The following is a 112,169-nucleotide window of genomic DNA, read 5'->3' as shown; positions in this document are numbered from 1 at the left end:
CCGACAGCATGGTCGCGCGCACCAGCTTGGGCGCCACGCTCACCACCACGGCCGATTGCAGATCGTCGCTGCTCGGGTGTTCGAGCAGGGCATCGTCGATGGCCTGTTCGCGGTCGTCCGCGTCGGCGGGCAGATCGATGAAAGCTTCTGGGCCGCGGTAGCCATGGCGGCGCTCGTAGTCGAGGATGCCGCGACGCACCGATTGATAGGCCACGTCTTGATCGCCCTTGCGCAGCGTCGTATAGACGTTCAGGCCACGCGTGTAGGTCTCTTCACGGTACTGGGCGTACATGAGCTGGCGCACCATTTCTGCCACGTACTCGGCGTGCACGTCGAATTCATGGCCCTCGCTGCGCACCGGCAGTTGTTCGTTGATGGCCTGGGTGTACTGCTCCGGCGTGATGTAGTGCAGGTCGCGCATGCGCTGCAGGATGTACTCCTGGCGCACCTTGGCGCGCTTGGGGTTCACCACCGGGTTGTATGCCGACGGCGCCTTGGGCAGGCCGGCCAGCATGGCGGCCTCGGCCAGGGTGATGTCCTTGATGTTCTTGCCGAAGTAGATCTGCTCGGCGCTGGCAAAGCCGTACGCGCGCTGGCCGAGGTAGATCTGGTTCATATAGAGCTCGAGGATCTGGTCCTTGCTCAGGCTGGCTTCGATCTTGTACGAGAGCAGCATCTCGTAGATCTTGCGTGTGAATGTCTTCTCGCTTGACAGGAAGAAGTTGCGCGCCACCTGCATCGTGATGGTCGATGCGCCCTGCGACAGACCGCCGTGCAGGTTGGCGAGGCCCGCGCGCAGCACACCAACGAAGTCCACGCCGCCGTGCTCGTAGAAGCGGTCATCCTCGATGGCGAGCACCGCGCGCTTCATCACGTCGGGCATCTGCGAGATTGGCACGAAGCTGCGGCGTTCCTCTCCGAACTCGCCGATCAGGACGTTGTCGGCGGTGTACACGCGCAGCGGAATCTTCGGCCGGTAGTCGGTGATGACGTCGAGCGACGGCAGGTTGGGTGCGGCCACCAGCAGGGCGTAGCCCACCAGCAGCGCCCCGACGACCCCCATGGCAACGAACAGGCCGAGCATCCAGAGGAGCAGGCGCGCCCACAGCGGGCGGCGGGCTTTGGGCGGCTTGGGCGAAGCTGGGGTGGTTTGGGCAGTAGCCATTACAGGGGGCACCGGGGGTGTCAGTCAGCGTGGCGGCGATTATATCTTCGGGACCGATAGGGGCCTGCGGCCAAGGGCGTAACAGCGCGTAACGACTGTCACGCCGACTGCGCTGGTGGTGCTTGTGCAGCACTTGTGTGGTTTATTCGGCACAACACGCGTGCCGATTGTGCGCTCGCGCTAGCCTGATTCAAGGCGGTGAAGAATCCGCCGTTAGAAGTAGACGAAACGGAAAGCAAGTCAGACGAAAGGGGTATCCCCCGACCGTGGGGTTTTGACAACGCTTTGCGAATCGGCGCCTGCGAAATGCATTGCGGTCCGCCGGAGCGTTTGCCTGTTCTAAAGGATTTTGTGAGAATCCAGCAGCAAATCCATGCAGGCTATGGCGCACGTTGGACGGGTAATGGGCGCCAGGGTTCAAAAATATATAAACGGTGGGGTGTCTCTGTGCGACGGGGTTTGTTGTCCGGCCTGCTGCGCCGCAATATCGTCGGGATTGATATCGGGTCTTCCAGCGTCAAAGTGGTGGAGCTATCCGCCAATGGCAAGCAGGGGGATTTCCGTCTCGAGAAATGCGCCAGCGAGTTGATTGAACGCAGTGCCGTCGCTGACGGCAATCTGGTCAATATCGATGCGGTGGGTAGCGCACTCAAGCGCGCCATCGCCAAGGCCGGTATCCGCAGCAAGGATGCCGTGCTGGCCATTCCTTCCAGCCTGACGGAATCGCAAACCGTCAGCCTGCCTGACAACCTGACCGAGGACGAGCTCTTCGTGCAGGTCGAGAGCGAAGCCAACCGGCTGTTTCCGCCCTCGCAAAACGTCAACTTCGACTATGTCGTGATCGGCCCATCCGAAACCGAGGGCGGGGTCGGTGTGCGCGTGACGGCAACGGTCTCTGAGCGTGTGACCGAACGCGTGACCGCTGCCGAGATGGCTGGCCTGAAGCCGGTTGTCATGGATGTGGAAGAAAACGCCATCCAGCGCGCCATGACGCACATGCTGGCGGTCAAGCAGGATGCTTCTGAAACCGAGATGCGCGACATGCCCGTGGTGGCGATGTTCCATCTGGGTAGCGCCCGTTCGCACGCGCTGTTCTACCAAGGCTGGAAGGAGCTGTACGAGCAGCCTTTGTCTGGCTCGGGTGACCAGCTCACACAGAGCATCTCGCGCCTGTTTTCGCTCGACCTGCTCAAGGCCGAGGTGAAGAAGCGCAAGAACACGCTGCCCGACGAATACCGTAGCCAGTTGCTCAAGCCCTCCCTGGAGACGCTGGCGATGGAAATCAGCCAGGCCATCCAGAACTTCATGTCGACCTCGAGCGTTGGCCGGGTCGACGAGATCGTGCTCTCGGGGGGGCATGCATCGCTGCTGGGCGTGCAGACCGCCATTCAGCAGCAGACGCAGATCAACACGACGCTGGCCAACCCGTTTGCCAATATGGGTGCGGCCAAGAACGTCAACGCGCGCTATCTGCAACGCGATCTGCCGGCGTACATCGTCAGCGCGGGCCTGGCCCTGCGCGGGCTGCAATAAGGAGCGGGGCGATGGCCAATGAAAGCGCGAATGCCGTGAATGCGCTCCCGAGCGTCAATCTGCTGCCGTACCACGCCGAACGGCGTGCGGACAAGCGCAAGAAAGTCTTCATGAGCCTGGGCGGCGCAGCCGTTGTGGGCGCCGTGGTGGTGTTCCTGGGTGGCATGGTGATCGATCACCAGACCGAAGAGGCGCAGCGCATCAATGATGTCCTCACGCAGAAGAATGCGGAGATGGACAAGCAGATCGTTGAGGTGAACACGCTCAAGAAAGACATCGAAGACCTGCTGCAGCGTCAACAGGCTGTCGAGAGCTTGCAGAACGAGCGTAACCGCCCGGTGCAGTTGCTGGAAGAACTGGTGCGACAGGTGCCGGAAGGTGTCTATCTGACTTCGCTCAAGCAGGACGGCGACAAGTTCACGATTGCCGGTGTGGCGCAGTCGAATGAGCGCGTATCGGACCTGCTGCGCAATCTGAGTTCGGTGCCCTGGCTGGATCGCGCCGAATTGGGCGAGTCCGTCGCCACCACGATGACGAACAACCTGAAGGAGCAGCGTCGTCTGTTCAATTTCACCGTCCGCTTCCAGTGGAAGGCTGAGCCGGCAACTCCGGCCAAGCCCGGTGCGGCCGGCGCAGGGGCAGGGAAATAATCATGGCGCTCTCGACTGATATCTCGCTGGAAGACCTGGTCAGCCAGTTCCGTGGGCTGAACCTGAATGAGCCGGAAACGTGGCCAATCGCGCCGCGTATCCTGTTCATGATTCTTGCCGCCGTGCTCGTGATCGTGCTGGGCTGGCAGTTTTACTGGAGTGGCAAGTTCGACGAGCGCGATGCCAAGCGCACTGAACAGGAACAGCTGAAATCCGCCTACCAAAGCAAGCTTGCGCAGGTGGTGAACCTCGATGCGCTGCGCAAGCAGAAGACCGAGGTGGAGCAGCGCGTTGCTAAGCTCGAACTGCAATTGCCCAACAAGACCGAGATGGATGCGCTGCTGGCCGACGTCAACCACGCCGGTATCGCGCGCGGGCTGACGTTTGATCTGTTCCGTCCGTCTGCTGCTGTGGTCAAGCCGTACTACGCCGAGATCCCTGTCGCCGTGAAGGTCAACGGCCGCTACCACGACATGGCGCTGTTCGCCGCCGACGTGGCCGCGCTGTCGCGGATCGTCACGCTGCAGAACATCGCGCTGACTGGCACCAAGGACGGCGGCATGGTGATGGAGGCGCGTGCAGAGGCGTATCGTGCGCTGGATCCGGATGAACAGGCCGCCCAGCGCAAGGCAAATGCTGCCGGCAAGGGAGGCGCCAAATGATGGGCGAGACCTTGAACCGCCGCCGGATGGCGCCCATCGCGCGTATCGCGCCGCTGTGCCTGGTTGTCTTACTGGGTGCCTGCGGGGCAAACGCAGATGACGAATTGCAGCAATGGATGCAGCAGGCACGCCAGAGCGTCAGCACGACCGTGCCGCCGCTGCCGCAGCCCAAACCTTACGCGCCGCGCGAATACACGACCACCAAGCAGACTGATCCGTTCAGCGTGCAGAAGGTGGCGGAACTCTCGCGCGCGCAGAACGAATCGCCAGAACCGAACCGCCGTCGCGAGCCGCTCGAAGACTATCCGCTGGAAGCCTTCAAGCTGCTTGGGACGATGAAGCGCAACGGCGAGACGGAAGGCGTCGTGTCTGTCGGGGACAAGACGCAACACGTGCATGTGGGGCAGTACATCGGACAAAACTATGGTCGTATCGTCCGCATCGGCGATCAGGAACTCACCCTGCGTGAGCTGGTGCGCGAAGGCACGACCGAATGGAAAGAAAAAATGACTACCCTGAAAGTTCAGGAGGGCGCGCAATGACGATGCATCTCGTGAAGGGCCGCCTAGCGCAGGCAGTTCGAGTGGCCCGGGGGGGCGCGGCTGCATGGCTTTCGCTGTGCATGTTCATGGTGGCGGGGCAGGCGCTCGCGCAGCAGGCCCCCGCCTCCGGCAATGTCATCGAGAAGGTGGAACAGGCCACGGCCGGCGAATCCACCGTCGTGACCGTCACCCTGAAGGATGCACCCGCACAGAAGCCGGTGGAGTTCAGCACGCAGCAGCCTGCGCGCATCGCCATCGACTTTTTTGGCGCGAGCTTCGCCCAAGGGCGTGCCAACTATCAATATGGCGGCAAGCTGCTGCGTTCGGCCAACATCGTGCAGATCGGCGATCGCACGCGTGTCGTGCTCGATCTGGCGCGCCAGACGCAATACAAATCGGAAGTGCGGGGTAATCAGTACGTGCTGACGCTGGAAGCTGCGCCGGTGGCGGCTGCCGTATCTGCGCCGACCTTTTCTGCACCGGCCCCCGTCGCGGGCGGCGAGCGCCCGGCTGTGCGCAATGTTGATTTCCGCCGCGGCGAGGATCTTGCCGGCCGCGTGGTGGTGGACCTGTCGACTGCCAACTCGGCAATCAATATTGCCCAGCAAGGTCAGAACCTGGTCGTCGACTTTGTTGGCGCGACGCTGCCGCAGTCGCTGCGTCGTCGCTATGACGTGAGCGACTTCGGTACGCCCGTGCAGGCCATGCGTGCCACCGATAGCGGCACCGGCGCGCGCTTGGTCATCGAGCCGCGTGGCAATTGGCAGTACAGCTCGTACCAGACCGACACGCAGTTCGTGGTGGAAGTGCGCCCGACCAAGGAAGATCCAAACAAGCTGATCTCAGGCCCCGGCTATCGCGGTGAGCGCCTGTCGCTGAACTTCCAGAACATTGACGTGCGCTCGCTGCTGCAGGTCTTTGCGGACTTCACCAACCTGAACATCGTCACCAGCGACAGCGTGACGGGTACCCTGTCACTGCGTTTGAAGGACGTGCCGTGGGACCAGGCGCTGCAGATCGTGCTGGACTCCAAGGGTCTGGCCTCGCGTCGCAACGGCAACGTGTTGTGGGTTGCGCCGCGCGGCGAGCTGGCGACCAAGGAGAAGGCTGAGCTGGAGTCTCAGCAGCAAGTGACCGAACTGGAGCCGCTGCGCAGCCAGGTGTTCCGCCTGAACTATCAACGTGCGGATGATGTGCGCAATATGCTATTGGGTACCGGGGCCGCTGGCGGCGGCGCTGCGGCAGGCGGTACGGCATCCCGGATTCTCTCCAAGCGAGGTTCGCTGACTTCGGATGCGCGTACTAACCAGCTGTTTGTGTCGGACATTCCTAGCAAGCTGGAAGAGGTGCAAGCCTTCCTCCAGAAGATCGACATCCCAGTCCGCCAAGTGATGATTGAGGCTCGTATCGTCGAGGCCAACGATACGTTCAGCCGCAATTTGGGCGCGAAGCTCGGTTTTGCCTCAAAGACCAATGGCGCTGGCTACGGCAACTCTTATACCAATGTTGTTGCACCGGTCACGCAGGGCGGCACGTGGGACAACAGCCCGGCCATCAGCTTCCCGGCCAACGGCATTAACGGCGTGAACCCTGCGAGCGTGGCTGTGAGTCTGTTCAACGCCGGTGCCGGCCGCTTCTTGGCGCTCGAACTGTCTGCACTGGAGGCCGACGGCCTCGGCAAGATCATCTCCAGCCCGCGTGTCGTTACTGCTGACAACATCAAGGCGCTGATCGAGCAGGGTACCGAGATCCCGTATCAGCAGGCCACATCCTCCGGGGCGACCTCGGTGTCATTCAAGAAGGCCAACCTGAAGCTGGAGGTCACGCCGAAAATCACGCCGGACGGCAACATCTTTATGGATGTCGATGTGACCAAGGACAGCCCGAACACCAGCTTGGCGATTGTGGGCGGTATCGCCATCGATACCAAGCATGTGCAAACACAGGTGCTGGTCGAGAACGGCGGTACGGTCGTGATCGGCGGGATCTTCACCCAGACCGAGTCCGACAGCGTGACCAAGGTGCCGCTGCTGGGCGATATTCCAGTGGTTGGCAACTTGTTCAAGACCACATCCAAGACCAACAACCGCACGGAACTGTTGATCTTCCTGACCCCGCGTGTGATGTCCGATCAACTGTCGCTCAAATAAAGCGATCCGTCGGAGTCATTCTCCGCAAGGCCCGGCCTCCTCATGGAGCGCCGGGCTTTTTTGTGTTCTGCAGCCAGGTTTGCGCAGGATGGTGGGAAAAAGCCACTACAATCGCACTCAACTTCCTGATTTCACGCGATTTTGTCTGTTTCCAACGTTTTTTTCGTCGGCCTGATGGGCGCCGGTAAGACGACGGTCGGCCGCGCGGTGGCTCGCCGGCTCGATCTGCCGTTTTTCGACTCCGACCACGAGATCGAAGCGCGTTGTGGCGTGCGCGTTCCCATCATCTTCGAGCATGAAGGTGAGATGGGTTTTCGCGACCGAGAGACCCACATGATCGACGAGTTGACCGCGCGCAGCGGCGTGGTCGTCGCGACGGGCGGTGGCGCCGTGCTGCGGCCCGAGAATCGCGCCTTCCTGCGCGAGCGCGGCACCGTCATTTACCTCCGTGCCAATCCGCACGACCTGTATCTGCGCACGCGGCACGACAAGAACCGGCCGCTGCTGCAAACAGAAAACCCGCGTGCGAGGCTCGAAGAGCTGCACGCGATCCGCGATCCGCTGTACCGCGAGGTGGCACACTTTGTCATCGAGACCGGCAAGCCCACCGTCGCTCAGCTTGTTAATATGGTGCTGATGCAACTTGAGGTGGCCGGCATCGTGGCACCGCCTGCAGATTCCCCCACCTCCTCGCAAGTCTCCCCTCAGCCATGATTACCGTCGATGTCGACCTCGGCGATCGCGCCTATCCGATCCATATCGGCTCTGGGCTGATCTCCCAGGCAGCGCTGTTTGCTCCCCATATTCGCGGCGCACGTGCCGTGATCGTCACCAACGAGACCGTTGCGCCGCTGTATGCCGCCAAGGTTGAAGAGGCTGTCCGCTCGCTCGGCAAGGCTGTCGATACGGTTGTGCTGCCCGATGGCGAGTCGTTCAAGAAGTGGGAAACGCTCAACCTCATCTTTGATGCGTTGCTGACGGCGGGTGCAGACCGCAAGACCACGCTCATTGCCCTGGGCGGTGGCGTGATTGGTGACATGACCGGCTTTGCCGCCGCCTGCTATATGCGCGGCGTGCCGTTCATCCAAGTGCCGACGACGCTGCTGTCGCAGGTGGACTCCTCCGTAGGTGGCAAGACGGGGATCAATCACCCGCTGGGCAAGAACATGATCGGTGCATTCCACCAGCCGCAGGCGGTGCTGGCCGACATCGAAACGCTGCGCACCTTGCCTGCCCGTGAATTGGCCGCCGGCATGGCCGAGGTCATCAAGCACGGTGCGATTGCCGACACCGATTACTTCGCCTGGATCGAGCAGAACATTACGGGTCTCAACAACTGTGATACCGACCTGATGGCCGAGGCCGTGCGTGGCTCGGTGCGCATCAAGGCATCCGTGGTGGCGCAAGATGAGCGGGAAACCGGCCTGCGTGCCACGCTCAACTTCGGTCATACCTTTGGCCATGCCATCGAGGCTGGACTGGGGTACGGCGAGTGGCTACATGGCGAGGCCGTCGGCTGCGGCATGGTAATGGCGGCGGACCTGTCGCATCGCCTGGGCTTTATCGATATCGACACGCGCAACCGCATCACCGCGCTCACGCGGGCGGCCAACCTGCCGACCGTGGCGCCGGACCTGGGTATCGATCGTTTCATCGAGTTGATGCGCGTCGACAAGAAAGCTGAAGCCGGCGAGATCAAGTTCGTGCTGCTGCGCAAGCTGGGCCAAGCGTTCGTGACCACCGTGCCCGATAGTGACTTGCGCGCTACCCTGCAGCATGCCGTGCTGCGCCCACCCACCGAGGCGCCCGTCGCCTGACGCCAGAAGAGATGGCCCGATGAACGATCGACTCGATTTGCCGCCCGCGCCGTTCGATCTCGAGGGCCATCTCGCTCCCTACGCCGCGCATGCGGCGCAGACGCGCGGCCGCGTGCACGCCGAGCCGCCATCCACCTCGCGCACCGAGTTCCAGCGCGACCGCGATCGCATCATCCATAGCACCGCGTTCCGCCGGCTCGAATACAAGACGCAGGTCTTCGTGAACCACGAGGGCGACCTGTTCCGCACGCGTCTGACGCACAGCCTGGAAGTCGCGCAGATCGCCCGCTCGATCGCGCGCAGCCTGCGGTTGAACGAAGACCTGGTCGAGGCGATTTCTCTGGCGCACGACCTGGGCCACACGCCGTTTGGCCACGCGGGGCAGGATGCGCTCAACGACTGCATGAAGCCGCACGGCGGCTTCGAACACAACCTGCAGAGCCTGCTGGTGGTCGATCGGCTGGAGGAGCGCTACGGCGGCTTTGACGGCCTGAACCTCACGTTTGAGACCCGTGAGGGCATCCTCAAACATTGCTCGCGCAACAACGCGGCCACACTGGGTGATTTGGGGCGGCGTTTTCTCGAAGGGCAGCAGCCCTCGCTGGAGGCGCAGCTGGCCAACCTGGCCGATGAGGTCGCATATAACAACCACGACATCGACGATGGTCTGCGCTCCGGCCTGATCACGTTGGAGCAACTGGAAGACGTGCCGCTGTGGGCGATCCACCGCCGTGAAGCCGAGGCGGCGTTTCCGAATGCGGGTGGGCGCCGCCTCATTAACGAGACGATCCGCCGGATCATCAATGCACTGATCGTTGATCTGATTGCCACGACGCGCGCGGGGATCGCAGAGATTGCGCCGCAAAATATCGATGACGTGCGTGCGGCGCCGGCACTCGTGGCGTTCTCTGATCCGATGCGCGAAGAGGCGCGCGTACTCAAGCGATTCCTGTTCGACAACCTCTATCGGCACTACCTGGTGATGCGCATGGCCGCCAAGGCCCGCCGCATCATCGATGACCTGTTTGGCGCATTCCTCGACGATCCGCGCCTGCTGCCGCCGCAGTATCAGGCCAAGACGAACCCCGAGGAGCAGCCGCGCTGGATCGCACATTACATCGCCGGCATGACGGACCGCTACGCGATCAAGGAGCATCGCCGTATCTTTGCCGTTGATGCGGTCTGAAAGGATATCGGACCATTCTGAATGACGTGACTAAGTGTGGCGCCTACGATGCTCCTGTTTCCATCGTCAGGTGAATTGATGTCACGTCTTATTTTTGCATTGCTGGCCGCCTCGGCGTTCGGCGCACACGCTGCCAGCCCGGCGGATCATTTCGATTACCAGCACCAAGCCGAATGGCACGCGGTGCACGATGCGTTTCAATCGCCCATCGACATTCGCACGGCGGATACGATTGCCGCCGATGACGACGAGCCGGACGTCATCCGGTCGCAGTATGGCGAAGTCAAGGCGACGGTGGTCGACACGGGCCACGCGCTGCAGGTGAATGTGCCTGGTGGCGACGTGAAGATCCGCGGCCGGCATTTCACGCTGCGCCAGTTCCACTTCCACGTACACAGCGAGCACACCATCGACGGGCGTTGGTATCCGGCCGAAGTCCATTTGGTGCATACGGCCAAGGATGGCCGCATGGCAGTGGTTGGTGTGATGCTGGTGCCGGGCGAAGCCAATCCGGTGCTGGATGCCGTGCTCAAGGCCGCACGCAAGGGTGAGGCGCACGAGGTGCCCGATGTGGTCATCCCGGGCAAGCTGCTGCCGCACAGCGACGTCTACTACCACTACCTTGGTTCGCTGACCACGCCGCCGCTGACGGAAAACGTTGAGTGGTATGTGCTCAAGCAGCCGATCACGGCATCGCCCGAACAACTCGACGCACTACGCAGTTTCTATGCCGATAACTTCCGCCAGCGCCAGCCGCTCGAAGGGCGTGTCGTTACGAAGTTCGATCCGGCATTGCTTAAAAAGTAAGCGCAAAAAAAATGCCCGGCCGCCCCAACGCATGCCGGGCCGAACGTGCCAACCACCGTCGACGAGCGCCCCCGCCGTCGACGACCCCTGCGGCACGTCGGAAAAGTCGATCAGAAGAAGGTCTGTTCGCTGATCGTCTCCCTAAAAGTTAAAAGCGGTAGCCCAGGCCGATACCCAGCAGCCACGGGTCGACCTTGACCTTGCTGATGGTCTGGCCGGCCATCTTCACGTCGGCGCTGATCCAGGTCTTCTTCAGGTCCATGTTGAAGTACACGCGATCGGTCAGGCGGTAATCGAAGCCGACTTGCAGCGCGGGGCCGAAGCTGTTTTTGCTGAGGTCCAGCTGGCCGACACCCGGCACCTGCAGGTTCACGTTCGAGATGCGCGTGTAGTTGATGCCGGCGCCCACGTACGGCTTGAAACGTGATTCCGGCGTGAAGTGGTATTGCAGCGTCAGGATCGGCGGCAGGTGGCGGAAGTCGCCGATCTTGGTCGGGCCGCCCAGCGCGCTCTGCATGACCGTCACGTCTTGTTGTTGCGGATAGGTCAGGATCAGCTCGGCCGCGATGTGTGGCGTAAAGAAGTACGAAACGTCCAGTTCAGGGAATGCCTTGTTGTTGATCTGGATGGCGTCGGACGGAATGGCCAACGCGCCGACCGGATCGGATTTGTTGGCGGCCGTCAGGTTGACGGCGCGCAGGCGCACCATCCAGTTGCCGGTGGCCGGCGCCAGATCGGTGCTCTGCGCAAAGGCGGTCGGGCTGAAGATGCCAGCAAGGGCACCGGTGATTGCCGCAGCAGTGGCGAGGCGTGCAAAGGCCATGAAACGCTCCCTCTCGATATCGTCTTGTGAATGTGACGGGAGCCAGTCTCGCGGCAATGCAGGTCGATCGATTTGCGCGGGATCAATTTGAAGAGCGGGCGGGCGCTCTCACGCCTTGCGGTTTGATATCGGGCAAATCCAGCCGCGAATGTGGGCAATTCTCGTTGCGCTCGGGCGACAGCTCAAGCGCAACCGTTTGCTCATTGAAAAAATGGGGACAGATTCGGCGCTGTCGCGCTAGGATGTGCGCTTTCTACGCCCGTTTTTCGCCATGGCACGCCTGCCTCGCCTCAGCCCCATTGATGTTCCCGTGCACGTGTTGCAGCGCGGCAACAATCGCCAGGCCGTCTTTCGCACGGACGAGGACTACGCGTTCTACCTCGACACGCTGCGCATGGCCGCGCGCGAGCATGATTTCGCCATTCATGCCTTCTCGCTGATGCCCAATCACGTGCACCTGGTGGGCACGCCCAAGGTGGCAGATAGCCTGTCTCGCACGTTGCAAGCGGTCGGGCGACGCTATACGCGCTACTTCAATGGGGCGGCAGATCGGAGCGGCACGCTGTGGGAAGGGCGCTTTCGCTCGACCGTGCTCGACCCGGCCGAATGGGTCTTGCCGATGCTGCTGTACGTTGAATCCAACGCCGTGCGCGGGGGGCTTGTCACCTCACCGGAAGAGGATCGATGGAGCACCTATCGCCATCATGTCGGCATTCAGTCGATTCCGTGGGTAAGCGATCACTACTGTTACTGGCGTCTTGGTAATACGCCTTTCGAGCGCCAATCACGCTATCGGACACTCTGGCACGAGGGGCTCGGCTCTGATCAGCTCATGCAGATCCGGCAGCACGTGCATAGCGGTTGGCCGCTGGGCGGCGAGGCTTTCCTGGCCACACTGGCGCGTTCAGGTGGTCGCCGTGTTGCGCCGCTGCCCAAAGGGCGTCCGCCACGTAAAACCGTAGAAGTGGGGACGGGGGACGCCGCACCAGTAGCGTGATTGAACGCGGAGGCTGTCATCTTCAGGTGTGTCATTCCGCACCAAATTAATCTGTCCCCATTTATAAACCCGCACCGACAGCGTGCATTTATTAATTTACTCCGACCCTATTTAAAAACTTTTGCCTGATACGAATCGCTCTTTTATATTCGATCCACCCCGCATTCATGGTGCGGCGCGCCATAGGTTATTTGTCTACGCCCTGCACCCATGCGAGGGTCAAGGTGTGGATTTCGCGGCGTGCTGTGCCCACAACATCGGAAGATCGCCGTGGAACAACATTCTTTCCCCATCACGCCGTCGGCGCCGTCGGCCCAGGGTCTGTACGACCCGACCAATGAACACGACGCTTGCGGCGTCGGCTTCGTCGCACACATCAAGGGCAAGAAGAGCCACGAGATCGTCCAGCAGGGTTTGCGCATCCTGCACAACCTCGATCACCGGGGCGCTGTTGGTGCCGACCCGCTGATGGGCGATGGCGCGGGCATCCTGCTGCAGATTCCCGACCAGTTCTATCGTGAAGAGATGGCCAAGCAGGGCGTGAACCTGCCGCCGGCCGGCGAATATGGCGTCGGCATGATCTTCCTGCCAAAAGAACACGCCTCACGCCTGGCCTGCGAGCAGGAACTCGAGCGCACGGTGCGCCTGGAAGGCCAAGTCGTGCTGGGCTGGCGCGATGTGCCGGTCGACAAGACCATGCCGATGTCGCCCACGGTGCAGAAGACTGAACCGGTGATTCGCCAGATCTTCATCGGGCGCGGCCGCGACATCATGACCACCGACGCGCTGGAGCGGAAGCTGTACGTGATCCGCAAGACCGCCAGCCATGCCATCCAGGCGCTCAAGCTCAAGCACGGCAAGGAATACTTCGTGCCGTCGATGTCGGCGCGCACGATCGTCTACAAGGGCCTGCTGCTGTGCGAACAGGTTGGCCGCTACTATCAAGACTTGGCGGACCCGCGCACGGTGTCGGCACTGGCACTGGTGCACCAGCGTTTCTCGACCAACACGTTCCCGGCCTGGGAACTGGCGCACCCGTACCGCATGGTCGCGCACAACGGCGAAATCAACACCGTCAAGGGCAACGTCAACTGGATCAACGCCCGCACGGGCGGTATCTCGTCGCCGGTGCTGGGTGACGACCTGCCGAAGCTCTGGCCGCTGATCTATCCGGGCCAATCGGATACGGCATCGTTCGACAACTGCCTCGAACTGCTGACGATGGCCGGCTACCCGCTGGCCCAGGCGATGATGATGATGATTCCGGAGGCGTGGGAGCAGCACACGCTGATGGATGACAACCGTCGCGCCTTCTACGAATACCACGCCGCGATGATGGAGCCGTGGGACGGCCCCGCCGCCATCTGCTTCACCGACGGCCGCCAGATCGGTGCGACGCTCGACCGTAACGGCCTGCGTCCGGCGCGCTACTACGTGACCGACGACGACATGGTCGTCATGGCCTCGGAAGCCGGCGTGCTGCCGATCCCTGAGTCGCGCATCGTCAAGAAGTGGCGCCTGCAGCCGGGCAAGATGTTCCTGATCGACATGGAACAGGGCCGCATCATCGACGACAAGGAGCTCAAAGACAACCTGGCCAACGCCAAGCCGTACAAGAGCTGGATCGACGCCGTGCGCATCAAGCTCGACGAGCTGGACGCCAAGCCGGAAGACGTGGCTGCCGAGACCAAGCCGGCCGCCAAGCTGCTGGACCGTCAACAATCGTTCGGCTACACGCAGGAAGACGTCAAGTTCCTCATGGCGCCGATGGCCGCCAACGGCGAAGAAGCCGCCGGTTCGATGGGCAACGACAGCCCGCTGGCCGTACTGTCGAGCAAGAACAAGACGCTCTACAACTACTTCAAGCAGCTGTTTGCGCAAGTCACGAACCCGCCCATCGACCCCATCCGCGAAAACGTGGTGATGTCGCTCGTCTCGTTCATCGGGCCGAAGCCGAACCTGCTGGAGCTGAACAACATCAACCCGCCGATGCGCCTTGAAGTGAGCCAGCCCGTGCTGGACTTCAAGGACATGGCGAAGATCCGCAACATCGAGCACTACACCGGCGGCAAGTTCATGGCTTACGAGCTGAACATCTGCTACCCGGTGGCGTGGGGCAAGGAAGGCATCGAGGCGCGCCTCGCTTCGCTGTGCGCCGAGGCGGTCGATGCGGTCAAGTCGGGCTACAACATCCTGATCGTGTCGGACCGTGCGGTCGACGAGAAGCAGGCTGCCATTCCGGCGCTGCTGGCCACGTCTGCCATCCACCATCACCTAGTGGAGAAAGGCCTGCGCACGAGCACCGGTCTGGTGGTCGAAACGGGTTCGGCGCGTGAAGTGCACCACTTCGCGCTGCTGGCGGGCTACGGCGCAGAAGCCGTGCACCCGTACCTCGCCATGGAAACGCTGACCGAGATGGCGCCGGGCCTGGGTGTGACGCCCGAGAAGGCGGTCTACAACTTCACCAAGGCGATCGGCAAGGGCCTGCACAAGGTGATGTCCAAGATGGGCATCTCCACGTACATGTCGTACACAGGCGCGCAGATTTTCGAAGCGATCGGCCTGTCGCGCGAGCTGGTGGACAAGTACTTCCACGGTACGGCATCGAACGTGGGCGGTATCGGCATCTTTGAAGTGGCGGAAGAAGCCCTGCGCTTGCACCGCGATGCCTTTGGCGACGCGCCGGTGCTGGCCAACATGCTGGACGCCGGCGGTGAATACGCCTACCGCGTCCGCGGCGAAGAGCACATGTGGACGCCGGATTCGATCGCCAAGCTGCAACATGCCACGCGCGCGAATTCGTACCAGACGTACAAGGAATACGCCAACCTGATCAACGACCAGAGCCGCCGCCACATGACGCTGCGCGGCCTGTTCGAGTTCAAGGTGGACCCGGCGCGCGCGATTCCGCTGGAAGAAGTGGAATCGGCCAAGGAGATCGTCAAGCGCTTTGCTACCGGTGCCATGTCGCTGGGCTCGATTAGCACGGAGGCCCACACCACGCTGGCCGTGGCGATGAACCGCATCGGCGGCAAGTCGAACACGGGCGAAGGCGGTGAAGACGAGCGTCGTTATCGCAACGAACTGCGCGGCATTCCCATCAAGCAGGGCACCAAGCTGTCGGACGTGATCGGTCGCGAAGTGGTTGAGCGTGATCTGGAGCTGCAAGAGGGCGATTCGCTGCGCTCGAAGATCAAGCAGGTGGCTTCTGGCCGCTTTGGCGTGACGGCCGAGTACCTGGCATCTGCCGATCAGATCCAGATCAAGATGGCGCAGGGTGCGAAGCCCGGCGAGGGTGGTCAACTGCCAGGCCACAAGGTCACGGATTACATCGGCAAGCTGCGTTACGCCGTGCCGGGCGTGGGCCTGATTTCGCCGCCGCCGCACCACGACATCTACTCGATCGAAGACTTGGCGCAGCTCATCCACGACCTGAAGAACGTGAACCCGCGTTCGGACGTGTCGGTCAAGCTGGTGTCGGAAGTGGGCGTGGGCACGGTGGCCGCGGGTGTCGCCAAGGCCAAGGCCGATCACGTGGTGATCGCCGGCCATGACGGTGGCACGGGCGCTTCGCCGTGGTCGTCGATCAAGCACGCCGGCACGCCGTGGGAACTGGGCCTGGCCGAGACGCAGCAGACGCTGATGCTCAACGGCCTGCGCAACCGCATCCGCGTGCAGGCTGACGGTCAGATGAAGACCGGCCGCGACGTCGTGATCGGCGCGCTGCTGGGCGCGGATGAATTTGGCTTCGCCACCGCACCGCTGGTGGTCGAGGGCTGCATCATGATGCGCAAGTGCCACCTGAACACCTGCCCGGTGGGCGTGGCGACGCAGGATCCGGTGCTGCGCAAGAAGTTCTCGGGCAAGCCCGAGCACGTGGTGAACTACTTCTTCTTCGTGGCCGAGGAAGTGCGCGAGATCATGGCGCAACTGGGCATCCGCTCGTTCAACGAGCTGATCGGCCGCGCTGATCTGCTCGACACCAAGGCCGGCATCGAACACTGGAAGGCACGCGGTCTGGACTTCGCGCGCATCTTCTACCAGCCGGCCAAGAAGGAAGGCGAGCCGTGCTATCAGGTCGACGTGCAAGACCACGGTCTGGATCGCGCGCTGGATCATCAGCTCATCGAGAAGGCCAAGGCAGCGCTGGAGAAGGGCGAGCGCGTCTCGTTCATCCAGCCGGTGCGCAACGTCAACCGCACCGTGGGCGCGATGCTCTCGGGCGAGGTGGCCAAGCGCTACGGCCACGAGGGTCTGCCGGATGATTCCATCCACATCCAGATGCAGGGCACGGCCGGCCAGTCGTTTGGCGCGTTCCTCGCACATGGCATCACGCTGGATCTGGTGGGCGATGGCAACGACTACGTGGGCAAGGGCCTGTCGGGCGGCCGCGTGATCGTGCGCCCGCCGCATGAATTCCGCGGCGAGCCGACCAGCAACATCATCGTCGGCAACACCGTGTTGTACGGCGCGCTGGCCGGCGAGGCCTTCTTCAACGGCGTGGCCGGCGAGCGCTTCGCAGTGCGTAACTCCGGCGCCACCACCGTGGTGGAAGGCACGGGCGACCACGGCTGCGAGTACATGACCGGCGGCACCGTCGTCGTGCTGGGCGCCACCGGCCGCAACTTTGCGGCGGGCATGTCGGGCGGCGTGGCCTACGTCTATGACGAAGACGGTCTGTTCGACAAGCGCTGCAACACGGCGCAGGTCGCGTTGGAGTCCGTGCTGTCGGCGGCAGACCAGGAGAAGGCGCACACGCAGTCGACCTGGCACAAGGTCGATGGCGAGCGCGTGCTCGACGAGCAACTGCTCAAGGCGCTGGTGGAAAAGCACTTCCGCTACACCGGCTCCGAGCGTGCCAAGGAGCTGCTGGCCGACTGGAGCAACGCGCGCCGCCGCTTCGTTAAGGTCTTCCCGACCGAGTACAAGCGCGCGCTGACCGAGATGTACGAGCGCGAACAGGAAGCTGCCCGCGAACAGATCGCGGCCTGAGCTGACTCCAAGCGACTAGGCGGGTGGTTGATCCCACAAGATCCATCACCCGCCGCCACTGAATAAACGCAACCTCACAAGACAGGCCCGAGCGCCCGGCAAGCGATGCTGTGCCGGAAGGAATCGGGTCAGGAAGGACATCATGGGCAAGGCGACCGGTTTTCTCGAATTTCCCCGCCAGAACGAGGCATACGAAGCGCCCGAAGCGCGCGTGAAGCATTACAAGGAGTTCGTGTTCGCGCTGGCGGACAACGAAGCCAAGATCCAGGGTGCGCGCTGCATGGACTGCGGCATTCCGTTCTGCAACAACGGCTGCCCGGTCAACAACATCATCCCGGACTTCAACGACTTGGTGTACCGCCAGGACTGGAAGACCGCGATCGAAGTGCTGCACTCGACCAACAACTTCCCCGAGTTCACGGGCCGCATCTGCCCGGCACCGTGCGAAGCGGCGTGCACGCTGGGCATCAATGAACTGCCGGTCGGTATCAAGTCGATCGAGCACGCCATCATCGACAAGGCCTGGGAAGAGGGCTGGGTTGCGCCGCAAGTGCCCAAGCACAAGACCGGCAAGACCGTGGCTGTGGTCGGCTCGGGCCCCGCTGGCATGGCCGCTGCGCAGCAACTGGCGCGCGCGGGCCACGACGTGACGCTGTTCGAGAAGAACGACCGCATCGGCGGCCTGCTGCGTTACGGCATCCCCGACTTCAAGCTGGAAAAGGCGCAGATCGACCGCCGCATGCAGCAGATGGAAGCCGAAGGCGTGACGTTCCGCACGGGCGTGATGGTGGGCAACGCAACGATGCCCGCAGGCATCGTCAACGACGCACGCGAAACCATCGCTGCCGACGACATCCTCAAGCAATTCGACGCCGTCGTGCTGACCGGTGGCTCGGAAGTGCCGCGCGATCTGCCGGTGCCGGGCCGTGATCTGGACGGCGTGCACTACGCGCTCGAATTCCTGATCCCGCAGAACAAGGAAGTGGCTGGCAACGCGCCGAACCCGATCCGCGCGGACGGCAAGCACGTTATCGTGATCGGTGGTGGCGACACGGGTTCCGACTGCGTGGGCACGTCCAACCGCCATGGTGCTGCATCGGTCACGCAGTTCGAACTGCTGCCGCGCCCGCCGGAAGAGGAAAACAAGCCGCTGGTGTGGCCGTACTGGCCGATCAAGCTGCGCACGTCGTCGTCGCACGACGAAGGTTGCGAGCGCGACTGGTCGGTGGCCACCAAGGAGCTCATCGGCGAGAACGGCCGTGTGACGGGTCTGAAGGCTGTGCGCTTGGAGTGGAAGGACGGCAAGATGAGCGAGGTCGAAGGCAGTGAGTTCACGCTCAAAGCCGACCTCGTGCTGCTGGCGATGGGCTTTACCAATCCGGTCGGCGGCGTGCTGGATGCCTTTGGCGTGACCAAGGATGCGCGCAACAACGCGCGTGCCTCCACCGAAGGCGACAACGCCTACGCCACCAATGTGCCGAAGGTGTTTGCCGCCGGTGACGTGCGCCGTGGCCAGTCGCTGGTCGTGTGGGCCATCCGCGAAGGCCGTCAGGCTGCGCGCTCGGTGGACGCGTTTCTCATGGGCCATACGGAACTGCCGCGCTGACCACGCGGTTGACCGTTTGATCCAGGGCCCGCTTCTGCGGGCCTTTTTCTTTGCGGCGCGTGAGTTGCGTTGTGACAGGGTCGTTATGCCTCATGGTTTACATCGACATGGTTTACATGAGTGCAGCACGGCGGGGCGGATTTCTAGAATGAAATGCCCCCCGACCTTCACGCCACGATGCGAGCCTGCGACAGCAATTTGTGCGCAGATGTGCCCGATTCGCCCGACCTGCGGCGCCGCAAGACTATTGTCTGGCTGGGCGCGCTGCCGGTAGCCGTGACTCTGCCGGCGCGCGCCGAACTGCTGGGCTACCCGTCGCATCCGCTGCGATTGGTTGTGCCGGCTGCCGAGGGCAGCGTATTCGACGCGGTCGCGCGATCGCTCGCCATGCAATTGCAGCAGCAGATCGGCCGTCTGGCCGATGTGGACGACCGCCCGGCAGCCAATGGCATGGCCGCCGGTGATCTGGTTGCGCGTGCGCCGTCCGACGGCCACACACTGCTGCTTCAGCAAACGACGTTCGTTGTGCAGCCCGCGCTGGAGCCGGCGCCGTACGATCCGCTGCGTGACTTCCAGCCGGTGGCCATGGTGGCGACGCTTCCGTTGTTCCTGGCAGTCGATGCGCGATTGTCGATCACCTCCGTCGGCGAGTTGATCGCCCGGGCGCGTGGGGAATCTGTTTCCGTCAATTGCGGCTCAGACATCCTCGGCACCTGGTCCCACCTCGTCGCCGAGCAGTTTGTGCGCGACTACGCATTTCACGCACCGCACGTGGCCGTCCGCGGCGAGGCCGGACTCGTGCAGCAAGTGCTGGCCGGGCGGATGGCGGCGTGTTTCGCCGGCTATCCGAGCCTGTCGACAGGGGTGTCCAGTGGCCAGTTGCGGCTGCTGGGCGTGACGGGGTCGGCGCGTTCGTCGTTCTCGCCCACCACGCCCACCTTGCGCGAGGCGGGCCTCGCCGGGTTTGACTACAGCGCTTGGGTTGGGGCGTTCATGCCGGCACGTACACCCAAGCCGCTGTCGATGCGCGCAGCAACTGAATTCCGCCGCGCGCTCGATTCAAGGGATGTTCTCGCCACATTGCGCGCTGGGGGCTTCGAGCCAGAATGGAACGCGCCCGATGCCCTCGCCCAGGCGGCGCGCCGTGACGCTAACCACTGGCAGGCGCTGATCCGTCAGGTAGATCTGCGCGTCGATACCGGCGAATGAGTTTTTGGTCGCCTCGCTTTGTGCACCACTTTCAGCGGGCAGCAAGACCATAGATCAGCAACGCGGCGCTCAAGCCACACTAACTGTAGGTAAGCGTGGAGTGACTGACGGGCTCCACGGGTTTCCACCTATAATGGCGGGCCGTATCGAGCCGGTACGGCTAGCGAACATAACAAGATGCGGTCCGCCTTAAGCGTCACCTAGGGCCGCCAACCTGCCGAGCCCTCAGCACCGAACTCCACCGTGTCCACCCAGCCCACCAACGCCGTCGTCGAGCTTGATCAGGTTGATTTTGCCTACCAGCCAGGCGCACGGCGCATCCTGTCCGGTCTGTGCATGCGTGTACCCAAGGGCAGCGTTGTGGCCGTCATGGGTGGTTCGGGCTGCGGCAAGACAACGATCCTGCGCTTGATCGGCGGGCAGGTTGGGGCGGCAGCCGGCACCGTGCGCGTGCACGGTCAGGACATCGGCGCCATGGACAAGCCGGCGCTGTACGCGGCGCGTCGTCAGATGGGCATGCTGTTTCAGTTCGGCGCGCTGTTTACGGATATGTCCGTGTTCGACAATGTGGCATTTCCATTGCGCGAACATACCGAGCTGCCCGAGCCCCTCATCCGCGATCTGGTGCTGATGAAGCTCAACGCCGTCGGCTTGCGCGGTGCGCGTGACCTCATGCCCTCGCAGATTTCCGGCGGCATGGCGCGGCGCGTGGCGCTGGCGCGTGCGATTGCGCTGGACCCGTCGCTCATCCTCTACGACGAGCCGTTCGCCGGGCTGGACCCGATCTCGCTGGGCCTCACCGCCTCGCTCATCCGCAAGCTGAACGACGCGCTGGGCGCGACCAGCATCATCGTCTCGCACGATGTGCAGGAGACGTTCCATATTGCCGACTACGTGTACTTCATCGCCAATGGTGGCATTGCCGCCGAGGGCACGCCGGCCGAGTTGACCGCCTCGACTGATCCGTTCGTGCGCCAGTTCGTGCATGGCGAGGCGGATGGCCCCGTGCCGTTCCACTATCCGGGCGTGCCGCTGGCCGAAGACTTTGGCCTGGGCAAGAACGGAGGCGGACAATGATTTCCAGCATCGGCTTCCTCGTTCGCGGACTGATCAGCCGCCTGGGGTATGCGACACGCACGCTGTTCGCGCTGTTCGCCGCCTCGGGCGACGTGCTGCGCCGCCCACGCCTGGTGATCGAGCAACTGCGTTTCATCGGCAACGACTCGTTCATCATCATTGCGGTGTCGGGGTTGTTTGTCGGCTTCGTGCTTGGCTTGCAGGGCTACTACACGCTCAATCGCTATGGCTCCGAGCAGGCGTTGGGCCTGCTGGTGGCGCTGTCGCTGGTGCGTGAGCTGGGCCCGGTGGTGACGGCGTTGCTGTTTGCCGGCCGCGCCGGTACGTCGCTCACCGCTGAAATCGGCCTGATGAAAGCCGGCGAGCAGTTGATCGCCATGGAGATGATGGCCGTCGACCCGCTGGCCCGTGTGCTGGCGCCGCGCTTCTGGGCGGGTTTCATCGCCATGCCGCTGCTGGCGGCGATCTTCAGCGCGGTCGGTATTCTGGGCGGATACTTTGTCGGTGTGGGCCTGATCGGCGTGGACCCCGGGGCGTTCTGGTCGCAGATGCAGGCCGGTGTAGACGTAATGGATGACGTCGTCAACGGCGTCATCAAGAGTGTGATGTTCGGCGTGGCCGTGACTTTTATCGCGCTCTATCAGGGCTACGAGGCCAAGGCGACGCCTGAAGGCGTGTCGCGTGCAACGACCCGCACCGTGGTGATCGCATCGCTGGCCGTGTTGGCGCTGGACTTTGTGCTGACGGCGCTGATGTTCAGCTGATCCGTCAGACATTCAACGAGAAAGAATCATGCGTAAGAGCCTCCTCGATTTCTGGGTCGGACTGTTCGTGCTGGTGGGCATCGTGGCGCTGCTGTTCCTGGCGCTCAAGGCCGGCAATATGAGCGCGTTCTCCTTTTCCAAGACCTACCAGGTGAAAGCCGCCTTCGACAATATCGGTGGCCTGAAGGTACGTGCGCCGGTCAAGAGCGCGGGCGTGGTGGTCGGCCGTGTGTCGCAGATCCTGTTCGACGATAAGACCTACCAGGCCACCGTCGTGCTCGACATGGACCAGCGCTACCAGTTTCCGAAGGACAGCTCGGCCAAGATCCTGACCTCGGGCCTGCTGGGCGAGCAGTACATCGGCATCGAGCCGGGTGGAGACGAGGCCATGCTGGCCAGCGGCAGCAAGATCACGATGACGCAGTCGGCGGTGGTGCTGGAGAACCTGATCAGCCAGTTCCTGTACAGCAAGGCCGCAGATGCCGGTGCTGGTAGCAACGGCAGCAACGCCGGCGGAGCCAAGCCGGCCGAGGGGAGTGGGAGCAAATAAATCATGAAAACAACAACGTCCATCCACACATTGCGTAGTTTCACACTGGCGTTGGCGGCGGGTGTTTCGCTGCTGGCAGGCTGCGCCACGGGCCCGAATGCCAATCCGGCCGATCCGATCGAGCCATTCAACCGCGAGGTCTTCCGTATCAACGAAGATCTCGACAAGGGTGTGCTCAGGCCCGTTGCGCAAACCTATGTCGATGTCGTGCCGTCGCCGGCGCGCACGGCGGTGTCGAACTTCTTCTCCAACGCGGGTGACGTCTATTCGGCCGTCAACAACCTGCTGCAGCTCAAAGGCACCGCCGCGCTGGAAGACACCATGCGCGTGGCGATCAACACCGTGCTGGGCCTGGGCGGTCTGATCGATATCGCGTCGGATGCCGGTCTGCCCAAGCACAAGGAAGACTTTGGCCAGACGCTGGGTGTCTGGGGCGTGCCGGCCGGCCCGTATGTGGTGTGGCCGCTGCTGGGCCCGAGCACCGTGCGTGACACGGCAGGCTTCCTGGTCGACTGGCAGTTGGACCCGTTGACGTACTGGCACAACAGCACAATCACGTATTCGCTGGCTGCGCTGCGGGTGGTTGATGTGCGCGCCAGCCTGCTCGGCATCAGCAACGTGCTGGAAGAGGGCGCTGTCGATAAGTACACCTTCATGCGCGATGCCTATCTGCAGCGCCGCCGCTACCTGATTTACGACGGCAATCTGCCGGAAGATCGGGACAACAAGAAATCGTCGGACAAGTCGTCCGATTCCGGCGATGCAACCGTGTCGCCGTATCAGCGCTTTACACCTAACTGGCCGGTGTTCCGCCGCTGATTCGCCACACGTAACAGCGTCGCCTCAAAGGTGACAAGGCGTAAAACTGACCGGCCCGGGCGAACTCGCCAGCGGTCGGTCTGTTCTAATCGCCAACAAGATTGCGGCCAGCGTGCCGCAAGCGACCCAAAAATCACGCTAGAAGGACGCGCTATGTTGAAGAAACTCCTCCGCTCCCTGTTCACTGGTCTGGCGCTGACCGCTGCCGTGGCTGCTGCTCCCGTCTACGCACAAGAGGCTGACGCACAAACCACCGTCAAGACCGCTGTGGACGACGTGCTGACCACCATCAAGGGCGACCCGGACCTGCGCGGCGGCAACATGGCCAAGGTCTTCCAACTGGTCGACCAGAAGATCGTGCCGCGCGCTGACTTCAAGCGCACCACGCAAATCGCCATGGGCCGCTTCTGGAACCAGGCGTCGCCCGAGCAGCAGCAACAGATTCAGGACGGTTTCAAGACGCTGCTGATCCGCACCTACGCTGGCGCGCTGTCGAACGTGAAGAACCAGACCGTCACGTATAAGCCGTTCCGCGCTGACCCGGCCGACACTGACGTGGTGGTGCGCTCGACCGTCAACAACAACGGCGAGCCGGTGGCGCTGGACTACCGCATGGAGAAGACCGCCAACGGCTGGAAGGTCTACGACATCAACATCAGCGGTCTGTGGCTGTCGGAAACCTACAAGAACCAGTTTGCCGACGTCATCAGCAAGAAGGGTGGCGTGGCTGGCCTGGTGCAATTCCTGGACGATCGCAACGCTCAGCTCGCCAAGGGGCCGGCAAAGTAAGCGGGCTTCCTGTAATATCCACACAGCGGTCAACTTTGGCCGCTGTTTCTTTTTCTGACTCGATCATGTTGACCTTGTCCGGCCCGCTGACTCAGCTTGAAGCGCCGCGCGTTCTGCGCGAGGGCGAGGCGCAGCTTGGCCAGACGCGCGAAGCGGGCACTGCCACGCTGCGCGTCGATTGCAGCGGGTTGTCGCAGGTCGATTCTTCCGCGCTGGCGGTGCTGCTGTCGTGGCAGCGCACGGCGCAGTCCGCCGGTATCGCACTCGATATCGCAGGCGCCCCTGAGGCGCTATCCAATCTCGCCATGCTTTACGGCGTCGAGTCTCTGCTGGCCGTTGTGCCGGCGTCCGCTGAACACCACCACGCGCGACATTGAGGCGGCGTCCGGTGCGGGGCAGCATCTTCCCCAACATCGCGATGCCGCGCCCCGGCCAGGGCGCCGCGCGTGCTTCTGGCAACTCTGGTGCCGTGCTGTAAGTCGCGCCGCCGTCTGTTGGTGCAGTTCCCCTATAATTCTGGGTTTGTCGCTCTGCCGCCGCCATGCGCGGCGTTCGCGGCCGCTACGATCATGTGAATCGGCGGTCACGAGATGCGCAGGGTAGTTCACTTTGTCGGCCATGAAAGCCATCGAAATCGCTGACGTCCGCAAGCGCTACAAGTCGTTGCAAGCGCTCAAGGGCGTGAGCCTGTCTGTCGAGCAGGGCGAATTTTTCGGCCTGCTGGGTCCCAACGGCGCGGGCAAGACCACGCTGATCTCCATCCTCGCGGGCCTGAATCGTGCCGATTCCGGCAGCGTGCGCGTGCTCGGTCACGATGTCGTGTCCGATTACCGCACGGCGCGCCGCAAGCTCGGTGTGGTGCCGCAGGAACTGGTATTCGATCCGTTCTTCACGGTACGCGAAACGCTGCGTCTGCAGTCGGGCTACTTCGGCCTGACCAATAATGACGATTGGATCGACGAGGTCATGGCCAACCTGGACCTGACCAACAAGGCCGATGCCAACATGCGTGCGCTATCGGGCGGCATGAAGCGCCGCGTGCTGGTGGCGCAGGCATTGGTACACCGCCCGCCGGTGATCGTGCTGGACGAGCCGACCGCCGGTGTGGACGTCGAACTGCGCCAGACGCTATGGAAGTTCATCTCGCGTCTGAACCGCGAGGGCCACACCGTCGTGCTGACCACGCACTACCTGGAAGAGGCTGAATCCCTGTGCGACCGCATCGCCATGCTCAAGTTTGGTGAGGTGGTGGCGCTGGACCGCACGGCCAACCTGCTGTCGCAGTTTGCTGGGCTGCAACTGGTGCTGAGCTTCTCGAACGGCACGTTGCCGGCGTCGCTTGAAGGCCTGCGCCAGCCGGGCAACCACGGTGAGCGCAGTGTGCGCCTGCGTCTGTCGGGTTACGGCGAGGTCGAGCAGATTCTCTCCACCTGCCGCCAAGCCGGCTGCGAGATCGACGACATGGAAGTCGCCAAGGCCGATCTGGAAGACGTGTTCGTGCAGATCATGCGCCGCGAAGGTGGAATCCCCGCCGTGCCACAAACACCCGAGACCGCACTGGAGCCCGCAGCATGAGCGCCATTCCTGAAAGCCTGCCGGGCCGCTGGGTCGGTTTCCGCACGCTGCTGTACAAGGAGGTGCTGCGCTTCTGGAAGGTGAGCTTTCAGACCGTGGCCGCGCCGGTGCTGACGGCGCTGCTGTACCTGCTGATCTTCGGCCATGTGCTGGAAGACCGCGTGAAGGTGTTCGATCAACTGAGCTACACCGCTTTCCTGGTGCCTGGCCTGGTGATGATGAGTGTGCTGCAGAACGCGTTTGCGAACAGCTCGTCGTCGCTCATCCAGTCGAAGATCACCGGCAATCTGGTGTTCATCATGCTGCCGCCGCTGTCGCACTGGGAGATGTTCGGCGCCTATGTGTGCGCCTCCGTCATCCGCGGTCTGGCCGTGGGGTCGGGCGTGCTGGTGGTGACGACCCTATTCGCGCATCTGCACTTCGCGCAGCCGCTGTGGATCATCGTGTTTGCCGTGCTGGGGGCCGCCGTGCTCGGCACGCTAGGGTTGATCGCCGGTATCTGGGCCGAGAAGTTCGACCAGCTCGCGGCCTTCCAGAATTTCTTGATCGTGCCGGCCACCTTCCTGGCGGGCGTGTTCTATTCGATCCATTCACTGCCGCCGTTTTGGCAGGCGGTGTCCCACGCCAACCCGTTCTTCTACATGATCGACGGCTTCCGCTACGGCTTCTTCGGCGTGTCCGATGTGCCGGTGGCGACGAGCCTCGGCGTGATGCTGATCGCGCTGGTCGTGGTGGGGGGGATTGCCCTGCAGATGCTGCGCACGGGCTACAAGCTGCGCCATTGATGCGTCTATAAAATCAACACGACGCACCACCCTAACGTTTTGCAGGAGAGGGAAGGCCATGTTGCCCACACCCGAACAAGTCAAGCAGTACATCGAAACCGGCCTGCCGTGCGAACACCTCGAAGTCGAGGGCGACGGCCAGCATTTCTTCGCCACCATCGTCAGCGCGCAGTTTGAAGGCAAGCGGTTGATCCAGCGTCACCAGCTCGTCTATGCCGCATTGGGTGATCGCATGCGCGCGGAGATTCACGCGCTGTCCATGAAGACGCTCACCCCGGCGGAGTGGCAGTCCTGATGGCCGAGCTTGATCCCACCCCGGTAGCCACTGAAACCGATTCCGACCTTGCGCTCGCTGAGCGCCCCCTGCGAACTGACCGACGTGACGTCTCGCTCATGGACAAACTGCTGATTGAAGGCAATGGCCCGCTGTCGGGCGAAATCCGCGTGTCTGGCGCCAAGAACGCCGCGCTGCCCATCATGTGCGCCGCGTTGCTGACGCCCGAGGCGCTGGCGCTGAACAACGTGCCCAACCTGCAAGACGTGCGCACGATGCTCAAGCTGCTGCGCCAGATGGGGGTGGAAGGCGCGCTGGATGGCCACAACCTCACACTCGATGCCGCGAACATCCATTCGCCGGAAGCGCCGTACGACTTGGTGAAGACCATGCGCGCGTCGATCCTGGTGCTGGGTCCGCTGCTGGCGCGCTTCGGTCACGCACGCGTGTCGCTGCCGGGTGGCTGTGGCATTGGTGCACGCCCGGTCGACCAGCACATCAAGGGCCTGCAGCAGATGGGTGCCGAGATCGTCATCGAACACGGCTACATCGAAGCCAAGCTCGCCAATGGCGCCAAACGCCTGAGCGGCGCGCGCATCGTCACCGATATGGTGACGGTGACCGGCACCGAAAACCTGCTGATGGCCGCCGCGCTGGCTGATGGTGAGACCGTGCTCGAAAACGCCGCACGCGAGCCCGAGGTGACCGACCTCGCGAACCTGCTCGTCAAGATGGGCGCGCGCATCGAAGGCATCGGTACCGACCGCCTAGTGATCCAGGGCGTCGAATCGCTCAAGGGCGCCGAGCACACGGTGATTGCCGATCGCATTGAAGCCGGTACTTTCCTGTGCGCCGTGGCTGCGGCTGGCGGTGACGTGACGCTGCGCGGTGTGCCGCCGGGCATCCTCGATGCGGTGCTCGACAAGCTGCGCGAAGCCGGCGTGACGCTCACCACCGGCGACGACTGGATCCGCGTGCAGATGACCGGCCGCCCGAAGGCGGTCAGCTTCCGCACCTCGGAATATCCGGCGTTCCCGACCGACATGCAGGCGCAGTTCATGACGCTCAATGCCATTGCGGAAGGCGCTGCGACGGTGACGGAGACAATCTTCGAGAACCGCTTCATGCACGTGCAGGAACTCAACCGACTGGGCGCCAATATCGTCATCGACGGCAAGACGGCGATGGTGACGGGCGTCGAGCAATTGTCGGGCGCGACCGTGATGGCGACTGACCTGCGCGCTTCGGCCAGCCTGGTCATTGCCGGCCTGATCGCGCAGGGCGAAACGCTGGTTGACCGCATCTATCACCTCGACCGCGGCTACGACCGCATCGAAGACAAGCTCTCCGCCGTGGGCGCAAAAATCCGCCGCATCTCGGCATAAGGCACAGACAAGGTCCGCCATGAACGCATTCCAGTCCGCCTCCAACCAGCTCACGCTGGCGCTCTCCAAGGGCCGCATCTTTGAAGAGACGCTGCCGCTGCTCAAGGCTGCCGGCATCGAGGTGACCGAAGATCCGGAAACCTCGCGCAAGCTGATTTTGCCGACGTCGGACCCGGCGCTGCGCGTGATCATCGTGCGTGCCTCCGACGTGCCGACGTATGTGCAGTACGGCGCGGCGGACTTTGGCGTGGCTGGCCGCGACGTGCTGATGGAGCACGGCATGGCGGGCCTGTATGCGCCCATCGACCTGAACATTGCCCGCTGCCGCATGTCGGTGGCGGTGCCCAAGGGCTTCGACTACGCCAACGCGGTGCGCCAGGGCGCGCGCCTGTCGGTGGCGACGAAGTATCTGAACACCGCGCGTGAACACTTCGCCAAGAAGGGCGTGCACGTCGACCTGATCAAGTTGTACGGTTCGATGGAACTGGGCCCGCTGGTGGGCCTGGCCGATGCCATCGTCGACCTGGTCAGCACCGGCGGCACGCTGCGCGCGAACAACCTCGTCGAGGTGGAAGAGATCGTGCAGATCTCGTCCCGACTGGTCGTCAACCAGGCTGCGCTGAAGCTCAAGCGCGAGCGGTTGGCGCCAATCCTCGACGCTTTCGAGCGCGCTTCCGCCCAGGATGCGCGCGTCGGAGAACCCGCATGAGCCTGACCATCCGTAAGCTGGATTCGGCCGAAGCCGGATTCGCGGCGCAACTGCGCCAGGTGCTCGCCTTCGAGGCGAGCGAAGACGAAGCGATCGACCGCGCTGCCGCGCAGATCCTGGCCGACGTGAAAGCCCGCGGCGATGCTGCCGTGCTAGAAGCCACACAGCGCTTCGACCGCATTGAAGCCGACAGCGTGGCCGCGCTGGAACTGTCGCCCACCACGCTGCAAGCTGCGCTGGATGGCCTGGAGCCCAAACGTCGCGCCGCGCTGGAAGCCGCTGCCGCCCGTGTGCGTGCCTATCACGAGAAGCAGAAGCTGGAATGCGGCACGCATAGCTGGGAATACGCCGAAGCCGACGGCACGGTGCTGGGCCAGAAGGTCACGCCGCTCGATCGCGTGGGCATCTACGTGCCGGGCGGCAAGGCGGCGTACCCGTCGTCGGTGCTGATGAACGCGATTCCGGCACGCGTGGCCGGCGTCAAAGAGATCATCATGGTGGTGCCCACGCCGGGCGGCGTGCGCAATGAGCTGGTGCTGGCTGCGGCATGCATCGCCGGCGTGGACCGCGTGTTCACCATCGGTGGCGCGCAGGCTGTCGGCGCGCTGGCATACGGCACCGATACCGTTCCCGCCGTCGACAAGATCGTCGGCCCGGGCAACGCCTATGTGGCCGCCGCCAAGCGCCGCGTGTTCGGCACGGTTGGCATTGACATGATTGCCGGGCCGTCCGAGATTCTCGTGATTTGCGACGGCACGACCGACCCGGATTGGGTGGCGATGGACCTGTTCTCGCAAGCCGAGCACGATGAGCTGGCCCAGTCGATCCTGCTGTGCCCGAACGCCGAATTCATCGCGCAGGTCGAAGCGAGCATCAACCGCCAGCTCGAAGACATGCCGCGCCGGAGCGTGATTGCCGAATCGCTGTCGGGCCGTGGCGCGCTGGTCAAGGTGCGCGACATGGAAGAGGCGTGCGATATTGCCAACGATATCGCGCCCGAGCACCTGGAGATTTCCGCCGAGAACCCGCGACAGTGGGCCGAACGCATCCGCCACGCGGGCGCGATCTTCCTCGGCAAGTACACCAGTGAATCGCTGGGCGACTATTGCGCGGGTCCGAACCACGTGCTGCCGACCTCGCGCACGGCGCGTTTCTCGTCGCCGCTGGGCGTGTATGACTTCATCAAGCGTTCAAGCCTGATCGAGGTGAGCGAAGCCGGCGCGCAGATGCTGGGCGAGATTGCCGCGGAGCTGGCCTACGGCGAAGGCCTGCAGGCCCACGCCCGCAGCGCCGAGTACCGCCTGCAACGCACTGCCTCCGAATAACACTCGCCACACGCACGATGACTGCCACCGCCCCGGCCCAAGCCTCTTTGGATGATCTGCTCGCCCGCATCGTGCGCGACGACGTGCGCGCCATGGGCGCGTACCACGTACCCGATGCGACTGGCATGATCAAGCTGGACGCGATGGAGAACCCGTACCACCTGCCGGCGATGCTGCGCGAGGCGCTGGGCAAGCGTCTGGCCGAGGTGGCGCTCAACCGCTACCCTGTGCCGACCGCAGACGCGCTCAAGGCGCAGCTCAAGCGCGTGATGCACGTGCCGGCCGGTGCCGAGGTGCTGCTGGGCAATGGCTCGGACGAGATCATCAGCATGATCGCCATTGCCGCGGCCAAACCGGGCGCGACCGTGCTGGCGCCGCTGCCGGGCTTCGTGATGTATGCGATGTCGGCGCAGTTGCTGGGCCTGAACTTTGTAGGCGTGCCGCTCAAGGCGGACCTGACGCTGGACCGCGAAGCGATGCTGGCCGCCATGGCCGAGCACCAGCCCGCCGTCATCTACCTGGCGTATCCGAACAACCCGACCGGCAACCTGTTCGACGCCGCTGACATGGATGCCATCATCCATGCTGCCCGCGGTCCGGTTTGCCAGAGCCTGGTGGTGGTCGACGAGGCCTATCAGCCGTTCGCGCAGCACAGCTGGATGCCGCGTCTGCCGGACTTCGACCACCTGCTGGTCATGCGCACCGTTTCCAAGCTGGGCTTGGCGGGTATCCGCCTGGGTTACGTGGCTGGTCACCCCAAGTGGATCGCTGAGCTGGACAAGGTGCGCCCGCCGTATAACGTGAATGTGCTGACCGAAGCCACCGCGGCTTTCGTCCTTGACCACGCCGATGTGCTCGATGCCCAGGCAGCGACCCTGCGTGCTGAACGCACCAAACTGACCGCGGCGCTGTCTGCCCAGCCGAGCGTGACGGTGTTCCCGAGCGCAGCCAACTTCCTGCTGCTGCGCGTACCCGATGCGGCCGGATTGTTCGAGAAGCTGCTCAAACGGCGGGTTCTGGTCAAAAACGTCAGTAAAATGCACCCATTGCTGGCCAACTGTCTGCGCGTGACGGTCAGCAATCCCGAAGAAAACGCGCAATTTCTCGATGCCTTTGCCGCATCGCTGCAGGAAGCCCCATGAGCCGCCCCACCAGTCGTCGCGTTGAGGTCACTCGCAACACCTCTGAAACGCAGATCCGCGTCGCCCTTGATTTGGACGGCACGGGCAAGCAGACGCTGAACACCGGCGTCCCCTTCCTCGACCACATGCTCGACCAGATCGCCCGTCACGGCATGGTCGACCTGGACGTCTCGGCCACCGGCGACACCCATATCGACGATCATCACACCGTGGAAGACGTCGGCATCACGCTGGGCCAAGCCGTTGCCAAGGCCATTGGCGACAAGAAGGGCATCGTGCGCTACGGCCACAGCTACGTGCCGCTGGATGAAGCCCTGTCGCGCGTGGTGATCGACTTCTCCGGCCGTCCGGGGCTGGAATTCCACGTGCCGTTCACGCGTGCGCGCGTGGGCAATTTTGACGTGGACCTGTCTATCGAATTCTTCCGCGGGTTCGTCAATCATGCCGGCGTGACACTGCATATCGACAACCTGCGCGGCGTCAACGCGCATCACCAGATCGAGACCGTGTTCAAGGCCTTTGGCCGTGCACTGCGCATGGCGGTTGAGCTGGATCCGCGCGCCGCCGGCACGATTCCGTCGACCAAGGGCACGCTCTGATCCATCGCATCGGCCTGGCCGAGCGTTCCTGACACCACGACCCGGCCGCCGATCCCATGGATCTGACCAAGAGCTTTTTCTCGCTGCTCGCGCTGATCAACCCGATCGGGGCGATCCCGTTCTTCATCAGCCTGACCGAGAGCCAGACGGATGCGGAAAAGCGTCGCACCATTAAAGTCGCGTCGATTTCGGTGGCGATCGTGATTGGCCTGTCCGCGTTGTTGGGCGAGCAGATCATCGGCTTTTTCGGGTTTTCGGTCGGTTCGTTGCAGGTGGGCGGCGGGATCATCATGATCATGATCGCGCTGAACATGCTGAACGCGCAGACCAGCCGCACCAAGGCCACGCCCGAAGAAGAGGACGAGGCCGGCGCCAAAGCCAGCATTGCCGTCGTGCCGCTGGCGATTCCGCTGCTCACGGGCCCGGGCTCGATCAGCACGGTGATCGTCTATGCCGGCAAGACCCAGCATTGGTGGCAACTGCTGCTTCTGGCGGGTGTAGGGGTGGCGATCGCGGCTGTGGTATGGGTTGTGCTGCGTGCCGCCGAGCCGATCGCGCGTGTTATCGGCCGCACCGGCATCAACGTCGGTACGCGGTTGATGGGGTTGATCTTGGCGGCGCTGGCCGTGGAATTCATTGTCGACGGGCTGAAAACCCTGTTGCCTGTACTCAAATCATGACTACGATTGCAATTGTCGATTACGGCATGGGCAACCTGCGCTCGGTAGCGCAGGCCCTGCGTACGGTGGCTCCGGAAGCCGATGTGCGCATCAGTGCGCAAGCTGACGAGATTCGCGCGGCTGACCGCGTAGTGTTGCCGGGGCAGGGCGCCATGCCGGATTGCATGGCCGCCTTCGACCAATCGGGCTTGCGCGAAGCTGTGCTCGAAGCGTCCCGTACCAAGCCGATGCTCGGCGTGTGCGTGGGCGAACAGATGCTGCTTGAGCGCAGCACCGAGGCGCGCCCGGGCCAGAAATATACCCAAGGGCTGGGCTTGATTGGCGGCGAGGTGGTTCGCTTCGATCTAGACGGCCAGTTGCAACCGGACGGTTCGCGGTACAAAGTGCCTCAGATGGGCTGGAACCGCGTACGTCAGAGCCGCCCCCACGCCCTGTGGGCGGGCGTGCCGGACGACAGCTACTTTTATTTCGTGCACAGCTACTATGCGCGGCCGGCCAATGCCGAAGAATCGGTCGGCGAGACCGAATACGGTGTGCGGTTTACCTGCGCCATCGCCCGGGATAATATTTTTGCCACACAGTTTCACCCGGAAAAAAGTGCGCAAGCCGGCCTCCAGATCTACCGCAATTTTGTGCACTGGAATCCGTGACGCCAGCGGCTGCGTCGCAACCGAACCCCCGTTTAAACCTACCCCCTCAACTTTGTCGTTACGACTATGCTGCTCATCCCGGCCATCGACCTGAAGGACGGTCAGTGTGTGCGCCTCAAACAAGGCGATATGGACCAAGCCACCGTGTTCTCGGAAGACCCCGCTGCCATGGCGCGGCATTGGGTCGAGCAGGGCGCCCGCCGCTTGCACCTCGTCGACCTGAATGGCGCGTTCGCGGGCAAGCCGCGCAACGAGGCGGCCGTCAAGGCCATCCTCGCCGAGGTGGGCGATGAGATTCCCGTGCAACTCGGCGGCGGCATCCGCGATCTGGGCACCATCGAGCGTTGGCTTGACGACGGCTTGTCGTACGTCATCATCGGTACGGCGGCGGTCAAGGACCCGGGCTTTCTGCGGGACGCATGCACGGCATTCGGCGGCCACATCATCGTCGGGCTCGATGCCAAGGACGGCAAGGTGGCGACGGACGGCTGGAGCAAGCTCTCGGGCCACGAAGTCGTGGACCTCGCCAAGAAGTACGAAGACTACGGCGTCGAAGGCATCATCTACACCGACATCGGCCGCGACGGCATGCTGCAGGGCATCAACATCGATGCCACCGTCAAGTTGGCACAGTCGGTGAAGATTCCGGTGATCGCCAGCGGTGGCCTGTCCAACCTGAAGGACATCGACCACCTGTGCGCGGTCGAAAAGGATGGCGTGGAAGGCGTGATTTGTGGCCGAGCCATCTATTCGGGCGACCTGAATTTCAAGGAAGCGCAAGCCCTCGCGGACAAACTCGGCGCTGCATGATTCTGACTCAATCAGCGGCGCTCAACGGGCACTGAGGTGCCCGACTCATCATGCTAGCCAAACGAATCATCCCCTGCCTGGACGTGACCAACGGTCGGGTGGTCAAGGGCGTTAACTTCGTCGAACTGCGCGACGCGGGCGACCCCGTTGAAATCGCACGCCGCTACGACGAGCAGGGCGCTGACGAAATCACCTTCCTCGACATCACGGCCACGTCCGACGGGCGTGATCTGATGCTGAACATCATCGAGGCGGTGGCCTCGCAGGTGTTTATTCCGCTGACGGTGGGCGGTGGCGTGCGCGCATTGGAAGACGTGCGCCGGCTGCTCAACGCGGGCGCGGACAAGATCAGCATGAACTCGTCCGCCGTTTCGAATCCGCAGCTCGTGTCGGATGCCAGCGCCCGCCATGGTGCGCAGTGCATCGTCGTGGCGATCGACGCCAAGAAGGTCTCCGCTGAAGGCGAGGCGCCGCGCTGGGAAGTCTTCACGCACGGCGGCCGTAAGGGCACGGGCTTGGACGCCGTTGCCTGGGCGCGCGAGATGGCGCAGCGCGGCGCTGGCGAGATCCTCCTCACCAGCATGGATCGCGACGGCACCAAGGCTGGCTTTGATCTCGAACTTACGCGCGCCGTGTCTGACGCGGTGCCGGTGCCGGTCATCGCCTCGGGCGGCGTCGGCAATCTGCAGCATTTGGCTGATGGCATCAAGCTCGGCCATGCCGATGCGGTGCTGGCCGCCAGCATCTTCCACTACGGCGAATACACCGTCGGCCAGGCCAAGCGGTTCATGGCCGAGAACGGCATTCCGGTACGGATCTGATCATGACCAAGAAGTGGCTTAACAAGGTCCGCTGGGACGACAACGGTTTGGTGCCGGTGATCGTGCAGGAGCAGGGCAGCAACGATGTGCTGATGTTCGCCTTCATGAACCGTGAAGCGCTGCAGAAGACCGTGGAAACCGGCGAAGCCGTGTTTTGGTCGCGCTCGCGCAAGCGCCTGTGGCACAAGGGCGAGGAGTCCGGCCACATCCAGCAGGTACACGAGATCCGCCTGGACTGCGACGAAGACGTGGTTTTGCTCCGTGTCACACAGATCGGCGGCATCGCCTGCCATACTGGTCGCCACGCGTGCTTCTTCCAGAAGTTCGAAGGCAGCGCGGAAGATGGTGACTGGCTCACGGTTGAACCCGTGCTCAAAGACCCCGACGACATCTATGCCGGCAAGCCCGGCCACAACCATGAGTGACACCCTGCGCCGCTTGGGGCGTGTGCTCGAATCCCGCAAGCTGGCCAACGGCGGCGACCCGGAGAAGAGCTACATCGCCCGCCTGTTCAACAAGGGTGATGACGCCATCCTCAAGAAGATCGGCGAAGAGGCCACCGAGACGGTCATGGCCGCCAAGGACGCCCGCGCCGCCGGCATGACCGACGAGGCGCGCAGCAAAGTCGTCTACGAAGTGGCCGATCTGTGGTTCCACACCATGGTGCTGCTGTCGCACTTCGATCTGACACCGGACGACGTCGTCAACGAACTGGCGCGCCGCGAAGGACTCTCAGGGTTGGAAGAGAAGGCGTTGCGCAAGTCGCAGGCGCGCGACGCCGCGGGTGACTGATCGGTGACGAATCGTCGCAGGGAGGCAGCGTGGATCACTACGGATCGGCAGTGGCGGTGACGGACGATGCAGAACGCTTGGCCGGGCTGCGGCGGCTGACGCATATCCTGTATGCGCTCTACGCCATTTTTTGGCTGACCGGCGGCATCACTGCATTGATTGCCATCATCGTCGGGTATGTTAAGCGCGACGATGTGCGCGGCACGCTGTACGAGTCGCACTTTCGTTGGCAGATCCGTTCGTTCTGGTGGTGCGTACTGTGGTGTGCGATCGGCGTGATGCTCATTCCGCTGGCTTTTATCGGCTTTGCGGTGCTGTGGGTTCTGGGCATCTGGATGCTGTATCGTATTGTGAAGGGCTGGCTGTACCTCAACGACAGCAAGCCGATGTACGCCAATCAGTAAAATCAACCAATGGCGCCGCCACCGTTGCGGCGTGACGGCACCAATCGCAGCCGTATTTACGTGGGAGTAGGACATGGGTTCCTTTAGCATTTGGCACTGGCTGATCGTGCTGGTGATCATCATGATGGTGTTCGGCACGAAGAAGCTGCGCAACATCGGTTCGGACCTGGGCAGCGCCGTGAAGGGCTTCAAGGACGGTATGCGCGAAGGCCAGGAAGACAAGCCGGCCCCTGGGGCACAAGGGCAGCAACCGCAGCAGACCGCAGCACAGCCGCCGCGCGAGCTGCACGACTCGACGACGATCGACGTCGAGGCGCGCGAAAAGACCAAGCAAGGCTGAGCCCTGTCGCACGCTGACCGATGATCGATCTCGGCATCTCCAAGCTGGCGCTGATTGGCATGGTGGCGCTTGTCGTCATCGGGCCGGAGCGCCTGCCCAAAGTGGCGCGCACGGCCGGCGCTTTGCTTGGCCGCGCGCAGCGTTACATCGCCGATGTGAAGGCCGAGGTGAGCCGCGAGATCGAGCTTGAAGAGCTGCGCAAGATGCGCACCGACTTCGAGCAGGCCGCGCGCAACGTCGAGCAGACCATCCATCAGGAGGTCAGCAAGCACACGTCGGAAATCAACGAACGCCTGAACGAGGCGCTCGGCGATCCGGCATTGCGTGAGACCTCCACTTCCGCCCCCGACTGGCGCCCAGCGCCGGGCAAGTCGCGCAACGGCCGCAACAGCTGGCGTAACAAGCAGCTGTCGATGCCCAAGTGGTATCGCCAGAAGCAGGGCGTGCGCATGTGGGCGCAATCGGGCGCCGCGCGCGTCAAGCGCCATCGTCCGCCCATCGTTGCTGCGCAGTCGCGTGGGCGTTCCTTCTTCGAATGATTTTCCGAGCACCCACCGCCGGGTGCTCTGACCGCATCCCCCTCCAGCCGACATGAGTGCCGCTCCGCTCGATCCGCAATCGCCCGAGGACGGCGCGCAGGAAACCTTCATCTCGCACCTGGTCGAACTGCGCGAGCGCATCGTCAAGGCCGGTGCGGGCGTGCTGCTGATCTTCCTGGGCCTGGTCTACTGGGCGCCGGACATCTTCAACCTGTTCTCGCGGCCGCTCATTCAGGCGCTGCCCAAGAACGGCCACATGATCGTGACGGATGTCACCGGCTCGTTCTTCGTGCCGATGAAAGTGACGCTGCTGGCGGCGTTCCTGATCGCGTTGCCGTGGGTGCTGTACCAAATCTGGCGCTTTGTGGCGCCAGGGCTGTACTCGCACGAGAAGCGCATGATCATGCCGCTGGTGGTCAGCACCTATATCCTGTTCCTCTGCGGCGTGGCGTTTGCGTATTTCCTCGTCTTCCCGACCGTGTTCAAGGTGATGGCGCACTACAACGCACCGCTGGGCGCGGAGATGTCCACCGACATCGACAAGTACCTCAGCTTTGCCATGACCACGTTCCTCGCTTTCGGCATCACCTTCGAGGTGCCGGTGGTGGTGATGGTGCTGGTGCGCTTTGGCATTGTCAGTCTGGAAAAGCTGCGCCAAGCACGTCCGTATGTGGTGGTGGGCGCGTTCGTGATTGCGGCGGTTGTCACGCCACCCGATGTGATGTCGCAACTGCTGCTGGCGGTGCCGCTGTGGTTGCTGTATGAGCTGGGGCTGATCCTGGCGGCCATCTTCCTGCGCAAGACCGTAGCACCCGATGCTGACCCCGAACATCTTCCGGTGGTGAAGGATTGATCCACGGGTCGTCGAAAGGTCCAAAGAAAAAGGCAGCCGAAGCTGCCTTTTTTTTGTTGCCGTTGAAGCCGCTTATGCCGCGTACAACCAGAACTGCTCGCGTGGGAAGGTCAGCGCGTACTGGCCATCGCTCGGAGCGCTGCTGGCGTAGGCGCGCAGGCCAGTGCCCGTCGCACCGCTGGCGCGGAACAGGCATTCCCAGCGGTCACCCAAATACATGCGCGTGGCCAGTGGCAGGTGGATCGTGTTGTCGGCGTTGTCTTGTCCAACGCGCACTTGCTCCAGGCGGATCACACCGTGCGCCGATGCACCCGGCTTCAGATCACCACGTGCAACACCCCACAGTGACCAACCACCAGCTTCGTCCACCAGCCGGGCCATACCGTCGCGCACCTCGGCAATCTTGCCGTTGACGCGGTTGTTGCTGCCCATGAACTCGGCGGTGAAGAGCGTTTGTGGCGCGCCGTACATCTCTTCGGGCGTACCTTGCTGTTCGATCACGCCGTTGTTCAGCAGCAGGATGCGGTCGGACATGGCCATCGCTTCGCTCTGGTCGTGCGTGACCATCAGCGCCGAGAGGCCCAGGCGCACGATCAGCTCGCGCAGGAAGGCGCGGGCTTCTTCACGCAGCTTGGCGTCGAGGTTGGAGAGCGGCTCGTCGAGCAGGATCACGGGCGGGTTGTAGACCAGCGCACGGGCAATCGCCACGCGCTGCTGCTGGCCGCCGGAGAGCTGGCTCGGAAAGCGCTCGCCCAGATGGCCGAGGCCCAGTTGCTGCAGCACGGCCTGCACGCGTTCCTTGATCTGTGCGGCGGGCGTCTTGCGCAGCTTGAGCGGGTAGGCGACGTTTTCGGCGACGGTCTTGTGCGGCCACAGCGCGTAGGACTGGAACACCAGGCCCAGGTTGCGCCCCTCGGCCGGCACGTCGAGCTTCTTGGCGCCGTCGAACATGACGCGATCGCCGATCTTGACGGTACCTTGGCTGGCCTGTTCCAGGCCGGCGACGGCGCGCAGCAGTGTGGTCTTGCCCGAACCCGACGGGCCCAGCAGCGAGACAACCTCGCCCTTCTGCAACTGCATCGAAACACCCTTGAGAACCGGGTTGGTGCCGTACTGCAGGTGCAGGTCGTTGACGGTGAGTTCAATCATGGAGTTTCACCCCGAAGCGCAGTGCAATGCCGAGGCCGACGGCCACCAGCACAATGTTGACGAAGGACAGCGCGGCGACGATATCGATGGCGCCGCCCGCCCACAGAGAGACAAGCATCGAGCCGATCGTCTCGGTGCCCGGCGAGAGCAGGTACACACCGGTCGAGTACTCGCGCTCGAAAATCAGGAAGATCAGCAGCCACGCGCCAAGCAGGCCGTAGCGCGTGAGCGGCACGGTCACATCGCGTGTCGTGCGGGCGCGGGTGGCACCCACCGAGCGTGCCGCTTCTTCCAGTTCGGGGCCGACCTGCAGCAGTGCGGCCGAGATTAATCGCAGGCCGTAGGCCATCCACACCACCGTGTAGGCAATCCACACGCTGAAGATCGTGCTGCGCAGGTCGCGCAGGCTCGGCACGATGTTCTCGATGATCCAGTTGGCGAAGGGCAGGCCGCTGTCGGTCAGGCCGGTTTCGATCCAGTTCGGCACGAACAGGAACACCCACAGGAAGGCGAGACCGGCCAGCAGGCCCGGCACCGCACGCGGCACCAGCACGCTGTAGTCGAGGAAACGCGTCCAGCCGTCCGGCTTGCGGTGCATGGCCAGACCGATGCAGGTGTAGCACGCCACCGCAATCGCACCGCCGATCACGCCGATCAGCACCGTGTTGACCATCGCACGCAGGAACTGCGGCTGCTCGAAGATCTGCTGGAACGCCGTGGTCGAGAACGCTTCCACCAACGATACGCCTTCACCCCAGTTCGACACGAAGGCGCGCAGCGCGATGCCCGAGAGCGGTACCACCACCGTGACGAAGAACCAGAACACGACGATCGCCCACGCGGGCCAGCGCCACTTGCCCAGCGGCAGCGGGCGGCTGCGCGTGACCTTGCCTTTGACGGTGACGAAGCGGTTGGCCGACTTCAGCATGTAGCGCTGCAGCAGCACCAGCGGGAAGGTCACCATCACCAGACAGACCGCTACGGCTGCCATCAGGTGATAGGCCGGCGTGCCGAGTTTGTTGGTCAGCTTGTACAGATACGTGGCCAGCACGAGGTGGCCTTCCGGATCGCCCAGCACCAGCACCAAGCCGAACACTTCGAAGCCCAGGAAGGTCACCAGCACGGCTGCGTACAGCAGGGCGGGGCGCACCATCGGCAAGCTCACGTTGAGCGCCACCGACAGCGGCGATGCACCGGCGATGCGCGCGGCTTCTTCCACATCGGAGCCCAGGCTGCGCAGTGCCGACGAGACATACAGGTACACGTGCGGCACGTGCGTCAGGCCAGCAATGATGATGATGCTGGTGAACGAGTACACGTTCCACGGTGCACCACCGAACAGGTGCTTGAACCACACCGTGTAGAAGCCCACGGGGCCAGCCGAGACCACGTAGCCGAAGGCCAGCACCATCGGCGAGACGAACACCGGGATCATCAGCAGCGGCTCAAGGATGCGACGGCCAGGCAGGTCCGAACGCACCATCAGGAACGCCAGGATGCCGCCCAGCGGTACCGAGATCGCGGCCAGGCCAAAGGCCAGCGCAGCCGACTTTTCAAAGGCGTGCCAGAAATCCGAATCCGTAAAGATGAAGCGATACGCATCCAGCCCCGCCAGCGCGTCCGGCATAAAGAACGGCGCGGAGAGGAAGCTCTGGTAGAAGATCAGCGCCAGCGGCGTGAAAATCGCCAGCGCGGTAAGCAGGATGACCACGCCGCGCGGCAAAGCCTGTCCCACACGCGTCCAGGGCGAGCGCTTGAGGGAGACTTCCGAAGCGGCGGCACGGTCTTGCGCTAGAGAACGCATGGTGCCTCCAAGAGGGGCCGGCGCCAGAGTCGGATGGCGCCGGCAGGTCGGTCAGATAAGAGGAATCGTGATTCCGCTAGTCAGCAGATCAGCGACCGGCGGCGGTGCGCCATTGCTTGATGAAGTCCAGGCGCTTCTTCGGCTCCAGGAACGTCAGGATCGACTCGTCCACCGGGATCGGCTTGATCGAGTTGCCGAGAATCTTCTTCAGGCCGGCAGCGGTGGCTTCGCCCGTCACGTCGTCACGCAGCGAGTGCAGGTCCGACTTGTTGGCGAGGATGTCCTGGCCGCGCTTGGACAGGATGTAGTCCAGCCACAGCTTGGCGGCGTTCGGGTTCTTCGCCTTCTTGGCGATCATCGCCACGCGCGAGACCACCAGCGTGTAGTCCTTCGGATAGACGATGCCGATCGACGGGTCCTTCTTGGCGCGCGCAATCGCGTACGAACCGAGGATGTTGTAGGCCACCAGGTTTTCGCCCGAGGCCACACGCTCCATCATCGTGCCGGTGGACGACTGCAGCACCAGGTTCGGGCCCACGGCCTTGACGAAGTCGAAGTACTGCGGCGAATCCAGGTTGTCCTGCGCGGCCATCATGAAGCCCACGGCAGACTTCTCGATGTCGTACGTCGTGACCTTGTTCTTGAAACGCTCGGGCTGGCTGCTGACCAGCTTGGCGAAATCGGCGTGCGTTTGCGGCACTTCCGAATCCTTTATCAGGCGCTTGTTGTACAGGAACACGGCCGGCTCGTACGTCGTGCCGTAAGCCAGGCCCTTGTGGACGGCCCACGTCGGCAGATGCGGCACTTCGGGCGAGTCGTACTTCAGCGCGTAGGTCTGCGCGAGCTTGAGCTGCGAGTCCATCGACGAGTTCCACATCATGTCGGCCGAGGCGCCGCCGGCGGCCTGCTCGCTGATGAAGCGGTTGTACAGCTCGCTGCTGTTCATGTCGTTGTACTCGACCTTCACACCGGGGTAGAGCGACTCGAAGTCCTTGATCAGCGGATCGGCGGCCTTGGTATCGGTCGTGGCGTAGACCACCACCTTGCCTTCCTTCTTGGCGGCGGCAATGGTGTCGGCGTAGCTGGCGGGGTAGCCAGCCGGGACTTGCGCGAGTGCAGCGGTGCTGAGGGTCAGAGCGGCAGCTGCAATCGAAACGAGAGCGGCGTGCGCGGGCACAAAGCGGCCACGAAGCATGGGTTTGTCTCCTGTTTGCTTGTGATGGTGTGGGGCCGGCTACTTATGGCTTGATGCGTGTAGCTCGGGCGGATGGCCCCAGGTGCGGCGCAGTATAGAAGTCGCGCGCTTTCGTCACGCTTTCATTGATGCTGCTGCGTTGCAGCATGCTCAGGAGACGTTGTCGATGGCGTGAGCGGTACGCGAATCCGCGCTGACAAGCCCACGCCGCCATGCCCGTTCGGCTCACCATCGGCCAGCTCGATTTGCCCGCCACTGCGCCCCGCATAAGCCCGCGCGATCGCCAATCCCAGGCCTGAACCCTCTGCAGCGTAGCGTGCATCCTTCGGCGCGCTTTTGGGTTTACCCGCACGACCACCGCCTTCATGTGCACGGCGGAATCGCTGAAACGCGTGCGCGCGTTCGTCGGCGCTCATGCCGGGGCCGGTGTCGTCCACGCAGACGAGCGCGGTGTCGCCGTCGGCAATGGCACGCACGGTGATGCGTCCACCAGCGGGTGTGTAGCGGATCGCGTTGTGTACGAGATTGGACAGCGCCTCACGCAGGAAGGCGGGGTAGCCCGTGACGGACAGGGTTGCAGCGAGCCCTGCATCGTCCCAGCCGAGATCCTGCTGCTTTTCGCGCGCCAGCGGCAAGGCGTCGACCACCACATCGCGCGCCAGCTCGCCCAGGTCGAACGTCTCGGCCGGTGCGTCCTGCCCTGCGTGCCGCGCACGGGCGAGCGCGAGCAACTGCGAGGTCAGCCGGTTGGTCGACTGCAACCGCGCGATGATCGCCGTGAGGCTTTCACGCACGCGCACCGGGTCGGTCTCGCGCAGCGCGTACTCGGCCTGCGTGAGCAGCACGGCCAGCGGCGTGCGCATCTGATGCGATGCATCGGCGAGGAACTGGCTCTGTGCTTCCGCCAGTTCTGCGTAGCGCTGGATGTGGTGGTTGATCGCTTGCACCAGCGGGCGGACTTCGGCGGGCACGTCCGCGGCATCGAGCGGCCGCAAGTCGTCAGAAGCACGGACTGCAATGCTGCGCGCCAAGCGATTTAGCGGACGCAGCGCCACGGTCACGCCCAGCCACAGCAGCGCGGCGCTCACGACCACCAGCGCTGCATCGCGCAGCAGGGTGCCGCGCCAGACGGCCTGTTGCAGCGCGCGCCGCGTCTCGATGGTCTCGGCCACCTGGATCACGATGCGCGCCGGCAGCCCCGGTTGATACAGCGGCTTGGCGACGGCGGCCACGCGCACCGGTTCGCCGTGGTACAGCGCGTCGTAGAAGAACTCGGTGTCGTTTTCCAGGCGCGTGGCGGGCAGTGGCAGATCGTCATACCCGGTGAGCGCGGCCTCCGGAGGCTTGCCGGGCGCGGGCTCGAAGGCGACGCGGTAATAGACGCTGCTCTGCGCGGTCGACTCGAACATCGACAGCGCCACGTACGGCACGTTGACCTGTACCTGCCCGCGCTCGATCGTCACGCCGTTCTCGATGGCGCGCACCGAGCCGAGCAGGGCGCGGTCGTACGCGCGATCGGTGGCGCTGCGCAGCGCCTGGTATGCGCTCACGATGTCGATTGCCAGCACGCCGATCAACCCGGGCAGCAGCAGCCACAGCAGCGTGAGTTTCAGGCTGCGTGGCAGCAGGGCAAGCCGTTGCGTCATGGGGCGGTGTTGTCGCCGACGGTGCTGGCGTCGCTCGCGCCCGTTTCGAGCATGTAGCCCAGGCCGCGCACCGTGACGATCTGCACGCCCGTGCCCGCCAGCTTCTTACGCAGGCGGTGCACGACCACCTCCACGGCGTCAGGGCTTGAATCGCTGTCCAGATTGAAGACCTTGTCAAACAGATGCACTTTGCCGATCGGCTGGCCGGTCTTGTGCAGCAGTGCCGACAGTGCAGCGTGCTCGCGCGGCGTGAGCGAGAGCGGCTCGCCTGACAGCAGGAACGCCTTGCGCCCGGTATCGAACTCCAGCGGCCCGCAGCGCAGGCGCGGGAAGGCCCGGCCACGGCTGCGCCGAATCAGGGCCATCAGCCGCGCTTCCAGCTCGGACAGTGCGAACGGTTTGGTGAGGAAGTCATCCGCGCCCGCGTTGAGACCGCGCACGCGCTCATCCAGCGCGCCCTGCGCTGTGAGGATCAGCACCGGCGTGCGGTCATCCCGCGCACGCATGTCGGCCAGCACGGCAAAGCCGTCCTTGCGCGGCAGGCGCAGGTCCAGTACCACCGCGTCAAATTCTCCGGAGCCGAGGAAGGCCTCAGCAATCACGCCATCGGCTGCGCGCTCGATCACGAAGCCGCTTTGCGCCAGCGCGCGCGCCAGCCATGCCGCCAATTCGTCCTCATCCTCCACCAGCAAGATCCGCATCGGGTGTCTCTCAATATCGTTCTGTGTGCTTTTTCATGATAATGCGTGCGGCCTGTATCTCGATTACACCGTCGAATCACACCAACCTCATGGATGCGGGCTGATCTGCATGTCGTCCACCCCAAATTCCCGTCGCCGCTGGCTGTGCCAGACCGCTGCATTACTGGCCGCGGGGGGCGCCGTTTCGCTTGAGGGTCATGCGCAATGGCTGGCGAGCGCCGCGCCCGAATTGCCCTCGTATTACCCGCGCGACTACGGCGCGATGATCGACGCCGCCCGGCAAGAAGGCCGGGTCACGGTCTACTCGACGACGGACTTTGCCGCTGCGCACCCGCTCATCCGCGCATTCGAGGCACGTTATCCCGGTATCACCGTCGACTACCGCGAGCAAAACAGCGACGACATCTACCGACGCTTCCTCGCAGAACTGGCCTCCAAGTCGCCCGGCGCCGACGTCGTGTGGAGCTCGGCGATGCCCGAGCAATTCAAGCTCGTCAACGATGGCCATGCGCTGTCATATGCATCACCCGAGCGGCCGTACCTGCCGTCATGGGCCATCTGGAAGAGCGAGGCCTACGGCACGAGCTACGAGCCAGTCGTCTTCGTCTACAACGCGCGCCAGTTGTCCGCTGATCTGGTGCCCTCCACGCACGCCGATTTCGCCCGCATTCTCAACGGCCATCGCGACTTGCTGCGCGGCCGCGTTGCCGCATACGACATCGAGCACTCGGGCTCCGCCTTCCTTTTTGCCGCCGAAGATGCGCGCACCTCCCCCGTGTTCTGGGATGTTGCCCGGGCATTGGGTGGCGTCAACGTCAACCTGTACATCACGACGGCCGCCATGCTCGAGCGCGTGGCCTCAGGCGAGAGCCTGCTCGCCTACGACGTGATCGGCTCGTACGCCGCCCGCTACGCCGATCGCAATCCCGCGCTCGCCATCAAGATGCCGACCGACTACACGCTGGTCGCCACCCGCGTCGCCTTCATCGCTCGCCGCGCTGCCCGGCCGAACGCTGCGCGCCTGTGGCTCGACTTCATGCTCTCGCGTGACGGCCAGAGTGTGATGGCCGACCGCGCATTCCTTTTCTCGCTGCGCCAGGACGTCGAGACCGGGCTGACGGCCAAGCGTCTGCTCGCCGAACTGGGTAACACGCATCGGCCCATTCCAGTCGGCCCGGGTTTACTCGCCCATCAAGATCAGCTGCGTCGTGCCGATTTCCTGAGGAGATGGCGCGCCGCGCTGGGTCGCTGAGAAAAAGAGATCCATCAGCCTCTTTTCGTGTTGGCGTGGCGAGAAGGCGACAAATTCTGTCGACACCCGGGTGACAAAAATGGGGCGTTACCAGCCCCGACAATTGCCCGCCAACCCCCGCGCCATCGCGCAAAAAGCCGCTCCAGCCCCCCATCCAAAGGGGGCTGCGCCGTGTTGCCCATGAGCAACAACTTGGCCGCAAATCGCCTCCCAGAGCCAAAAAGGGTTTCCGGAATCTGTCAACGCTGGCCCATAATGCCGACAGACGTGAGGTATCTGCGTCGTCCATAAGGACAGTCAAGATTTCCCAATCAGTTGACAAGGAAAGTGTCGATATGAAGATGAAACTGTTTGCAGCTGCTGTTGCAGCTCTGGCCGCCGGTGGCGCCTATGCACAATCCTCCGTGACCCTGTACGGCGTGGTCGACGCTGGTCTGACCTACGCAAACAAGGTGCCGGGCGCAACCGCTGGTTCGAGCGGCTCGCGTATTGGCCTGGATTCGGGTGGCCTGTCGGGCTCGCGTTGGGGCCTGCGTGGCGTTGAAGACCTGGGCGGTGGCCTGAAGGGTATCTTCAACCTGGAAAGCGGCTTCAACGTTGACACCGGCACGTCGGGTCAAGGTGGCCGTCTGTTCGGTCGTAACGCTTACGTCGGTCTGCAAGGCCAGTGGGGTCAACTGACCCTGGGTCGTCAGCAAAACCTGCTGTACGACTTCTCGCTGGTGTATGACCCGATGGCAATCGCCACGCGTTACTCGCTGGCTTCGCAAGACCAGTTCTTCTCGGGTCGTGCTGACAACGCTGTTAAGTACATCGGCACGTTCGGTGGCCTGAGCGTCTCGGCTCTGTACTCGTTCAACAACAACGGTAACGAAGTTGCTGGCAGCAGCAAGACCGGCCGTGAGTGGAGCCTGGGTGCTAACTACGCTGGCGGCCCGCTGGGCATCGGCGCAGTGTATGACTCGACCAACTCGACGACCGTTGGTAGCGACAACAAGGAACAACGCGCCACGATCGCTGGCACGTACGCCTTCGGTCCGGCCAAGCTGTACGCTGGCTACCGTTGGTACAAGGCTAACTACGCAACCGTTGCTGGCAATGGCAACCTGAAGTCGAACCTGTACTGGGCAGGCCTGGGCTACCAAGCTACGCCGGCTCTGACGCTGACGGGTACGGCTTACTACCAACAGTTCAAGAACAGCGGCACGGGCAACCCGTGGCTGTTCGTGGTCGGCACCGACTACGCTCTGTCGAAGCGCACCGACGCTTACTTCAACCTGGCCTATGCTAAGAACAGCGGCGGTTCGGGTCTGGGCGTGATCGGCCTGAACGACGCTAGCTACGCTGGTACGACGCTGACGAACGGCAGCCAAGTGTTCTCGGGCCCGGGCAACAGCAACAACCAGTTCGGCGCTACCGTCGGCCTGCGTCACAAGTTCTAATTTGACGCGCTCGTAAGAGCGTATCGAATTAGACGGTTAAACGCCGATCCCGAAAGGGGTCGGCGTTTTTCTTTGTGTGGGCGATTCGTGTTGCGACAGATTGGCCTGAGTGGCGCAGCAACGAAGATGGTTGGTGGTTTCTGCCACCGGATGCGGGGTGGGTCCACTCACGGAAACCCACGAGGATTGCGGGCCGAGTACGGGGTGTGGTCTTGCCTGCGCAAGCGTGAGTTGACTGGCCTGCAGCCATGCTTCAGTTGCGATGGAGCAGCGCCATCGCGCGGGGCGTGATGTGAAGCGGGGCGCCTGCGCCTTGGGTAGGCCGGTGCTCTGGGGCGGGGGCTGGTTGTCCGGGCGAAGGCGTTCATTTTCCCGGCTGCGCCGCACCTACATGCGGCGATACCAATAGAAAACGGCGGCACATTGGCCGCCGTTTCACGGTTGGATTGCGTGCTTGCCTTACTGCTCTTCTTCGTCTTGTGAGGGCATCGGGACGTTGCGTCGTGTTGGGGCTGGACGCTTGCCGACGACAATTGTGAGTTCAACAGCCTTACCCTTGCGTGACACGGCCACCTTGGCTTCCGCGCCAGGCTTGAGTTGAGCAATGCTATTAAGCAGCGCGGTCGTGTCAGAGATCGGTTCGCCATTCACGCTGGTGAGGATATCACCGGGGCGCAGGCCAGCCCTATCGGCTGGTCCTCCCTGGACCACAGCGGCAATCAGTGCGCCATCCTTGCGTGACAGGCTGAATGATTCCGCAATCTCCGGTGTCACGTCCTGTGGTTCAACGCCGATCCAGCCGCGCACCACACCGCCCGTCGAGATGATGGATTCCATCACCTGCTTGGCCACCGATACCGGAATTGCAAAGCCGATCCCCAGCGAGCCGCCCGAACGCGAATAGATGGCGGTATTGATGCCGACCAGGTTGCCGTCCGCGTCGACCAGTGCGCCGCCTGAGTTGCCAGGGTTGATCGCCGCGTCGGTCTGGATGAAGTTCTCGAACGTGTTGATGCCCAGGTGGCTGCGGCCCAGCGCCGAAACGATGCCCATGGTGACCGTCTGACCCACACCAAACGGGTTGCCGATGGCGAGCACCACATCGCCGACGCGCACATTTTCCAGGCGCCCGAGCGTAATGGCGGGCAGGTTGGGCAGATCGATTTTCAGAACGGCCAGGTCAGTTTCCGGATCGGAGCCGACCACCTTGGCATTGGCTTTGCGGCCGTCGGTGAGGGCCACCTCGATCTCGTCAGCGCCGTCCACGACATGGTGGTTCGTTAGAATGTAGCCTTCCGAGCTGACAATCACGCCCGAGCCCAGGCTAGCCGTCGGCTCCTGGCGTTGCTCAGGGGCGCGGTCGCCGAAGAAGAAGCGGAACCACGGGTCTGTGCTGGCCTGTGGGTTGCTGTTGCGCTTCGGGGCGTTCTTGCTGCTGAAGATGTTGACCACCGCCGGCATCGCCACCTTGGCGGCTTCCGCGTAGGAGTTGCTGGAGGTGCCGCCGTGGCCGATCGGCGCGACTTCTTTCAGTGCGACGATGGGCGAGCCGGACTGCACAGCCATCTTGCCCCGCTGCAGCCACTCGGGCTTGAGGGTAGCAATCACAAACCAGACGGCCAGCACGACCGTGACGGCTTGTGCAAAAAACAGCCAAAAGCGGCGCAACATAGGGCGAAATTGAGTCGAAATGGATCGAAAAGAACTTGAATTGTACTTGAACGACCTGTTGCAAGCGGCTCGTTTTCGGGACTATTGCCCGAATGGTCTGCAAGTGCAGGGTCGCGAAGACGTCACCCACATTGTGACGGGGGTCACCGCCAGTTTGGCGTTGATCGAGGCGGCTATTGATGCGCGTGCGGATGCCATCCTCGTGCATCATGGCTACTTCTGGAAGGGAGAGGACGCCTGTATCGTGAGTCAGAAGCACGCCCGTCTGAAGCGGCTTCTTGCGAACGACCTGAATCTCTTCGCGTACCACCTGCCGCTGGATGCGCACCCAGCGTTCGGCAACAACGCGCAACTGGGCGCCTTGCTAGGCATCGAGCCCAAGGGGCGCTTCGGTGATGATGAGCTGGGTTGGACTGGCGTGTTGCCTCAAGCGACCACGCTAGCGGCTTTTGCCGAAACTGTTGCAGCTCGGCTGAATCGAGTCCCACTGGTGCTTGGCGAAGCCGATCGGCCGGTGCGTACGGTCGGGTGGTGCACGGGGGGCGCGCAGGGCTGGTTTGAAGCGGCGGTGGCGGCTGGCGTGGACGTCTACCTGAGTGGCGAGGCATCCGAGCAGACCACGCATTTGGCGCGCGAATCCGGTGTGGCCTACATCGGGGCGGGCCATCATGCCACCGAGCGCGGTGGCGTGCAGGCGCTCGGCAACCATCTCGCCGAGCGCTTTGGCCTGCGTCACACCTTCATCGATATTCCGAATCCTGTGTGACGCAGTGCGTGCCGATTAACCCTTGGTCTTCAGGCTGTCTCGGATTTCGCGCAGCAGCACAATGTCTTCCGGCGTTGCTGGGGCGGCTTCGGGTGCCTTGTTGGCTTCGGTCACGCGCGTGATGGCGCGCACCATCAGAAACACGATAAACGCCAGGATCAGGAAGTTGACCGCCACGGTAATGAAGTTGCCGTAGGCGAAGACCGGCACACCCGCCTTCTTCAGGTCGGCCAACGTCTGCGGCACGCCCGCGGGGGCATCCGCAAGCTGGATGTACAGATTCGAGAAATCGAGCTTGCCGATGATGCGGCCGATCAGCGGCATGATCAGATCATTGACCAGCGAGTCGACGATCTTGCCGAACGCCGCACCGATGATTACACCGACTGCCAGGTCGATGACGTTGCCGCGCATCGCGAATTTTTTGAAGTCTTGCACAAGTGCCATCGGTTTTCTCCGGATTGTTTGATTCGACACAAACGGTCAAGCTGTGGATCGGTTGACCTGAATTGTTGAAAGCGAGTTTATAGGAGACACTCCGAAACCGCGCTGGCACTGGGCTGGCGGGCGATCGGTAGGTCAACTATATCCGCAAGCAGCGCGCCCCGCGACGGGTATCGTCGGCTTGGTACGCTCGGGTATAATTTTTGGTTGACGCGAACCTATCTTGATTTCTCACCCTGGGGTCTTGAATGAGTGACCAGCAAAACGTGGACAAGGGTCGCCGCAATCTGTTGATTGCGACGTCCGTCGCTGGTGGTGTGGGAGGGGTTGCAGTAGCGGCCCCTTTCGTTTGCACATTCGCACCATCTGAAAAAGCCCGTGCAGCGGGCGCGCCCGTAGAGGCGGATGTCAGCGACCTGGCCCCTGGCCAGATGAAGGTGGTGGAATGGCGCGGCAAGCCGGTCTGGCTGCTCAAGCGCACGCCCGACATGCTGGAATCGCTCAAGAAGACCGACGCTGAAGTCGCCGACCCCAAGTCCGACGTGCCCTTCACCATGAAGACGCCGGACTACTGCAAGAACGAAACCCGCTCCCGCGCCGAACACAAAGACCTGCTGGTCGTGGTCGGTATCTGCTCTCACCTGGGTTGCTCTCCGTCCGGTCCGTTTCCCGCAGGCGCCAACGTGCAGCTTGCCGGCGACCCCGGCTTCGTCTGCCCTTGCCATGGCTCCACGTTCGACCTGGCTGGTCGCGTGTTCAAGAACAAGCCCGCACCGCAGAACCTGGACATTCCGCCGTACATGTTCCTGTCGGACACGAAGCTGGTGATCGGTAAAGACGAGAAAGGAGAGGCTTGATCATGGCCGAGAAGAAGGTGGAGACAACCGGACTGCTGGGCTGGATCGATGCACGCTTCCCGGCATCCGAGCTGTGGAAGGCGCATCTGTCGGAGTACTACGCGCCCAAGAATTTCAACTTCTGGTATTTCTTTGGCTCACTGGCGCTGCTGGTGCTGGTGATCCAGATCCTCACCGGTATCTTCCTGGTGATGAACTACAAGCCGGACGGCACGCTCAACGCCGCTGGCATCCCCGTCGCCTATGCGAGCGTGGAGTTCATCATGCGCGAGGTGCCGTGGGGCTGGCTGGTGCGCTACATGCACTCGACCGGCGCGTCGGCGTTCTTTGTCGTGGTCTATATGCACATGTTCCGCGGCATGCTGTACGGCTCGTACCGTAAGCCGCGCGAGCTGGTGTGGATCTTCGGCTGCCTGATCTTCCTGTGCCTGATGGCCGAGGCCTTCATGGGCTATCTGCTGCCGTGGGGCCAGATGTCGTACTGGGGCGCGCAGGTGATCGTGAACCTGTTCTCCGCCATTCCGCTGATCGGCCCGGACCTGTCGCTGTGGATTCGCGGTGACTACGTGGTGTCGGACGCGACGCTCAACCGCTTCTTCTCGTTCCACGTGATTGCGGTGCCGCTGGTGCTGCTGGGCCTGGTGGTGGCGCACATTATCGCGCTGCACGAAGTGGGCTCGAACAACCCGGATGGTGTCGAGATCAAGGCCAAGAAGGACGAGCGCGGCATTCCGCTCGACGGCATCCCGTTCCACCCGTACTACTCGGTGCACGACATCGTGGGTGTGGCGGTGTTCCTGTTCATCTTCAGCGCGATCGTGTTCTTCGCGCCGGAAATGGGCGGCTACTTCCTGGAGGCCAACAACTTCATCCCGGCCGATTCGCTGAAGACGCCGCCGCACATCGCGCCGGTGTGGTACTTCACGCCGTTCTACTCGATGCTGCGTGCGACCACGTCGGACTTCCTGCCGATCCTGTGGGGTTTCCTGGCCATCATGCTGGGCCTGCTGTTCGTGCGCTCGAAGAGCATGAAGGTCAAGGGCGTGGCCGTGGCTGTGGCCGTGGTCCTGGCGCTGGGCTTTGCCTTCATCGACGCCAAGTTCTGGGGCGTGGTGGTGATGGGCGGCTCGGTGGTGATCTTCTTCTTCCTGCCGTGGCTGGATCAATCGCCAGTCAAGTCGATCCGCTATCGTCCGGGCTTCCACAAGGTGCTACTGATCCTCTTCGTGATCGCCTTTGCGGTGCTGGGCTACCTGGGTATCCAGCCGCCGAGCCCGATCGGTTCGATCATCTCGCAGATCGGCACCATTCTGTACTTCGCGTTCTTCCTCGCGATGCCGATCTGGAGCCGGATCGGGACGTTCAAGCCCGTGCCTGAGCGCGTCACGTTCACGCCGCACTGATTCGAGCCGAGCACAAGGACCCATGAAGGACACAAGAATGAAAAAGCTGCTTGCGATTTTCGCCTTGGCCGGTCTCGTGTTTGCCGCGCCTGTGATGGCCAACGAGGGCGGCGTACCGCTTGATCCGGCGCCCAACCAATCCAGCGACGCGTCAGCACTGCAACGCGGTGCCAAGCTGTTCGTCAACTACTGCCTGAACTGCCATGGCGCCAGCGCCATGCGCTACAACCGCCTGCGCGACATCGGCCTGTCCGAAGAGCAGATCCAGAAGAACCTGCTGTTCACATCGGACAAGGTCGGTGACTTGATGACCATCGCCATGTCGCGTGATGACGCCAAGAAGTGGTTTGGCGCCGTTCCGCCGGACCTGTCGGTGATTGCCCGTGCGCGCGGCAGCGATTGGCTCTATACCTATCTGCGCACGTTCTACCGCGACGACACGCGTCCGACCGGCTGGAACAACCTGGTGTTCGACAAGGTCGGCATGCCGCACGTGCTGTGGGAGCTGCAGGGCCAGCAGGTGCCGAAGTATGCCGAGGTCAAGTCCGAGCACGGCGAGGTTGAGAAGAAGCTGGTCGGCTTTGAACTGGCGGTGCCGGGCAAGATGAGCAAGGTCGAATACGACCAGGCAGCGGCCGATCTCGTCACGTATCTGGACTGGATGGCCGAGCCCGCCGGTAACCTGCGCAAGCGCCTGGGCGTGTGGGTTCTGTTGTTCATTGGCGTGTTCTTTGTGCTGGCCTGGCGCCTGAATGCGGCCTATTGGAAGGACATCAAGTAAAATCCGTGTTTTCCGGGCAAGGGCTAGGCCGGTGAAGAACTGGTCCTAGCCCTTTCCCTTTTGGCTTTTTGTGCCGTGGCGGTAAGGTTTGCCGCCACGGTTGTACCGTCATCGGGCCGCCCCCGGCCCATGCGTCAAGGAACTACAACCATGATGGTCTTGTACTCGGGCACCACTTGCCCGTTCTCGCAGCGTTGCCGCCTCGTCCTGTTCGAAAAGGGCATGGATTTCGAGATTCGCGACGTCGATCTCTTCAACAAGCCGGAAGACATCGCGGTGATGAACCCGTACGGCCAGGTACCCATCCTGGTCGAGCGCGACCTCATCCTGTACGAGTCGAACATCATCAATGAGTACATCGACGAGCGCTTCCCGCACCCGCAACTGATGCCGGCTGACCCGGTACAGCGTGCCCGTGCGCGCCTGTTCCTGTTCAACTTCGAAAAGGAACTCTTCACGCACGTGTCCGTGCTGGAGAACGAGAAGGGCAAGGCCGCCGAGAAGAATCACGAGAAGGCGCGCGCCGCTATCCGTGACCGCCTCACGCAGCTGGCTCCGATCTTCCTGAAGAACAAGTACATGCTGGGCGAAGAGTTCTCGATGCTCGACGTGGCGATCGCGCCGCTGCTGTGGCGCCTGGATCACTACGGCATCGAGGTCTCGAAGAACGCCGCGCCGCTGATGAAATACGCTGAGCGTATCTTCAGCCGTCCGGCGTATATTGAAGCGCTGACGCCGTCGGAAAAGGTGATGCGCCGCTGATCGCCGCCGGGATGCCGGCTGCGCGTTGGGTTGAACCTGAGCGCGGCCGCGTCCGACGGTTACTGATTTCATCATGCCGGAAACTTCGACCAAGCCCTATCTGATCCGGGCCATTTACGAATGGTGCACGGACAACGGCTTCACGCCGTACATTGCTGTCTTCGTCGACAACAGCACCAACGTGCCGCGCGAGTTCGTCAAGAATGACGAGATCGTGCTGAACGTGAGCTTTGACGCGACCAGCCAGCTCGACATGGGCAACGAGTGGATTACCTTCCAGGCGCGTTTCTCGGGCGTGTCGCGCAAGATCGAAGTGCCGGTCGAGAATGTGCTCGCAGTGTATGCGCGCGAGAACGGGCAGGGCATGGCGTTCCCGGTTGAGCGCAGTGCGCCGACCACGCAAGCCGCTACCGAACGCGAGAACAATCCGCCGCCCAAGCTGGCTGCGGTGGACTCGGAGTCGGTGCCCGCACCGGTTGCCGCAGAGGTGGATGGTGGCCCGGAAGACGAGCCGCCACCGAATGTGCCACGAATTGGTGGCAAACCTGCACTGAAGGTCGTCAAGTAGCGCTTGTTGGGTTAGAATCGCGTTTCTTTGCCGGCTTAGCTCATCTGGTAGAGCAGTTGATTTGTAATCATCAGGTGGCGGGTTCGAGTCCTGCAGCCGGCACCAAATGCAAAAGCGGCTTCCGAAAGGAAGCCGCTTTTTCTTTGTCCGTCCGCAATGCGTGACGGTGCCGGGGAGGCCTCAACCCCGCCGAACCCAAATCACCTTGCCATTCTGGATGCCCAAGTTACGGCGTTCTTCCCGATAGTCCATCGTGCCCGGCAATGCCTTGCCGTCCCGTTCGCTGACGCGCCACAGGCAGCCGTTCAGCAGGGCCGTTGCGTCTTGCTCAGACTTGCCGATCAGCGTGTCGTCCGGAGCAGAAGCTGCCTGGCATGTGGTTGCCGGTTGCGTGTGTTCAGCCATGGGGGCTTCGCCTCCGTTCTTGGTTTGTCCTGTGCCGGTCGTCGAGCATCCGGCGATGCTTGCGATGGCGGCAACTGCCGCGAGCATCGTTGCTAAGCGCGTCATACAACCTCTCGTTTGTGTCGAATGTGGAAAGCGATGGAATGCAGTGTGCGGTGGCGCAGTGCCCCCGCGTTCGTGGCGGTAGTGTATCCACTCGGTCAGTTAAGCAGATGCAGTAGCGGGGAGCGAATGTCCATGGCACGTGGTCTGCGCATCAGGAATCCGCACGTGGTTTGTGTGGTTGCGTATGTACTGAGGGGGAGTATTTTATGATGTGGCCAAGATGCCCGAAAATGGCGCCGGCACGCCAATTCCGCGCCAGCCTTAGGTCTGCGGAGCATGCCCATGTTGCCGGCGTGCAAAGCGCCTTCCTTCCCCTCCAAAAAACGCTTGCCGAGTCCAAGAACACTTTGTTACTCTGCGCCCCGTCATAGCTACGGAGATGTTCTCCATGGACAGTTGTTCTAGTCGATCTTCGATCGCACTCTGAACGGCTAGACAGTCTCGGCGCATCGCTTTCGCTTCGCGCCCCTCCACTGCCTAGCCGTATGCACGGCGGGTAGTGGCACTTGTGCGGGTTCTCCGGACAAGCCTCTTCCCACAATTCGATTGTTGTACCGACACGGCCATGTGGCTGCGTGCGCGCTTGCGTTCGTGGTCTCTTGGGAGGACCGTGGTCGGCTCGCGCCTACGTTCGTCATAGAAACGAACGGGGGAGGTCTCATGCTGTTTCTCTCGATGCTGCAATACGTTTGGGTTGCGGTGCGTCCGCTCGTTCTGGTTCGTGTGGCTGCGCTTCGCCGTCCGACTCTCCTGACAGTGATGGCGCTGCTGTCCGTTGCTACCCAGGCTGCCCGTGCGGATGGTGCCCCTGCTTCTGCGCCGGCCGCCGATACACCGCTGATTGCCGGTGGTGAACTGGATGATCGCTTCGGCTTTCACGGCCAATCCACCTGGGTCTGGCAGGCCAAGCCTGCATTCAAGTCGCCGTATGCCGGCGACAACAGCCTGACCGGAGACCGCGCGACCAGTTATTCCTTCAGTACCACGCTCGACCTGGGCATGCGGTTGTGGAAGGGGGCGGAGTTCCACTTCAATCCGGAAGTCATCATGGGCAAGGCGTTCTCGGATTTGCACGGTCTGGGTGGCCCGACCAACGGCGAGCTAGCGAAGGTGACGGGCACCGACCCGACCCTGTACCGCGCCCGCGCTTTTCTGCGCCAGACCTGGGGCTTGGGTGGCGATACGGAAAAGATCGACGCCGACTTCAACCAGTTTGCCGACGTGGTCGACAAGCGCCGCGTGGTGCTGACGGTGGGCAACATGCCGGTGCTGGATGTGTTTGACGGCGTGGAGTATTCGCACGATCCGCGCACGCAGTTCCTGAACTGGTCGTTCATGGCGAGCCCGTCGTTCGACTACCCTGCAGATGCACGCGGCTACGACTGGGGCATCGCGCTGGAGTACATCGACAGCGAACTTGGCTGGGCTGCACGTGCTGGCCGCTTCTTGCAGCCGATCCAGTCGAACGGGTTGGCACTGGATTCTGCCTTCATGCAGCACTACGGTGACATGGTGGAGCTGGAAAAGAGCTACACGCTGTTCGGCCAGGACGGCAAGGTGCGGCTGATGGGCTGGCGCAACAAGACACGCATGGGCCGCTTTGATGACGCCATCGCACTCGGCCAAGCCACGGGCAGCGCGCCGGACGTAAGCCTGGTGCGCAAGGAGCACGCGAAGGTGGGTGTGGGGCTGTCGTTCGAGCAGAAGGCGGGTGAGAACCTGGGTCTGTTTGCGCGGCTGAACTGGTCGGATGACAAGACCGAGACGTACGCCTTTACTGAAGTGGGGCGCAACGTGTCGTTCGGTGGCCTGCTCAAGGGCACGTCGTGGGGGCGCCCCAATGATGTGGTGGGCGCGGCATTTTCGCTGAACATGTTGGGCCCGGATCACCGGGCATACCTGGCGGCGGGCGGCAGTGGCGCGTTCCTGGGCGATGGCGCGTTGAACTATGGCCACGAGCGCGTACTCGAACTGTTTTACAGCGTTCAACCGGTCAAGGGCCTCATGCTCAGCCCCGATTTTCAATTGATCCAGAACCCTGGCTACAACCGGGACCGCGGCCCTGCCAAGTTTTACGGCATGCGCGTCCACGCCGAGTTCTAAGACCTACGGAGGACCCATATGGACAGTCCGAGTCGACCTTATCCGACATTTCTTTCCTACTAGGCGAGTCCGCCGCACGGTTGTTCCCTGCTGCTGACTTGCCGCCCCGGCAAGGCAGCGGTGTCTGCATCGCTCCTTGATTGTTTGAATCTGCCGCCCTGGGTAAGACAACCCGTGCGCGGCGATTGCCGCATGCTGTGCACGCGTCGTGCCCATGCGGTCAGGAGTTGTTATGCGCAAATTCAACATCCCCGCCCGTCGTTTTTCGGCCATTGCTCTGCCGTTCAGCTCACCGTTCGTGCAGGCCCGCGCTGGCGCACCTGAGCGTGCCAACGCCGTGCCCGTCACATCCAACCGCCGCGCCGACGACGGTGGCCAATCGCTCTCCAACCACAGCTATGCCGCTGCAGCCATCCGGCTGTCGCGCACCTACTGGTAACGGTCGTGGCATCCAACAACACCAACACAAACGGAGGTCGACATGACCCAATTCGCTTCGGGCATCGACGCACCACCACGTCATGCCGCACTCGACGACGCGCACGTCGGTGATATTCGCGGTGCGCTCGGCACCATTGCGCACCACGATACTGGGGCGCGCGACAACTGGCGCGCACGCCTGCGCACGCTACTGGCCATCCTCGGGCCTGGCCTGATCGTGATGGTCGGCGACAACGACGCTGGCGCCTTCGGCACGTACACGCAAGCCGGGCAGAACTACGGCACTACGCTGTTATGGACGCTGATGCTGCTCATTCCTGTGCTGTACGTGAACCAGGAAATGGTGCTGCGGTTGGGTGCCGTCACGCGGGTCGGCCACGCGCGGCTGATCTTCGCGCGCTTCGGCAAGTTCTGGGGCAGCTTCTCCGTTATCGACCTGTTCCTCGTCAATGCGTTGACGTTGGTGACGGAGTTCATTGGCATCAGCCTCGCGCTGGAATATCTCGGCATTCCGCGCCACTGGGGTGTGTGCGCGGCGGCGGCGCTGGTCATGCTGGCTGCGTCCACCGGTGACTTCCGACGGTTCGAGCGCTTTGCACTCGCGCTGGTGGCGGGCAGTCTTACGCTCATTCCGATCTTTCTGATGGTGCATCCGCCGATGGGGCAGGTGGCACGCGATTTCTTCGTGCCTGCTCTACCGGCCGGTGCACCGCTGGCGGAGGTGATGCTGCTGATCATCGCTATCGTCGGGACGACCGTCGCGCCGTGGCAGTTGTTCTTCCAACAAAGCTATGTGATCGACAAGCGCATTACCGCGCGCTTCATCCGCTATGAGCGCGCGGACCTGTGGCTGGGCATCGTGCTCGTGATTGCCGGCGCGGTGGCGATGATTGCCTTCAGCGCGCAGGCTTTCCACGGCACGCCTGAGTTCGGCAACTACACCGATGCACTGGGCACGGCGAAAGGGCTGGAGGCCCATTCGGGCCGCTGGGCCGGCATTTTGTTTGCCATTGCGCTGCTGGATGCCAGCATCATCGGCGCGTGCGCAGTGTCGTTGTCGACGGCCTATGCGATTGGCGATGTATTTGCCGTGCGGCATTCGCTGCATCGCAAGCCGACGGAGGCCAAGGGCTTCTATGCCGTCTACTTCGGTTTGACGTTGCTGGCCGCTGGCCTGGTGCTGACGCCGGGTGTGCCGTTGGGCCTGCTGACCAATGCCGTGCAATCGCTGGCGGGCGTGCTGTTGCCGAGTGCCACGGTGTTCCTGCTGCTGTTGTGTAACGACAAGGCCGTGCTGGGCCCGTGGACGAACGGCCGCGCGATGAACGTCTTCACCGGCGGTGTGGTGGCGGTGTTGGTGATGCTGTCGGTCATCCTGACGGCTGCGGTGCTGTTCCCGGGCATTGGCGAGTTCGAGATCGGTGCGATCCTGATCGGCGGTTCGGTCGTCGCGGTGGTGATGTCGCTGGTGCTGTGGCGCATCGAGCGGCGCAACCAGCGGCCGCATCATCCGCAACGCGTGAGCGTGCTGGACCGCGACCACTGGACCATGCCGCCGCTGGAGCAACTTACGCCGGCACGTTGGACGCCGCTCAAGCGTACGTGGATGTTCGTGCTGCGCGGCTACCTAGTGGTGGCGGCGGGGCTGGTGCTGGTACGCATTGCCGGGCTGATCACCCAGTGAGCCAGTAGCAGAAATAAGACGGGCCACGGATGTTGTGGCCCGTTTTTCTTTGGCAATGGAGCAGCGCGTTACCAGGCGTACTTGGCCGTTGCCAGCACCGTGCGCCCGTTGTTGTAGATGCAGCGTGTGGCGTCGTAGCAGCCAGAGATGACCTCGCGGTTGCCCAGATTCGTGCCGTTGAGCGCAAAGCGCCAGTGCCCAACGGTGTAGAAGATGGACGCATCAAACAGCGTGTAGCCCGGCACCTTGAGCGAGTTGTCCGGCGCACCGGCCGTCGGGCTGATATAGCGCACGCCGGCTCCGACGCCCACGCCCTGCAGTGCACCCGAGCGGATGCGGTAGTCCGTCCACAACGATGCCATCTGGCGTGGAATCGGAATGGCGATCGGCCACTTGTTGAGCGTGACGTCGTTGGCCTTGGTGTTGCGCACGTCCTGATACGTGTAGCTGGCAATCACGTTCCAGCCCGGTAGCAGTTGCGTCGTGCCTTCCAGCTCGATGCCTTGCGAGCGGATCTCACCCGACTGCGCGTTGTGCATGCCGGTCGGGTCGTTGAGGTCGGGCGTGAGCACATTGGTCTGGTGGATCTGGAACACCGCCGCCGTGATCGACGTCTTGCTGCTCGGCGCAAACTTGATGCCGGCCTCGATCTGTTTGCCCTTGGTCGGCTTGAACGGCTGGTTGTTGCGGTCCGTGCCGATGGTCGGGTTGAACGACGTCGAATAGCTCATGTACGGCGACAGCCCGTACGGCCCGAGGTACACCACGCCCACACGGCCGGTGAAGGCGGAATCGCGCTGACTGGTGTTGGTGCCGGCGAGCAGGTCGTCGGTGCGCAGGTCGCTCCAGTCGTGACGGCCGCCGAGCGTGAAGACCCAGCGCTCGCCCAGCTTGATCTGATCCTGCAGGTACACACCCAGCTGCGTCTGCTTCTGGTGGATGTCCTGCGGCGATGCCCCCGAGCCGTCGAAGATCGACCAGTCAAACGGCGCATACACCGGGTTGTACAAATCCAGCGACGAGGTGAGGGCGTAGTTCTCGGGGTCCTTGGTGGTCTGGCGCTGGTAGTCCACGCCGGCCAGGAAGGTGTGCCGCGCGATGCCGGTGGCGAACTTCGCCTGAACCTGCGTGTCGACGTCGAATCGTCCGTAGCTCGGCTTGGCGATGCCGGCGTAGCGCCACATCATGCGCTGTGTCGGGTCGCTCGGGTCCAGGCCCACGCCGTAGGTCATGCGGTCGTCCAGCTTCAGGTGCATGTAGCGCGTGTTCTGCCGCACCGTCCAGGTGTCGTTGAGCTTGTGCTCGAACTGGTAGCCGAGCGAGTACTGCGTCTTCTCGTACGCATCAAAGTCCGGCGAGCCCGTGAACAGCGTGGCCGGAATTTTGCCGTTCGGGTTCGGCAGGATGGTGCCGCTGGCCGGGAGGAAGTTGTCGGACGAGTTGGTCTTGTCGCGCAGATAGGTCGCCAGCAGCGTGAGCGTGGTGTCCGCCGATGGCTTCCAGGTGAGCGAGGGCGCCACCATCAGGCGTTGGTCCTTGAACGGGCCGAAAGGCAGGTTGCCGTCGCGCGCAACGGCCGTCAGTCGATACGACAGCTTGCCGTCGGCATCGAGCGCGCCGGCAAAGTCACCGGCCACCTGCTTGCGCGCATGGCTGCCGTATTGCACTTCAATCTCGCGGATCGGTTCGGTGGTCGGCTGCTTGGTGACGATGTTCACCGTGCCGCCCGGGTCGCCCTGGCCATACAGCACAGACGACGGCCCGCGCAGCAGCTCGACGCGCTCGATCTGCCAAGGGTCCACGCGCCAGCTCGCCAGGTTGATGGTGTTGGGCAACTGCAGCCCGTCCAGGTAAGTTGCGGGCACGAAGCCGCGTACGGCGGTGTACCAGTCCGAACGCGTGCCCGCGCCATATGACGACACCGAGGCCGAGTAGCGCAGCGCCTCGTTCACACTCTGCGCGCCCTGGGCTTCGAAGCGGTCGCGCGGCACCACGCTGATCGACTGCGGAATCTCCGAGAGCGGCACATCGGTCTTGGTGCCGGTGGCGCTGCGCTGGGCGATGTAGCCGCGCACAGGGCCCGTGGCCGATTCCTGCTGCGCACTGGCAGTCGCCACCGTGGCCGGCAACGTGACCTGTGCGCTGCCGCCAGTCGGTTCGATGGTGAACGTGTTGCCACCTTGCTTGCGCGCCACCAGCCCGGACTGCGCGAGCACTCTGTCGAGTGCATCTTCCACGCGCATCTGGCCTTGCACGCGCGGGGCCGTCTTGCCCGCCGTCAGCGAACTGGCAAAGACAAGCTGCGCGCCTGCCTGCCGTGCGAGCGCATTGAGCGCGGCATCGAGCGGCTCGGCAGGAATGTCGATGGTCAGGCGGGTTTGCGCGAAGGCGGCACCGGCCAGCAGCGCGGCCACGGCCAGCCCGATCAGGCGCGGCGCGCGTCGTTGTGTGCGAATCACTGTGAAGCTCCCCGTGTTGAATCTGTTGGTCTGTTGGTCTGTTGATCTATTGGTCTAGGTCACAGGGGAGTAGACGAACTGCATGCCGGGCATCCCTACCTCGGCGTGCAGATTTTTTCAGCGGACGACGCTGCGGGCGAGGATGCGCACCGTGTCGTTGGCCTCGCGGCGCACAGCAACCGGTAGGATGGACGGCAGCAGATCCAGCAGTGCATCGGTGCGCGCGCTGTCGAACACGCCGGAGATCTGCAGGCGGCCCAGTGCCGGATCGGTCAGCACAGCGGGCGTTGCACGATAGCGGTTGATGTCGGCCACGGCTTGCGCCAGCGGCGTGCGGTCGAACATCAGCTTGCCGTCTTTCCAGGCGATGGCGGCGCCGGGGTCGGGCGCGGCGCGCGCGGTGAGCGTGCCGTTGAACGATTCGGCCGCCTGGCGGGCCGTCAGCAGCACGGCATCGCCCGAGGCATCTTCCACGTGCACGCGGCCGCGCAGCACCGTCACCGTCACGCGCGGATCGGCGCGTCGCACGTTGAAGGCGGTGCCGATCACGCGCACGGTCGTCTCGCCCGCGCGCACCACGAAGGGTCGCCACGTCGAATGCGTCACGTCGAACAGCGCCTCGCCATCGACGAGACGGACTTGCCGCGACCGCAGATGCCATTCCACCTCGGCAACCGTGCGCGTGTTGAGCGTGAGGTCGCTGCCGTCGGGCAGGGTGAGGTGCTGGCGTTCGCCTGCGGCCGTGGCGTAGCGCTGCGTATGCCAGGCCGGATCCGCCCACAGCACCGCACCGAGCAGCGCGACGATACCGGCTGCCACCATCGGTGCCCGCCGACGCGGCGCCTGTGCCGGCAATTCCGGCATGGCAAAGCCCGCCCGCAGCGTGCTGCGATGGCGCGCCAGGCTGTCGTCCTCGCGGGAGAAGTCGTCGGGTGGATGGGGCATCAAGGATTTATGCGTGTTCAGCGCGGTGGTGCTGCGGCCGGGCGGTCCAGCGCCGTACGGCAGGCCATCATGCCCAGCCGGATGTGCTTTTCGACCGCCTTGCGCGAAATCCCCAATCTTATCGCCACCTCGGCCTGTGGCATCTCGTGGATCTTGTGCAGCACAAACACCTGCTGACAGCGCGGCGGCAGCAGGGCAATGGCCTCCGACAGGCGATCCAGCTCACGGCCGGCGTCGATGTGGCGGTCATGGCCGGGGGCTTCGTCGGCGGGTTCGGGTAGTTCGCCAGCGGACTCGACCCACGCGCCGCGGGCCGTTTCCACGCGATGCCGGTCGATCGCCAGGTTGACGGTCGCGCGCCGCAGGTAGGCCACGGGTGCCGCGACTGGCTGGCGCGGCGGTTCCGCGAGCAGGCTCACGCACACGTCATGCACGACATCCCGCGCAAAGCCCCGGTCCGCGCCAAAGCGCCGGCGCAGCAGATCGACCAGCTCGTCGTAGTGACGGACCAGTGCGGCGAGCAAGGGCGGGGCGGAGGAATCGCAGGACACCGGGCGGTGATGCGGGGCGGTAAAGTGCTGAATTGTAAATGAGAAGTATTCTTATTATCAATTCAACATTTGAGCGCACATTTGGGGTCAGCGTCGGGTGCGCACCACTGTGGCTGATTGTCGCAGTGCAACAACAGCCACTTTCGATTTGCTTACCCGCAAAACCGCGTAAACCCTAGCCGCGCGGGGAGGGCGCCACTTGTCAATCGGCCCCGATTTCTGTTTGCCTGAGCAGATAACGCAATCCGAAGTGCTGTCTGGCGGTAAGATCGCGCCCGCATTCCACTCCCAACCGCGCTCCCCCAACGAGCGCCTGACGTAGTGCCTGCATCGAATCCTTCCGCCCCCGATCTGTCGTCCGCTGCCTTGTGCGGTGCGGCGGCGCTCAGCCTCGTCCATGTCAGCCATGGTCGAAGTCCGCCTCTTCGGCGGGGTGCGCTGGGTTCAGCTTCTCCCTGACCGGCGCCTGATGTGATCGAAGATCCGCTATTGCACCTAAGCGCTTTCGAGGTGCCGGTAGCACGGTCTTTTCTCATTTCCCGCGTTTATCTGCCTGTGGCCGCTGTATGGGCTGCTTGGCTCCCGTGATGTTGGTAAGCATTGCCGGCGCAACTGTGCAAGACATGAAGAACACACTCGTTCCACATATGAAGCGGCTCCTGGCCGCAAGCCTCCCGCTCCTGCTGGCGGGCTGCAACCTGACGGTCCTCGACCCGAAGGGGATGATTGCGGCGGAAGAAAAGACGCTGATCCTGGTGGCAACCGGCCTGATGTTGCTGGTGGTCATTCCCGTGATCATCATGACGCTGGTGTTCGCGTGGAAGTACCGCTCCACCAACACGAAGGCACGCTACGAGCCGGACTGGTCGCACTCCAACGCCATCGAGGCGGTGGTGTGGCTGATCCCGTGCCTGATCATCGTCGTGCTGGGCTGGATCACCTACAAGTCCACGCATGCGCTCGATCCGTACAAGCCGATCGAATCAGACGTCAAGCCGATCACCGTCGAGGCTGTTTCGCTCGACTGGAAGTGGCTGTTCATCTATCCGGAACTGAAGATCGCGACGGTCAACCAGCTCGCGTTCCCGGCTAACACCCCGATCAACTTCAAGATCACGTCCGACACGGTGATGAACGCGTTCTTCATCCCGCAGCTCGGCAGCCAGGTGTACGCCATGGCGGGCATGCAGACCAAGCTGCACCTGATCGCCAACGAGACCGGCGTGTTTGATGGCATGTCGTCGAACTACAGCGGCCAGGGTTTCACGGGCATGAAGTTCAAGGCCACGGCCATGACGAACGAAGAGTTCGACGCCTGGGTCAAGCAGGTCCGCAGCGCGCCGCAGGTTCTGACCAAGGAAGGCTACGCAGAGCTGTCCAAGCCGAGCGAGAAGGTGCCGCCGGCGGTGTACGCCTCGGTGGACCCGGCGCTGTATCACAGCATCCTGCACAAATACATGGGCGACTCGGACAAGGTCCTGACGCTCGACGAGGCGCTCCAAGGCGCCAACTGCACGGTGGAAACGGCTGACGCGGCAACGCGTCCGCTGCCGGTGCAGTCCGCCCTGCCGGCGCCCAAGGGCACGGCCAAGAATTCCTAGGAGTTGACGATGTTTGGCAAGTTGAGTCTGGAGGCCATTCCGCTGCACGAGCCCATCGTGGTCGTGACGGTCTCGGCCATTCTGCTGGGTGGCGCGGGCCTGTTTGGCCTGATCACCTACTTCAAGAAGTGGACATACCTCTGGAATGAGTGGATCACCTCGGTCGATCACAAGAAGATCGGCGTGATGTACTGCATTCTGGCCATCGTGATGCTGCTGCGCGGCTTTGCCGACGCCATCATGATGCGCTCGCAACTGGCGGTCGCCTCGGGCGGCGGTGCCGGCTATCTGCCGCCTGAGCACTACGACCAGATCTTTACCGCGCACGGCGTGATCATGATCTTCTTCATGGCCATGCCGCTGATGACGGGCCTGATCAACCTGATCGTGCCGCTGCAGATTGGCGCGCGCGATGTGGCGTTCCCGTTCCTGAACACGCTGTCGTTCTGGCTGGCTGCTGCCGGCGTGGTGCTGATCAACGTGTCGCTGGGCGTGGGTGAATTCGCTCGCACGGGTTGGCTGGCATACCCGCCGCTGTCGGAGCTGGCATACAGCCCGGGCGTGGGGGTCGACTACTACATCTGGGCCTTGCAGATATCCGGGTTGGGCACGTTGCTGACCGGGGTGAACTTCGTCGCGACCATCTTCAAGATGCGCGCGCCGGGCATGACCCTGATGCGCATGCCGATCTTCACCTGGACGTCGCTGTGCTCGATGATCCTGGTGGTTGCCGCCTTCCCGGTGCTGACCGTGGCGCTGGCGCTGCTGGGTGCTGACCGCTATCTGGACATGCACTTCTTCACGAACGAGCTGGGCGGCAACGCCATGCTGTACGTGAACCTGATCTGGATCTGGGGCCACCCCGAGGTGTACATCCTGATCCTGCCGGCGTTCGGCATGTTCTCGGAAATCGTCTCGACGTTCTCGCGCAAGAAGCTGTTCGGCTACACGTCGATGGTGTGGGCAACCGCCGGTATTACCGTGCTGTCGTTCCTGGTGTGGCTGCACCACTTCTTCACCATGGGCTCGGGTGCGAACGTCAACGCGTTCTTCGGTATCGCCACGATGATCATCTCGATCCCGACGGGCGTGAAGATCTTCAACTGGCTGTTCACGATGTACCGTGGCCGCGTCGAGCTGAACTCGATGATGCTGTGGACGATCGGCTTCATGATCACCTTCGTGATCGGCGGGATGACCGGCGTGCTGCTGGCCGTGCCGGGCGCTGACTTCTTGCTGCACAACAGCCTGTTCCTGATCGCTCACTTCCACAACACCATCATCGGTGGCGTGGTGTTCGGTTACCTGGCCGGTATCACGTACTGGTTCCCGAAGGCCTTCGGCTTCAAGCTCGACGAGAAGTGGGGCAAGCGTGCCTTCTGGTGCTGGTTCGTGGGCTTCTACACCGCCTTCATGCCGCTGTACGTGCTCGGCTTCATGGGCATGACGCGTCGTCTGAACCATACCGACAATCCGGCATGGCAGCCGTGGCTGATCGTCGCCGTGATCGGCGCTGCGATCATCGCCTGCGGCATTGCCTCGCAACTGATCCAGATCTTCGTCAGCATCCGCAACCGCCATGCGCTGGCTGACCTGACGGGTGATCCGTGGGGTGGCCGTACGCTGGAGTGGGCGACTTCGTCGCCGCCGGCGCACTACAACTTCCCGACCCTGCCGGTGGTGCGTGACATCGACGCCTTCGCCGACATGAAGGCACGCGGTGAAGTGCCGACGCAAGTGGCGGCCAGCTACGAGAAGATCCACATGCCGAAGAACACCGGCGCCGGCTTCTTCATCGGCATGTTCTCGATCGTGATGGGCTTCGCGCTGATCTGGCACATCTGGTGGATGGCCGTGCTGGGTCTGGTCGGCATGATCGGCAGCTTCATCCTCCGCAGTAACGACGACGACGTCGATTACTACGTGCCCGCTCACGAGGTCCACGAGACCGAGTCGGCCTACTTCCAACGTATCGGTTCGCAGGCTTAAACCATGGCTTCCAATGTTCTAGACGGTCACGCCGCGCACGGTCACGCGCACGGCCACGACCACGCGCATGACCATGCGCACCACCACGACGTCGCAGACACCAAGGTCTTCGGCTTCTGGGTGTACCTGATGAGCGACTTGATCATCTTCGCGTCGCTGTTCGCTACGTTCTGCGTGCTGCGCGGCGCGACGGCGGGCGGCCCGACGGGCAAGGAGCTCTTCGACCTGTCGTACGTGGCGATCGAAACCGGCATCCTGCTGGTGTCGTCCATCACCTACGGCATGGTGATGATCAGCGTGCAGAACGGCCGCAAGGATCACGTGATGCTGTGGCTGGGCATCACCTTGCTGCTGGGCGCCGCATTTGTCGGCATGGAAATCAACGAATTCCATCACCTGATCGCTGAAGGTGCGGGCCCGAACCGCAGCGCGTTCCTGTCGTCGTTCTTCCTGCTGGTCGGCACGCACGGCCTGCACGTGGCGAGCGGCATGCTGTGGATCATCGTCATGATGTGGCAGATCGCCGCCAAGGGCCTGACCCCGACCCAAACGACCCGCCTGTCGTGCCTCTCCCTGTTCTGGCACTTCTTGGACGTGGTGTGGATCGGCGTGTTCACCGTCGTGTATCTGCTGGGAGCGATGTAAATGGAACAGACTAACGTTTCGACCCCCGTCGCCCACGGCGAGGGTCACGGTCATGCTGCCGGCGGCGCCGGCCATGCCACTATCAAGGGTTACCTGATCGGCTTCGTGCTGGCGGTGATCCTGACGGCCATCCCGTTCAAGATGGTCATGGACGGCGGTTACTCGCACGGCACCGTGCTGGTGACGGTGATGGCGCTGGCGGTCGTGCAGATCGTCGTGCACCTGATCTATTTCCTGCACCTGGACGGTTCGTCCGCCCAGCGCTGGAACGTGATGGCCTTCCTGTTCACGCTGCTGATTCTGGCGATCGTCGTTGTCGGTTCGCTGTGGGTCATGCACAACATGAACGCCAACATGATGACGATGTAACGAGAGCGGCTTCTCGCTGCATCGGAAGGGCGCCCCTGGTGGGCGCCTTTTCTTTTGCCCGTGCGGCCTTACGCCTTGGGTTTGCCGGGCTCCGGCTTTGTTAAACTCGATGGGTTCCCCATTTCTGCGTTTCCCCTCGCAATTCCGCCATGTCACAGTACGTTTTCACCATGAACCGCGTGGGCAAGATCGTTCCGCCCAAGCGTCAGATTCTCAAGGACATCTCGCTGTCCTTCTTCCCCGGCGCCAAGATTGGTGTGCTGGGCTTGAACGGCTCGGGCAAGTCGACCGTGCTCAAGATCATGGCCGGCCTCGACAAGGATATCGAGGGCGAAGCCACGCCGATGCCCAACCTGAACATTGGCTACCTGCCGCAGGAGCCGCAGCTCGATCCCGCCAAGACCGTGCGCGAGGAAGTCGAGAGCGGCCTGGGTGAGGTGGTGGACGCACAGAAGCAGCTCGAAGCCATCTACGCTGCCTATGCCGAGCCGGACGCCGACTTCGACAAGCTGGCCGAAGAACAGGCCCGTCTGGAGGCTATCATTGCCGCCGGTTCGGGCGACAACCTTGAACTGCAGTTGGAAATCGCCGCCGACGCGCTGCGCCTGCCGCCGTGGGACGCCAAGATCGAACATCTCTCGGGCGGTGAAAAGCGCCGAGTGGCGCTGTGCAAGCTGCTGCTCTCGCGCCCCGACATGCTGTTGCTCGACGAGCCGACCAACCACCTGGATGCGGAATCGGTGGACTGGCTTGAACAGTTCCTCACGCGCTTTCCGGGCACGGTGGTGGCCGTGACCCACGATCGCTACTTCCTCGACAACGCCGCCGAGTGGATTCTCGAACTCGACCGTGGTCACGGCATCCCCTGGAAGGGCAACTACAGCTCGTGGCTCGACCAGAAAGAGACCCGCCTGAAGCAGGAAGAGTCGAGCGAGTCGGCACGCCAGAAGGCGCTGAAGAAGGAACTGGAGTGGGTGCGCCAGAACCCGAAGGGCCGTCAGGCCAAATCGAAGGCGCGTCTGGCCCGCTTTGACGAGCTGAACAGCCAGGAATACCAAAAGCGCAACGAAACACAGGAAATCTTCATCCCAGCTGGCGAGCGTCTGGGCAATGAAGTGATCGAGTTCGAGAACGTCAGCAAGAGCTACGGCGATCGCCTGCTGATCGACAATCTCAGCTTCACGATTCCGCCGGGCGCCATCGTCGGCATCATCGGTCCGAACGGTGCAGGTAAGTCGACGTTGTTCCGCATGCTCACGGGCAAGGAGCAGCCGGACTCGGGCACCATCAAGATCGGCCCGACGGTCAAGCTGGCCTATGTGGACCAGAGCCGCGATGCACTGTCCGCCGACAAGACCGTGTTCGAAGAAATCTCGAACGGCTCCGACATCCTGACGGTCGGCCGTTATGAGACGCCATCGCGCGCATATATCGGCCGCTTCAACTTCAAGGGCGGTGACCAGCAGAAGCATGTCGGAACGCTGTCGGGCGGTGAGCGCGGGCGCCTGCACCTGGCCAAGACGCTGATCTCGGGCGGCAATGTGCTGCTGCTGGACGAACCGTCGAACGACCTCGACGTGGAAACGCTGCGCGCACTGGAAGACGCGCTGCTGGAGTTTGCCGGCAGCGTGATGGTGATCTCGCACGATCGCTGGTTCCTCGACCGCATCGCCACGCACATCATCGCGTTTGAAGGCGACTCGCACGTCGAATTCTTCCCGGGCAACTACCAGGAATACGAAGCCGACAAGAAGAAGCGTCTGGGCGAAGAGGGTGCCAAGCCCAAGCGCATCCGCTACAAGCCGGTCGTGCGTTAAGCGGGATGCGGGCAGCTTTGTTGCTCGCATGCCCGCATCCCGGTCTACGGTGAGCGATCTGCCTCGACCGTGGGCGGCGCGTCGAGATCGTTATCGAACTCGGCGCGCTTGTGCGAGCCGTCGCAGAACGGCTTGTTCAACGAGTGCCCACAGCGGCACAGCCATGCCTGGCCGTCCTCCACCGGCAACTCGCGCCCGCCCTGGGTGACGATGTGAAACGCGCCCTTGATGTGATACGGCCCGTTGTTGCGGGCCGTGATGACGACGTCGTCGGCCATGATGGCCTCCCGTCAAAACAGGATGCCCTGCATCCGATAGGCGAAGTGCGCGGTCTTTGCGTCGCGCATCAGCGCCATGAACTGATCCATGTCCATGTGCACGACGTTCTCATGGTCTCCGGCTTCAAAGTAGACGTCGCGATGGGTCATCAGGCTGCTGTCGAGATACGTCGGCATGCCATAAGCCATGCCCACTGGCGGTACGGCACCGGCATCGCAGTCCTTGAAGACTTCGCGCAGCTCGGATTCATCGGCCAACGTCAGGTCGTCGCGGCCCGATGCCTTTTGCAGCTCCGACAGATGCAGGTGATATGTCGACGGCAACACAGCCGCGACATAGCCGAGCTTGTCCTCAAGCAACAGCGTCTTGGCCAGACGGTCCCCCGGGACATGCGCGGATTGCGCGGTTTCTGTGCTGGTGTGGGTATGCGGATGGCGAATCACCTCGTACAGGCAGCCTTTGCTGCGCAGGCAGCCGTCGAGGGTGCTGGAGATCGACATGGCGTCCTCCCGTGTGCTGTGCGGCCGGGCGGCGGGATTGCAGTGGCCGCTACGTCAGCATAGGTCGGTTTGCGATGCATGCGGGGCGTCGCGTGCAAAAGCAACGGGCCGCTCGTGTGAGCGGCCCGTTTGCCTGTTTCCGTTGATCGGCGGGTCTCAGCGATCCCAGCCGCGGTGCCAGCCATTGTCGTGGCGCCATTCGCGCTCACGCCATTCGTGACGGCGCCATTCACGTTCACGCCAGTCGTCACGGCCACGGTAGTAACCACCACCGTAGACCACCGGTGCCGGTGCGTAGTAGACCGGAGCCGGGCGATAGACCGGGGGCGGTGCGTACACAGGCGCCGGGGCCACGTAGACCGGCGCAGGCACGCCGATCGCCACGCCGACATCCACATGCGCCAGCGCCGCCGTCGAGGCGCACAGCGCGGCGCCACCCAGAACGAATGCGAGCAGTGTGCGTTTCATGATGCTTCTCCTTCGGTTGCGAGGCCGGGCAAGATTGCCGACGACTTCGTGTATCAGGTTCGTGAAGCCATTCTATGAACCGCAAGCCCGATCAGGTGATACGCAAATCCTACGGATGTAACGGAAAGTAAAACGCCCCACCGGCAAGACGCTGGTGGGGCGCGGTAGTTCAGGGGGGGCGGGTCGGTCAGCTTTGCGCAGGCTCCCAAGCCGCACGCTGCTCAGGTGACGACCACACCGCCAAGTGCAGCGCTGACAGCGAGAACGGATCCGACAGCAGCACCAGCTTTTGCTTGCCAGTGAGCTTGTCGGGGCCGACCTCCAGCGCATGACGCACGTGCGCCTCACGCACTGCCACCAGACGCTTGTCTTGCGGAAAGCGCGTCGTCGCAACTGCGCACATCAGCGCGTTGGTCACGGGGTCAACCACGGCCTGACGGAAGTCGGGCGTGGGCGGCGCATTGCGCAGATGCTTGCGCGTGGCGCGCAGCTCGCGCGGCGGCCGCACTTCCTCGGGGATCATGAACAGGTGCAGGCGGCGCATGCGCCGGCCCAGGCTCACGCGGCTCGAGAGCACCGATAGTGGGATCGACACGATCAGCGCCCCGACCACTGGCGACAGCCACCAAAGGAAGCTCGGGTTCAGCCAGTAGACGATGCCTGCCCAGACGACGCCGATGACCGTGTGCAGGCCATGGCGGCGCACCGCGTCGCTCCAGTGCGTCTGTGCGTCTTCACGCGGGGGCGATTTCCAGTGCACCTTCCAGCCAAGAAAGGCGGCCGTCACAAAACGCGTGTGGAACAGCATGCGCACGGGTGCAGCGAGCACCGAGAACGCGGCTTCGATCACCATCGACGCCGCCAGATGCAGTGCGCCGCCGAAGCGCTTCGGCCCCTGTGCCCACAGCACCAGCACGCTGAGGATCTTCGGCAGGAACAGCACGGTGGCGGTGGCCGAGAATAGCGCGGCGGCCTTTTCCGGATGCCACTCCGGCCAGATCGGGAAGAGCTGGCGCGGCTGCGTGAAGTACTCCGGCGCGATCAGCGTGTGCTTGGCCAGTAGCGCGGTGGAGAGCAGCAGGAACAGGAACCACAGCGGCGCCGACAGATACGCCATCACCCCGGTGATGAATACCGCGCGGTGCACGCGGTGGAAGCCCGGTGCGCCGAACAGGCGGAAGTTCATCAGGTTGCCGTGGCACCAGCGGCGGTCGCGGCCCAGCTCGTCGAGCAGGTTGGGCGGCATCTCTTCGTAGCTGCCGTCCAGGTCGTAGGCGATCCACACGGCCCAGCCGGCGCGGCGCATCAGCGCGGCTTCGACAAAGTCGTGCGACATGATCTCGCCCGACAGCGAGCCCTTGCCCGGAATCGGCGCGAGCGCGCAGTGCTTGATGAACGGGTCCAGCCGGATGATGGCGTTGTGGCCCCAGTAGTGCGATTCACCGAGTTGCCAGTAGTGCAGGCCGGCGGTGAACAGCGGCCCGTACACGCGCGTGGCGAACTGCTGGATACGTGCGTACAGCGTATCGCGCCCGGCAGCACGCGGCGCGGTCTGGATGATGCCGGCGGACGGTGCGCCTTCCATCAATTGCACCAGACGCGTCAGGCAATCGCCGCTCATCACGCTGTCGGCGTCGAGCACGATCATGTAGCGGTATTTGCCGCCCCAGCGCCGGCAGAAATCGTCGATGTTGCCGCTCTTGCGCTTCACGCGGTGGCGGCGCCAGCGGTAGAAGATACGGCCAAAGCCATCGAGCGCTCGGCAGATGTGCAGCCAGGCGTCGGCCTCTGCGGTGCGGATGTCCGCGTCGCCGGAGTCTGACAGCACGAAGAAATCGAAGTGCTCCAGATGCCCCGTACGCTCCAGCGATTCGTATGTCGCGCGCAGGCCCGCGAACACGCGCTGCACATCCTCATTGCAGATCGGCATGACGATGGCGGTACGTGCATCGTCCGGAATCACGGCATCGGGCGAGGCGCGGCGCGAGATGACGAAGCGGTCCCCATGGAAGGCCAGCAGCAGGAAGCCGGTGATGGCCGTCCAGAACCCTGCCGACACCCAGCAGAACAGCACCGCAAACAGCACGATGATGATGGCCTCAAGCCAGTCGTGACCGTGATACGGCAGCACCGTGCTCATCGCCCAGGTGGCGGCGACGGTCTGCGCAATCATCAGCGCGAGCAGCGTCAGGCGGCGGCGTGCGCCGACAAAACGCCAGATGCCCTTTGGGTCCGGCGAATCGGGTGCTTCATAGGGCTGGGGCTTTTTGCCGCCGTGCATCCAGCGGTCAAAGGCGTTGCGTGCGCGCCAGATCGGCCCGAGCACCCACGGCCAAGGCACCATCGAACGACGGGCGGGCGTGGGGCCGGTGTCCAGGTGGATACGGCCTTCGTTGTCGTGTTCGACCGGCGGTGCAGGTTCGGCAGCCGGCTCCGTCGATGCGGCATCAGCGCGCGTGGCGCCGTAGGCGGCGTCCAGGCGCGTACCTACTGATGCGTAAGCCGGTGCCTCGGCTTCGAGCGAAGTCGTCTGCGCCGGGTCGAGCTTGGCCAGCGCGCGGTGCAGTTTGGCAAGCGCCGCCGCATCATCGTCACCCGCCGCAATGGCCGCATCACGTACGAGCGCAGCGCGCGCCTCGGCAGCGAGCGGAAGCGCCTCAAGATAGCGATCGGCCACGGACTCGGGAGAGGGCATCGTGGCCGGGCTGGCGGAGGCGGCTGTGCCGCCATTCTGGGCTGTCGTCACGTTCAGCCCGGCGGTAGCAGGTAGCTCCACGTCTCAGAAATTCCGGTACCGCCGCTGCGCAGGTAGCCGCGCAGCTCGATGGGTTTGTCGTCGTCGACCCGCTTGAGGCGCACGGTCACGCGCCAGCCGCCGGTCGCGGTGTTGGGTTGGCCAAAGATCGATTCGATCTTGCCGTTGGCATCTGCCGAGAACACCGGTTCGACCGGTGCATTGGGCGGCAGCTTGGCCAGCGCCGGGCCTTCAAAATCGACCACGAAGGCGATCGTGTCGTCGGGCTTGCGCTCATCTGGGCGCTTGGTGGTCCAGCCGTGCGAGCGGCGTGTCTGCGTGACCCAGGACAGCGCTGGCTTCTTGTCGCCGTCTTTCTGCCACAGCATGCGGTACTCGAAGTTGTACGGCTGCTGCGGCTTGGGCGGGTTCTCGGGCACCCAGTAGGCAACCACGTTGTCGTTGGTCTCGTCTGGCGTCGGAATCTGCACGAGCTCCACGCGGCCGGCGCCCCACTTGCCCACGGGCTCGATCCAGGTGCTCGGGCGCAGTTCGTAGCGGTCGCCGATCTCTTCGTAGCTGGAGAACGCGCGGTCGCGCTGCATCAGGCCGAAGCCGCCCGGGTTGGTGGTCGAGAACGAACTGACCAGTAGGCGCTTGGGATTCGTCAGCGGTCGCCAGATCCATTCACCCGTGCCGGAGAGCACCGACAGGCCGTCGGAGTCATGCACCTCGGGGCGGAAGTCCAGCGCGCTGGCCGGCTGGTTCTCGCCAAAGAAGAACATGCTGGTGAGCGGGGCAATGGCCAGCTTGCTGACGTTTTCGCGCATGTAGACCTGCGCCTTTACGTCGACCACCGTGTCGGTACCGGGCTTGATGACGAAGCGGTACGCACCCGTGGCGCGGCGCGAATTCAGCAGCGCATAGACCGTCAACTCCTTGGCATTGGCCGCCGGGCGCTCGATCCAGAAATCGGTGAAGCGGGGGAATTCCTCGCCCGAGTTGAGCGCGGTGTCGATGGCCAGGCCGCGCGCGGAGAGGCCATAGACCTGGTTCTTGCCGATCGCGCGGAAGTACGACGCGCCCAGGAAGACGATCACTTCGTCCTTGTACTTGGGCGTGTTCATCGCGTAGTGCACGCGGAAGCCGGCAAAACCCAGGTGCTGCAGTTGCTTGGCGTCCAGCTTGACCGGGCCGTAGTCGAACAGGCGCGGGTCGAAGCGAATCTCGCGTATGCCGGCCGGCGAGACCTCGTTGATCTTCACCGGCTGGTCGTAGTACGAGCCTTCATGGAAGAAGCCGAGTTCGAACGGCAGCTTGTCGCGGCGCCAGTAGGCTTGGTCCGACTTGAAGCGGATCTCACGGTACTGATCGTAGCGAAGTTCGCGCAACTGGCGTGGCAGCGTTTCGGTCGGGGCTTGGTAGGGCTTGGTCGCCAGTTGCTTGGCGCGTACGGCCACGTCATTGAAGCCGAAGGCCAGAGCCGCATGTGCCGAAGCCAGTGCCAGCAGGCCCACAGCCAGCCGTGCATAGCCGGCAAGCGAGCGAGTCCGGCGGGACGGGCTGGAATGGAAGGGAACAGCGTCGGGAGTGTTCAAAATGAGATCGCGTACTGTGCGGCAGGTTGGGGGAAAGTGATGCTTGGGCCTGCCGATCATTCGTCTGTGCCCCCGGGATTTTACCCGCCGGACCTTTACGAGATCAAAACCGGCAACATTTTGATAACGTTTCCGCCGGTATTCCGCCCATAACCGTGTCAAGTTGCGTGTAAGCCTCGTCTTTTCGTTGGGGCAGCCTGTCGTGCGAGGGAACGCGACCCCGCCCGTCGGGTCAGAATCGCGTTCGCCATCGCCCGCCATGCGTGCATGGCACACTCTCGGCTCTTTCCTTCATGGAGTTCGCATGACTTGCTGGACGCGCGGCGCTGTAGCGCTCGCTTTCTCGACCTCGCTGCTGGCGCCAGTGGCGTTTGCTGCATCTGCGGCCAAGGCGGCACCCAAGGCCGCAGCACCGGCCAAGGCGGTGCGTGATCCGGATGACGTGGCCGTGTTGCTCGATGCCTTCCCGCTCGGCAAGCCGCTGCGCAAGCTGCCCTCGTGCGAAGACGTGCGCGCCGCGGGCGGCAAGGATGTCTCCGAATACTGTTCCGACACACTGGAATCGCACGGTCGCACGCGCTCGCTGGGGGTGCCGTCGGCAAAACGTCCTGAGCTGATGGACGGCCCTCAGGCGGTGCTGCTGATCGACCAGGACGGCAACATCGCCGGCATGTTCGTGCCCACGCGCGGTGTGGATACTGAGCAGCGCATCTTCCAGGCGCTGTCCGATCGCTATGGCAAGCCTGCGCAGGAAGGCAAGGCGCCGCTCAAGCTGAAGTCGGGCAAGACGGTCGATTCACTGCGCGCGCGTTGGGCGGGACATCAGACCATCGTGACGATGTATGCGATTCCCGAAGAACCGCAGAACGGTACGGTGGAGTTTCTCTGGGCGCCGCGCGCTGGTGCAGTGATGGACCAGATGCGCGCAGAAGTGGACCCCGATGCGCCCAAGCCGGCTTCCGGTGTGGCGGCATCGGTGCCTGCCGCATCGGGCAAGCCAGCCACGGGGAAGGCGACGCCACAGTAGTGCGCTTACGGACACACACGCGTAGTGTCCCGTTACATCCTTTACACCCGCATGACCCCGGCGTCGCCCGCACCGGCTTATAACGTCCGCATGGCCTCATTGACGGGGCCGAAGGACGCTAATCATGAAAATCGTGGCTTTGGCCCTGTTGGCTGCGACGCTTGGGGGGTGTGCGGTGTATCCGGCACCGGTGGCGGTTGCGCCCGCACCGGTCTACGCGGCGCCGGCCTATCCGGCCTATCCGGCTTACTACGGCGGTTACGGTTATTGGGGACCGTCGGTGTACTTCAACTACCACGGCGGTCGCCGTTGATTCGCGGCAAGCGGGTGGGCTAGTCGACCGAATGCAGCCCCGGCCAGCCCGGCGCCAGCGTCTGCGGCAGGCCCAGCAAATCGAGCACGCGCCCCACCGTGTGGTCGACCAGGTCGTCGATGGTCTTGGGGCGCTGGTAGAAGCCCGGCACGGGCGGGAAAACGATGCCGCCCATCTCGGTCACGGCCGTCATGTTGCGCAGGTGCGCGAGGTTCAGTGGCGTTTCGCGCACCATCAGGATCAGGCGGCGGCGCTCCTTGAGCGTGACATCTGCCGCGCGCGCAATGAGGTTGTCCGACAGGCCGTGCGCGACGGCCGCCAGTGTTCTCATTGAGCACGGCGCCACCACCATCGCCTCGGCAGCGAATGAGCCGCTGGCAATCGTCGCGCCGATGTCGCGCACGTTATGCACCACGTGCGCGAGCGCTTCCACTTCTTCGCGCGTCATGTGCAGCTCGTGCTGCACGTTCATCAGCCCTGCAGGCGACATCAGCAGGTGCGATTCCACCCCCGCTGATGCACGCAACTCCTGCAGAACCTGCAGCAGCCGCACGCCGTAGATTGCCCCCGACGCACCCGTGATCGCCACGATGATGCGGCGCGTGCGCTGCGCATCAACGGTGGCGGATCGGGCGGAGGATACAGGCGCGGTCACGCTGAAATGAGGACGCGTTGAGTGATCGGCAATCAGGCCGCCAGCAGCGGCTGCAGTTCGCCGCTCTGGTACATCTCCATCATGATGTCCGAGCCACCGATGAATTCGCCCTTCACGTAGAGCTGCGGAATGGTCGGCCAGTTGGCGTATTCCTTGATGCCCTGGCGGATCTCGTCGTCTTCCAGCACGTTGACGGTGTGCGGCTGATCCACGCCGCAGGCCTTCAGGATCTGGATGGCGCGGCCCGAGAAGCCGCACATCGGAAATTGCGCCGTGCCCTTCATGAAGAGGACAACGGGGTGGCCTTTGACGATCTGGTCGATCTTTTCGTGCGTGGTGCTCATGGGGAGACTCGATTCGGTAAGGGGAGGCGACGGCTGCCGCATCCGCATTGGAAAACCCACCTATTTTAGCGAGATTCGGCCTGCGCCGTTTCAGGCCGGGGTTTTGGCGGTCGGCCAGCGTCCGCCGCTGCAGCGATCGTGGCTCGCCAGATCCTGTGCGGTGAAGACATCGGCAAAGCCCGCCTGCGTTAGCAATGCGCGCACGGCCTCGCCCTGGTCGTAGCCGTGTTCGAGCAGCAGCCAGCCGTCGGCCGCCAGGCATGCCGGGGCGCCGCTGACGATGGTGCGCAGATGCCGCAGGCCATCGTCGTGATCGGTGAGGGCGCTGGGGGGTTCGAAGCGCAGGTCGCCCTGGCCGAGGTGTTCGTCGGTGGCGGCGATGTAGGGTGGGTTGCTGACGATCAGATCGAAGACGTGTGGCGCGTCGGTTTCGGCCAGCGCGCCGTACCAGTCGCCCAGTGCAGCATGCAGGTTCGCGGCGCCGAGCGCTTGCGCGTTGCCCATCGCCACGGCCAGCGCATCGGCTGAGGCATCGGTGGCCCATACGCATGCATCGCGCCGTGCCAGCGCAATGGTGATGGCGATGATGCCGCTGCCGGTGCCCATATCCAGTACATCGGGGGCGTCGCGTTCTTCGATGCGATCCAGTGCCTGTTCGACCAGCAGTTCGGTATCGGGACGCGGGATCAGTACCGCTGGCGTTACCTTGAACGTGCGGCCAAAGAATTCACGATCGCCCAGCAGATAGGCCATCGGCTCGCCGGCCAGGCGGCGTGCGGCGAGTTCGCTGAGCTGTTGGCGCACGGCCTCGTCAATGCCATACGTGTCTTGCGTGATGAGCTGTACGCGCGACAGGCCGGTCGCGTGCGAGACCAGCATGCGGGCCTCCAGCGCAGGCAGGCCGGCGCGCGTGAGGGCGGCCAGTGCATCGGCCACGCGAGCCAGGGTTTCGGGCGGAATCACGGAGACGGGCGACACGGTGGGGCGGCTACGGCAAAGATCGGGCGCACAAAATAACACGGGCCCGAGTATCCGGGCCCGTCAGGCAAGTGCAACCAAGCGTGCGGCTTATTGCTTGGTGGCGTCCTTGACCTTGTCGGCGCCTTCCTTGGCGACATCGGCAGCCTTGTTGGCGGCGTCTTTGGCTGCATCCTTGGCTTGATTCATGGCGTCCTTGGCTTGCGTCATGGCACCCGAAGCGGCGTCTTTGGCCCCAGCCATTGCGCCGGAAGCAGCATCCATGGTGGCTTGTGCGCCGGAAGCGGCTTGGCCGACGGCGTTGCTGGCGCTGTCGACGGCGCTCTTGGCGGCATCGGCCGATTGTTGGATCGCGCTCTTGGCGGCGTCCGCCGGAGCTTCGTCCTTCTTGCCGCAGGCAGCCAGGCCGAGGGCGAGGGTGGTGGCAACGGTGATGGCCAGCAGTTGGGTACGCATTGAGATTCTCCTAATCGTCGTGGTGGTTGCCGCGCCTGTCAGGGAAGATGACCACCGGGTGCGACCGGCGGCGCACTCGGCGCGATCGAAGTCGATTATAGGAACGGGCAGTCGGCACGCCACCGTGCAAAGCTGTATCAAACGCAAGCGAATGTTACGAGAGGACCGCTTTTTAACAATCGAGCGCGTTAGATGTCCTCGCCCAGGGCAGCAAGCTGTTCGGCCTGGTGCTCGGCGGCCAGCGCGCCCACCAGTTCATCCAGGTCACCGTCCATGATCGCGTCGATCTTGTACAGCGTCAGGTTGATGCGGTGGTCGGTCACGCGGCCCTGCGGGAAGTTGTATGTGCGGATGCGGTCGGAGCGGTCACCCGAGCCGATCAGGCTTTTGCGCGCGCTGGCTTCCTTGGCCTGGGCTTCGCGCTCCTGGCGGTCTTTCAGGCGTGCGGCCAGGACCTGCATGGCGCGGTCCTTGTTGCGGTGCTGGCTGCGGTCGTCCTGGCACTCCACCACCAGGCCGGTCGGCAGGTGGGTGATGCGCACGGCGGAGTCCGTCTTGTTGATGTGCTGACCACCCGCGCCGGACGCACGGAAGGTGTCGATGCGCAGGTCCGCCGGGTTGATCTGGATGTCGGCCAGTGCATCGGCCTCGGGCATGATCGCCACGGTGCAGGCGGACGTGTGAATGCGCCCCTGCGCCTCGGTGGCCGGCACGCGCTGCACGCGGTGGCCGCCTGATTCGAACTTCAGGCGCGAGTACGCGCCTTCGCCCACCAGCCGCGCGATCACTTCCTTATAGCCGCCCAAGTCCGATGGGGATTCGCTCACGATCTCGACCTGCCAGCGCTGGCGTTCGGCAAAGCGCGTGTACATGCGCAGCAGGTCGCCCGCGAAAAGAGCGGATTCATCGCCGCCCGTGCCGGCGCGGATTTCCACGAAGATGTTGCGGTGGTCGTTGGGGTCTTTCGGCAGCAGCAGGCGCTGCAGTTCGCTTTCGAGCGCTTCCATCCGGTCACGCGCGGCGCGAAGTTCGTCTTCGGCAAATGCCTTCATGTCCGGATCGGCCAGCAACTCCTGCGCGGTGGCAATGTCATCCTCGGCCTGCTTCCACGCGGCGAATTGCGCAACCACGGGTTCCAGCTCGGCGTGTTCGCGCGTGAGCTTGCGGTATTGATCGAGGTTGGCGGTGGCGTCTTCGCGCGCGAGCAGCGCGTTGATTTCGACGGTGCGCTCGGCCAGTTGGTCGAGCTTGGACAGCATGCTGGGCTTCATTCGGGCAGTCGCAGAAGTGGATGCCAAAGGCGGCTAGGGGCGAAGGCGGCGCATGATACCGCGCCAGAAAATGCGTACCGGAGCGGCACGCAGAGCCAGCGCGCCGCTAGCGCTCGGAGTGGCTGGACTGGCGGAACAGTGCCGGCAGCAGGTCGATCAGCTGTTCGCGGCCTTCGCCCTGCGCATGGTTGAGCGCATGCGTCGGGCCGTGGAGGAATTTTTTGGTGAGCGCTTGCGACAGCGCTTCGAGTACCAGCGCCGGATCGTCGCCACGCGCGAGCATGCGCTGGGCGCGCTCCAGTTCGCCTTGGCGCAGCGTTTCAGCCTGTGCGTGCAAGTCGCGGATGACGGGCACCACGCTGCGTGCGTCGAGCCAGTGCATGAAGTTCTGCACGCGCGTCTCGATGATGGCCTCGGCCTGCGCCACAGCGGCCTGCCGCAGCGCATTGCCCTCGCGCACGATGGCGCCGAGGTCGTCCACGGTATAGAGGAAGATGTCCGACAGGCGTGCGACTTCGGGCTCAATGTCGCGCGGCACGGCCAGGTCGACCATGAACATCGGGCGATGGCGGCGCTGCTTGATGGCGCGTTCCACGGCCCCCAGGCCAATGATCGGCAGCGTGCTGGCGGTGCACGAGACGACGATGTCAAACTCGGCCAGCTTGGTCGGCAGTTCGGCCAGGCGTAAGGCGCGGGCGTTCAGGCCCTGGTTCGACAGGGCTTCGGCCAGCTTCTCGCCACGCTCGAGTGTGCGGTTGGCGATCACCACCTCGCGCGGCTTCTGCGCGGCGAAGTGGGTGGCGCACAGTTCGATCATCTCGCCGGCGCCGATGAACAGCACGCGCTGCTCGGCAATCGATTCGAAGATGCGCTGCGCCAGGCGCACGGCGGCAGCAGCCATCGACACGGAATGCGCGCCGATCTCCGTCGTGCCGCGCACTTCCTTGGCAACCGCAAAGGTGCGCTGGAAGAGCTGATTCAGGTACGTGCCCAGGGCGCCGGCCTCGGTGGCGGTGCGCACGGCGTCTTTCATCTGGCCGAGGATCTGCGTCTCACCCAGCACCATCGAATCGAGCCCGCTGGCCACGCGAAATGCGTGACGCACGGCCAGCGATTGACCCAGCGAATAGACGTGGGGCGCAAGTTCGCCCGGGTCGATGTTGTGGTGGTGGGCCAACCAGCGGATCGCGTGCTCGTGCGCCATATCTTCGGGCAGGTTGCCGTCGGTGGCGCAGTACAGCTCGGTGCGATTGCAGGTGGACAGGATAGCGGCCTCGGCCGTGCTCTTGCGGCGGGGCAGATGCTGGCGCAGCGTGGCCAGTGCGGGCTGGAGCTGTTCGAGCGGAAACGCCACCTTCTCGCGCAGGGAAAGCGGCGCAGTGTGGTGGTTGATTCCGAGCGTCAGCAACTGCATGTGGGGCGGCCGGTTAAGAATGAACGGCACGAATTTTGAGCACCCACGATTATAACGCCGGCCCCGACGCTCGGCAGGGCACAGGGCAATCGAACCGTCGTTCGACGCCAAAATGTTGGTTATGCATCACCTGACAGCGGGTGCGCTGTGGTTGCCTTCTGTGTGGTTTTCCGCCCTGCCTTGCGCTAAGGTACGCGTCCAATTGAATCGCGACGCATCGCAAAATCGCGCACGGCAATACGGAGAACAGGCAATGGGGTGGATCGGGCCGCTATGGATCGGGCTGGCAGTGGGGGCTGCAGCGCGTTGGCTGCATCCGGGCGGCAAACGCCTCGGCTGGCTGGCCGCGCTGGTGGCCGGCGTGATCGGCGCGTTGGTTGGCTACTACGGCGGCCAGTTCGCGCACCTGTACGCCGACGGGCAGATCATGGCGTGGACGGCGGCGGTGATCGGCGCAATGGTGGTGCCGGCCGCGTGGGGTTTGCTGCGGGGCGGACGCTGATGCGGCGTGCACGGCTAGCCGGCCTGCTCGCAGTCGCCGCAACATTGCTGAGCCTGCCGGCGGCTGGCCTGGCCTATACAGTGCGAAGCTGTACTGAGTACTGGTACCCGCCCGCGAAGCCGGGGCAATCCATCTCTGATCTGCGGCCGGAACGCACCAACGCTTGCAAGCACCACGCCATCGAGATGCGCAGTGACCGCTTTGGCGTGATCGACGGCCAGGGCTACTTCATCACCACCGATGTGAACACGTCGCGTGCGTGTGCGGGTGGCGGGCCGGCATTCAACCCCTCGTGCCTGATCCCGGGGCCGCTTCAGCGCAACGAGGTGTCCGAGGTTCGCAACTACTACCGGCTCACGCAGAATGGTGCGAGCTTGCGCCCGCTCGGTCAGGGCTATGCGACGGATGGTCGCATGGTGTTCTCATACACCTCGCCGATTGCCGGCGCAGATGCGGCCAGCTTTCAGGTCTTCACGCCGCAGGGTGCCGCTGCCGATGCCGCCTGGGCCCGAGACCGCACGCGCATCTACCACGACGAGACACCTGTGCCAGGCATGGCGCCGGGGCCGGTGACGGTGTTTGATGAGACCTTCGCCGTCAACGGTGGCCGGGTCTACGAGATTGATGCGCTGGACGGCATCAAGCTGCGCCCTGACGTGCGCCCGAGCCTGACCGTCTTGGCCTTCGCGCAGCCTTTGTACTCCAATGTGATCAGCGATGGCCAGCACATCTACGTGAAGGGCAAGCCGCTGGATGGTGCGCGCGCGGCCACCTTTCAGATGCTGCCATCGACATGCCCGGTGCCGGGGCTGCCCGGGCTGAAATGCCGGAGTGAACTCGTGCGCAACACCACGGCATCGAACTTCCGCATTGCCCGCAGCGGTAACGACATCCTGTATTTCGGCGAGGTCTACAAGGTCGTGCGCATTCGCAACGCGCCGGATTTCGTCTACTTCCAGCTCGCCGATAGTGATGAGCTGCTGGGCATCGGCGGCAATCGCGTGTTCCAGCTTGAGGAAATGGGTTCGGCAGTGGGCGATACCGTGGTCGATCGCACCTATGTCGGCCGCCTCAACGGGCCGGCGGCCGGTTACCTCGTCGACGAGATCGGCTTTATCTCGCTGCATGATCTGGCGCGCGGCAGTGGCCCGCTGTGCGGCCAGGTGTCCGATCTCGCGACGCCCGAGCGCGACGGCGTGCCGCGCTTCGGCCCGCTGAAACGTCTGCCTGAGGCCCAGGTGCCCGCTGGCTTCAAGATCGCGTTCGAGAACACGCGCTACCGCTATCTGTTTGCCGGCGCGCAGTCGACTGAATTCGACACGGTGATCGACCTGCGCGATGGCCGCCGCATGCGGGCCAACTGGTGCGGAGACGGCATCCAGCCGCAGGTGGCGCGACGTTAGAACGCCAAGCGTGGTTAACCGCCGTTAACATGGCTTTGCTATCGTGGCGCGCTTTGCACAAGGTGCGCCAACCATGCTCCGCTCCCGTTTCTCCAACAAGACTTTGCGCCGTGTCGGGCTGGTCATCCTGCTGGCCGCGCCGGCCTGGTACATGGGCAAGATCACCGTGGCCAAGTTCGAGATCGGTGGCGCCAGCCCCAACCAGCGCACGCTGGGCACCGTCGCCTTTGTCGAGCAGCGCGGCATGGAGCAGATGTGCACGGGCGTGACCGTCACGCCGCAATCAACCTGGCTGATTGGCAGCTACGAGGGCTCGCGCGATGTGATGCCCGGCGATACCCACCCCATCGATATTGATGCGTTGCTGCGCGACAAGGCTACGTCCGGGGATGAGCGTGCCGGCCCGCGCGAACGTACAACCTCCTACCTCTCTCGTCTGAATGCGCAGGGCCAGTTCGAGCTGGTGGCCACGGTCAGCGGCACCACTTGCCTGCAGGCCACTCCTGACGGGCGCACGCTTTATCTGCTGACGAGCCAGGACCGCCCGGCTTCTGCCAGCGGCGATGGCATCCAGCAGAGCGCCGTGTTCCGCAGCGACGACCAGGGCAAGACCTGGGCCTGGCAACGCGCCGGGTTCATGGACACCACCAATGTTTCCGCCTGGGCGCTCAAGCTGAGCTGGTTCAGCACGCAGGAACTGTGGAGCGTGGCTTCGGGCGATGGTCTGTCCTTCGATGCAGAGGCCCCGGCAGCTGCCGGCCCGGACAACCCTGCGCCGGATTCAGGCCGCGCCGTCGCGCTGTTCTACTCCAACGACGGCGGCAAGACCGCGCAGCGCGTGCCGGTTCCTCCGTCGATGCTGGTCAACGTGGATCACGTGCGTGGCAAGGCGCCGTCGGGCGTGGAGTGGGGCTCGGGCGCTGAAGCCGTAGAGGGCGAGGTGCATGCGCAGGTCGTTCAGCTCGATGCCCAGCGCGCGGTGCTTTGGGTCTCGCAACGTTTCCGCTACAGCCGCCCCGACAGCGCTTACTACGCCGGCGCCGTGCTGGTAACCAGCCGCGCAGAGCTGCGCCGTGTCGACGGACGCTGGCAGTTGGGCGCGCCGCAACGCCTGGAAGACACCTGGGTCGACGAGGTTTACCGCAGCCCCGCGGGCCGCGTGATTGGCCTGATCGACCATGCCAGCGACAAGCGCATGCAGGTGGCCCTGCTGGACCCCGCCACGCTGGCCTGGAGCGAGCAGGGCAGCCTGCCCACGTCGTTCGACCCGCTCTCCGCCAGTGCTTACACGCGCGGCTTCTGGGCGGGTCAGGAGACGCTGGTGGCCAACGTGAGCGGCACCCACCACGTGCCGAAGTGGATCTACCCGTGGACGTCGGACGGCGCGCAGATCTCGGGCGACGCCGTGTTCTACTCGCGCGACTGGGGGCGCTCCTGGCATCGTCTGGCGATCCCGGGCTACCTGGGCGTGGCTGGCTTCGACGCCGCGCGCGACGAGGTGTTCTGGTCCAAGGGCAACTGGTACGAGAGTTCGGACCGAAGCATCTACGGCTACGGGCTGCGCTAGTCGCCGTCGCCACGATCGCCGGACATGAAAAAAGCCCCGCAATGCGGGGCTTCTTCGTTGCGCTTGCCGGATCAGACGTTGAACAGGAAGTGCAGCACATCGCCGTCCTTGACGATGTATTCCTTGCCTTCGGCGCGCATCTTGCCGGCTTCCTTGGCGCCCTGTTCGCCCTTGAACTGGATGAAATCGTCGTACGAAATCGTCTGGGCGCGGATGAAGCCGCGCTCGAAATCCGTGTGGATGGCCGCTGCCGCACGCGGGGCGGTGTCGCCAATGTGGATCGTCCAGGCGCGCACTTCCTTCACGCCTGCCGTGAAGTACGTTTGCAGACCCAGCAGCTTGAAGGCCGCGCGGATCACGCGGTTCAGGCCCGGCTCTTCCATGCCGATGTCGGCCAGGAATTCAGCCTTGTCGGCGTCGTCCAAATCAGCGATTTCGGCTTCGATGGCGGCGCACACGGCTACCACCGGCGAATTCGTCTGCGCGGCGTAGGCGCGCACGGCGTCCAGGTGCGGGTTGTTCTCGAAGCCGTCTTCGCGCACGTTGGCCACGTACATGGTCGGCTTGGCCGTGATCAGGCACAGCGGCTTGATCGTCGCCCACTCTTCATCGGTCAGGTTCAGGCCGCGCACCGGCTTGGCTTCGTCCAGCACCTTCTGGGCCTTTTCCAGCACGGCGACCAGCTTGGCGGCTTCCTTGTCGTTGCCCGACTTGGCGGCCTTGGTGTAGCGCTGCAGCGCCTTTTCCACCGTACCCAGGTCAGCGAGGGCCAGCTCGGTGTTGATGACTTCGATGTCGGCGATCGGGTCGACCTTGCCGGCCACGTGGATCACGTTGTCATCTTCGAAACAGCGCACCACATGGGTGATGGCATCGGTCTCGCGGATGTTGGCCAGGAACTGGTTGCCCAGGCCTTCGCCCTTGGACGCACCTGCCACCAGACCTGCAATGTCGACGAACTCGACCACTGCCGGTAGCACGCGCTCCGGCTTGACGATGTCAGCCAGTGCCTGCAGGCGGGCGTCCGGCACTTCCACCACGCCCACGTTGGGCTCGATCGTGCAGAACGGGTAGTTCTCGGCGGCGATGCCGGCTTTGGTCAGGGCATTGAACAGGGTCGACTTGCCGACGTTCGGCAGACCGACGATGCCGCATTGGAGGCTCATGGTGAAAAAGGCTCTAAATCAAGGGGTTGCGTGACGCTGGGGCGGCAGCAGCACAGCGGAATCAAGGCTGTGCGCGTCGTTCACGGAGAGGCGTGATTGTAACCGCTCCGGGTCGGGTCTAGCCCCTAGGACGCGGCCTCGGCGCGCTTGCGCTGGGTGCGACTGGCCAGCACCAGGGCAATCCCGCCCAGGATGGCGGCAGAGGCCGCCGCCAGCCGCGGCGTCAGTGGTTCAGCCAGGAACAGCACCGCACCAAACGCCGCAATGGGCGGCACCGACAGTTGCACCGCCGCCGCGCGGATCGCCGAGAGCCCCTTGAGGGCCGCATACCAGATCACATAGCCGATGCCCGAAGTGACCGCACCAGAGGCCAGCGCCAGCGCGATCCCTACCGGGCTGGCGTGCGCGCGGCTGACCAGCACCGCACTCAAGGCGAGCGCCATGGGCGCGGCACGCAGGAAGTTGCCGGCGGTGGCGCCCAGTGGATTGTCGAGCCCGCGGCCGCGCAGCGAATATACGCCCCAGGCCACGCCGGCTACCGTCATCAACGCGGCCCCCAGAGGTGTCGGCGCCGTCACACCGGGTGATACCAGGTAGATCAGCCCGCCCAGCGCCAGCGCAAAGCCCGCCCAGCCGAGCGGTTCGAACCGTTCACCCGCGCGCAGGCCCGCGCCCAGCATGGTGAGCTGCACTGCACCGAACAGGATCAGCGCGCCCGTGCCCGCGCTCAAGGTGAGATACGCAAACGAGAAGAACGCGACGTAGGTGAACAGCATGGCCGCGGCGGTCCAATCCGTGCGGGCTTTTGGCGCCCGGCCAGCGTTGAATCGCGCGAGGATGGCCAGCATGAGCGCGCCCGACACCAGCCGGATGCTTGAGAAGCTGGCCGCATCAATGGACGCATGCTGCAACGCCAGCCGGCACAGCAGCGAGTTGGAGGCGAACGCCACCATGGTGATGCTGGTGAGCACCACCGTGCGCAGGGCGAGCTGGCCGTCGCTGGTGGTATCCATGGCATCCACGGTGGCCATCACGCGAGGGGCGCTGCGCCCCAGAGGTGCGTTGCCACAAGCGCAGCGGCACCCGCCAGCAGCGCCACGCCCAACGGCGCAGACAACCGACGTCCCCACGCGACGTTCTTCTCGATGGCCATGGCGGCGGCCAGCACCAGCATCCAGCCGAGGCTGCCCGCGCCCACCACGAACATCAGCAGCATCAGCGCCCAGCAGCACCCCACGCAGAACAGCCCGTGGCGCAGCCCCAGCAGGAATGCCTGCCGCTGCGGCGCGGGGCCATGCCAATGGCTGATGACGAAGCTCAGCGGCGACCGGCACTGGTCGAGGCATCGATACTTCAGCGCGCTGAACTGGAAGGCACCGGCACCCGCCAGCGTGGCCGCGCCGATCAGCCAGCCATGCCAGCCCAGCAGCGGCACCCGCGCCACCCCAGCGAGCAGCACCGCATGCAGCCCATGTGCCAGCAGGCCGAACGCGCTCCAGGCGGTGAGGTAGCCGGCGCCCAGCAACACCAGCAAGCGCTGGCGATCTGCCCGCCCCACAACGACGCGGTCAAAGGCCCGGAACAGCGGCAACGTGGTCGGCAGCATCATCGCCAGAATCATCAGCGTCCAGGCCAATGCGTAGAGCGCCGCCGGCACGACGAGCGAACCTGCCGGCACCACCCGGCACAGCCACGCCGCCGGGCCGGAGGCCGTCCAGTCGCCATGATCCAGATAGCGGCCATATGGGCTGCGCGCCCACAGCCACAGCGTGAGCCAGGCAAGTGTCACCAAGCCGGCAAGCACCGGCAGGAAGACGCGCTGATGGCGGGACGCAGTGACGCGCATGGTTGCCGCAGCACTCACGCATCAAACAGGAACGTACTCTGCAGCGCGTTGTGGTTCTGGAGGTCGACATTGATGCCGATGTCCGCGTTCTTCGAGCGATAGACCGGCGCCTTGCCCACGAACACCGGCGCACCGGGCACGGTCGAGAACACGGTGTCCGACAGCGTGGTCTGCTGGCCGGTCGGGCCCATGTACGGTTCCAGTTCGGCGTAGTAATCGGTGCCAATCTTGAGCGTGCCCTTGGCGCCCACGATGTCGAACGTGATCGGCGCACGCTCGACCGAGACGACCTTGCCGATCAGCTTGGCCAGTTCGGCAATCGGACCGCCGGCCTGGCCGGTGTAGACCTTGAGAAGGGCTTTCTCCTGCTCGTCCGAGGCGGAATCGTTGAGGAAGATCGCCGCCGTCCAGTTGCCCTCCAGAATGTTGCCGGGCACGCGGGCGACAGCGGCGATGGTGCAGCCGGACACATCGACGCCCTCGATCGTGCCCTGGTCCATATGCCACGCCACGATGGTGTCGCAGACCTTGAAATCGGGGTCCTCGCCGATCCAGCACGGGCATAGGACGCGGCAGTTGCAGACCTCGAGCAGCCTGCCTTCCAGGTGATAGGTCATGGTTTCCTCCAGCCGACGCGGTTGATGAATGCGCGCGCGACCACGGCAATCGGCCGAGGCGGACGTTGTCAGGGCTTGGCCCGGATGGAGGGTCGGAAACGGGCAGGCAGACAGCCTGCCGTATCGAAGACAAGCGGACGAAAGCGGCCCCGCAATCCGTCTGCGGCGCGCCACTGTCAAATTCTAGGAAGCCACATTGGGTAAGCAAGACGAATCCCGGCGGGCCAGGGGCGCGGGCCGAAAACGCGTTACGGGGCCGTTACGCGTTACGTTCCAGAAACGTAACAACTTTGCGCAAAACCCCGTCCACAGTGGATGTCGGCAAGGGGGTAGGGAAGTCCCCAGCCTGCCCGTCAACCCAGGCGGGATAAGGCCCTGAGCCAATTTTGATGTGGCAAAGACGGGTGCCGCAGGGACCGGGCATGCCTATTGCACTGTCTTGCTCCAAACAACAAATCTGCATGGGGAGCACAGCATGTCCTGGACCGTCGCCACCGCCGCCCGCCCGACCCACGTGGTTGCCAGCAACGACAGCCTGTTCGCCAGCTACGAGGCCATCGCCACCCTGTCTGCAGAGATGGTCGCAGCCGCTGAAATCGGGGATTGGGACGGTGTGAGCGCGCTGGAACGCGAATGCGCGGTCTACATGGAACGTCTGGGCCACGCCCAGCGCCCAGCCTTGTCGCGCGAAGAGCTGCAACGCAAGCGCGACCTGATGATGCGCATCCTGGCCAACGATGCCCGCGTGCGTGCGCTGGTCTGCCCGCGCCAGGACGAACTGATGCGCCTGGTCAGCGGTGAGCGCCGCTCCATCGGCGCCCGTCAGGCCTACGCCACGGTCTCGTACTACTGAGCACCTCGCAGTTCCCCCCACGACACCAGCACGCGCTGGATGCTGCGCGCGTAGGCATCGCGCTGCGCAGGCGTTTCGGAGTGGTACGCGCCGATCGCGCGCCACGTGTTTCCGTGGCGAACCATTTTTTGCTTGAGCAGCCAGGCCGCCACGAACACGTTGACGCAGGCGTCGGTCAGCGCGCGGCGCGGCACACCATAGCGCGCCAGCGTACTGAAATGAATCGAATTGATCTGCGCCTGGCCGATATCGACCGAGCCGTCGGCGTTGCGGTGCACCGCATTGGCATCGCCCTTCGACTCAAACCACACGATGGCGCGCAGCACTGTCGGGTTGACGCCCTGGTAGGCGCCAGCCTGCTCAAAGCAATCACCCGCTGCATTGACGGCAAAGCTGGACAGCGCCAGTAGAAGCGCTGCGCCAACTCGGCCACAAATCAAGCGAAGGGTGGGGGTGGCGACCATGACGGCTCCGGCTGGCGATCGGTGAGTGGTTACTTCTGTAAGGCCGCTTCAAGCTGATGCTCGATGCCGGCCAGATACGTGTGCGACGCTTCCGACACCACCATGCGCGGCACCGGCTCGGCTGCCTTGCGCACCTGGACGAAGGCCGCCTTGCGTTTGCCGCCGCGCGTGCGTACCGCGGGCGCGGGTTCGACCTCGCTACCACTGCCGCCCGGCGGCAGCATCGCCAACGAGGGCAAGGGCGGATAGACCTTGTCGGCCGCCGCTGCTGCCGCCGTTGCCGGCATCAAAGCATCGGGTGGCGCGGCGAATGCAGATGCGGGCACGCTTAACAGGCCAACGGTCAGTGGGAAGAGTAGATGGGTCATACGCATGACATTCCTCTTAATCCTGCGTGCGGATCGTCACGCTATACGGCTGGCTGGCGCTGACGGTCAGGTTTTCCAGGTGGACATAACCGGCGCGTTGCGCGGGCACGCCATTCCACAGCGCTTGGTTCAGGTAGCGGAAGTCCTGCCCCAGCGCGGCAACCTGGATCGTCGCCGGGCGCTTCTGCGCGGCAGCCAGCGCGCCGGCCTTGGTCAGCACGGCAGTCAGTTGCGGATCATGCGCGCCCAGTGCATCGGGCGGAATGGTGAAGCTCAAGACCTCACCTGCGGGTGCGGTGCGGGCGTTGGGCGCGGGCGGCGTCTGCGTCTGCAACTGCGCGCAGCCAACCAGCGCCAGCAATGCCGCGCCGGCAATCAGCCTGGGCAGCGGTGTCATATGGGAGAGAGTCCACATGGCGATCAGGAATCCATGGATCGGACCCGCACTCTATCGGCGGGTCGTGCGCGTCAAAACGTCGAATTGCCCCGCTTTTATCGTCCATCCCGGGCGATGACTTGAGCGCTGTTTTTCAGGTGGAAATGGCGTCACATTGCGGGTCGGCGGGCATGCCAAGACGTGACCACTTTCGGGATGCGGGGCGCACTTCGGGTGGCCGGAAAATGCATCCCGCGCCGCAATCTTCGTAAGTGATGTAGACGCACCTCAATGACGGAGTAGGCGTAAATACCGACTGACCCATGTCAGCGCCAGGTGCCTGCCGTGACACATTTGCGCGGCCGCAAAGTCGCACCGGCCCCCGCCGCTATAATCGGCGCACCATGAATACACCCGCGTTTTCCTCTCCCAAGGCTGCTTCCAAGGAGGCACCGGCCTACCATCTGGCGGTGGTTGGCGGCGGTATCGTCGGGCGCGCGTGCGCGCTGCGGCTTGCGCAGATCGGCTTGCGCGTGGCGCTGATTGCGCCGCCCGCGCCATCGCCCGCACCCACCGGGCCCGATGCCTGGGATGCGCGCGTCTACGCGTTCTCGTCCAGTTCGCAGGCGTTGCTGGAACAGTTGCGCATCTGGCCCGCGCTCGACATGACGCGGGTGCAGCCGGTGCACGACATGCGCATCTTTGGCGACGATGCAGCCGCGCGCGGCGAGCACCTCCATCCCGACCTGCATTTCTCCGCCTATGCCGCCGGCGCGCCGCAACTGGCGTGGATTGCCGAGTCGTCACTGGTCGAGCGCGCGCTGGAAACCGCGCTGCGCTTCGCCCACACCGTGCAGACCTTCCCCCACGCCGCCACCGGCTTCGAGATGGAAGCAGACGCCGTGCGCCTGACGCTGGCCGACGGGCAGGTGATTCGCGCCGAATGCGTGATCGGTGCCGACGGCAAGCACTCGTGGGTGCGCGAGCAGGCCGGTATCCGGGCTGAGGTACGGCCGTACCGCCAACTGGGCGTGGTCGCCAACTTCCAGGCCGAGCACTGGCATCAGGACGCCGCGTGGCAGTGGTTTCTCGGTACCTCGGCCGAGCAGGCCGCCGCAGCCGACGACGCCACACCCGCGCGCGGCGAGATCCTCGCGATGCTGCCGTTGCCCGATCGCCGTGTCTCGATGGTGTGGTCCGCCGATGAAGCGCACGCGCGTGAGCTGTTGGCCCTGTCGCCCGATGCGCTCTGCCGTGCCGTGGAGGCCGCCGCAGGTGGCGCCATCGCCGCCCGCTTCGGACGCCTGTCGAACATCACCCCCGCGCAGGGCTTTCCGCTGATCCTGCAGCACGCCAGCCGGGCGGTCGCACCGCGCGTGGCACTGGTGGGCGATGCGGCCCATGTGATCCATCCGCTGGCCGGGCAGGGCATGAACCTGGGTCTGCGGGATGTCGCAGAAATTGGCAAGGTGATGGCGGAACGTGAAACCATGCGCGATCATGGCAATCTGAGGTTGTTGCGCCGTTACGAGCGTGCCCGCCGCGAAGACCTGCTGTCGCTCACGGCCGCCACGGATGGTCTGCACAAGCTGTTTGCCCTGCCGGGCGCGCTGCCCCGCACGGTACGCAATGCGGGCTTGGCGCTGGTGGGCATGACGCCATTTATCAAACGCTTATTGATTAAGCACGCGCTGGGCTGAGGCATCATCAGCGCTTTCGGGGTATCAGGAGCTTTTATGTCGTTTCGTATTCGGGTGGCGGCCATCGCCTCGGCGGTTACTGTGGCCGCCATTGGCGCGGGTTACATGCTGACGACGGGGACTGCGGGCGCCGCCGAGCCCGCACTGGACAAGGTCAAGGCCACGGTGCAGAAGGCCCTGGGCTCCAACGTGGAGATCAAGAGCGTCAGCAAGTCGCCGCTGGCCGGTCTGTACGAGATCAACCTCGGCAGCCAGGTCGTCTACAGCGACGCCACCGGCCGCTACGTCCTGAACGGCGACCTGCTCGACACGCAGACCGCCACCAACCTCACGCAAGAGCGCCTGGCCGAGCTGAACCGCATCAAGTGGTCCGATCTGCCGTTGGACCGCGCGGTGAAGTGGGTCAAGGGCAACGGCGCGCGCAAGATCGCCGTGTTCTCCGACCCCAACTGCCCGTACTGCCACAAGCTGGAGCAGATGCTCACGCAGGTCGACAACATCACGGTCTACACCTTCCTGTTCCCGATCCTGTCGGAAGATTCGAACACCAAGGCCAAGCAGATCTGGTGCTCGGCCGACCGTGCCAAGGCCTGGCGCGACTGGATGACCGCCAAGACCGCCCCAGGCGGCGCCGGCACCTGCGACACGCCGCTGGAAGCCAACCTGAAGCTGGGCCAGTCGCTCAACGTGACCGGCACGCCGGCCATCATCTTCCCGGACGGCTCGCGGGCCCCGGGCCTGATCGATGCGGCCACGCTGGAGCGCAAGTTCGCTGCGCTCAAGAAGTCGTAAATTGCCCAGATGAAGCGCCGGTTGATCCGGCGCTTTTTCTTTGGGCGCTCGCATTCACAACACCATTGGAGACTTGGCATGCCGTTTCGCGCGCTGATGCTGGAAAAGCAGGATGGCGGACCGCTGGCCCACATCGTTGACCTGGATGACGCGGCATTGTCGACGCCCGAAGCACTGGCCAACAGCGTGACCGCGGGTGACGTGCTGATCCGCGTGGACTGGTCGACCATCAACTACAAGGATGGCCTGGCCATCACCGGCCGCGGCCCCGTCGTGCGTAAGTGGCCGATGGTGGCCGGCATCGACGGTGCGGGCGTGGTGCTGGATTCCACGCATCCGGACTGGAAAACGGGTGATGCGGTCGTCCTCAACGGCTGGGGCGTCGGCGAGGCGCACTGGGGTTGCCTCGCCCAGCGCGCGCGCCTCTCGGGCGACTGGCTGGTCGCGCTGCCGGCGGGGCTCGATGCTCGGCAGGCCATGGCGATCGGCACGGCGGGTTACACGGCGATGCTGTCGGTGCTGGCGCTGGAGCGCGCCGGCGTCAAACCGGGCGACGGCGAGGTGCTGGTGACGGGCGCCTCGGGCGGCGTGGGCTCGATCGCCATCGCGCTGCTGGGCAAGCTCGGGTACCGCGTGGTTGCCTCCACCGGCAAGACGAGCGAGGCGGATTTCCTGCAAGCCCTGGGCGCCGCCGATGTGATCGACCGCGCCGAGCTGTCCGCGCCGGGCAAGCCGCTGCAGAAGGAACGCTGGGCGGCGGTGGTCGATTCGGTGGGGTCGCACACGCTGGTCAATGCCTGCGCCCAGGTGCGCTACGGTGGTGTGGTCACCGCCTGCGGACTGGCGCAGGGGATGGATTTTCCGGCCACCGTTGCCCCGTTCATCCTGCGCGGCGTGACGCTGTGTGGCATCGACAGCGTGATGGCGCCGCGTGCGCTACGCCAGACGGCATGGCAGCGCCTGGCGACCGACTTGCTGCCGGATCGCTTGGCGGCCATCACACGCGAGGTGACGCTCTCGGAGGCCATTGATGCTGCGCACGACATCATGGCCGGCAAGATGCGCGGGCGCGTCGTTGTCGACGTCAACCGTTAGGCGGATTTCCGGACGATTTGCCTTCGGCAGCATGGGACGGCAACGCTACAATGTCCGCCATGAAGCCGATCCGCTACACCATCGCCCCCGCCGCGCCCGAGGCGCATGTTTTCACCGTCACCGTCACGGTCGATTCGCCAGATCCACAGGGGCAGCGTTTCTCGCTGCCGGCGTGGATTCCGGGCAGCTACATGATCCGGGAGTTTGCGCGCAACATCGTGCGCATCGAGGCGTCGTCGGGTCTATCGGGTGACAACAAGCCGGTGCGCCTGACCAAGGTCGACAAGGACACCTGGTGGGCTACACCGTGCAGCGGGCCGCTGACGGTTTCGTACGACGTCTACGCGTGGGACCTGTCGGTGCGGGCCGCGCACCTGGACGCGACGCACGGCTTCTTCAACGGCACATCGGTCTTCCTGCGTGTGGAAGGCGCGGACGATCAGCGTTGCCTGATCGACATCCAGCCGCCCGCAGGGGACGCCTACCGTAGCTGGCGTGTGGCCACCGCGCTGCGCGAGGCCACCGGCCGTATCCAGGGCAAGGCTGGCGCCAAGCGCTACGGTTTCGGCTGGTACGAAGCCGCCAACTACGACGAGCTGATCGACCACCCGGTCGAGATGGGCACCTTCGAGATGGTCTCGTTCGAGGCCTGCGGTGCGCAGCACGATGCCGTCTTCACCGGCCGCGTGCCGAACCTCGATCTGGAGCGCATCGCGCGGGATTTCAAGCGCATCTGTGAAGCACAGATCCGCCTGTTCGAGCCGCAGACTGCCACCGCCCCGTTCCTCGACAGCAACCGCCGCTACGTCTTCATGACGATGGTCACGACCGACGGCTATGGCGGCCTGGAACACCGCGCCAGCACCGCGCTGATGTGCGCACGCAATGACCTGCCCGTGACCGGCCGCGATGAGACCACCGAGGGCTATCGCACCTTCCTCGGCCTCGTCAGCCACGAGTATTTCCACACCTGGAACGTCAAGCGCATCAAGCCGGCTACCTTCGTGCCGTATGCGCTCGACCGCGAGGTGCACACGCCGCTGCTGTGGCTGTTCGAAGGCTTCACCAGCTACTACGACGACCTGATGCTGGTGCGCTCGGGTTTGATCTCCGAGGCGCAGTACCTGGAGATGGTCGCCAAGACATGGAACGGCGTGCTGCGCGGCAGCGGCCGCCTGAAGCAGAGCGTGGCCGAAAGCTCGTTCGACGCGTGGACGAAGTACTACCGCCAGGACGAGAACGCCCCCAACGCCATCGTCAGCTACTACACCAAGGGCTCGCTCGTGGCGCTGGCGCTGGACTTGACCATCCGCACGCAGACCGACGGCGAGCGTTCGCTCGACGACGTGATGCGCGCCCTGTGGGTGACGTACGGCCGCGACTTCTATGCCGCCGGCCACACGCAGCGCGGCGTGACTGAAGCCGGGTTGACCGCCCTGATGGAAGAGATCACCGGCCTGCGCCTGCGCACGCTGGTGCGCCAGTTGACCGAAGGGCGCGACGATCCACCGCTGCCCGCGCTGTTCAAGGCGATGGGCGTGAGCGCAACGCGCAAGGCGGCCGAGACGGCACTTGCCCTGGGCGTCAAATCGGGCGCCGAGAACGGCTTCGTCAAGCTGCAGCAGGTATTCGACGGCAGCCCGGCGCAGCGTGCCGGCTTGTCCGCCGGCGACCTGATCGTCGCGGTGGACGGCCTGCGCGTGCCGGCTGGTCAGCTCGACAAGACCCTGGCGCGGCATCGCGCCGGCGATACGGTGTCCGTGCACGTGTTCCGCCGCGATGAGCTCATGGCGCTGGACGTGACGCTCGCCACTGACGCCACACCGCAGTTCACGTTGGCGCTGGCGTCCGACCCGTCGCCGCTGCGCTCGGCATGGCTGGGCAAGCGCGCCGCCGGCCGCAAGGTTGTGCGTGAACCGCGCGCCGCACGCGGCAAGTCGGCCGCCTGATCCGCGCAGCCGATGGACTACGCCCACGACCCACGCACCTTTCTCTACAGCCACTACGTATCGCGCGGCATCCGCACTGCCACCGGCGTGATCGGCCTGACGCTGCTCGCGCTGCTGGTGATGGATCTGCAGGGCGCGATGGTGGTGTCGATCGGTGCGCTGTGCACCAGCCTGATGGACTTGCCCAGCCCGCTGCGGCACAAGTTCAACGAAATGATGGCGTGCGTGCTGCTGACCACGGCTGTCACCTTCATCGTGGCGGTGGCCACGCCCTACGCCGTCCTGCCGGTGGTGCTCGTGCTGGTGACCTTCCTGGCCGGCATGATGGTGGCGTACGGTAACAAGACGATGCCGCTGCAGTTTGCGGCGCTGTTCGTCATGACGCTCACGTTTACCGAGGAGTTCGCCTTCCGCGAAGCGGTGGAACACACCGTGCAGTTCTTCCTCGGCGCCATGGGCTACATGGCCTTTGCGATGGCGGTGGCGTGGGGCCAGCGGCGCCGCATCAAGGAGCAGGTGCTGGCCGAGTGCCTGTACGAGCTGGCCGTGTACGTCGAACGTAAGGCCGGCTTCTACGACGCCTCCAAGGATTTCGACGAGCAGTTCAACGCGCTTGTGCGCCAGCAGATTTCGGTGGCCGACAAGCAGCAGGTGGCGCGCGACTTTGTCTTCCGCGACAACCGCACGGCCAGTGATGGGCGCCTCGTGCAGATCCACATGCGGATGCTCGACATCTACGAGTACCTGCTGTCATCCAACACCGACTACCCGCTGCTGCGCCAGTATCTGGCGGACGCCGAGATCCTGCGCCTGCTGCACGGGATCATTGAGCGCCTGCGCCAGGACATCGAAGGCGTCGCCTACGCCGTGGGCCGCGACCGTGCGTCACCTACGCCCATGTCGTATGAGCAGGAGATGGCTGCCATCGACGCCGCGTTCAATGACGTGCAGCACGGTCACCACGGCATTCCAATCGAGGCCATTGCCGCGCTGGAGGAGTCGATTGCCACCGTGCGCGGCGCGATCCGCCTGATGGCGCAACTGCACGCGGCCACGGCCACACCGGTGGAGTTGTCCAAGGTGCTGCTGCGCCCGGACATGACGCCGTTCCTGACGCGCCAGAAGTACGAGCTGCGGCTGGTGCTGGAGGAGCTGACGTGGCGCTCGCCGGTGCTGCGCTTCGCGCTGCGCATCTCGATGGCGGTCGCTGCTGGGCTGTGGATTGCCGACCACCTGCCGTACTCCTCACATGGCTACTGGGTCTTGCTGACCATCGTCGTGATCCTCAAGCCGACGTTCAGCATGACGCGCCAGCGCAATTTCGACCGGGTGCTCGGCACGCTCATCGGCTGCGTGATCGCGGCGGTGATTCTACGGTTCACCCATTCGACCTGGATTCTGATGGGCGTGCTGTATCTGTCCACCGCCGCCAGCGCCGCGTTTGTCACCATCAAGTACCGCTACACGGCCATTGCCGCGTGCGTGCAGGTGCTCATCCAGATCAACCTGCTGCTGCCCGGCAGCAAGGGCGCCATCGGCGAGCGGCTGGTCGATACGTTGATCGGCGCGGCCATCGCCACCGCCTTCAGCTACGTGCTGCCCGCCTGGGAATACCGCAACCTACCCAAGCTGGTGGATGACGTGCTGCGCACCAATCGGCGGTTTATCGAGGCAGCGCGCGACCTGCTGCTCGGTACGCTCAAGGACGATTTCGCCTATCGCGTGCAGCGCAAGCAGTACATGGAATCGCTGACCGGATTGATCTCCGCCTTCGCGCGCATGCTCGACGAGCCCAAGAGCCGCCACCGCGCTGTGGATAACTTGAACCGCTTCATCGTGCAGAACTACCTGGTGGCCGCGCACGTGGCGGCAGTGCGCATCCTGGTGCGCCAACGCACGCAGGAGCTGGACGAGGCCGAGACGCGAGCCCTGGTCGAGCAGACCGCCGAGGCCGCGCTCGAAAGCCTCACGCGTGCGAAGGAGCGCTTCGACCAAGCTGTGCACGAAGGTGGCTGGGGCGTACGCCCGCGCGACACGCAGGAACTCGGCGCCGCCGACTTTGCTGATCAGGCTGCGCGCTCGCGCATGGTCGACGCCGCGACGGAAGCGGATTCGCTGTCCGCCATGCACCTGCTGGAGCGGCGCCTGCAGGCGCTGCGGGCGGATACGGCCAAGATCGCGCTGCGGTGTGGGGCGTTGGGGCGGGCGCTGCGGGTGTCGCGGGATTAGGGCCCCGGAGCTTGAAGGTCCAGCGTCGGACGTCAAAGGTCGGCCGCCGCACACGAAGCCCTCCGGTGTCGGAGGTCAAAGGTTCAGAGCCGGACCTTTGAGGTCCAATGTAGGACCTCCAAGCAGCAACACCGGAGGTTGGAAGGTCCGGCTTTGCACCTAAAAGGTGCATGCGCGAGGGTTTCAGGTCCGATGTCGGAGGTCAGACGGTCCGGCATCGGACGTTGGACGTGCCAGGCCGCAGGTTTGAGGTCCGTGCGCGAACTCAATCGGCTTGTGGCCGCAACCAATCAATCGCCGGTTGGCTGTGTGCCGCCAGCCATGCATTCGCCGCCTTGAAATGCCCACACCCCAGGAACCCACGATGCGCCGATAGCGGCGACGGGTGCGGCGCCTCCAGTACGAGATGCCCCATTTGCGCGTCATGCAACAACGCCCGCTTGGCCTGCGCGTGGCTGCCCCACAGCATGAACACACGCTTGTGACCAACGCGCGCCAGATGTTCCAGCAGGCAATCGGTGATGCGTTCCCAACCGCGTTTGGCATGGCTGGCGGCTTGGCCTTGCTCGACGGTGAGCACCGTGTTGAGCAACAGCACGCCTTGCTGCGACCAGCCTTCCAGGTTGCCTGAAGCGCTCGGCAGCTTCTGGCCGAATTCCGCTTCGATTTCCTTGTAGATGTTGCGCAGGCTCGGCGGCACGCGCACGCCGGCCGGCACCGAGAACGCCAGTCCATGCGCCTGCGGAATCTCGCGGCCATCGACGGTGCCCGTGCCGTGATACGGGTCCTGGCCGAGGATGACGACGCGCGCATCGTCCACCGATGTCAGGTGCAGGGCGCGAAACACATCGGTCGGGAAGATCGGCTTGCCCGCCGCGCGTTCGCCATCCACGAAGGCACACAGTTCGGGCCAATTGGCCTGCGCGATGCAGGGCGTGAGGAGGGTTTTCCAGTCGTCGGGCAGCGCGTCGAATTGGGCCGCGAGTGGGACGAAGTCACCTGCGGGTGTTTCAGCGGCGGGCTCGTCGAAGAGGGCGCTTTGGGCGGGATCGGCTCGGCGCTTCATGCGTGATCTCCGGTAGCCGTTGCGCGCAACTGATAGCCGCGCTGCGCCTTGCTGATGTCGAGCGGCGCCAGGCCGGGTACAGCGGCACGCAGTGTCCGCGTCCAGGCGTGCAGGTGCTCGGCAATCGCGTCTTCGCTGAGCGTGCTGCTGGCGGCCGGTTTCCATTCGAGTTCCAACTCGTGGATGGACTCGCGTGCATCGGTGCCGGGGATCAGGATGGCGCCGGCGTCCAGCGCAATCTCGATTTCGCCGCCGTCAGCCGCGGCGTGCCACAGGCGGCGCGTGAAGTCGGTGCGGAACAGCGGGGCGAGGCGATCGGCGTGCGGGCGCACGTAGTCGGCGGCTTCGGCGGCGTTGTTGGCGGCGAAGGCGTCAACCGACAGCGCATCGCTCGTCAGCGGCACTTCCCATTCGTGGCGGGCGCTCAAACCAGCCGTACTCACTGCTGCGGTTTTGAGCGTTTGCAGCCACTGATTACCGTGACGGCGCACGCGTAGCGCGGCACGATTGCGTGCCAGTGCCTGATCGGGCGTATCGTAGTACACGTTCGCCAGCTCCACCGAGCCCACCGCTTGGGCGTGCGCATCCAGCCATCCGACCAGCACGTCGTGCGCACCGGCCGGTACGGCCAACTTCAATTCAATCTCACGGGCCATTGCGTGCGGCGATCAAGCAAACAGGCGGGCCAGCTCGGCGCCAGGATCGTCCGCGCGCATGAAGGCTTCGCCGACGAGGAAGGCGTTGACGGCGGCGGCGCGCATCTTGCGCACGTCGTCCTGCACGAGGATGCCCGATTCGGTCACGACAATGCGATCGTCCGGCATGTGCTTGAGCAGGCCGATCGTGGTGTCGAGCGAGGTTTCGAACGTGCGCAGGTTGCGGTTGTTCACGCCAACCAGCGGCGTTTGCAGGCGCAGCGCGCGGTCCAGTTCGTGGCCGTCGTGCACTTCCACCAGCACGTCCATGCCGAGTTCGAGTGCACAGGCTTCGAGTTCGACCATCAGCCCCTGGTCCAGCGCGGCAACGATCAGCAGGATGCAGTCCGCACCCCACGAGCGTGCTTCGTACACCTGGTACAGATCGACCATGAAGTCCTTGCGCAGGACAGGCAATGCACAGGCGGCGCGGGCTTCTTGCAGGTAGTCGGCATGGCCCAGGAAGAACTGCTCGTCGGTCAGGACGGACAGGCACGCGGCGCCGTGCTCCGTATAGCTGCGGGCGATGTCAGCGGGCTTGAAGTTCGGGCGCAGCACGCCTTTGGACGGCGACGCCTTCTTCACCTCGGCGATGACGGCAGCGTGGCCGGCGGCGATCTTGTCGCGCACGGCCTTGGCAAAGCCGCGCGGGCCCAGCGTGCTGTCGGTGCGGTTGGCTTCAGCCTCGGCGCGCACGCTGGCGAGGTCGCGGTGCTTGCGCGCAGCGGCCACTTCTTCGGCCTTGACGGCCAGGATTTTTTGCAGGATGTCAGACATGGATGAACTGGCTTAGGCTTTGAACTGGTTGGTGACGCGCACGAGTTCGTCGAGCTTGGCGCGTGCCGCGCCCGAAGCGATGGCCTCGCGTGCCAGCTTCATGCCGTCCTCAATGGAGCCGGCGATGTTGGCCGCATACAGTGCTGCACCCGCATTCAGCGAGACGATCTCGCGCGGGGTGCCGGGCTTGTTTTCCAGCGCGTCGATCAGCATCGCTTTGGATTCTTCCGCGTCGGCCACCTTCAGGCTGCGGTTGGAAACCATCTGCATGCCAAAGTCTTCCGGGTGGATTTCGTACTCGCGCACCTCGCCGTCCTTCAGTTCGCCGACGAGCGTAGCAGCGCCCAGCGACACCTCGTCCATGCCGTCCTTGCCGTAGACCACCACGGCGTGCTTCGCCCCCAGGCGCTGCATCACGCGCACCTGAATGCCGACCAGATCCGGGTGGAACACGCCCATCAGGATGTTCGGCGCGCCAGCCGGGTTGGTGAGCGGTCCAAGGATGTTGAAGATCGTGCGCACACCCAGTTCCTTGCGGATCGGGGCGACATTCTTCATGGCCGGGTGGTGGTTGGGTGCAAACATGAAGCCGATGCCGGCTGTCTCGATGGATTCGGCCACCTGTTCGGGCGTGAGCATGATGTTCACGCCCAGCGCTTCGAGCACATCGGCGCTGCCCGACTTGGAGCTGACACCGCGTCCGCCGTGCTTGGCGATGCGCGCACCGGCTGCGGCCGCCACGAACATTGATGCGGTGGAAATGTTGAACGTGTTGGCGCCGTCGCCGCCCGTGCCGACGATGTCGACAAAGTGATCGGACACCTCAGCCGGCACCTCGACCTTGGTGGCGAACTCACGCATCACGGTGGCAGCGGCCGCGATTTCGCCGATGGTCTCTTTTTTGACGCGCAGCCCCATGGTGATGGCCGCGGCCATGACGGGCGACATCTCGCCGCGCATGATCAGCCGCATCAGGTGCAGCATTTCGTCGTGGAAGATTTCTCGGTGCTCGATACAGCGGGTGAGCGCTTCTTGCGGTGAAATGGTCATGGTGATTCCGTATTCAGTTGAGCGCCGGAGCTGCGGTCGGGGTTGCCGGTGCTGCAGCCTCGCGCAGGGCGCCGATGCGCTCGCGCGAGAGATCGGCCTCGCATGCGGCTTCTGCCAGGTCGGCATCGGGCGCATTGCGGGCCAGGCGGCGGGACAGGTCGCATTCGGCCTGCCGATAGAGTTGGTGTGCGCGCACGGTGCGGTCGAAGGCCATCGCGGCGCCACGGTCCGTACCGTTGTTGGTGGCAATACGGGCGCGCAGTGCGGTGCGGCGCGTTGATTCAGCCGCAGTCAGTTCCATCTGCGCCGCCTTGCGCGCCGCCTGCACGCAGCGAGCAACATCACCCGCTTCCGGTTGGGCGGCACGGCAGGCTTCCAGGGTGCCAGCCATTGCCGGCAGGCTTGCCAGCATCGCGATCACCACCGCGCACACGCAGCGCATCAGACGCGTTCCTTCAGGAAGTTGCCGAGCAGCGCGTGGCCGTGTTCCGACAGGATCGACTCCGGGTGGAACTGCACACCTTCGATGGGCAGCGTCTTGTGGCGCACACCCATGATTTCGCCGTCGTCGGTCCAGGCGGTCACTTCCAAGCAGTCGGGCAGCGTCTCGCGCTCGATCGCCAGCGAGTGGTAGCGCGTCACCTTGAAGTGGCGCGGCAGGTTGGTGAACACGCCCACGCCAGTGTTCTCGATGGTGCTGACCTTGCCGTGCATTACCTTCTGCGCGCGGATCACGCGGCCGCCGAACGCATCACCAATCGCCTGATGCCCGAGGCACACGCCCAGGATGGGTACGCGCCCCGCAAAGTGCTTGAGCGCCGGGACGAGGATGCCGGCTTCCGTCGGCGTGCAGGGCCCAGGCGACAGGCAGATGCGCTCGGGATTGAGCTTCTCGATCTCCTCGATCGTGATCTCGTCGTTGCGAACGGTGTGCACGTCTTGGCCGAGCTCGCCGAAGTATTGGACGATGTTGTAGGTGAAGGAGTCGTAGTTGTCGATCATCAGCAGCATGTTGGTCTCCTTGGCCTCTCAATAGAAATCGGCGTCAAGGCCGTCTTGCACCTGCTCGGCGGCACGCAGCACGGCGCGCGCCTTGTGTTCGGTTTCTCTCCATTCGGCATCCGGGTCGGAATCGGCGACGACACCGGCTGCCGCCTGCACGTAGAGGTTGCCGTCCTTGATGATGCCGGTGCGGATGGCGATCGCCAGATCCATCTCGCCCGAGAACGAGAGATAGCCCACTGCGCCGCCGTATATGCCGCGCTTGACGGGCTCCAACTCGTCGATGATCTCCATTGCGCGCACTTTGGGTGCCCCCGAGAGCGTGCCGGCAGGGAAGGTCGCGCGCAGCACGTCCATATTGGTCATGCCGGGCTTCAGCCGCCCCTCGACCGAGCTGACGATGTGCTGCACGTGGGAATACTTCTCGATGACCATCTGGTCCGTCACCTTGACCGAGCCAACCTCGGCGATGCGGCCGATGTCATTGCGCGCCAGGTCGATCAGCATGACGTGCTCGGCGATCTCCTTCGGGTCGTTGAGCAGTTCGGTGGCGAGTTCAGCATCGCGCTCGGGCGTGTTGCCGCGCGGGCGGGTGCCGGCCAGCGGGCGGATCGTCACGATGCGGGCGGATTCGTCGGCGTTATTGCCATTGCCATTGCCGTTGTTGGCTTCGGCGCTGGTGGATGGAATGCGGCGCTCTTCCTGGCGCACCAGGATTTCCGGCGAGGCTCCAACGATCTGCATATCGCCGAAGTTGTAGAAATACATATACGGCGACGGGTTCAGCGAGCGCAGTGCGCGATACAGCGAGAGCGGCGCATCGCGGAACGGCTTGACGATGCGCTGGCCGACCTGCACCTGCATCATGTCGCCGGCGGCGATGTACTCCTTGGCCTTGAGCACGGCGCTGATGTAGTCGGCCTTGTCGAACTCGCGGATGGAGTCGGTGCGCACCGAAGCAGATGTGACCGGCACATCCACCGGCTGGTGCAGCTTGGTACGCAGCGCGCGCAGGCGCTGCTTGGCGCGCGAATACGCCTCGGGCTTGGCCGGATCGGCGTAGACGATCAGATAGAGCTTGCCCGACAGGTTGTCGATCACGGCCAGCTCTTCGCACAGCATGAGCTGGATGTCGGGCAGTTGCAGGTCGTCCGGCGGGGCGCTGTCAGCCAGGCGCGGTTCGATGAAGCGCACGGCGTCGTAGCCGAAGTAGCCAGCCAGGCCACCGCAGAAGCGCGGCAGCCCCGGGCGCAGCGCCACTTTCTGACGGCGCTCGAACGCGGCGATGAAGTCCAGCGGGTTGCCCTCGTGCGTCTCGACGACCTTGCCATCGGTCACCACTTCGGTGCGGTTGCCGGTCACGCGCAGCAGCGTGTGCGCGTGCAGGCCGATGAACGAGTAGCGCCCGAAGCGCTCGCCGCCCACCACCGATTCCAGCAGGAAGGTGTGCGTGCCGCGGTCATGCGATTGCGCCAGCTTCAGGTACAGCGACAGCGGCGTCTCCAGGTCGGCCAGCGCCTCGGCAATCAGCGGAATGCGGTTGTAGCCCTGGTCGGCCAGCGATTTGAATTCGAGTTCGGTCATGAGCGGTCAGGTCGATTCGCCAGGCAGGCGGGGTGCGCTCGCCGGCATGCGTTGGCTCCACGGCAAACGCAAGAGCGTCAATGATGCCGTCGGAACGTTAGCAGAACATCAGGGATGGGAACGCGCGAATGTCGTAAATGCGACCGTGCGGTCCCGCAAGAGTCGTCCGAAAGCGGATGCCAACGGAAGACCGGCGGGCGGTCAGCGTTTGAGGCGGGAGATGCAGCGGTGGTTTGGGCGGCGCGCTCGTGACGCGCCGAGTGCCGAAACCGAGGGAAAACGATCAGCAGCCGTGCAAACGCTTACGCCCGGACGAGGGCGTGCCAGGGCCGCCAGGGCCAGGCCCCCCGGTCACCACCAGCGTCGACGCGTTTGCGATTCAGGAACATGGATCGTCAGTTGGAAGCGGCAGAGAATGCGTTGTGTGGCTCAGCGTAGGGCTGAATCAGCTGCGCTGCCGCAAAAAGTGTGTCGACTATAGCATCGGCTCCGGCGTGCTGTATAGGCTGGCCGTGGTTGTAGCCATACGGCACGGCCAGCACGCGCATGCCGGCGGCGCGGGCCGCGCGGGCGTCGTTTTCCGAGTCGCCAATGGCCACGACTTCAGCCGGAATCACGCCAAACGCCTCCGCCACACGCAGCATGGGGTACGGATCGGGCTTGCGATAGGGGAAGGCGTCGCCCGGGTAGACGAGGTCGAAATACGCGTCCAGACCCAACTGCGCCAGCAGCGGCCGCGTGAAATCGTGTGGCTTGTTCGTCACGCACGCCAGGGCGAGGCCCATGTCGCGCAGCGCGGCCAGCCCTTCGCGTACGCCGTCATAGACGTTCGCATACTGGCCGTTGATGGCGATATAGGCGCGTTGGTAGGCGTCCAGCGCTTCGGCGAAGCGGCTGTTGGCCTGCGCCGGCGGCAGACGCGCATCGAGCACGCGCCGCACGAGATTCTCCGAACCCTTGCCGACGTAACTGACGACTTCGTCAATCGGCATGTCCGGCGTGGCGCCGAGCGCTTCCAGCATCGCGTTGATGGCGGCGTGGAAGTCGCCCGCCGTGTCGACCATCGTCCCGTCCAGATCGATGATGACGGCGCGGATGGGGCCCGCAGGTAGCACGTCTGGCAAGGTGCCCGTCATCACGACAGGCTGGCCAGGGCCTGGCGCAGCGCGCCCACCGTGCCGCGATAGCCGCCGTCCGCATCCGGCTTGCCGAACACGGCCGAACCGGCGACGAACGTATCGGCGCCTGCCTTGGCAATCTCGGCGATGTTGTCTGCTTTTACGCCACCGTCGATTTCCAGCAGGATCTTGCGGCCGGTCTTTTCCTGGTACGCATCCAGCTTCTGGCGCACGGTGCGCAGCTTGTTCAGCGCCTCGGGAATGAACGATTGGCCGCCAAAGCCGGGGTTGACCGACATGATCAGCACCATGTCCAGGCGATCCATCACGTGGTCCAGGTAGTGCAGCGGCGTGGCCGGGTTGAACACCAGTCCGGCCTTGCAGCCGTTGTCACGGATCAGTGCCAGCGAGCGGTCGATGTGCTCCGATGCTTCCGGGTGGAAGGTGATCAGATCGGCGCCAGCCTTGGCAAAGTCGGGGATGATGCGATCGACCGGGCTCACCATCAGGTGCACGTCGATCGGCACCGGCTTGCCGTCTTTCTGCGCGTGCGGACGAATGGCTTCGCACACCAGCGGGCCGACGGTCAGATTCGGCACGTAGTGGTTGTCCATCACATCGAAATGGATCCAGTCGGCGCCCGATTCGAGCACGCGGCGCACTTCTTCGCCCAGGCGGGCAAAGTCGGCGGACAGGATGGACGGGGCGATGCGGAAACCGGACGGATCGATGGCTGCGGGCATGGTGAGAGACGGATAAGGCGCGCGAACGTGCACGCGAATGCGCAAGGAAGGGCGCTATTTTAGCCGGATCAGCCTACCGATAGACGGCACTGGCTCATGCCTTGCCGCTGCCACGGCCATGCCGCACAATGGGCGCCATTCTTATAGTGGATCGTCATGCCGAGCTACGAACTCACCGTCCAGGTCCGGGCGCGCTATCTGTCGGAGCAATCCGAGCCGGAACAAGGTAACTATGCGTTTGCCTACACCATCACCATCCGCAATACCGGCGATGTGCCGAGCCAGCTGATCTCGCGCCATTGGGTGATTACAGATGCCGACGATCAGGTACAGGAAGTCAGCGGCCTGGGCGTGGTCGGCCATCAGCCGCTGCTACCACCGGGTGAGTCGTTCGAGTACACGAGTTGGGCGACCATCAAGACGCCCGTGGGTACGATGCGCGGCGAATACTTCTGCGTGGCCGAAGACGGTCACCGCTTCGAGGCGCCGATCCCCGAGTTTGCACTGGTGATGCCGCGCATGCTGCACTGATCAGGATGCGTCGGGTTTGGCCGGCCGCGAATCTTTTTGCGCGGCTTCGGTCGATTCCGATGGCGCGCTTGGGACGGGTCCGCCCTGGCGCGATGGATGCTCGGGTGGGGCACGCAGCGGGCGCGGATGCTTCTTGGCACCGGACATGGTCCAGATCACGATGAAGATCAGCAGGAGCAGCGCCACGCCGGCCTCCAGGCCGAACAGCATCATCGGATGGTTTTCAAAGAATTCGCTCATGGTCGAGGCAAAAAGCGCGGGTGCCGGCATTGTAGCCAAGCCCCCCACCTCGCCGGATAGGATGAAACAGGCATGACAGCAGCAACCTTGGATGCATTGACGCCGGTCCGTACGGCTCCCCGACGCGGATGGGCCGGGCTGGCCGCCGCGCTGGTCGCCGTTTTGCTCGCGGCGTGTACCAGCGGTCCGCCGCCGCGCGTCGAAACGCCGCAGCCGCCTACCGGCACGCTCGGCGGTCATCTGGACCAGGCCAACTGGGCTGACGTGACGGGCTGGACGACGGACGATCTCGCCTCCGCGTGGCCCGCACTGCAATCGAACTGTCAGGCCATGAAGCGCCGCGCCGAGTGGGCACGCGTGTGTGCCGCCGGCCTGATGGTCGACGCGGGCGACCCGATCGCCATGCGCGTCTTCTTTGAGGAGAACTTCACGCCATATCGCGTGGTGAAGGATGACGGCACCGACAGTGGCTTGGTCACCGGTTACTACGAACCGCTGCTGCGCGGCTCACGCACCCGCCACGGCATCTATCAGACCCCGCTGTACCGCATGCCCGCCGCGTGGCGCGGCAAGACGCTGCCGGCGCGTGCGCAGTTGATCCGCAGCCCCGCGCTGCAGGGCCAGGAAGTCGTATGGGTGGATGACCCGGTGGAGGCGGCCTTCCTGCAGATTCAGGGCTCGGGCCAGGTCCAGCTGGAAGAGGGCGGCATCATGCGCCTGGGCGTGGGCGGCACCAACAACCAGCCGTTCCGCTCGTTCGCGCGCTGGCTGCTCGATCAGGGCGAAATCACGCCCGTGCAGGCGACCATGCAGGGCATCAAGGCGTGGGCGCGCGCCAACCCGGGCCGTGTCGAAGAAATGCTCAACATCAACCCGCGCTACGTCTTCTTTGCGGAAACCCCCGGCAACACTGCCGGCCCCATCGGCAAGCTGGGCGTGCCACTGACGGATGAGCGCTCGATTGCGGTGGACCCGACGTTCATCCCGCTGGGGTCGCCGGTGTTCCTGTCGACCACCAAGCCGCTGTCGACAGAGCCAATCCAAAAGCTGGTGTTTGCGCAGGACGTGGGCTCTGCCATTCGCGGCGCCGTGCGAGCCGACTACTACTTTGGGCACGGCGACGCCGCGGGCGATCTGGCCGGGCGCATGAAGCAGGCCGGCCGGCTGTGGGTGCTGGTGCCGAAGGGCGGCAGTGTTGGTGTTGCTACCCGCTAACGCCTCAAGCTAACCGCGCCGCAAATCCACCACGCGGCGCGCTTTCCCGACCGAACGCTCTATCCCGCCGGTCGTCAGAATCTCGATCGTGGCCGTCACGCCAATCAGCGACTTGATGTCGTGCGCCAATTGCCCGCTGGCCGATTGGGCGGCCACGTCCGCCGAGGCGCCCAGCGCCGCTTCTACTTTCACTGTCAGCGTATCCAGCGGGCCTTCCTTAGTCAGCACGCATTGGTAATGCGGTGACAGCGCCGCGTGTTTGAGGATCAATTCCTCGATCTGTGAAGGAAACACGTTCACGCCGCGCACGATCATCATGTCGTCGCAGCGGCCGGTGATCTTCTCCATGCGGCGGAAGCCCGGGCGCGCCGTGCCGGGCAGCAGGCGCGTCAGGTCGCGCGTGCGGTAGCGCACCACCGGCATCGCTTCCTTGGTCAGCGAGGTGAACACCAGTTCGCCAAATTCGCCGTCGGGCAAAACTTCGCCGGTGTTCGGGTCGATGATTTCGGGGTAGAAGTGATCTTCCCAGATCGTTGGGCCGTCCTTGGTTTCGGCGCATTCGCTGGCGACACCTGGGCCCATCACTTCCGACAGGCCATAGATATCCACAGCCGAAAGCCCCATGCGCGCCTCGATGGCCGCGCGCATCTCGGGTGTCCACGGCTCTGCGCCGAAGATGCCGATCTGCAGGCTCGATGCGGCTGGGTCCATGCCTTGCCGTTCGAACTCATCGGCAATCGCCAGCATGTAGCTGGGCGTCACCATGATGATCTGCGGCTGGAAATCGCAGATGAGCTGCACCTGCCGCTCGGTCTGCCCGCCACCGAAGGGGATGGCGGTGAGCCCCGCGCGTTCCACGCCGTAGTGCGCGCCCAGGCCGCCTGTGAAGAGGCCGTAACCGTAGCTCACGTGGACCTTGTCGCCGCGCCGCGCGCCCGCCGCGCGAATGGAGCGCGCCACCAGCCCGGCCCAGGTGTCGATGTCCGCCAGCGTATAGCCGACCACGGTGGGTTTGCCCGTCGTGCCTGACGAGGCGTGGATGCGCGCTACGCGATCCTGCGGCACGGCAAACATCCCGAACGGGTAGTTGTCGCGCAAATCGGCCTTGGTCGTGAATGGAAACTTCGCCAGATCCGCCAGCGACTGCAGCTCCGACGGATGCACGCCCGCCGCCTCAAACTTGGCCCGATACGCCGGCACGTTCTCATACGCGTGGGCCAGGCTGTGCTTCAGCCGGTCGAGCTGCAGCGCCTGGATGGCGTCACGGCTGGCGGTTTCGATCGGGTCGAGCGGCAGGTCGGTCGAGCGGGGGCGCATAGCGGTCTCCTTGGGGCGTCGTCATGCGGCGCCCTCTAGTGGTGGCGTTGCCTTCGGGGCTCTATATAGAGGGTGAATCGCGGCTTACTGTTCAGTGCTATCAGGGACGGGAATGACGTGGCCGCGAATCTGCGCAGACTTGCCGCGGAATAGGGCAACCACCTCACCGGCTTGGTTGGACACGCGCACGTCATAAACGCCGTGCCGGCCGGACAGGACCTGCTCGGTCGCCTCGGCTGTCAGCACATCGCCACCGTGCGCCGGGCGCAGGAATTCGACGCTGCAGCCTGCCGCGACCGTGTTGTGATTGTGGCTGTTGCAGGCAAACGCAAAGGCCGAATCGGCCAGCGTGAAAATCAGCCCGCCGTGACACGTGCGATGCCCGTTGAGGAATTCGGGCCGCACGGTCATGGACAGGCGCGCGTAGCCGGGGCCGACTGCCTCAATGCGCATGCCGAGCCAGCGGGTGCAGGCATCGGCGTCATACATGCTCTTGCTGGCGGCTTCAGCCAGCGCCTGTGCATCCTGAAGGGCGGTCTCGGTCACGCGGGTTCCTTTATTCGCCGGTGAAGTGGGCGGGGCGCTTGTGAAGGAAGGCGTTCACGCCTTCGGCGTAGTCGTGCGAGTTGCCAAGCTCCCGCTGCAGGTCGCGCTCCAGATCAAGCTGGGCGTCGAGCGACTGCGTGGGCGCCGCATGCATGGCGCGCTTGATGGCGGCCAGCGCTCGGGTCGGCTGCTTGGACAAGTGATCGGCCATGGCCTGCACCTCGGTCATCAGGATCTTGGCGTCGTGATAGACGCCCCAGATCAGCCCCCAGGACAACGCAGTCTTGGCGTCGAGCTTCTCGCCCAGCATTGCCAGCCCCATTGCCCGCGCCACACCGATGCGCTGCGGCAGGAACCACGTGCCGCCCGAATCCGGCAGCAGGCCGATCTTCACAAACGCCTGCAGGAAGCAGGCGCTCTCAGCGGCCATCACGATGTCGCACGCCAGTGCCAGGTTGGCGCCTGCACCGGCTGCCACACCGTTTACTGCGGCAATGACGGGTAGGGGGAGGGCACGCAGGCGGCGCACCAACGGGTTGAACTGCTCGTCGATCAGCTGGCCTAGGTCGGTCATCTGCCCGGGCGTGAAATTGAGTTCCGAAAGATCCTGCCCCGCGCAGAAGCCGCGTCCTGCGCCCGTCAGGATTAGCGCCCGCGCCTGCTGGCGTTCCACCTTGTCCAGCGCATCGCGCAGTTCCCGGTGCATGCCGGCCGTGAAGCTGTTGAGCTGGTCCGGCCGGTTCAGCGTGATGGTGGCCACGCGGTCGTGCCAGTCGAGCAGAATGCTGGGACTCGTCATGATCTTGTCTCCTCCTCGGTCACAGGTTGATTGATTAACCGACCGGTTGGTCGGCTAATATTACATGCATTCCAACTGGAGCTTCCATGTCCTACGAAAACATTCTGGTCGAAACACGCGGTCGTGTTGGTCTTGTTACGCTCAATCGCCCCAAGGCGCTGAACGCGCTCAATGACGCGCTCATGGACGAGCTGGGTGCAGCGCTGTTGGCCTTCGATGCGGATGCCAACATTGGTGCCATCGTCATCACCGGCAGCGAGAAGGCATTTGCCGCCGGGGCCGACATCGGCGCCATGGCCGAATACGACTTCGCTACGGTCTATAAGAATGAATACATCACGCGCAACTGGGAGACCATCCGCCGCATCCGCAAGCCGGTGATTGCCGCGGTGGCCGGCTACGCCCTGGGCGGCGGCTGCGAGTTGGCCATGATGTGCGACATCATCCTGGCGGCCGATACCGCCAAATTCGGCCAGCCCGAGATCAAGCTCGGCACCATGCCTGGCGCTGGCGGCACGCAGCGCCTGCCGCGCGCGGTCTCCAAGGCGAAAGCCATGGACCTCTGCTTGACTGCCCGCATGATGGGCGCCGAAGAAGCCGAGCGCGCTGGCCTGGTTTCGCGCGTCATCCCCGCTGAAAAGCTGCTCGACGAGGCTATCCAGGCCGCCGAAACCATTGCAGGCTTCTCCCTGCCCACGGTCATGATGATCAAGGAGTCGATCAACGCGGCCTACGAGACTTCGCTCAGCGAGGGTGTGCACTTGGAGCGGCGCCTGTTCCACGCCACATTCGCCACAGAAGACCAGAAAGAAGGCATGCGCGCGTTCGTAGAGAAGCGCGCACCGGCCTTCAAGCACCAGTAAGCAGGGCGGACTGAGGTGATTTAGGGAATACCCGAGTTTCTGGCTCGGGTATCCTGAACGCCATTTCTTGGGTCGCTTTAGGCCGGAAATCCTAGGCGCAGACTGGGCTGGCGCGGATTCTTCATGGTTCCGTCATCAGTTAGACACGAGAAAGGTGTTGCCAAGTGCGTGGAACCCACCTATAGTTCGCCCCTCGCTGCACGACGCAGCGCCGAAACGCAGGTTGAGGCGGTGGTGTCGAGGCGGTGGAGAAGTAGATGTGGTGCGGGTTTCCGGCCGATTG

General features: G+C 64.0%; 111 protein-coding genes and 1 tRNA gene (1 of these 112 running past the window's edge). 68 read left to right on the top strand and 44 right to left on the bottom strand.

The features are described 5' to 3' along the window. Positions 1–1,165: the start of a penicillin-binding protein 1A gene (locus R2N11_RS21815; protein WP_316682363.1), read on the bottom strand. Its footprint begins 1,259 nt before the window's first position; 1,165 of the gene's 2,424 nt are visible here — the first part of the coding sequence; its start codon is at positions 1,163–1,165; its stop codon lies beyond the left edge, outside the window. A gap of 462 nt (positions 1,166–1,627) precedes the next feature. On the opposite strand from R2N11_RS21815, the gene pilM reads away from it, so the two are divergent. The 9 genes from pilM to R2N11_RS21770 all read left to right on the top strand — a co-directional run bounded on the left by pilM (position 1,628) and on the right by R2N11_RS21770 (position 10,512). Continuing rightward, positions 1,628–2,698, top strand: a complete 1,071-nt coding sequence (pilM, locus tag R2N11_RS21810; protein WP_316682380.1) for a type IV pilus assembly protein PilM — start codon at positions 1,628–1,630, stop codon at positions 2,696–2,698. An 11-nt stretch (positions 2,699–2,709) separates the two neighbouring features. Beyond that, positions 2,710–3,348, top strand: coding sequence for a PilN domain-containing protein (locus R2N11_RS21805; RefSeq protein ID WP_316682362.1), 639 nt, complete (start codon positions 2,710–2,712; stop codon positions 3,346–3,348). Positions 3,349–3,350: 2 nt separating this feature from the next. Beyond that, the gene (locus R2N11_RS21800; protein WP_199030442.1) at positions 3,351–4,010 is read left to right on the top strand and encodes a type IV pilus inner membrane component PilO; all 660 of its coding nucleotides are present in this window, start codon (positions 3,351–3,353) and stop codon (positions 4,008–4,010) included. Then, complete coding sequence (locus R2N11_RS21795) at positions 4,007–4,552, top strand: pilus assembly protein PilP (protein ID WP_316682361.1); 546 nt, start codon at positions 4,007–4,009, stop codon at positions 4,550–4,552. The genes R2N11_RS21800 and R2N11_RS21795 overlap by 4 nt, the downstream gene beginning before the upstream one ends. Before the next feature lie 2 nt (positions 4,553–4,554). After that, entirely contained in the window at positions 4,555–6,702 is a 2,148-nt protein-coding gene (gene pilQ / locus R2N11_RS21790; RefSeq protein ID WP_316682379.1) for a temperature dependent type IV pilus secretin PilQ, read from the top strand. Positions 6,703–6,843: 141 nt separating this feature from the next. After that, complete coding sequence (locus tag R2N11_RS21785; protein WP_199030439.1) at positions 6,844–7,416, top strand: shikimate kinase; 573 nt, start codon at positions 6,844–6,846, stop codon at positions 7,414–7,416. Next, a complete protein-coding gene (aroB, locus tag R2N11_RS21780; RefSeq protein WP_316682360.1) occupies positions 7,413–8,519 on the top strand; it encodes a 3-dehydroquinate synthase in 1,107 nt (368 codons plus the stop codon). Before R2N11_RS21785 ends, aroB begins: the two co-directional genes overlap by 4 nt. Positions 8,520–8,538: 19 nt before the next feature. Beyond that, positions 8,539–9,705: a deoxyguanosinetriphosphate triphosphohydrolase gene (locus R2N11_RS21775; RefSeq protein WP_316682359.1), complete on the top strand. Its 1,167-nt coding sequence runs from the start codon at positions 8,539–8,541 to the stop codon at positions 9,703–9,705. Between the two features lie 78 nt (positions 9,706–9,783). Next, positions 9,784–10,512 (top strand): carbonic anhydrase, encoded by a 729-nt coding sequence (locus R2N11_RS21770; protein WP_199030436.1) that lies wholly within the window; start codon positions 9,784–9,786, stop codon positions 10,510–10,512. Between the two features lie 148 nt (positions 10,513–10,660). Here R2N11_RS21770 and R2N11_RS21765 read toward each other — a convergent pair whose 3' ends face one another. Next, a complete protein-coding gene (locus R2N11_RS21765; protein WP_199030435.1) occupies positions 10,661–11,335 on the bottom strand; it encodes an OmpW/AlkL family protein in 675 nt (224 codons plus the stop codon). A gap of 271 nt (positions 11,336–11,606) precedes the next feature. Here R2N11_RS21765 and R2N11_RS21760 point away from each other — a divergent pair, with 271 nt between their 5' ends. The 28 genes from R2N11_RS21760 to tatC all read left to right on the top strand — a co-directional run bounded on the left by R2N11_RS21760 (position 11,607) and on the right by tatC (position 37,821). Continuing rightward, on the top strand, positions 11,607–12,332 hold the full coding sequence (locus tag R2N11_RS21760; RefSeq protein ID WP_316682358.1) for a transposase: 726 nt from the start codon (positions 11,607–11,609) through the stop codon (positions 12,330–12,332). Positions 12,333–12,602: 270 nt separating this feature from the next. Beyond that, positions 12,603–17,324 carry a glutamate synthase-related protein gene (locus tag R2N11_RS21755; protein WP_430715465.1) on the top strand — a complete coding sequence of 1,574 codons (4,722 nt, stop codon included), beginning with the start codon at positions 12,603–12,605 and terminating at the stop codon, positions 17,322–17,324. A 142-nt stretch (positions 17,325–17,466) separates the two neighbouring features. Next, on the top strand, positions 17,467–18,930 hold the full coding sequence (locus R2N11_RS21750; RefSeq protein ID WP_316682356.1) for a glutamate synthase subunit beta: 1,464 nt from the start codon (positions 17,467–17,469) through the stop codon (positions 18,928–18,930). Between the two features lie 177 nt (positions 18,931–19,107). Continuing rightward, positions 19,108–20,139, top strand: a complete 1,032-nt coding sequence (locus R2N11_RS21745) for a Bug family tripartite tricarboxylate transporter substrate binding protein (protein WP_316682378.1) — start codon at positions 19,108–19,110, stop codon at positions 20,137–20,139. A 243-nt stretch (positions 20,140–20,382) separates the two neighbouring features. Further along, positions 20,383–21,216: an ABC transporter ATP-binding protein gene (locus R2N11_RS21740; RefSeq protein ID WP_199030431.1), complete on the top strand. Its 834-nt coding sequence runs from the start codon at positions 20,383–20,385 to the stop codon at positions 21,214–21,216. Continuing rightward, positions 21,213–21,980 carry a lipid asymmetry maintenance ABC transporter permease subunit MlaE gene (gene mlaE / locus R2N11_RS21735; RefSeq protein WP_316682355.1) on the top strand — a complete coding sequence of 256 codons (768 nt, stop codon included), beginning with the start codon at positions 21,213–21,215 and terminating at the stop codon, positions 21,978–21,980. The genes R2N11_RS21740 and mlaE overlap by 4 nt, the downstream gene beginning before the upstream one ends. A 28-nt stretch (positions 21,981–22,008) precedes the next feature. Next, positions 22,009–22,530, top strand: coding sequence for an outer membrane lipid asymmetry maintenance protein MlaD (gene mlaD / locus R2N11_RS21730; RefSeq protein ID WP_199030429.1), 522 nt, complete (start codon positions 22,009–22,011; stop codon positions 22,528–22,530). 3 nt (positions 22,531–22,533) lie between these two features. Next, the gene (locus tag R2N11_RS21725) at positions 22,534–23,349 is read left to right on the top strand and encodes an MlaA family lipoprotein (protein ID WP_316682354.1); all 816 of its coding nucleotides are present in this window, start codon (positions 22,534–22,536) and stop codon (positions 23,347–23,349) included. A 153-nt stretch (positions 23,350–23,502) separates the two neighbouring features. Continuing rightward, positions 23,503–24,138: an MlaC/ttg2D family ABC transporter substrate-binding protein gene (locus tag R2N11_RS21720; RefSeq protein WP_316682353.1), complete on the top strand. Its 636-nt coding sequence runs from the start codon at positions 23,503–23,505 to the stop codon at positions 24,136–24,138. A gap of 65 nt (positions 24,139–24,203) precedes the next feature. Then, positions 24,204–24,515, top strand: coding sequence for an STAS domain-containing protein (locus tag R2N11_RS21715; protein WP_199030426.1), 312 nt, complete (start codon positions 24,204–24,206; stop codon positions 24,513–24,515). A gap of 241 nt (positions 24,516–24,756) precedes the next feature. After that, positions 24,757–25,713 (top strand): ABC transporter ATP-binding protein, encoded by a 957-nt coding sequence (locus tag R2N11_RS21710; protein ID WP_199030425.1) that lies wholly within the window; start codon positions 24,757–24,759, stop codon positions 25,711–25,713. Then, positions 25,710–26,498, top strand: a complete 789-nt coding sequence (locus R2N11_RS21705; protein WP_199030424.1) for an ABC transporter permease — start codon at positions 25,710–25,712, stop codon at positions 26,496–26,498. The genes R2N11_RS21710 and R2N11_RS21705 overlap by 4 nt, the downstream gene beginning before the upstream one ends. Positions 26,499–26,556: 58 nt before the next feature. Beyond that, positions 26,557–26,793, top strand: coding sequence for a BolA family protein (locus R2N11_RS21700; RefSeq protein WP_199030423.1), 237 nt, complete (start codon positions 26,557–26,559; stop codon positions 26,791–26,793). Between the two features lie 98 nt (positions 26,794–26,891). Continuing rightward, positions 26,892–28,157, top strand: a complete 1,266-nt coding sequence (murA, locus tag R2N11_RS21695) for a UDP-N-acetylglucosamine 1-carboxyvinyltransferase (RefSeq protein WP_199030445.1) — start codon at positions 26,892–26,894, stop codon at positions 28,155–28,157. 19 nt (positions 28,158–28,176) lie between these two features. Continuing rightward, positions 28,177–28,866: an ATP phosphoribosyltransferase gene (gene hisG / locus R2N11_RS21690; protein ID WP_199030422.1), complete on the top strand. Its 690-nt coding sequence runs from the start codon at positions 28,177–28,179 to the stop codon at positions 28,864–28,866. After that, complete coding sequence (hisD, locus tag R2N11_RS21685) at positions 28,863–30,191, top strand: histidinol dehydrogenase (RefSeq protein ID WP_199030421.1); 1,329 nt, start codon at positions 28,863–28,865, stop codon at positions 30,189–30,191. The genes hisG and hisD overlap by 4 nt, the downstream gene beginning before the upstream one ends. Positions 30,192–30,208: 17 nt before the next feature. Beyond that, positions 30,209–31,333 carry a histidinol-phosphate transaminase gene (gene hisC / locus R2N11_RS21680; protein ID WP_199030420.1) on the top strand — a complete coding sequence of 375 codons (1,125 nt, stop codon included), beginning with the start codon at positions 30,209–30,211 and terminating at the stop codon, positions 31,331–31,333. Further along, positions 31,330–31,932, top strand: coding sequence for an imidazoleglycerol-phosphate dehydratase HisB (gene hisB / locus R2N11_RS21675; protein ID WP_199030419.1), 603 nt, complete (start codon positions 31,330–31,332; stop codon positions 31,930–31,932). Before hisC ends, hisB begins: the two co-directional genes overlap by 4 nt. Before the next feature lie 56 nt (positions 31,933–31,988). Further along, positions 31,989–32,612, top strand: a complete 624-nt coding sequence (locus R2N11_RS21670; protein ID WP_199030418.1) for a MarC family protein — start codon at positions 31,989–31,991, stop codon at positions 32,610–32,612. Then, positions 32,609–33,262, top strand: coding sequence for an imidazole glycerol phosphate synthase subunit HisH (gene hisH / locus R2N11_RS21665; RefSeq protein ID WP_199030417.1), 654 nt, complete (start codon positions 32,609–32,611; stop codon positions 33,260–33,262). Before R2N11_RS21670 ends, hisH begins: the two co-directional genes overlap by 4 nt. Before the next feature lie 66 nt (positions 33,263–33,328). Then, entirely contained in the window at positions 33,329–34,072 is a 744-nt protein-coding gene (gene hisA, locus R2N11_RS21660) for a 1-(5-phosphoribosyl)-5-[(5-phosphoribosylamino)methylideneamino]imidazole-4-carboxamide isomerase (RefSeq protein WP_199030416.1), read from the top strand. A gap of 50 nt (positions 34,073–34,122) precedes the next feature. Then, on the top strand, positions 34,123–34,893 hold the full coding sequence (hisF, locus tag R2N11_RS21655) for an imidazole glycerol phosphate synthase subunit HisF (protein ID WP_199030415.1): 771 nt from the start codon (positions 34,123–34,125) through the stop codon (positions 34,891–34,893). 2 nt (positions 34,894–34,895) lie between these two features. Next, positions 34,896–35,318, top strand: a complete 423-nt coding sequence (gene hisI / locus R2N11_RS21650) for a phosphoribosyl-AMP cyclohydrolase (RefSeq protein WP_199030414.1) — start codon at positions 34,896–34,898, stop codon at positions 35,316–35,318. Further along, positions 35,311–35,685 carry a phosphoribosyl-ATP diphosphatase gene (locus tag R2N11_RS21645; protein ID WP_316682352.1) on the top strand — a complete coding sequence of 125 codons (375 nt, stop codon included), beginning with the start codon at positions 35,311–35,313 and terminating at the stop codon, positions 35,683–35,685. Before hisI ends, R2N11_RS21645 begins: the two co-directional genes overlap by 8 nt. A 29-nt stretch (positions 35,686–35,714) precedes the next feature. Beyond that, positions 35,715–36,089: a DUF4870 family protein gene (locus tag R2N11_RS21640; RefSeq protein WP_316682351.1), complete on the top strand. Its 375-nt coding sequence runs from the start codon at positions 35,715–35,717 to the stop codon at positions 36,087–36,089. Between the two features lie 73 nt (positions 36,090–36,162). Beyond that, positions 36,163–36,429, top strand: a complete 267-nt coding sequence (tatA, locus tag R2N11_RS21635) for a Sec-independent protein translocase subunit TatA (protein WP_316682350.1) — start codon at positions 36,163–36,165, stop codon at positions 36,427–36,429. Positions 36,430–36,449: 20 nt separating this feature from the next. Beyond that, positions 36,450–36,968: a Sec-independent protein translocase protein TatB gene (gene tatB, locus R2N11_RS21630; protein ID WP_048935334.1), complete on the top strand. Its 519-nt coding sequence runs from the start codon at positions 36,450–36,452 to the stop codon at positions 36,966–36,968. Between the two features lie 52 nt (positions 36,969–37,020). Further along, positions 37,021–37,821: a twin-arginine translocase subunit TatC gene (gene tatC / locus R2N11_RS21625; RefSeq protein ID WP_316682349.1), complete on the top strand. Its 801-nt coding sequence runs from the start codon at positions 37,021–37,023 to the stop codon at positions 37,819–37,821. A 72-nt stretch (positions 37,822–37,893) separates the two neighbouring features. Here the strand turns inward: tatC and R2N11_RS21620 are convergent, their stop codons facing one another. From R2N11_RS21620 to R2N11_RS21600, 5 genes are all read right to left on the bottom strand, one after another. Next, positions 37,894–38,970, bottom strand: coding sequence for an ABC transporter ATP-binding protein (locus R2N11_RS21620; RefSeq protein WP_199032571.1), 1,077 nt, complete (start codon positions 38,968–38,970; stop codon positions 37,894–37,896). Beyond that, on the bottom strand, positions 38,963–40,774 hold the full coding sequence (locus R2N11_RS21615; protein WP_316682347.1) for an ABC transporter permease: 1,812 nt from the start codon (positions 40,772–40,774) through the stop codon (positions 38,963–38,965). The genes R2N11_RS21620 and R2N11_RS21615 overlap by 8 nt, the downstream gene beginning before the upstream one ends. 88 nt (positions 40,775–40,862) lie before the next feature. After that, positions 40,863–41,969: an ABC transporter substrate-binding protein gene (locus R2N11_RS21610; protein WP_199032569.1), complete on the bottom strand. Its 1,107-nt coding sequence runs from the start codon at positions 41,967–41,969 to the stop codon at positions 40,863–40,865. A 122-nt stretch (positions 41,970–42,091) separates the two neighbouring features. Then, entirely contained in the window at positions 42,092–43,615 is a 1,524-nt protein-coding gene (locus R2N11_RS21605) for a sensor histidine kinase (protein ID WP_316682346.1), read from the bottom strand. Continuing rightward, positions 43,612–44,316 carry a response regulator gene (locus R2N11_RS21600; RefSeq protein ID WP_316682344.1) on the bottom strand — a complete coding sequence of 235 codons (705 nt, stop codon included), beginning with the start codon at positions 44,314–44,316 and terminating at the stop codon, positions 43,612–43,614. Before R2N11_RS21600 ends, R2N11_RS21605 begins: the two co-directional genes overlap by 4 nt. A gap of 109 nt (positions 44,317–44,425) precedes the next feature. Here R2N11_RS21600 and R2N11_RS21595 point away from each other — a divergent pair, with 109 nt between their 5' ends. Together R2N11_RS21595 and R2N11_RS21590 are read left to right on the top strand one after the other, a co-directional pair. Then, a complete protein-coding gene (locus tag R2N11_RS21595; RefSeq protein ID WP_316682343.1) occupies positions 44,426–45,568 on the top strand; it encodes an ABC transporter substrate-binding protein in 1,143 nt (380 codons plus the stop codon). Between the two features lie 335 nt (positions 45,569–45,903). Then, positions 45,904–47,010, top strand: coding sequence for a porin (locus tag R2N11_RS21590; RefSeq protein WP_316682342.1), 1,107 nt, complete (start codon positions 45,904–45,906; stop codon positions 47,008–47,010). Positions 47,011–47,469: 459 nt separating this feature from the next. On the opposite strand, the gene R2N11_RS21585 is transcribed toward R2N11_RS21590, so the two are convergent. Continuing rightward, positions 47,470–48,681, bottom strand: coding sequence for a Do family serine endopeptidase (locus tag R2N11_RS21585; RefSeq protein ID WP_316682341.1), 1,212 nt, complete (start codon positions 48,679–48,681; stop codon positions 47,470–47,472). A gap of 19 nt (positions 48,682–48,700) precedes the next feature. On the opposite strand from R2N11_RS21585, the gene R2N11_RS21580 reads away from it, so the two are divergent. Next, the gene (locus R2N11_RS21580; RefSeq protein WP_316682340.1) at positions 48,701–49,447 is read left to right on the top strand and encodes a Nif3-like dinuclear metal center hexameric protein; all 747 of its coding nucleotides are present in this window, start codon (positions 48,701–48,703) and stop codon (positions 49,445–49,447) included. A gap of 15 nt (positions 49,448–49,462) precedes the next feature. On the opposite strand, the gene mscL is transcribed toward R2N11_RS21580, so the two are convergent. Continuing rightward, on the bottom strand, positions 49,463–49,894 hold the full coding sequence (mscL, locus tag R2N11_RS21575) for a large conductance mechanosensitive channel protein MscL (RefSeq protein ID WP_199032562.1): 432 nt from the start codon (positions 49,892–49,894) through the stop codon (positions 49,463–49,465). A gap of 245 nt (positions 49,895–50,139) precedes the next feature. On the opposite strand from mscL, the gene petA reads away from it, so the two are divergent. The 6 genes from petA (at position 50,140) to R2N11_RS21545 (ending at position 54,367) form a co-directional block, all read left to right on the top strand. Beyond that, on the top strand, positions 50,140–50,748 hold the full coding sequence (gene petA, locus R2N11_RS21570; RefSeq protein WP_316682338.1) for a ubiquinol-cytochrome c reductase iron-sulfur subunit: 609 nt from the start codon (positions 50,140–50,142) through the stop codon (positions 50,746–50,748). Next, on the top strand, positions 50,748–52,151 hold the full coding sequence (locus R2N11_RS21565) for a cytochrome b (protein WP_199032011.1): 1,404 nt from the start codon (positions 50,748–50,750) through the stop codon (positions 52,149–52,151). The genes petA and R2N11_RS21565 overlap by 1 nt, the downstream gene beginning before the upstream one ends. A gap of 37 nt (positions 52,152–52,188) precedes the next feature. Continuing rightward, positions 52,189–52,932, top strand: a complete 744-nt coding sequence (locus R2N11_RS21560; RefSeq protein ID WP_199031999.1) for a cytochrome c1 — start codon at positions 52,189–52,191, stop codon at positions 52,930–52,932. A 150-nt stretch (positions 52,933–53,082) separates the two neighbouring features. Further along, positions 53,083–53,694, top strand: coding sequence for a glutathione S-transferase N-terminal domain-containing protein (locus R2N11_RS21555; RefSeq protein WP_004634649.1), 612 nt, complete (start codon positions 53,083–53,085; stop codon positions 53,692–53,694). A gap of 73 nt (positions 53,695–53,767) precedes the next feature. After that, a complete protein-coding gene (locus R2N11_RS21550) occupies positions 53,768–54,262 on the top strand; it encodes a ClpXP protease specificity-enhancing factor (RefSeq protein ID WP_316682336.1) in 495 nt (164 codons plus the stop codon). Positions 54,263–54,291: 29 nt separating this feature from the next. Next, a tRNA-Thr gene (locus R2N11_RS21545) sits at positions 54,292–54,367 on the top strand. Positions 54,368–54,442: 75 nt separating this feature from the next. On the opposite strand, the gene R2N11_RS21540 is transcribed toward R2N11_RS21545, so the two are convergent. After that, complete coding sequence (locus R2N11_RS21540) at positions 54,443–54,772, bottom strand: hypothetical protein (protein ID WP_316682334.1); 330 nt, start codon at positions 54,770–54,772, stop codon at positions 54,443–54,445. Between the two features lie 660 nt (positions 54,773–55,432). Between R2N11_RS21540 and R2N11_RS21535 the strand changes: the two genes are divergently transcribed. The 3 genes from R2N11_RS21535 (at position 55,433) to R2N11_RS21525 (ending at position 59,000) form a co-directional block, all read left to right on the top strand. Next, complete coding sequence (locus tag R2N11_RS21535; protein WP_316682333.1) at positions 55,433–56,875, top strand: carbohydrate porin; 1,443 nt, start codon at positions 55,433–55,435, stop codon at positions 56,873–56,875. 232 nt (positions 56,876–57,107) lie between these two features. After that, complete coding sequence (locus tag R2N11_RS21530; protein WP_199032003.1) at positions 57,108–57,314, top strand: hypothetical protein; 207 nt, start codon at positions 57,108–57,110, stop codon at positions 57,312–57,314. A gap of 42 nt (positions 57,315–57,356) precedes the next feature. Beyond that, entirely contained in the window at positions 57,357–59,000 is a 1,644-nt protein-coding gene (locus R2N11_RS21525; RefSeq protein ID WP_316682332.1) for an NRAMP family divalent metal transporter, read from the top strand. A gap of 68 nt (positions 59,001–59,068) precedes the next feature. On the opposite strand, the gene R2N11_RS21520 is transcribed toward R2N11_RS21525, so the two are convergent. The 3 genes from R2N11_RS21520 to R2N11_RS21510 form a co-directional block, all read right to left on the bottom strand. Then, positions 59,069–61,459 (bottom strand): TonB-dependent siderophore receptor, encoded by a 2,391-nt coding sequence (locus R2N11_RS21520; RefSeq protein ID WP_316682331.1) that lies wholly within the window; start codon positions 61,457–61,459, stop codon positions 59,069–59,071. Positions 61,460–61,576: 117 nt separating this feature from the next. Further along, on the bottom strand, positions 61,577–62,404 hold the full coding sequence (locus R2N11_RS21515) for a FecR family protein (RefSeq protein WP_316682330.1): 828 nt from the start codon (positions 62,402–62,404) through the stop codon (positions 61,577–61,579). A 17-nt stretch (positions 62,405–62,421) separates the two neighbouring features. Then, the gene (locus R2N11_RS21510; RefSeq protein WP_316682329.1) at positions 62,422–62,955 is read right to left on the bottom strand and encodes an RNA polymerase sigma factor; all 534 of its coding nucleotides are present in this window, start codon (positions 62,953–62,955) and stop codon (positions 62,422–62,424) included. A 647-nt stretch (positions 62,956–63,602) separates the two neighbouring features. On the opposite strand from R2N11_RS21510, the gene cyoA reads away from it, so the two are divergent. From cyoA to ettA, 5 genes are all read left to right on the top strand, one after another. Beyond that, a complete protein-coding gene (cyoA, locus tag R2N11_RS21505; protein WP_199032007.1) occupies positions 63,603–64,556 on the top strand; it encodes a ubiquinol oxidase subunit II in 954 nt (317 codons plus the stop codon). 9 nt (positions 64,557–64,565) lie between these two features. Next, positions 64,566–66,545: a cytochrome o ubiquinol oxidase subunit I gene (gene cyoB / locus R2N11_RS21500; protein WP_199032008.1), complete on the top strand. Its 1,980-nt coding sequence runs from the start codon at positions 64,566–64,568 to the stop codon at positions 66,543–66,545. A gap of 3 nt (positions 66,546–66,548) precedes the next feature. Further along, complete coding sequence (gene cyoC / locus R2N11_RS21495; RefSeq protein WP_199032009.1) at positions 66,549–67,190, top strand: cytochrome o ubiquinol oxidase subunit III; 642 nt, start codon at positions 66,549–66,551, stop codon at positions 67,188–67,190. Continuing rightward, positions 67,191–67,559 (top strand): cytochrome o ubiquinol oxidase subunit IV, encoded by a 369-nt coding sequence (locus R2N11_RS21490; RefSeq protein ID WP_199032010.1) that lies wholly within the window; start codon positions 67,191–67,193, stop codon positions 67,557–67,559. A gap of 149 nt (positions 67,560–67,708) precedes the next feature. After that, positions 67,709–69,376, top strand: coding sequence for an energy-dependent translational throttle protein EttA (gene ettA, locus R2N11_RS21485; RefSeq protein ID WP_199031687.1), 1,668 nt, complete (start codon positions 67,709–67,711; stop codon positions 69,374–69,376). A 44-nt stretch (positions 69,377–69,420) separates the two neighbouring features. Here ettA and R2N11_RS21480 read toward each other — a convergent pair whose 3' ends face one another. The 5 genes from R2N11_RS21480 to R2N11_RS21460 all read right to left on the bottom strand — a co-directional run bounded on the left by R2N11_RS21480 (position 69,421) and on the right by R2N11_RS21460 (position 74,955). Beyond that, complete coding sequence (locus R2N11_RS21480) at positions 69,421–69,654, bottom strand: CDGSH iron-sulfur domain-containing protein (RefSeq protein ID WP_199031688.1); 234 nt, start codon at positions 69,652–69,654, stop codon at positions 69,421–69,423. 12 nt (positions 69,655–69,666) lie between these two features. Beyond that, on the bottom strand, positions 69,667–70,155 hold the full coding sequence (locus tag R2N11_RS21475; protein WP_039598829.1) for an aminoacyl-tRNA deacylase: 489 nt from the start codon (positions 70,153–70,155) through the stop codon (positions 69,667–69,669). Between the two features lie 156 nt (positions 70,156–70,311). Further along, entirely contained in the window at positions 70,312–70,623 is a 312-nt protein-coding gene (locus tag R2N11_RS21470; protein WP_199031689.1) for a PXPV repeat protein, read from the bottom strand. Positions 70,624–70,810: 187 nt separating this feature from the next. Further along, on the bottom strand, positions 70,811–73,399 hold the full coding sequence (gene mdoH, locus R2N11_RS21465; RefSeq protein WP_316682328.1) for a glucans biosynthesis glucosyltransferase MdoH: 2,589 nt from the start codon (positions 73,397–73,399) through the stop codon (positions 70,811–70,813). After that, positions 73,372–74,955, bottom strand: a complete 1,584-nt coding sequence (locus R2N11_RS21460; protein WP_269848290.1) for a glucan biosynthesis protein G — start codon at positions 74,953–74,955, stop codon at positions 73,372–73,374. Before R2N11_RS21460 ends, mdoH begins: the two co-directional genes overlap by 28 nt. Positions 74,956–75,259: 304 nt before the next feature. Here R2N11_RS21460 and R2N11_RS21455 point away from each other — a divergent pair, with 304 nt between their 5' ends. Together R2N11_RS21455 and R2N11_RS21450 are read left to right on the top strand one after the other, a co-directional pair. Beyond that, complete coding sequence (locus R2N11_RS21455; protein ID WP_316682326.1) at positions 75,260–75,982, top strand: hypothetical protein; 723 nt, start codon at positions 75,260–75,262, stop codon at positions 75,980–75,982. Between the two features lie 124 nt (positions 75,983–76,106). Then, complete coding sequence (locus tag R2N11_RS21450; protein ID WP_316682324.1) at positions 76,107–76,295, top strand: hypothetical protein; 189 nt, start codon at positions 76,107–76,109, stop codon at positions 76,293–76,295. Between the two features lie 19 nt (positions 76,296–76,314). On the opposite strand, the gene R2N11_RS21445 is transcribed toward R2N11_RS21450, so the two are convergent. The 6 genes from R2N11_RS21445 to hemA form a co-directional block, all read right to left on the bottom strand. After that, positions 76,315–76,950, bottom strand: a complete 636-nt coding sequence (locus tag R2N11_RS21445) for a UbiX family flavin prenyltransferase (protein WP_316682322.1) — start codon at positions 76,948–76,950, stop codon at positions 76,315–76,317. Positions 76,951–76,982: 32 nt separating this feature from the next. Next, positions 76,983–77,294, bottom strand: coding sequence for a Grx4 family monothiol glutaredoxin (grxD, locus tag R2N11_RS21440; RefSeq protein WP_199031693.1), 312 nt, complete (start codon positions 77,292–77,294; stop codon positions 76,983–76,985). Between the two features lie 90 nt (positions 77,295–77,384). Further along, positions 77,385–78,272 carry a peptide chain release factor N(5)-glutamine methyltransferase gene (gene prmC / locus R2N11_RS21435; protein WP_316682321.1) on the bottom strand — a complete coding sequence of 296 codons (888 nt, stop codon included), beginning with the start codon at positions 78,270–78,272 and terminating at the stop codon, positions 77,385–77,387. A gap of 90 nt (positions 78,273–78,362) precedes the next feature. Beyond that, positions 78,363–78,728 carry a hypothetical protein gene (locus tag R2N11_RS21430; RefSeq protein WP_316682320.1) on the bottom strand — a complete coding sequence of 122 codons (366 nt, stop codon included), beginning with the start codon at positions 78,726–78,728 and terminating at the stop codon, positions 78,363–78,365. Positions 78,729–78,916: 188 nt separating this feature from the next. After that, complete coding sequence (gene prfA, locus R2N11_RS21425) at positions 78,917–79,999, bottom strand: peptide chain release factor 1 (protein ID WP_316682319.1); 1,083 nt, start codon at positions 79,997–79,999, stop codon at positions 78,917–78,919. 106 nt (positions 80,000–80,105) lie between these two features. Beyond that, positions 80,106–81,413, bottom strand: a complete 1,308-nt coding sequence (gene hemA / locus R2N11_RS21420) for a glutamyl-tRNA reductase (RefSeq protein WP_316682318.1) — start codon at positions 81,411–81,413, stop codon at positions 80,106–80,108. Positions 81,414–81,666: 253 nt separating this feature from the next. Here hemA and R2N11_RS21415 point away from each other — a divergent pair, with 253 nt between their 5' ends. The 3 genes from R2N11_RS21415 (at position 81,667) to R2N11_RS21405 (ending at position 84,885) form a co-directional block, all read left to right on the top strand. Then, on the top strand, positions 81,667–81,915 hold the full coding sequence (locus R2N11_RS21415; RefSeq protein ID WP_199031697.1) for a GlsB/YeaQ/YmgE family stress response membrane protein: 249 nt from the start codon (positions 81,667–81,669) through the stop codon (positions 81,913–81,915). Further along, positions 81,915–83,318, top strand: a complete 1,404-nt coding sequence (locus R2N11_RS21410; RefSeq protein ID WP_316682317.1) for a DKNYY domain-containing protein — start codon at positions 81,915–81,917, stop codon at positions 83,316–83,318. The genes R2N11_RS21415 and R2N11_RS21410 overlap by 1 nt, the downstream gene beginning before the upstream one ends. A 73-nt stretch (positions 83,319–83,391) precedes the next feature. Beyond that, the gene (locus tag R2N11_RS21405; protein ID WP_316682316.1) at positions 83,392–84,885 is read left to right on the top strand and encodes a hypothetical protein; all 1,494 of its coding nucleotides are present in this window, start codon (positions 83,392–83,394) and stop codon (positions 84,883–84,885) included. Positions 84,886–84,956: 71 nt separating this feature from the next. On the opposite strand, the gene ychF is transcribed toward R2N11_RS21405, so the two are convergent. The 4 genes from ychF to R2N11_RS21385 all read right to left on the bottom strand — a co-directional run bounded on the left by ychF (position 84,957) and on the right by R2N11_RS21385 (position 88,514). Next, entirely contained in the window at positions 84,957–86,051 is a 1,095-nt protein-coding gene (ychF, locus tag R2N11_RS21400; RefSeq protein WP_316682315.1) for a redox-regulated ATPase YchF, read from the bottom strand. A 125-nt stretch (positions 86,052–86,176) separates the two neighbouring features. Continuing rightward, entirely contained in the window at positions 86,177–87,064 is an 888-nt protein-coding gene (locus R2N11_RS21395) for a DMT family transporter (protein ID WP_316682314.1), read from the bottom strand. 17 nt (positions 87,065–87,081) lie between these two features. After that, entirely contained in the window at positions 87,082–87,897 is an 816-nt protein-coding gene (locus R2N11_RS21390; RefSeq protein ID WP_316682313.1) for a DUF2182 domain-containing protein, read from the bottom strand. A gap of 14 nt (positions 87,898–87,911) precedes the next feature. Then, positions 87,912–88,514, bottom strand: a complete 603-nt coding sequence (locus tag R2N11_RS21385) for a DUF1326 domain-containing protein (protein WP_316682312.1) — start codon at positions 88,512–88,514, stop codon at positions 87,912–87,914. Positions 88,515–88,989: 475 nt separating this feature from the next. On the opposite strand from R2N11_RS21385, the gene R2N11_RS21380 reads away from it, so the two are divergent. Then, positions 88,990–89,367: a flagellar protein FliT gene (locus R2N11_RS21380; protein ID WP_199032923.1), complete on the top strand. Its 378-nt coding sequence runs from the start codon at positions 88,990–88,992 to the stop codon at positions 89,365–89,367. Here the strand turns inward: R2N11_RS21380 and R2N11_RS21375 are convergent. From R2N11_RS21375 to R2N11_RS21365, 3 genes are read right to left on the bottom strand one after another with little or no spacing between them, the layout of a single operon-like run. Next, a complete protein-coding gene (locus tag R2N11_RS21375) occupies positions 89,361–89,831 on the bottom strand; it encodes a lytic transglycosylase domain-containing protein (protein WP_316682311.1) in 471 nt (156 codons plus the stop codon). The two genes, R2N11_RS21380 and R2N11_RS21375, sit on opposite strands and share 7 nt — an antisense overlap. Positions 89,832–89,860: 29 nt before the next feature. Further along, complete coding sequence (locus tag R2N11_RS21370; protein ID WP_316682310.1) at positions 89,861–90,205, bottom strand: hypothetical protein; 345 nt, start codon at positions 90,203–90,205, stop codon at positions 89,861–89,863. Between the two features lie 10 nt (positions 90,206–90,215). Next, entirely contained in the window at positions 90,216–90,614 is a 399-nt protein-coding gene (locus R2N11_RS21365; RefSeq protein ID WP_316682308.1) for a hypothetical protein, read from the bottom strand. A gap of 365 nt (positions 90,615–90,979) precedes the next feature. On the opposite strand from R2N11_RS21365, the gene R2N11_RS21360 reads away from it, so the two are divergent. From R2N11_RS21360 to R2N11_RS21340, 5 genes are all read left to right on the top strand, one after another. Beyond that, on the top strand, positions 90,980–92,275 hold the full coding sequence (locus tag R2N11_RS21360; protein WP_316682306.1) for a UbiH/UbiF family hydroxylase: 1,296 nt from the start codon (positions 90,980–90,982) through the stop codon (positions 92,273–92,275). 36 nt (positions 92,276–92,311) lie between these two features. Next, positions 92,312–93,067 carry a DsbC family protein gene (locus R2N11_RS21355; RefSeq protein WP_199032927.1) on the top strand — a complete coding sequence of 252 codons (756 nt, stop codon included), beginning with the start codon at positions 92,312–92,314 and terminating at the stop codon, positions 93,065–93,067. A 78-nt stretch (positions 93,068–93,145) separates the two neighbouring features. Next, positions 93,146–94,162 carry an acrylyl-CoA reductase (NADPH) gene (gene acuI, locus R2N11_RS21350; protein ID WP_199032928.1) on the top strand — a complete coding sequence of 339 codons (1,017 nt, stop codon included), beginning with the start codon at positions 93,146–93,148 and terminating at the stop codon, positions 94,160–94,162. A 59-nt stretch (positions 94,163–94,221) separates the two neighbouring features. Then, positions 94,222–96,111 carry a M61 family metallopeptidase gene (locus R2N11_RS21345; protein ID WP_316682377.1) on the top strand — a complete coding sequence of 630 codons (1,890 nt, stop codon included), beginning with the start codon at positions 94,222–94,224 and terminating at the stop codon, positions 96,109–96,111. Positions 96,112–96,123: 12 nt separating this feature from the next. Next, positions 96,124–98,340, top strand: a complete 2,217-nt coding sequence (locus tag R2N11_RS21340; RefSeq protein WP_316682305.1) for an FUSC family protein — start codon at positions 96,124–96,126, stop codon at positions 98,338–98,340. Positions 98,341–98,605: 265 nt separating this feature from the next. On the opposite strand, the gene R2N11_RS21335 is transcribed toward R2N11_RS21340, so the two are convergent. The 9 genes from R2N11_RS21335 to rpe all read right to left on the bottom strand — a co-directional run bounded on the left by R2N11_RS21335 (position 98,606) and on the right by rpe (position 106,375). Continuing rightward, complete coding sequence (locus tag R2N11_RS21335) at positions 98,606–99,406, bottom strand: uracil-DNA glycosylase (protein WP_316682304.1); 801 nt, start codon at positions 99,404–99,406, stop codon at positions 98,606–98,608. Further along, positions 99,403–100,062: a CYTH domain-containing protein gene (locus tag R2N11_RS21330; RefSeq protein ID WP_316682303.1), complete on the bottom strand. Its 660-nt coding sequence runs from the start codon at positions 100,060–100,062 to the stop codon at positions 99,403–99,405. The genes R2N11_RS21335 and R2N11_RS21330 overlap by 4 nt, the downstream gene beginning before the upstream one ends. A 12-nt stretch (positions 100,063–100,074) precedes the next feature. After that, a complete protein-coding gene (gene trpC / locus R2N11_RS21325; RefSeq protein WP_316682301.1) occupies positions 100,075–100,878 on the bottom strand; it encodes an indole-3-glycerol phosphate synthase TrpC in 804 nt (267 codons plus the stop codon). A gap of 12 nt (positions 100,879–100,890) precedes the next feature. Further along, positions 100,891–101,928 carry an anthranilate phosphoribosyltransferase gene (gene trpD / locus R2N11_RS21320; RefSeq protein ID WP_199032303.1) on the bottom strand — a complete coding sequence of 346 codons (1,038 nt, stop codon included), beginning with the start codon at positions 101,926–101,928 and terminating at the stop codon, positions 100,891–100,893. A 13-nt stretch (positions 101,929–101,941) separates the two neighbouring features. Continuing rightward, entirely contained in the window at positions 101,942–102,370 is a 429-nt protein-coding gene (locus tag R2N11_RS21315; RefSeq protein WP_316682300.1) for a lysozyme inhibitor LprI family protein, read from the bottom strand. Next, positions 102,370–102,939, bottom strand: coding sequence for an aminodeoxychorismate/anthranilate synthase component II (locus R2N11_RS21310; protein ID WP_199032302.1), 570 nt, complete (start codon positions 102,937–102,939; stop codon positions 102,370–102,372). The genes R2N11_RS21315 and R2N11_RS21310 overlap by 1 nt, the downstream gene beginning before the upstream one ends. A gap of 18 nt (positions 102,940–102,957) precedes the next feature. Further along, positions 102,958–104,514, bottom strand: a complete 1,557-nt coding sequence (locus R2N11_RS21305; protein WP_316682299.1) for an anthranilate synthase component I family protein — start codon at positions 104,512–104,514, stop codon at positions 102,958–102,960. Between the two features lie 395 nt (positions 104,515–104,909). Further along, complete coding sequence (locus R2N11_RS21300; RefSeq protein ID WP_316682298.1) at positions 104,910–105,650, bottom strand: phosphoglycolate phosphatase; 741 nt, start codon at positions 105,648–105,650, stop codon at positions 104,910–104,912. Next, positions 105,650–106,375, bottom strand: coding sequence for a ribulose-phosphate 3-epimerase (gene rpe / locus R2N11_RS21295; RefSeq protein WP_316682297.1), 726 nt, complete (start codon positions 106,373–106,375; stop codon positions 105,650–105,652). The genes R2N11_RS21300 and rpe overlap by 1 nt, the downstream gene beginning before the upstream one ends. A gap of 156 nt (positions 106,376–106,531) precedes the next feature. Between rpe and apaG the strand changes: the two genes are divergently transcribed. Beyond that, positions 106,532–106,906, top strand: a complete 375-nt coding sequence (gene apaG / locus R2N11_RS21290; protein ID WP_021197406.1) for a Co2+/Mg2+ efflux protein ApaG — start codon at positions 106,532–106,534, stop codon at positions 106,904–106,906. On the opposite strand, the gene R2N11_RS21285 is transcribed toward apaG, so the two are convergent. Next, entirely contained in the window at positions 106,907–107,146 is a 240-nt protein-coding gene (locus R2N11_RS21285; RefSeq protein WP_199032298.1) for a hypothetical protein, read from the bottom strand. Between the two features lie 72 nt (positions 107,147–107,218). Here R2N11_RS21285 and mltA point away from each other — a divergent pair, with 72 nt between their 5' ends. After that, positions 107,219–108,361, top strand: coding sequence for a murein transglycosylase A (gene mltA, locus R2N11_RS21280; RefSeq protein WP_199032297.1), 1,143 nt, complete (start codon positions 107,219–107,221; stop codon positions 108,359–108,361). A gap of 9 nt (positions 108,362–108,370) precedes the next feature. On the opposite strand, the gene paaK is transcribed toward mltA, so the two are convergent. From paaK to paaG, 3 genes are all read right to left on the bottom strand, one after another. After that, positions 108,371–109,678 (bottom strand): phenylacetate--CoA ligase PaaK, encoded by a 1,308-nt coding sequence (gene paaK / locus R2N11_RS21275; protein ID WP_316682296.1) that lies wholly within the window; start codon positions 109,676–109,678, stop codon positions 108,371–108,373. 84 nt (positions 109,679–109,762) lie between these two features. Continuing rightward, the gene (paaI, locus tag R2N11_RS21270) at positions 109,763–110,167 is read right to left on the bottom strand and encodes a hydroxyphenylacetyl-CoA thioesterase PaaI (protein WP_233177106.1); all 405 of its coding nucleotides are present in this window, start codon (positions 110,165–110,167) and stop codon (positions 109,763–109,765) included. Between the two features lie 67 nt (positions 110,168–110,234). Beyond that, on the bottom strand, positions 110,235–111,023 hold the full coding sequence (paaG, locus tag R2N11_RS21265) for a 2-(1,2-epoxy-1,2-dihydrophenyl)acetyl-CoA isomerase PaaG (RefSeq protein ID WP_199032294.1): 789 nt from the start codon (positions 111,021–111,023) through the stop codon (positions 110,235–110,237). 86 nt (positions 111,024–111,109) lie between these two features. On the opposite strand from paaG, the gene R2N11_RS21260 reads away from it, so the two are divergent. Next, the gene (locus tag R2N11_RS21260) at positions 111,110–111,886 is read left to right on the top strand and encodes an enoyl-CoA hydratase (protein WP_316682295.1); all 777 of its coding nucleotides are present in this window, start codon (positions 111,110–111,112) and stop codon (positions 111,884–111,886) included. Positions 111,887–112,169: the final 283 nt, after the last annotated feature.

The sequence above is a fragment of the Ralstonia flaminis genome, assembly GCF_958415495.1.
Lineage (GTDB): Bacteria > Pseudomonadota > Gammaproteobacteria > Burkholderiales > Burkholderiaceae > Ralstonia > Ralstonia flaminis.
This window is presented reverse-complemented; position numbering and strand designations above follow the sequence as displayed.

What these genes read in the sequence shown, in the direction of transcription:
- murA (WP_199030445.1), top strand. Translation starts at nt 26,892, where the DNA reads ATGGACAAACTGCTGATTGAAGGCAATGGCCCGCTGTCGGGCGAAATC.
- rpe (WP_316682297.1), bottom strand. Translation starts at nt 106,375, where the DNA reads ATGCCCGCAGCCATCGATCCGTCCGGTTTCCGCATCGCCCCGTCCATC.
- hemA (WP_316682318.1), bottom strand. Translation starts at nt 81,413, where the DNA reads ATGCAGTTGCTGACGCTCGGAATCAACCACCACACTGCGCCGCTTTCC.
- R2N11_RS21795 (WP_316682361.1), top strand. Translation starts at nt 4,007, where the DNA reads ATGATGGGCGAGACCTTGAACCGCCGCCGGATGGCGCCCATCGCGCGT.
- R2N11_RS21600 (WP_316682344.1), bottom strand. Translation starts at nt 44,316, where the DNA reads ATGCGGATCTTGCTGGTGGAGGATGAGGACGAATTGGCGGCATGGCTG.
- R2N11_RS21450 (WP_316682324.1), top strand. Translation starts at nt 76,107, where the DNA reads ATGAAAATCGTGGCTTTGGCCCTGTTGGCTGCGACGCTTGGGGGGTGT.
- R2N11_RS21555 (WP_004634649.1), top strand. Translation starts at nt 53,083, where the DNA reads ATGATGGTCTTGTACTCGGGCACCACTTGCCCGTTCTCGCAGCGTTGC.
- R2N11_RS21715 (WP_199030426.1), top strand. Translation starts at nt 24,204, where the DNA reads ATGTTGACCTTGTCCGGCCCGCTGACTCAGCTTGAAGCGCCGCGCGTT.
- R2N11_RS21670 (WP_199030418.1), top strand. Translation starts at nt 31,989, where the DNA reads ATGGATCTGACCAAGAGCTTTTTCTCGCTGCTCGCGCTGATCAACCCG.
- R2N11_RS21775 (WP_316682359.1), top strand. Translation starts at nt 8,539, where the DNA reads ATGAACGATCGACTCGATTTGCCGCCCGCGCCGTTCGATCTCGAGGGC.
- R2N11_RS21620 (WP_199032571.1), bottom strand. Translation starts at nt 38,970, where the DNA reads ATGATTGAACTCACCGTCAACGACCTGCACCTGCAGTACGGCACCAAC.
- R2N11_RS21430 (WP_316682320.1), bottom strand. Translation starts at nt 78,728, where the DNA reads ATGCGTACCCAACTGCTGGCCATCACCGTTGCCACCACCCTCGCCCTC.
- R2N11_RS21535 (WP_316682333.1), top strand. Translation starts at nt 55,433, where the DNA reads ATGCTGTTTCTCTCGATGCTGCAATACGTTTGGGTTGCGGTGCGTCCG.
- cyoC (WP_199032009.1), top strand. Translation starts at nt 66,549, where the DNA reads ATGGCTTCCAATGTTCTAGACGGTCACGCCGCGCACGGTCACGCGCAC.
- paaG (WP_199032294.1), bottom strand. Translation starts at nt 111,023, where the DNA reads ATGACGAGTCCCAGCATTCTGCTCGACTGGCACGACCGCGTGGCCACC.
- R2N11_RS21745 (WP_316682378.1), top strand. Translation starts at nt 19,108, where the DNA reads ATGCGAGCCTGCGACAGCAATTTGTGCGCAGATGTGCCCGATTCGCCC.
- R2N11_RS21395 (WP_316682314.1), bottom strand. Translation starts at nt 87,064, where the DNA reads ATGGATACCACCAGCGACGGCCAGCTCGCCCTGCGCACGGTGGTGCTC.
- trpC (WP_316682301.1), bottom strand. Translation starts at nt 100,878, where the DNA reads ATGTCTGACATCCTGCAAAAAATCCTGGCCGTCAAGGCCGAAGAAGTG.
- hisG (WP_199030422.1), top strand. Translation starts at nt 28,177, where the DNA reads ATGAACGCATTCCAGTCCGCCTCCAACCAGCTCACGCTGGCGCTCTCC.
- R2N11_RS21645 (WP_316682352.1), top strand. Translation starts at nt 35,311, where the DNA reads ATGAGTGACACCCTGCGCCGCTTGGGGCGTGTGCTCGAATCCCGCAAG.
- R2N11_RS21595 (WP_316682343.1), top strand. Translation starts at nt 44,426, where the DNA reads ATGTCGTCCACCCCAAATTCCCGTCGCCGCTGGCTGTGCCAGACCGCT.
- R2N11_RS21550 (WP_316682336.1), top strand. Translation starts at nt 53,768, where the DNA reads ATGCCGGAAACTTCGACCAAGCCCTATCTGATCCGGGCCATTTACGAA.
- R2N11_RS21605 (WP_316682346.1), bottom strand. Translation starts at nt 43,615, where the DNA reads ATGACGCAACGGCTTGCCCTGCTGCCACGCAGCCTGAAACTCACGCTG.
- R2N11_RS21345 (WP_316682377.1), top strand. Translation starts at nt 94,222, where the DNA reads ATGAAGCCGATCCGCTACACCATCGCCCCCGCCGCGCCCGAGGCGCAT.
- R2N11_RS21750 (WP_316682356.1), top strand. Translation starts at nt 17,467, where the DNA reads ATGGGCAAGGCGACCGGTTTTCTCGAATTTCCCCGCCAGAACGAGGCA.
- R2N11_RS21705 (WP_199030424.1), top strand. Translation starts at nt 25,710, where the DNA reads ATGAGCGCCATTCCTGAAAGCCTGCCGGGCCGCTGGGTCGGTTTCCGC.
- R2N11_RS21305 (WP_316682299.1), bottom strand. Translation starts at nt 104,514, where the DNA reads ATGACCGAACTCGAATTCAAATCGCTGGCCGACCAGGGCTACAACCGC.
- R2N11_RS21800 (WP_199030442.1), top strand. Translation starts at nt 3,351, where the DNA reads ATGGCGCTCTCGACTGATATCTCGCTGGAAGACCTGGTCAGCCAGTTC.
- ychF (WP_316682315.1), bottom strand. Translation starts at nt 86,051, where the DNA reads ATGAGCCTCCAATGCGGCATCGTCGGTCTGCCGAACGTCGGCAAGTCG.
- R2N11_RS21315 (WP_316682300.1), bottom strand. Translation starts at nt 102,370, where the DNA reads ATGCGCTGCGTGTGCGCGGTGGTGATCGCGATGCTGGCAAGCCTGCCG.
- trpD (WP_199032303.1), bottom strand. Translation starts at nt 101,928, where the DNA reads ATGACCATTTCACCGCAAGAAGCGCTCACCCGCTGTATCGAGCACCGA.
- R2N11_RS21410 (WP_316682317.1), top strand. Translation starts at nt 81,915, where the DNA reads ATGCGGCGTGCACGGCTAGCCGGCCTGCTCGCAGTCGCCGCAACATTG.
- hisB (WP_199030419.1), top strand. Translation starts at nt 31,330, where the DNA reads ATGAGCCGCCCCACCAGTCGTCGCGTTGAGGTCACTCGCAACACCTCT.
- tatA (WP_316682350.1), top strand. Translation starts at nt 36,163, where the DNA reads ATGGGTTCCTTTAGCATTTGGCACTGGCTGATCGTGCTGGTGATCATC.
- R2N11_RS21480 (WP_199031688.1), bottom strand. Translation starts at nt 69,654, where the DNA reads ATGGCCGACGACGTCGTCATCACGGCCCGCAACAACGGGCCGTATCAC.
- prfA (WP_316682319.1), bottom strand. Translation starts at nt 79,999, where the DNA reads ATGAAGCCCAGCATGCTGTCCAAGCTCGACCAACTGGCCGAGCGCACC.
- R2N11_RS21330 (WP_316682303.1), bottom strand. Translation starts at nt 100,062, where the DNA reads ATGGCCCGTGAGATTGAATTGAAGTTGGCCGTACCGGCCGGTGCGCAC.
- R2N11_RS21475 (WP_039598829.1), bottom strand. Translation starts at nt 70,155, where the DNA reads ATGTCGATCTCCAGCACCCTCGACGGCTGCCTGCGCAGCAAAGGCTGC.
- R2N11_RS21760 (WP_316682358.1), top strand. Translation starts at nt 11,607, where the DNA reads ATGGCACGCCTGCCTCGCCTCAGCCCCATTGATGTTCCCGTGCACGTG.
- R2N11_RS21700 (WP_199030423.1), top strand. Translation starts at nt 26,557, where the DNA reads ATGTTGCCCACACCCGAACAAGTCAAGCAGTACATCGAAACCGGCCTG.
- tatB (WP_048935334.1), top strand. Translation starts at nt 36,450, where the DNA reads ATGATCGATCTCGGCATCTCCAAGCTGGCGCTGATTGGCATGGTGGCG.
- R2N11_RS21615 (WP_316682347.1), bottom strand. Translation starts at nt 40,774, where the DNA reads ATGCGTTCTCTAGCGCAAGACCGTGCCGCCGCTTCGGAAGTCTCCCTC.
- mlaE (WP_316682355.1), top strand. Translation starts at nt 21,213, where the DNA reads ATGATTTCCAGCATCGGCTTCCTCGTTCGCGGACTGATCAGCCGCCTG.
- mlaD (WP_199030429.1), top strand. Translation starts at nt 22,009, where the DNA reads ATGCGTAAGAGCCTCCTCGATTTCTGGGTCGGACTGTTCGTGCTGGTG.
- grxD (WP_199031693.1), bottom strand. Translation starts at nt 77,294, where the DNA reads ATGAGCACCACGCACGAAAAGATCGACCAGATCGTCAAAGGCCACCCC.
- R2N11_RS21580 (WP_316682340.1), top strand. Translation starts at nt 48,701, where the DNA reads ATGGATCGAAAAGAACTTGAATTGTACTTGAACGACCTGTTGCAAGCG.
- R2N11_RS21610 (WP_199032569.1), bottom strand. Translation starts at nt 41,969, where the DNA reads ATGCTTCGTGGCCGCTTTGTGCCCGCGCACGCCGCTCTCGTTTCGATT.
- paaK (WP_316682296.1), bottom strand. Translation starts at nt 109,678, where the DNA reads ATGCGCCCCCGCTCGACCGACCTGCCGCTCGACCCGATCGAAACCGCC.
- R2N11_RS21360 (WP_316682306.1), top strand. Translation starts at nt 90,980, where the DNA reads ATGAATACACCCGCGTTTTCCTCTCCCAAGGCTGCTTCCAAGGAGGCA.
- R2N11_RS21585 (WP_316682341.1), bottom strand. Translation starts at nt 48,681, where the DNA reads ATGTTGCGCCGCTTTTGGCTGTTTTTTGCACAAGCCGTCACGGTCGTG.
- R2N11_RS21720 (WP_316682353.1), top strand. Translation starts at nt 23,503, where the DNA reads ATGTTGAAGAAACTCCTCCGCTCCCTGTTCACTGGTCTGGCGCTGACC.
- R2N11_RS21590 (WP_316682342.1), top strand. Translation starts at nt 45,904, where the DNA reads ATGAAGATGAAACTGTTTGCAGCTGCTGTTGCAGCTCTGGCCGCCGGT.
- acuI (WP_199032928.1), top strand. Translation starts at nt 93,146, where the DNA reads ATGCCGTTTCGCGCGCTGATGCTGGAAAAGCAGGATGGCGGACCGCTG.
- petA (WP_316682338.1), top strand. Translation starts at nt 50,140, where the DNA reads ATGAGTGACCAGCAAAACGTGGACAAGGGTCGCCGCAATCTGTTGATT.
- cyoA (WP_199032007.1), top strand. Translation starts at nt 63,603, where the DNA reads ATGAAGCGGCTCCTGGCCGCAAGCCTCCCGCTCCTGCTGGCGGGCTGC.
- R2N11_RS21405 (WP_316682316.1), top strand. Translation starts at nt 83,392, where the DNA reads ATGCTCCGCTCCCGTTTCTCCAACAAGACTTTGCGCCGTGTCGGGCTG.
- hisC (WP_199030420.1), top strand. Translation starts at nt 30,209, where the DNA reads ATGACTGCCACCGCCCCGGCCCAAGCCTCTTTGGATGATCTGCTCGCC.
- R2N11_RS21310 (WP_199032302.1), bottom strand. Translation starts at nt 102,939, where the DNA reads ATGCTGCTGATGATCGACAACTACGACTCCTTCACCTACAACATCGTC.
- hisH (WP_199030417.1), top strand. Translation starts at nt 32,609, where the DNA reads ATGACTACGATTGCAATTGTCGATTACGGCATGGGCAACCTGCGCTCG.
- pilQ (WP_316682379.1), top strand. Translation starts at nt 4,555, where the DNA reads ATGCATCTCGTGAAGGGCCGCCTAGCGCAGGCAGTTCGAGTGGCCCGG.
- R2N11_RS21540 (WP_316682334.1), bottom strand. Translation starts at nt 54,772, where the DNA reads ATGACGCGCTTAGCAACGATGCTCGCGGCAGTTGCCGCCATCGCAAGC.
- apaG (WP_021197406.1), top strand. Translation starts at nt 106,532, where the DNA reads ATGCCGAGCTACGAACTCACCGTCCAGGTCCGGGCGCGCTATCTGTCG.
- mltA (WP_199032297.1), top strand. Translation starts at nt 107,219, where the DNA reads ATGACAGCAGCAACCTTGGATGCATTGACGCCGGTCCGTACGGCTCCC.
- R2N11_RS21710 (WP_199030425.1), top strand. Translation starts at nt 24,757, where the DNA reads ATGAAAGCCATCGAAATCGCTGACGTCCGCAAGCGCTACAAGTCGTTG.
- tatC (WP_316682349.1), top strand. Translation starts at nt 37,021, where the DNA reads ATGAGTGCCGCTCCGCTCGATCCGCAATCGCCCGAGGACGGCGCGCAG.
- R2N11_RS21390 (WP_316682313.1), bottom strand. Translation starts at nt 87,897, where the DNA reads ATGCGCGTCACTGCGTCCCGCCATCAGCGCGTCTTCCTGCCGGTGCTT.
- hisI (WP_199030414.1), top strand. Translation starts at nt 34,896, where the DNA reads ATGACCAAGAAGTGGCTTAACAAGGTCCGCTGGGACGACAACGGTTTG.
- R2N11_RS21770 (WP_199030436.1), top strand. Translation starts at nt 9,784, where the DNA reads ATGTCACGTCTTATTTTTGCATTGCTGGCCGCCTCGGCGTTCGGCGCA.
- R2N11_RS21385 (WP_316682312.1), bottom strand. Translation starts at nt 88,514, where the DNA reads ATGACCTATCACCTGGAAGGCAGGCTGCTCGAGGTCTGCAACTGCCGC.
- R2N11_RS21300 (WP_316682298.1), bottom strand. Translation starts at nt 105,650, where the DNA reads ATGACGGGCACCTTGCCAGACGTGCTACCTGCGGGCCCCATCCGCGCC.
- hisF (WP_199030415.1), top strand. Translation starts at nt 34,123, where the DNA reads ATGCTAGCCAAACGAATCATCCCCTGCCTGGACGTGACCAACGGTCGG.
- R2N11_RS21370 (WP_316682310.1), bottom strand. Translation starts at nt 90,205, where the DNA reads ATGCGTATGACCCATCTACTCTTCCCACTGACCGTTGGCCTGTTAAGC.
- R2N11_RS21335 (WP_316682304.1), bottom strand. Translation starts at nt 99,406, where the DNA reads ATGAAGCGCCGAGCCGATCCCGCCCAAAGCGCCCTCTTCGACGAGCCC.
- aroB (WP_316682360.1), top strand. Translation starts at nt 7,413, where the DNA reads ATGATTACCGTCGATGTCGACCTCGGCGATCGCGCCTATCCGATCCAT.
- ettA (WP_199031687.1), top strand. Translation starts at nt 67,709, where the DNA reads ATGTCACAGTACGTTTTCACCATGAACCGCGTGGGCAAGATCGTTCCG.
- R2N11_RS21285 (WP_199032298.1), bottom strand. Translation starts at nt 107,146, where the DNA reads ATGAGCGAATTCTTTGAAAACCATCCGATGATGCTGTTCGGCCTGGAG.
- R2N11_RS21490 (WP_199032010.1), top strand. Translation starts at nt 67,191, where the DNA reads ATGGAACAGACTAACGTTTCGACCCCCGTCGCCCACGGCGAGGGTCAC.
- R2N11_RS21340 (WP_316682305.1), top strand. Translation starts at nt 96,124, where the DNA reads ATGGACTACGCCCACGACCCACGCACCTTTCTCTACAGCCACTACGTA.
- R2N11_RS21765 (WP_199030435.1), bottom strand. Translation starts at nt 11,335, where the DNA reads ATGGCCTTTGCACGCCTCGCCACTGCTGCGGCAATCACCGGTGCCCTT.
- R2N11_RS21355 (WP_199032927.1), top strand. Translation starts at nt 92,312, where the DNA reads ATGTCGTTTCGTATTCGGGTGGCGGCCATCGCCTCGGCGGTTACTGTG.
- R2N11_RS21380 (WP_199032923.1), top strand. Translation starts at nt 88,990, where the DNA reads ATGTCCTGGACCGTCGCCACCGCCGCCCGCCCGACCCACGTGGTTGCC.
- R2N11_RS21725 (WP_316682354.1), top strand. Translation starts at nt 22,534, where the DNA reads ATGAAAACAACAACGTCCATCCACACATTGCGTAGTTTCACACTGGCG.
- R2N11_RS21260 (WP_316682295.1), top strand. Translation starts at nt 111,110, where the DNA reads ATGTCCTACGAAAACATTCTGGTCGAAACACGCGGTCGTGTTGGTCTT.
- R2N11_RS21375 (WP_316682311.1), bottom strand. Translation starts at nt 89,831, where the DNA reads ATGGTCGCCACCCCCACCCTTCGCTTGATTTGTGGCCGAGTTGGCGCA.
- R2N11_RS21470 (WP_199031689.1), bottom strand. Translation starts at nt 70,623, where the DNA reads ATGAAACGCACACTGCTCGCATTCGTTCTGGGTGGCGCCGCGCTGTGC.
- R2N11_RS21455 (WP_316682326.1), top strand. Translation starts at nt 75,260, where the DNA reads ATGACTTGCTGGACGCGCGGCGCTGTAGCGCTCGCTTTCTCGACCTCG.
- R2N11_RS21560 (WP_199031999.1), top strand. Translation starts at nt 52,189, where the DNA reads ATGAAAAAGCTGCTTGCGATTTTCGCCTTGGCCGGTCTCGTGTTTGCC.
- hisA (WP_199030416.1), top strand. Translation starts at nt 33,329, where the DNA reads ATGCTGCTCATCCCGGCCATCGACCTGAAGGACGGTCAGTGTGTGCGC.
- hisD (WP_199030421.1), top strand. Translation starts at nt 28,863, where the DNA reads ATGAGCCTGACCATCCGTAAGCTGGATTCGGCCGAAGCCGGATTCGCG.
- mscL (WP_199032562.1), bottom strand. Translation starts at nt 49,894, where the DNA reads ATGGCACTTGTGCAAGACTTCAAAAAATTCGCGATGCGCGGCAACGTC.
- R2N11_RS21515 (WP_316682330.1), bottom strand. Translation starts at nt 62,404, where the DNA reads ATGCCCCATCCACCCGACGACTTCTCCCGCGAGGACGACAGCCTGGCG.
- R2N11_RS21805 (WP_316682362.1), top strand. Translation starts at nt 2,710, where the DNA reads ATGGCCAATGAAAGCGCGAATGCCGTGAATGCGCTCCCGAGCGTCAAT.
- R2N11_RS21525 (WP_316682332.1), top strand. Translation starts at nt 57,357, where the DNA reads ATGACCCAATTCGCTTCGGGCATCGACGCACCACCACGTCATGCCGCA.
- cyoB (WP_199032008.1), top strand. Translation starts at nt 64,566, where the DNA reads ATGTTTGGCAAGTTGAGTCTGGAGGCCATTCCGCTGCACGAGCCCATC.
- R2N11_RS21365 (WP_316682308.1), bottom strand. Translation starts at nt 90,614, where the DNA reads ATGTGGACTCTCTCCCATATGACACCGCTGCCCAGGCTGATTGCCGGC.
- paaI (WP_233177106.1), bottom strand. Translation starts at nt 110,167, where the DNA reads ATGTATGACGCCGATGCCTGCACCCGCTGGCTCGGCATGCGCATTGAG.
- R2N11_RS21415 (WP_199031697.1), top strand. Translation starts at nt 81,667, where the DNA reads ATGGGGTGGATCGGGCCGCTATGGATCGGGCTGGCAGTGGGGGCTGCA.
- R2N11_RS21530 (WP_199032003.1), top strand. Translation starts at nt 57,108, where the DNA reads ATGCGCAAATTCAACATCCCCGCCCGTCGTTTTTCGGCCATTGCTCTG.